General features: G+C 65.4%; 110 protein-coding genes (2 of these 110 cut by a window edge). 77 read left to right on the top strand and 33 right to left on the bottom strand.

From position 1 onward, the window contains the following. Window positions 1-422, top strand: partial view of a DUF2058 domain-containing protein gene (locus EA796_RS01665; protein WP_021442159.1) — the 3' portion only. Its footprint begins 118 nt before the window's first position; the window shows 422 of its 540 coding nt (coding positions 119-540); its start codon lies beyond the left edge, outside the window; it ends in the stop codon at window positions 420-422. Window positions 423-483: 61 nt separating this feature from the next. Here the strand turns inward: EA796_RS01665 and EA796_RS01660 are convergent, their stop codons facing one another. From EA796_RS01660 to EA796_RS01640, 8 genes are all read right to left on the bottom strand, one after another. Then, complete coding sequence (locus EA796_RS01660; protein ID WP_122107283.1) at window positions 484-1035, bottom strand: YdeI/OmpD-associated family protein; 552 nt, start codon at window positions 1033-1035, stop codon at window positions 484-486. Window positions 1036-1303: 268 nt separating this feature from the next. Next, complete coding sequence (locus tag EA796_RS01655; RefSeq protein ID WP_178082520.1) at window positions 1304-2479, bottom strand: hypothetical protein; 1176 nt, start codon at window positions 2477-2479, stop codon at window positions 1304-1306. A gap of 92 nt (window positions 2480-2571) precedes the next feature. Beyond that, window positions 2572-3426, bottom strand: coding sequence for a hypothetical protein (locus tag EA796_RS23015; protein WP_147459023.1), 855 nt, complete (start codon window positions 3424-3426; stop codon window positions 2572-2574). A 107-nt stretch (window positions 3427-3533) separates the two neighbouring features. Next, a complete protein-coding gene (locus tag EA796_RS23010) occupies window positions 3534-4751 on the bottom strand; it encodes a DUF6161 domain-containing protein (RefSeq protein ID WP_147459022.1) in 1218 nt (405 codons plus the stop codon). A gap of 100 nt (window positions 4752-4851) precedes the next feature. Beyond that, window positions 4852-5577, bottom strand: a complete 726-nt coding sequence (locus EA796_RS01650) for an abortive infection system antitoxin AbiGi family protein (protein ID WP_122107281.1) — start codon at window positions 5575-5577, stop codon at window positions 4852-4854. A 90-nt stretch (window positions 5578-5667) separates the two neighbouring features. Next, a complete protein-coding gene (locus EA796_RS23005; RefSeq protein WP_147459021.1) occupies window positions 5668-6231 on the bottom strand; it encodes a hypothetical protein in 564 nt (187 codons plus the stop codon). Between the two features lie 94 nt (window positions 6232-6325). Next, entirely contained in the window at window positions 6326-6916 is a 591-nt protein-coding gene (locus tag EA796_RS01645; protein WP_122107280.1) for a hypothetical protein, read from the bottom strand. 301 nt (window positions 6917-7217) lie between these two features. Further along, a complete protein-coding gene (locus tag EA796_RS01640; protein ID WP_122107279.1) occupies window positions 7218-8216 on the bottom strand; it encodes an AraC family transcriptional regulator in 999 nt (332 codons plus the stop codon). A gap of 162 nt (window positions 8217-8378) precedes the next feature. On the opposite strand from EA796_RS01640, the gene EA796_RS01635 reads away from it, so the two are divergent. The 5 genes from EA796_RS01635 to EA796_RS01615 all read left to right on the top strand — a co-directional run bounded on the left by EA796_RS01635 (window position 8379) and on the right by EA796_RS01615 (window position 13982). Further along, window positions 8379-9518 (top strand): acyl-CoA dehydrogenase family protein, encoded by a 1140-nt coding sequence (locus tag EA796_RS01635; protein WP_122107278.1) that lies wholly within the window; start codon window positions 8379-8381, stop codon window positions 9516-9518. Between the two features lie 23 nt (window positions 9519-9541). After that, window positions 9542-10363 (top strand): amidohydrolase family protein, encoded by an 822-nt coding sequence (locus EA796_RS01630; protein ID WP_122107277.1) that lies wholly within the window; start codon window positions 9542-9544, stop codon window positions 10361-10363. A gap of 83 nt (window positions 10364-10446) precedes the next feature. Continuing rightward, window positions 10447-12093 (top strand): AMP-binding protein, encoded by a 1647-nt coding sequence (locus tag EA796_RS01625; RefSeq protein WP_122107276.1) that lies wholly within the window; start codon window positions 10447-10449, stop codon window positions 12091-12093. 159 nt (window positions 12094-12252) lie between these two features. Next, window positions 12253-13434: a CaiB/BaiF CoA-transferase family protein gene (locus EA796_RS01620; RefSeq protein ID WP_122107275.1), complete on the top strand. Its 1182-nt coding sequence runs from the start codon at window positions 12253-12255 to the stop codon at window positions 13432-13434. A gap of 35 nt (window positions 13435-13469) precedes the next feature. Next, on the top strand, window positions 13470-13982 hold the full coding sequence (locus EA796_RS01615; RefSeq protein ID WP_122107658.1) for an O-acetyl-ADP-ribose deacetylase: 513 nt from the start codon (window positions 13470-13472) through the stop codon (window positions 13980-13982). A gap of 172 nt (window positions 13983-14154) precedes the next feature. Here the strand turns inward: EA796_RS01615 and EA796_RS01610 are convergent, their stop codons facing one another. The 3 genes from EA796_RS01610 to EA796_RS01600 all read right to left on the bottom strand — a co-directional run bounded on the left by EA796_RS01610 (window position 14155) and on the right by EA796_RS01600 (window position 16099). Next, window positions 14155-14649, bottom strand: a complete 495-nt coding sequence (locus EA796_RS01610) for a SprT family zinc-dependent metalloprotease (protein ID WP_122107274.1) — start codon at window positions 14647-14649, stop codon at window positions 14155-14157. Between the two features lie 87 nt (window positions 14650-14736). After that, window positions 14737-15336, bottom strand: coding sequence for a Yip1 family protein (locus tag EA796_RS01605; protein ID WP_021444086.1), 600 nt, complete (start codon window positions 15334-15336; stop codon window positions 14737-14739). A gap of 166 nt (window positions 15337-15502) precedes the next feature. Then, on the bottom strand, window positions 15503-16099 hold the full coding sequence (locus EA796_RS01600) for a DNA-J related domain-containing protein (RefSeq protein ID WP_122107273.1): 597 nt from the start codon (window positions 16097-16099) through the stop codon (window positions 15503-15505). A gap of 99 nt (window positions 16100-16198) precedes the next feature. Here EA796_RS01600 and ttcA point away from each other — a divergent pair, with 99 nt between their 5' ends. The 3 genes from ttcA (at window position 16199) to EA796_RS01585 (ending at window position 19502) form a co-directional block, all read left to right on the top strand. Continuing rightward, window positions 16199-17023, top strand: a complete 825-nt coding sequence (gene ttcA, locus EA796_RS01595; RefSeq protein WP_003244364.1) for a tRNA 2-thiocytidine(32) synthetase TtcA — start codon at window positions 16199-16201, stop codon at window positions 17021-17023. Window positions 17024-17621: 598 nt separating this feature from the next. Continuing rightward, on the top strand, window positions 17622-18701 hold the full coding sequence (locus tag EA796_RS01590; protein ID WP_122107272.1) for a 3-deoxy-7-phosphoheptulonate synthase: 1080 nt from the start codon (window positions 17622-17624) through the stop codon (window positions 18699-18701). Between the two features lie 129 nt (window positions 18702-18830). Continuing rightward, complete coding sequence (locus EA796_RS01585; protein ID WP_021442951.1) at window positions 18831-19502, top strand: DNA-3-methyladenine glycosylase I; 672 nt, start codon at window positions 18831-18833, stop codon at window positions 19500-19502. A gap of 68 nt (window positions 19503-19570) precedes the next feature. On the opposite strand, the gene EA796_RS01580 is transcribed toward EA796_RS01585, so the two are convergent. Further along, the gene (locus EA796_RS01580; protein ID WP_122107271.1) at window positions 19571-20605 is read right to left on the bottom strand and encodes an AraC family transcriptional regulator; all 1035 of its coding nucleotides are present in this window, start codon (window positions 20603-20605) and stop codon (window positions 19571-19573) included. A 138-nt stretch (window positions 20606-20743) separates the two neighbouring features. Here EA796_RS01580 and EA796_RS01575 point away from each other — a divergent pair, with 138 nt between their 5' ends. The 3 genes from EA796_RS01575 (at window position 20744) to EA796_RS01565 (ending at window position 25590) form a co-directional block, all read left to right on the top strand. After that, window positions 20744-22339, top strand: a complete 1596-nt coding sequence (locus EA796_RS01575) for an FAD-binding oxidoreductase (RefSeq protein WP_122107270.1) — start codon at window positions 20744-20746, stop codon at window positions 22337-22339. 2 nt (window positions 22340-22341) lie between these two features. Then, on the top strand, window positions 22342-23913 hold the full coding sequence (locus tag EA796_RS01570; RefSeq protein WP_122107269.1) for a glycerol-3-phosphate dehydrogenase/oxidase: 1572 nt from the start codon (window positions 22342-22344) through the stop codon (window positions 23911-23913). 117 nt (window positions 23914-24030) lie between these two features. Then, window positions 24031-25590 carry an FGGY-family carbohydrate kinase gene (locus tag EA796_RS01565; protein ID WP_122107268.1) on the top strand — a complete coding sequence of 520 codons (1560 nt, stop codon included), beginning with the start codon at window positions 24031-24033 and terminating at the stop codon, window positions 25588-25590. Between the two features lie 120 nt (window positions 25591-25710). Here EA796_RS01565 and EA796_RS01560 read toward each other — a convergent pair whose 3' ends face one another. Next, window positions 25711-26409, bottom strand: a complete 699-nt coding sequence (locus EA796_RS01560; RefSeq protein WP_021442946.1) for a pirin family protein — start codon at window positions 26407-26409, stop codon at window positions 25711-25713. 177 nt (window positions 26410-26586) lie between these two features. On the opposite strand from EA796_RS01560, the gene yegS reads away from it, so the two are divergent. Then, on the top strand, window positions 26587-27483 hold the full coding sequence (yegS, locus tag EA796_RS01555; protein ID WP_122107267.1) for a lipid kinase YegS: 897 nt from the start codon (window positions 26587-26589) through the stop codon (window positions 27481-27483). Window positions 27484-27586: 103 nt separating this feature from the next. Then, on the top strand, window positions 27587-28519 hold the full coding sequence (locus tag EA796_RS01550; RefSeq protein ID WP_021444477.1) for a chemotaxis protein CheV: 933 nt from the start codon (window positions 27587-27589) through the stop codon (window positions 28517-28519). A 3-nt stretch (window positions 28520-28522) separates the two neighbouring features. On the opposite strand, the gene EA796_RS01545 is transcribed toward EA796_RS01550, so the two are convergent. After that, window positions 28523-29008: a DUF1499 domain-containing protein gene (locus tag EA796_RS01545; RefSeq protein WP_218567621.1), complete on the bottom strand. Its 486-nt coding sequence runs from the start codon at window positions 29006-29008 to the stop codon at window positions 28523-28525. On the opposite strand from EA796_RS01545, the gene EA796_RS01540 reads away from it, so the two are divergent. Continuing rightward, window positions 29007-29813 carry an MOSC domain-containing protein gene (locus EA796_RS01540; RefSeq protein ID WP_122107265.1) on the top strand — a complete coding sequence of 269 codons (807 nt, stop codon included), beginning with the start codon at window positions 29007-29009 and terminating at the stop codon, window positions 29811-29813. The two genes, EA796_RS01545 and EA796_RS01540, sit on opposite strands and share 2 nt — an antisense overlap. Before the next feature lie 76 nt (window positions 29814-29889). Here EA796_RS01540 and EA796_RS01535 read toward each other — a convergent pair whose 3' ends face one another. After that, on the bottom strand, window positions 29890-31818 hold the full coding sequence (locus EA796_RS01535; protein WP_122107264.1) for a transglycosylase SLT domain-containing protein: 1929 nt from the start codon (window positions 31816-31818) through the stop codon (window positions 29890-29892). A 169-nt stretch (window positions 31819-31987) separates the two neighbouring features. Between EA796_RS01535 and EA796_RS01530 the strand changes: the two genes are divergently transcribed. Together EA796_RS01530 and EA796_RS01525 are read left to right on the top strand one after the other, a co-directional pair. Further along, window positions 31988-33913: an ATP-binding cassette domain-containing protein gene (locus EA796_RS01530; RefSeq protein ID WP_031303244.1), complete on the top strand. Its 1926-nt coding sequence runs from the start codon at window positions 31988-31990 to the stop codon at window positions 33911-33913. A gap of 18 nt (window positions 33914-33931) precedes the next feature. Next, window positions 33932-34618 carry a hypothetical protein gene (locus EA796_RS01525; RefSeq protein ID WP_021444482.1) on the top strand — a complete coding sequence of 229 codons (687 nt, stop codon included), beginning with the start codon at window positions 33932-33934 and terminating at the stop codon, window positions 34616-34618. 46 nt (window positions 34619-34664) lie between these two features. On the opposite strand, the gene EA796_RS01520 is transcribed toward EA796_RS01525, so the two are convergent. Further along, the gene (locus EA796_RS01520) at window positions 34665-35114 is read right to left on the bottom strand and encodes a universal stress protein (RefSeq protein ID WP_021444483.1); all 450 of its coding nucleotides are present in this window, start codon (window positions 35112-35114) and stop codon (window positions 34665-34667) included. 185 nt (window positions 35115-35299) lie between these two features. After that, the gene (locus tag EA796_RS01515) at window positions 35300-36118 is read right to left on the bottom strand and encodes a hypothetical protein (protein WP_122107263.1); all 819 of its coding nucleotides are present in this window, start codon (window positions 36116-36118) and stop codon (window positions 35300-35302) included. 469 nt (window positions 36119-36587) lie between these two features. On the opposite strand from EA796_RS01515, the gene fadB reads away from it, so the two are divergent. The 6 genes from fadB to EA796_RS01485 all read left to right on the top strand — a co-directional run bounded on the left by fadB (window position 36588) and on the right by EA796_RS01485 (window position 43907). Next, the gene (gene fadB, locus EA796_RS01510; RefSeq protein WP_021444485.1) at window positions 36588-38735 is read left to right on the top strand and encodes a fatty acid oxidation complex subunit alpha FadB; all 2148 of its coding nucleotides are present in this window, start codon (window positions 36588-36590) and stop codon (window positions 38733-38735) included. Between the two features lie 30 nt (window positions 38736-38765). Continuing rightward, a complete protein-coding gene (gene fadA / locus EA796_RS01505) occupies window positions 38766-39941 on the top strand; it encodes an acetyl-CoA C-acyltransferase FadA (RefSeq protein ID WP_122107262.1) in 1176 nt (391 codons plus the stop codon). Window positions 39942-40014: 73 nt separating this feature from the next. Continuing rightward, window positions 40015-40257, top strand: a complete 243-nt coding sequence (locus tag EA796_RS01500) for a DUF1653 domain-containing protein (RefSeq protein WP_021444487.1) — start codon at window positions 40015-40017, stop codon at window positions 40255-40257. Window positions 40258-40361: 104 nt separating this feature from the next. Continuing rightward, the gene (topA, locus tag EA796_RS01495) at window positions 40362-42968 is read left to right on the top strand and encodes a type I DNA topoisomerase (RefSeq protein WP_122107261.1); all 2607 of its coding nucleotides are present in this window, start codon (window positions 40362-40364) and stop codon (window positions 42966-42968) included. A 76-nt stretch (window positions 42969-43044) separates the two neighbouring features. Then, window positions 43045-43563 (top strand): DUF6586 family protein, encoded by a 519-nt coding sequence (locus tag EA796_RS01490; protein ID WP_122107260.1) that lies wholly within the window; start codon window positions 43045-43047, stop codon window positions 43561-43563. Window positions 43564-43670: 107 nt separating this feature from the next. Continuing rightward, window positions 43671-43907 (top strand): hypothetical protein, encoded by a 237-nt coding sequence (locus tag EA796_RS01485; RefSeq protein WP_021444491.1) that lies wholly within the window; start codon window positions 43671-43673, stop codon window positions 43905-43907. Window positions 43908-44074: 167 nt separating this feature from the next. Here EA796_RS01485 and sulA read toward each other — a convergent pair whose 3' ends face one another. Together sulA and lexA are read right to left on the bottom strand one after the other, a co-directional pair. Continuing rightward, window positions 44075-44548: an SOS-induced cell division inhibitor SulA gene (sulA, locus tag EA796_RS01480; RefSeq protein WP_021444492.1), complete on the bottom strand. Its 474-nt coding sequence runs from the start codon at window positions 44546-44548 to the stop codon at window positions 44075-44077. A 10-nt stretch (window positions 44549-44558) separates the two neighbouring features. Further along, window positions 44559-45167 carry a transcriptional repressor LexA gene (lexA, locus tag EA796_RS01475; protein WP_122107259.1) on the bottom strand — a complete coding sequence of 203 codons (609 nt, stop codon included), beginning with the start codon at window positions 45165-45167 and terminating at the stop codon, window positions 44559-44561. 227 nt (window positions 45168-45394) lie between these two features. Here lexA and EA796_RS01470 point away from each other — a divergent pair, with 227 nt between their 5' ends. From EA796_RS01470 to EA796_RS01455, 4 genes are read left to right on the top strand one after another with little or no spacing between them, the layout of a single operon-like run. Further along, window positions 45395-46102, top strand: coding sequence for a TetR/AcrR family transcriptional regulator (locus EA796_RS01470; protein ID WP_021444493.1), 708 nt, complete (start codon window positions 45395-45397; stop codon window positions 46100-46102). A gap of 47 nt (window positions 46103-46149) precedes the next feature. Further along, the gene (locus EA796_RS01465) at window positions 46150-46674 is read left to right on the top strand and encodes a L,D-transpeptidase (protein WP_122107258.1); all 525 of its coding nucleotides are present in this window, start codon (window positions 46150-46152) and stop codon (window positions 46672-46674) included. Between the two features lie 21 nt (window positions 46675-46695). Further along, window positions 46696-47694, top strand: coding sequence for a beta-N-acetylhexosaminidase (nagZ, locus tag EA796_RS01460; RefSeq protein WP_122107257.1), 999 nt, complete (start codon window positions 46696-46698; stop codon window positions 47692-47694). 9 nt (window positions 47695-47703) lie between these two features. Further along, on the top strand, window positions 47704-48441 hold the full coding sequence (locus tag EA796_RS01455) for an S-methyl-5'-thioinosine phosphorylase (protein WP_021444013.1): 738 nt from the start codon (window positions 47704-47706) through the stop codon (window positions 48439-48441). A gap of 130 nt (window positions 48442-48571) precedes the next feature. On the opposite strand, the gene EA796_RS01450 is transcribed toward EA796_RS01455, so the two are convergent. Both EA796_RS01450 and mfd read right to left on the bottom strand, forming a co-directional pair. Then, window positions 48572-49093: a CsiV family protein gene (locus tag EA796_RS01450; protein ID WP_122107256.1), complete on the bottom strand. Its 522-nt coding sequence runs from the start codon at window positions 49091-49093 to the stop codon at window positions 48572-48574. A gap of 14 nt (window positions 49094-49107) precedes the next feature. After that, window positions 49108-52569, bottom strand: a complete 3462-nt coding sequence (mfd, locus tag EA796_RS01445) for a transcription-repair coupling factor (protein WP_122107255.1) — start codon at window positions 52567-52569, stop codon at window positions 49108-49110. Window positions 52570-52700: 131 nt separating this feature from the next. Between mfd and EA796_RS01440 the strand changes: the two genes are divergently transcribed. Further along, window positions 52701-54167, top strand: a complete 1467-nt coding sequence (locus EA796_RS01440) for a glyceraldehyde-3-phosphate dehydrogenase (RefSeq protein WP_122107254.1) — start codon at window positions 52701-52703, stop codon at window positions 54165-54167. 42 nt (window positions 54168-54209) lie between these two features. On the opposite strand, the gene EA796_RS01435 is transcribed toward EA796_RS01440, so the two are convergent. Beyond that, a complete protein-coding gene (locus EA796_RS01435) occupies window positions 54210-54761 on the bottom strand; it encodes a chalcone isomerase family protein (protein ID WP_122107253.1) in 552 nt (183 codons plus the stop codon). 277 nt (window positions 54762-55038) lie between these two features. Here EA796_RS01435 and EA796_RS01430 point away from each other — a divergent pair, with 277 nt between their 5' ends. The 9 genes from EA796_RS01430 (at window position 55039) to sthA (ending at window position 63636) form a co-directional block, all read left to right on the top strand. Then, window positions 55039-56376 carry a Na(+)-translocating NADH-quinone reductase subunit A gene (locus EA796_RS01430; protein ID WP_122107252.1) on the top strand — a complete coding sequence of 446 codons (1338 nt, stop codon included), beginning with the start codon at window positions 55039-55041 and terminating at the stop codon, window positions 56374-56376. 3 nt (window positions 56377-56379) lie between these two features. After that, window positions 56380-57591: an NADH:ubiquinone reductase (Na(+)-transporting) subunit B gene (locus EA796_RS01425; protein ID WP_122107251.1), complete on the top strand. Its 1212-nt coding sequence runs from the start codon at window positions 56380-56382 to the stop codon at window positions 57589-57591. Then, complete coding sequence (locus EA796_RS01420) at window positions 57584-58372, top strand: Na(+)-translocating NADH-quinone reductase subunit C (RefSeq protein ID WP_122107250.1); 789 nt, start codon at window positions 57584-57586, stop codon at window positions 58370-58372. Before EA796_RS01425 ends, EA796_RS01420 begins: the two co-directional genes overlap by 8 nt. Continuing rightward, on the top strand, window positions 58369-59043 hold the full coding sequence (locus EA796_RS01415; RefSeq protein WP_177342921.1) for an NADH:ubiquinone reductase (Na(+)-transporting) subunit D: 675 nt from the start codon (window positions 58369-58371) through the stop codon (window positions 59041-59043). The genes EA796_RS01420 and EA796_RS01415 overlap by 4 nt, the downstream gene beginning before the upstream one ends. Beyond that, window positions 59043-59651 carry an NADH:ubiquinone reductase (Na(+)-transporting) subunit E gene (gene nqrE, locus EA796_RS01410; RefSeq protein WP_021445499.1) on the top strand — a complete coding sequence of 203 codons (609 nt, stop codon included), beginning with the start codon at window positions 59043-59045 and terminating at the stop codon, window positions 59649-59651. The genes EA796_RS01415 and nqrE overlap by 1 nt, the downstream gene beginning before the upstream one ends. Before the next feature lie 15 nt (window positions 59652-59666). Further along, the gene (nqrF, locus tag EA796_RS01405; RefSeq protein WP_122107249.1) at window positions 59667-60893 is read left to right on the top strand and encodes an NADH:ubiquinone reductase (Na(+)-transporting) subunit F; all 1227 of its coding nucleotides are present in this window, start codon (window positions 59667-59669) and stop codon (window positions 60891-60893) included. 104 nt (window positions 60894-60997) lie between these two features. Next, window positions 60998-61921, top strand: a complete 924-nt coding sequence (locus tag EA796_RS01400; RefSeq protein ID WP_256679060.1) for an FAD:protein FMN transferase — start codon at window positions 60998-61000, stop codon at window positions 61919-61921. Further along, complete coding sequence (gene nqrM / locus EA796_RS01395; protein WP_122107247.1) at window positions 61918-62148, top strand: (Na+)-NQR maturation NqrM; 231 nt, start codon at window positions 61918-61920, stop codon at window positions 62146-62148. The genes EA796_RS01400 and nqrM overlap by 4 nt, the downstream gene beginning before the upstream one ends. Before the next feature lie 93 nt (window positions 62149-62241). Beyond that, complete coding sequence (gene sthA, locus EA796_RS01390) at window positions 62242-63636, top strand: Si-specific NAD(P)(+) transhydrogenase (RefSeq protein WP_122107246.1); 1395 nt, start codon at window positions 62242-62244, stop codon at window positions 63634-63636. 220 nt (window positions 63637-63856) lie between these two features. Here sthA and EA796_RS01385 read toward each other — a convergent pair whose 3' ends face one another. Genes EA796_RS01385 through EA796_RS01375 form a run of 3 tightly spaced genes read right to left on the bottom strand, consistent with a single transcriptional unit; the run spans window position 63857 to window position 65467 of the window. After that, entirely contained in the window at window positions 63857-64576 is a 720-nt protein-coding gene (locus EA796_RS01385) for a glycerophosphodiester phosphodiesterase (RefSeq protein WP_122107245.1), read from the bottom strand. Next, on the bottom strand, window positions 64573-64881 hold the full coding sequence (locus EA796_RS01380) for a phosphodiesterase (protein WP_122107244.1): 309 nt from the start codon (window positions 64879-64881) through the stop codon (window positions 64573-64575). The genes EA796_RS01385 and EA796_RS01380 overlap by 4 nt, the downstream gene beginning before the upstream one ends. 19 nt (window positions 64882-64900) lie before the next feature. Further along, window positions 64901-65467 carry a PilZ domain-containing protein gene (locus EA796_RS01375; RefSeq protein WP_122107243.1) on the bottom strand — a complete coding sequence of 189 codons (567 nt, stop codon included), beginning with the start codon at window positions 65465-65467 and terminating at the stop codon, window positions 64901-64903. Between the two features lie 93 nt (window positions 65468-65560). On the opposite strand from EA796_RS01375, the gene EA796_RS01370 reads away from it, so the two are divergent. From EA796_RS01370 to EA796_RS01360, 3 genes are read left to right on the top strand one after another with little or no spacing between them, the layout of a single operon-like run. Continuing rightward, on the top strand, window positions 65561-66808 hold the full coding sequence (locus tag EA796_RS01370) for a lipoprotein-releasing ABC transporter permease subunit (RefSeq protein ID WP_122107242.1): 1248 nt from the start codon (window positions 65561-65563) through the stop codon (window positions 66806-66808). Between the two features lie 19 nt (window positions 66809-66827). Then, window positions 66828-67514 carry a lipoprotein-releasing ABC transporter ATP-binding protein LolD gene (lolD, locus tag EA796_RS01365; protein ID WP_178082519.1) on the top strand — a complete coding sequence of 229 codons (687 nt, stop codon included), beginning with the start codon at window positions 66828-66830 and terminating at the stop codon, window positions 67512-67514. After that, window positions 67514-68758, top strand: coding sequence for a lipoprotein-releasing ABC transporter permease subunit (locus EA796_RS01360; RefSeq protein ID WP_122107240.1), 1245 nt, complete (start codon window positions 67514-67516; stop codon window positions 68756-68758). Before lolD ends, EA796_RS01360 begins: the two co-directional genes overlap by 1 nt. Window positions 68759-68797: 39 nt before the next feature. Here the strand turns inward: EA796_RS01360 and EA796_RS01355 are convergent, their stop codons facing one another. Continuing rightward, window positions 68798-69328 (bottom strand): DUF2062 domain-containing protein, encoded by a 531-nt coding sequence (locus tag EA796_RS01355; RefSeq protein ID WP_122107239.1) that lies wholly within the window; start codon window positions 69326-69328, stop codon window positions 68798-68800. Between the two features lie 140 nt (window positions 69329-69468). Here EA796_RS01355 and EA796_RS01350 point away from each other — a divergent pair, with 140 nt between their 5' ends. The 8 genes from EA796_RS01350 (at window position 69469) to murB (ending at window position 76267) form a co-directional block, all read left to right on the top strand. Continuing rightward, a complete protein-coding gene (locus tag EA796_RS01350; RefSeq protein WP_122107238.1) occupies window positions 69469-71682 on the top strand; it encodes a DNA internalization-related competence protein ComEC/Rec2 in 2214 nt (737 codons plus the stop codon). Window positions 71683-71754: 72 nt separating this feature from the next. Then, window positions 71755-72387: a MotA/TolQ/ExbB proton channel family protein gene (locus tag EA796_RS01345; protein WP_003245211.1), complete on the top strand. Its 633-nt coding sequence runs from the start codon at window positions 71755-71757 to the stop codon at window positions 72385-72387. Beyond that, window positions 72384-72812: a biopolymer transporter ExbD gene (locus EA796_RS01340; RefSeq protein ID WP_122107237.1), complete on the top strand. Its 429-nt coding sequence runs from the start codon at window positions 72384-72386 to the stop codon at window positions 72810-72812. The genes EA796_RS01345 and EA796_RS01340 overlap by 4 nt, the downstream gene beginning before the upstream one ends. Beyond that, complete coding sequence (lpxK, locus tag EA796_RS01335) at window positions 72813-73817, top strand: tetraacyldisaccharide 4'-kinase (protein WP_122107236.1); 1005 nt, start codon at window positions 72813-72815, stop codon at window positions 73815-73817. A gap of 19 nt (window positions 73818-73836) precedes the next feature. Further along, window positions 73837-74022, top strand: a complete 186-nt coding sequence (locus EA796_RS01330; RefSeq protein WP_021444518.1) for a Trm112 family protein — start codon at window positions 73837-73839, stop codon at window positions 74020-74022. After that, window positions 74023-74787, top strand: a complete 765-nt coding sequence (gene kdsB / locus EA796_RS01325; protein ID WP_021444519.1) for a 3-deoxy-manno-octulosonate cytidylyltransferase — start codon at window positions 74023-74025, stop codon at window positions 74785-74787. It abuts the gene before it with no gap. Then, on the top strand, window positions 74787-75251 hold the full coding sequence (locus EA796_RS01320; RefSeq protein WP_122107235.1) for a low molecular weight protein-tyrosine-phosphatase: 465 nt from the start codon (window positions 74787-74789) through the stop codon (window positions 75249-75251). The genes kdsB and EA796_RS01320 overlap by 1 nt, the downstream gene beginning before the upstream one ends. Further along, window positions 75248-76267 (top strand): UDP-N-acetylmuramate dehydrogenase, encoded by a 1020-nt coding sequence (murB, locus tag EA796_RS01315; protein WP_122107234.1) that lies wholly within the window; start codon window positions 75248-75250, stop codon window positions 76265-76267. Before EA796_RS01320 ends, murB begins: the two co-directional genes overlap by 4 nt. A 211-nt stretch (window positions 76268-76478) precedes the next feature. Here murB and rne read toward each other — a convergent pair whose 3' ends face one another. Beyond that, window positions 76479-79502 (bottom strand): ribonuclease E, encoded by a 3024-nt coding sequence (gene rne, locus EA796_RS01310; protein WP_122107233.1) that lies wholly within the window; start codon window positions 79500-79502, stop codon window positions 76479-76481. A gap of 579 nt (window positions 79503-80081) precedes the next feature. Here rne and rluC point away from each other — a divergent pair. From rluC to sppA, 3 genes are read left to right on the top strand one after another with little or no spacing between them, the layout of a single operon-like run. After that, window positions 80082-81035 carry a 23S rRNA pseudouridine(955/2504/2580) synthase RluC gene (rluC, locus tag EA796_RS01305; protein WP_122107232.1) on the top strand — a complete coding sequence of 318 codons (954 nt, stop codon included), beginning with the start codon at window positions 80082-80084 and terminating at the stop codon, window positions 81033-81035. After that, window positions 81028-81723: an HAD-IA family hydrolase gene (locus EA796_RS01300; RefSeq protein ID WP_122107231.1), complete on the top strand. Its 696-nt coding sequence runs from the start codon at window positions 81028-81030 to the stop codon at window positions 81721-81723. The genes rluC and EA796_RS01300 overlap by 8 nt, the downstream gene beginning before the upstream one ends. Continuing rightward, the gene (gene sppA, locus EA796_RS01295) at window positions 81713-82693 is read left to right on the top strand and encodes a signal peptide peptidase SppA (protein ID WP_021443198.1); all 981 of its coding nucleotides are present in this window, start codon (window positions 81713-81715) and stop codon (window positions 82691-82693) included. The genes EA796_RS01300 and sppA overlap by 11 nt, the downstream gene beginning before the upstream one ends. Before the next feature lie 51 nt (window positions 82694-82744). Here sppA and EA796_RS01290 read toward each other — a convergent pair whose 3' ends face one another. After that, the gene (locus EA796_RS01290) at window positions 82745-83323 is read right to left on the bottom strand and encodes a nucleoside triphosphate pyrophosphatase (RefSeq protein WP_122107230.1); all 579 of its coding nucleotides are present in this window, start codon (window positions 83321-83323) and stop codon (window positions 82745-82747) included. Window positions 83324-83430: 107 nt separating this feature from the next. Here EA796_RS01290 and EA796_RS01285 point away from each other — a divergent pair, with 107 nt between their 5' ends. The 13 genes from EA796_RS01285 (at window position 83431) to EA796_RS01225 (ending at window position 93586) form a co-directional block, all read left to right on the top strand. Further along, window positions 83431-83958, top strand: a complete 528-nt coding sequence (locus EA796_RS01285; protein ID WP_122107229.1) for a YceD family protein — start codon at window positions 83431-83433, stop codon at window positions 83956-83958. Between the two features lie 13 nt (window positions 83959-83971). Further along, window positions 83972-84154, top strand: a complete 183-nt coding sequence (gene rpmF, locus EA796_RS01280) for a 50S ribosomal protein L32 (protein WP_003245185.1) — start codon at window positions 83972-83974, stop codon at window positions 84152-84154. Between the two features lie 3 nt (window positions 84155-84157). Further along, window positions 84158-85168, top strand: coding sequence for a phosphate acyltransferase PlsX (gene plsX, locus EA796_RS01275; RefSeq protein ID WP_122107228.1), 1011 nt, complete (start codon window positions 84158-84160; stop codon window positions 85166-85168). A 93-nt stretch (window positions 85169-85261) separates the two neighbouring features. Continuing rightward, entirely contained in the window at window positions 85262-86200 is a 939-nt protein-coding gene (gene fabD, locus EA796_RS01270; protein ID WP_122107227.1) for an ACP S-malonyltransferase, read from the top strand. 15 nt (window positions 86201-86215) lie between these two features. Beyond that, on the top strand, window positions 86216-86959 hold the full coding sequence (gene fabG / locus EA796_RS01265) for a 3-oxoacyl-ACP reductase FabG (RefSeq protein ID WP_021445437.1): 744 nt from the start codon (window positions 86216-86218) through the stop codon (window positions 86957-86959). A gap of 199 nt (window positions 86960-87158) precedes the next feature. Next, window positions 87159-87395, top strand: a complete 237-nt coding sequence (acpP, locus tag EA796_RS01260; RefSeq protein WP_003245177.1) for an acyl carrier protein — start codon at window positions 87159-87161, stop codon at window positions 87393-87395. Window positions 87396-87508: 113 nt separating this feature from the next. Beyond that, window positions 87509-88753, top strand: coding sequence for a beta-ketoacyl-ACP synthase II (fabF, locus tag EA796_RS01255; RefSeq protein WP_031303625.1), 1245 nt, complete (start codon window positions 87509-87511; stop codon window positions 88751-88753). Further along, window positions 88753-89568 (top strand): aminodeoxychorismate lyase, encoded by an 816-nt coding sequence (gene pabC, locus EA796_RS01250; protein ID WP_122107226.1) that lies wholly within the window; start codon window positions 88753-88755, stop codon window positions 89566-89568. Before fabF ends, pabC begins: the two co-directional genes overlap by 1 nt. A 3-nt stretch (window positions 89569-89571) precedes the next feature. Beyond that, a complete protein-coding gene (mltG, locus tag EA796_RS01245; RefSeq protein ID WP_122107225.1) occupies window positions 89572-90624 on the top strand; it encodes an endolytic transglycosylase MltG in 1053 nt (350 codons plus the stop codon). A 9-nt stretch (window positions 90625-90633) separates the two neighbouring features. After that, the gene (gene tmk / locus EA796_RS01240) at window positions 90634-91266 is read left to right on the top strand and encodes a dTMP kinase (protein ID WP_122107224.1); all 633 of its coding nucleotides are present in this window, start codon (window positions 90634-90636) and stop codon (window positions 91264-91266) included. Continuing rightward, complete coding sequence (locus EA796_RS01235) at window positions 91259-92245, top strand: DNA polymerase III subunit delta' (RefSeq protein WP_122107223.1); 987 nt, start codon at window positions 91259-91261, stop codon at window positions 92243-92245. Before tmk ends, EA796_RS01235 begins: the two co-directional genes overlap by 8 nt. Window positions 92246-92281: 36 nt before the next feature. Then, window positions 92282-92638 (top strand): PilZ domain-containing protein, encoded by a 357-nt coding sequence (locus tag EA796_RS01230; protein WP_003245164.1) that lies wholly within the window; start codon window positions 92282-92284, stop codon window positions 92636-92638. Between the two features lie 168 nt (window positions 92639-92806). Then, on the top strand, window positions 92807-93586 hold the full coding sequence (locus EA796_RS01225; protein ID WP_122107222.1) for a TatD family hydrolase: 780 nt from the start codon (window positions 92807-92809) through the stop codon (window positions 93584-93586). Between the two features lie 369 nt (window positions 93587-93955). Here the strand turns inward: EA796_RS01225 and EA796_RS01220 are convergent, their stop codons facing one another. Further along, a complete protein-coding gene (locus EA796_RS01220) occupies window positions 93956-95089 on the bottom strand; it encodes an aminotransferase class V-fold PLP-dependent enzyme (protein ID WP_122107221.1) in 1134 nt (377 codons plus the stop codon). Window positions 95090-95164: 75 nt separating this feature from the next. Here EA796_RS01220 and EA796_RS01215 point away from each other — a divergent pair, with 75 nt between their 5' ends. From EA796_RS01215 to EA796_RS01180, 8 genes are all read left to right on the top strand, one after another. Next, window positions 95165-95785 (top strand): TetR/AcrR family transcriptional regulator, encoded by a 621-nt coding sequence (locus EA796_RS01215; protein WP_021445429.1) that lies wholly within the window; start codon window positions 95165-95167, stop codon window positions 95783-95785. A 151-nt stretch (window positions 95786-95936) separates the two neighbouring features. Continuing rightward, complete coding sequence (locus EA796_RS01210; protein ID WP_021445428.1) at window positions 95937-96905, top strand: GTP 3',8-cyclase MoaA; 969 nt, start codon at window positions 95937-95939, stop codon at window positions 96903-96905. A gap of 303 nt (window positions 96906-97208) precedes the next feature. Continuing rightward, window positions 97209-98102 carry a radical SAM protein gene (locus EA796_RS01205; protein WP_122107220.1) on the top strand — a complete coding sequence of 298 codons (894 nt, stop codon included), beginning with the start codon at window positions 97209-97211 and terminating at the stop codon, window positions 98100-98102. Between the two features lie 298 nt (window positions 98103-98400). Further along, the gene (locus EA796_RS01200) at window positions 98401-99003 is read left to right on the top strand and encodes a DUF4823 domain-containing protein (RefSeq protein WP_122107219.1); all 603 of its coding nucleotides are present in this window, start codon (window positions 98401-98403) and stop codon (window positions 99001-99003) included. 175 nt (window positions 99004-99178) lie between these two features. Next, window positions 99179-99748: a DUF1285 domain-containing protein gene (locus tag EA796_RS01195; protein ID WP_021445425.1), complete on the top strand. Its 570-nt coding sequence runs from the start codon at window positions 99179-99181 to the stop codon at window positions 99746-99748. Window positions 99749-99766: 18 nt separating this feature from the next. Next, window positions 99767-100297, top strand: a complete 531-nt coding sequence (locus EA796_RS01190; protein ID WP_122107218.1) for a GNAT family N-acetyltransferase — start codon at window positions 99767-99769, stop codon at window positions 100295-100297. Continuing rightward, entirely contained in the window at window positions 100294-100617 is a 324-nt protein-coding gene (locus tag EA796_RS01185) for a low molecular weight protein tyrosine phosphatase family protein (RefSeq protein WP_122107217.1), read from the top strand. Before EA796_RS01190 ends, EA796_RS01185 begins: the two co-directional genes overlap by 4 nt. Window positions 100618-100776: 159 nt before the next feature. Further along, window positions 100777-102540, top strand: coding sequence for a diguanylate cyclase (locus EA796_RS01180; protein ID WP_122107216.1), 1764 nt, complete (start codon window positions 100777-100779; stop codon window positions 102538-102540). A gap of 18 nt (window positions 102541-102558) precedes the next feature. Here EA796_RS01180 and EA796_RS01175 read toward each other — a convergent pair whose 3' ends face one another. Continuing rightward, window positions 102559-103761 carry an NAD(P)/FAD-dependent oxidoreductase gene (locus EA796_RS01175; protein WP_122107215.1) on the bottom strand — a complete coding sequence of 401 codons (1203 nt, stop codon included), beginning with the start codon at window positions 103759-103761 and terminating at the stop codon, window positions 102559-102561. A gap of 89 nt (window positions 103762-103850) precedes the next feature. Here EA796_RS01175 and EA796_RS01170 point away from each other — a divergent pair, with 89 nt between their 5' ends. Next, window positions 103851-104831: a GlxA family transcriptional regulator gene (locus tag EA796_RS01170; protein WP_122107214.1), complete on the top strand. Its 981-nt coding sequence runs from the start codon at window positions 103851-103853 to the stop codon at window positions 104829-104831. Window positions 104832-104850: 19 nt separating this feature from the next. On the opposite strand, the gene EA796_RS01165 is transcribed toward EA796_RS01170, so the two are convergent. Further along, on the bottom strand, window positions 104851-105771 hold the full coding sequence (locus EA796_RS01165; protein WP_122107213.1) for a LysR family transcriptional regulator: 921 nt from the start codon (window positions 105769-105771) through the stop codon (window positions 104851-104853). 137 nt (window positions 105772-105908) lie between these two features. On the opposite strand from EA796_RS01165, the gene EA796_RS01160 reads away from it, so the two are divergent. Both EA796_RS01160 and EA796_RS01155 read left to right on the top strand, forming a co-directional pair. Then, entirely contained in the window at window positions 105909-106316 is a 408-nt protein-coding gene (locus tag EA796_RS01160) for a RidA family protein (protein WP_122107212.1), read from the top strand. Between the two features lie 502 nt (window positions 106317-106818). After that, entirely contained in the window at window positions 106819-108042 is a 1224-nt protein-coding gene (locus tag EA796_RS01155; RefSeq protein ID WP_147459020.1) for a nitrate/nitrite transporter, read from the top strand. A 188-nt stretch (window positions 108043-108230) separates the two neighbouring features. Here the strand turns inward: EA796_RS01155 and EA796_RS01150 are convergent, their stop codons facing one another. Continuing rightward, window positions 108231-108638 carry a GFA family protein gene (locus tag EA796_RS01150; protein WP_122107210.1) on the bottom strand — a complete coding sequence of 136 codons (408 nt, stop codon included), beginning with the start codon at window positions 108636-108638 and terminating at the stop codon, window positions 108231-108233. A 99-nt stretch (window positions 108639-108737) separates the two neighbouring features. After that, window positions 108738-109355, bottom strand: a complete 618-nt coding sequence (locus EA796_RS01145) for a LysE family translocator (protein ID WP_122107209.1) — start codon at window positions 109353-109355, stop codon at window positions 108738-108740. A gap of 65 nt (window positions 109356-109420) precedes the next feature. On the opposite strand from EA796_RS01145, the gene EA796_RS01140 reads away from it, so the two are divergent. Beyond that, window positions 109421-110347 carry a LysR family transcriptional regulator gene (locus tag EA796_RS01140; protein WP_122107208.1) on the top strand — a complete coding sequence of 309 codons (927 nt, stop codon included), beginning with the start codon at window positions 109421-109423 and terminating at the stop codon, window positions 110345-110347. 159 nt (window positions 110348-110506) lie between these two features. Further along, on the top strand, window positions 110507-111571 hold the 5' portion of the coding sequence (locus tag EA796_RS01135; RefSeq protein WP_122107207.1) for an amidase. The gene runs 639 nt beyond the window's last position; 1065 of the gene's 1704 nt are visible here — the first part of the coding sequence; its start codon is at window positions 110507-110509; its stop codon lies beyond the right edge, outside the window.

The following is a 111571-nucleotide window of genomic DNA, read 5'->3' as shown; positions in this document are numbered from 1 at the left end:
AACTGGACGACAGCGCCCGCCAGGCCGCGCTGCAGGCCCAGGCCGAGAAGGCCGCGCGCGACCAGGAACTCAATCGCCAGCAGCAGGAAAAGGCCGAGCAGAAGGCCCGCGCCGCGCAGATCAAGCAGCTGATCGAGCGTTCGCGTCTGCCCAAGCTGGACGGCGACGACTACTACAACTTCGTCGACGACAAGAAGGTCAAGCGCCTGGCGGTTAACACCCTGATGCGCAACAAGCTGTCCAACGGCTGGCTGGCCATCGTCCGCCACGGCGGCGGCTACGAGGTGATCCCCCGCGAAGCGGCGCTGAAGATCCAGGAGCGCGATCCCTCGCGCATCGTCCTGCTCAACACCCATGTCGAAGCGCCGGACGCCGACGACCCCTACGCCGCCTACCAGATTCCCGACGATTTGATGTGGTAACCAGGTGCGCACCAGCGCGCCGATTAGCGGCGGCTAGAGCTCCTGGCTCGACGTTCGGCGGTCAATCCGCGGCCTCGGGCGCGCGTAAGGCCTTGCTGTAGTAGCCCGACTGATCGAAGCAGCAGACCCGCTGCTTGCCCTCGCCGAGCATGGCGCAGGCATCGGCGATACGCTTGGCGCGGGTCTTGGCCTGCTTGGCCGACTCGATCCAGTGAATCCAGTCCAGCCGCGCGATAGTCGTCGTCGCGTCCCAGACGCTGCGCGCCGCGGGTGCGGCGGCCAGTGCCGCGGCCAGATCCGCCGGCACCTGCGGCTCGGGCTCCTCCGTCACGGGCTCGATTTCCAGCGTGACCAGATCGCCGACACTCGCGCCCGCAGCCTGCAGCAGGTCGCTATCCACCCGCAGCCAATGACTCAACTGGCCATCCGGCTCGAGCCTGGCCCGGAACGGCTGCCCATTGAGGTGGCCGTCCACGCTGGTCCTGCCGCGCCTTGGCAGCTGCTCGCTCACCTCCCGCGGCAGCACCACGAATGCCCAAGAGGGCTCGCCAGCCGGCAGGCGAGGGCGCAGCAGTTTTGCCTGGAACTGGGCGTTTTTATCCGTCTGAGGCATTGGGGCAGTTTCCTGAGTGTGCCAATTCGCGGAAATCGTGGTCTGTCCCTGATTCTATGGGTAGGAGCTTGAGCCCCTTGTGCACGTCCTTGAACCGCGGCATCGCCCGCGCCTCCCTGCGATTGAATGAACTGGAGGTTATCAGCCTGCGAACCGGGTGACAGCAGGTTTTTCTACAGCCTCAACGTTTGGTTAAGGGGCGGGCTTTAGCCCGTCCCAGTGAGCGAAGCGAACGATTTGAACCGGTTGTTGGACGGCAATTTCACAGTCACCAATCCATATCCGCAGATTGACTCCACTGGCCAACTAGGTACTCCGCTAAGCTTTCCATTTCTTCACAAGATTGCATTGCTCTGGCGTATGTTCCATCGGCCGCCATTGTCAAAATAGCCGGTAAGTTGGTTCGTTGAAGGTAAATTCTTGCCGGCTCACGCGCATCACTCCACAGATACTCCATAAAGCTCAGTATGACTTGAATGGCCGCAGGGTCTTTCACTGTGCTCGGGCCTGTAAGGGAAAATTTTCGCGATCCCCGCATATGAGGTAAAAGCACAGGAGCAGCTCCCGCGCCAGAGTGAAAGGTGAAGGCCTCTCCTTGTTTTCCGAACGACCCATGTGCAACAAAGTTTCGATGCTGTCTTCTTATCTCAGTAAGATCGTCGTAGAAACGCTTTGAAGTGGGCTCCTGAAGGTCAAAGACGGCTTTGAATTTATTGGCCCAATCAGTGCTGGCAAGAGATGCAGCCTCGCTCCCCGTGCCAATTTTTCCTTGGAGTATTGCGAGATGAATAAATACATGCTCGGTGAAACTGAAAAATGCATCGATAACCGAGCTCGCTAGCCAAGCGGATTTTTCTGTGAGTGTATATGGTTCAGAAAAGTAACCATTCCAACCTGAAATACGCTCCTCAAGTGAAAGTTTTTTTCTACGCTCGTCCTCTCTTTGAATCTCGCCAACTATATTTTTATATTCTCCCAGAAAGTACTGAAAGCGCTGGTGAAGTTCACCGGTATGGTTTTTAACATTGAGTTTAGAGCCATTGACAGCGCTCTCGGCACGCCACTCGAAGTACGGGCGTGCCGCCTTTGTGGCCTTTTGAATGCGTGCTGCGATCTCTGCTGCTTCTGTCTCGTGTGCCTGTGGATTATCTACAAAGATACCAAGTCCCATCTTTCTATGTTCGATGAGATAAGCCTTCCCCTTGTAATCTATGGGGACAGACCAAGCCAGCTTTTCGAACTGGCCAAGATTTTTAAATTTTAGGAGATCGACCAGTAAAAAATATACAAGGTAATACGGAGGAAGCTTGCGGCCAGCATCAGTGCGTTGTGCGGAAAAAAGAAGATTCTGCGGGGCTTCTGTCGATTCTCCGGTGGGACGGATCGGCGCAATGGCCCTTTCGGCTGCGGCTCTGACACGCTCGAGATGATCTGGCAGATTCACGTTTTTGTCGTCCAACGCTGCGCTCACCGGTAAATTTGAAGCGCAGCGGAAAATTTATCCGAGTGCAGCGCCTTGTTAGAAGGATAGAATCACTAGCAAACAACCACTCCACGAACAGTTGCAAGCATAATTTCATATATATCCATGAGCTTACGACAAGCAAATATTGCGGAATTATAATTTTCAGTGAACGAGGGATTGCTTTCATCGAGTTTTATTTCAATGCCATCAACCTCTATAGACTTTGATTTTCCTTTGTGGATGCCTAGGTTGTGCACTGTATTTCTTTGACTTCTATAGTGATCCAGAAAGTCCCTCAATTCAGAACGCACCTGTTTATCCATGTTGCACTTAGAGAAGACGTAGCTTATCTTTTCTGCACTTGAAACATAAAAGTTAACTCCTTTTATTTTTTCAAGTGCGCATTTCTTTTTATCTTCATCTAGTTCAGAAGAGTATATTTCGATTAGCTTAACAAGCTCAATTTCTTTTTTGTTACTTCTTGGCTCTATCTGGATTAGCTCTTCATACAGCTCATCAACATAATGTTCAAATGTAGAAAAGGTATTAACCGTAAAGTCAAGGAAATTAGATCCAATAATGAAGTCTGTTCTTGCACCAAAGAGCTCAAATAAATCTTGTTTTGCGATCTCCAGTCTTTTGAAGTCCTCATCTTGATAGAAATCAGCTATGAGCTCATCTCTAAGCTCTGACAAAGGGCCTCGCTCATGAAGAGATGCAGAAATCTCATCGTTAATAAAGTACACAAGAAGTAAGTCAATTTGGTTTGACATGGTTGTAAAGAAATTACTGTACGGTTGGCCTTTGCACGCACCTTGCTTTAAAGCCAAGAAATACCCTTTTATGAGAGCTTCACCTTTTAAAACAAGAAGGTTATAAATTCTTTCTTTGTTGTTTATATCAAACGAATTAACTTTTTCATACATGGCCTATCCCTGCCTTCTAACGTTTGGTTAAGGGGCGGGCTTTAGCCCGTCCCAGCGAGCACAGCGAGCGATTTGAACCAGTTGTTAGCATTTAATATGCTGCATTATTATGGCTTCGATGTTGTTCTCAGTATTTCTCCAGCACTTGGCATTGTAGGGCCGGTCTCGGTAGTAAGTAGTCCTGTTTCGCTTCTACTGAATAAGGCTTGCAATACAATATCGCGAGAGTTCTCATCAATTTTCTGGTCATTTATAAGGGATAGATATAAGTATGTTAATTGCTCTCGCTCTTCGGCGTCGCGCATTAGATGAAAAGAACTGAAAGCTAATCTAGAAAGGGTACGAACCAAGAACGCATAAACGGCAAGAACAGTACCAAAAATAACAACGCCTTGTATTGTGTTGAGTTGTACAGAAACTTGCTGGCCTTTCAGCCACTCTGTGAAAAATCCAGAAAAATATACAACGCCGAGTAACAAAGAAAAAATAAGAGCTAGAGACCATAGCCCCCCTTGTATCCCAAGTTTTCTAGCAGCACGCTTCCAATATTGGGCAGGCTTTTCTAGACGCAATTTTTCCTGATATGTGTTCTCAAGATCGGATATTCGAGTCCTGCAGCCGTCCATATAGGAAATGAACTCATCTTTATGCTTGGTCTGCTGCTCTGAATGTTCGGTCGCTGATTTTTCGAGCCACGACGACCATGTTTCTCTATTCTCTGAGAACCATGAATTCAAATCTTCTTTAAAATTTTCGGTTTCTCCAATAAGAGTGTTAGTAGTTTTTTCAAGCTGGCTGCGCAGTTGAGCCAATGATGCTTTTTCTCCATTTCTTCGTTTTATAATTTCGGAGTCTTGATTTGTAAATTCGTAACCAATCATGGCTCCTAAGAAAGCGGAGTGATGGCTTAGGTTTCCAATTTGTTTTTTTGTTATGTAATCTAAAAAAGCTGTTGCTACTGCATTACCATATTCTTTGTGGCTGTCTACAAAAGGCTTTACAAACGGGTGGCCACTCCAAAGCCAACTTGGCATTGCATGTCTTAAGGTATTCTGGTTTAGACTATTTATCTGCTGTTGAATATAGTTGTCGTCCCACTCCTTTAGCTTGTCAGTCCAGCTTTCGATTTCCTTGGCTGCTTGATCGAGTCTATTGTAATTATTTAGCGCTCCATGGATTTGGTTTTGGCCGTTTTCAATAGACTTACGCTGCTCCTTCCAGAATGTAACTTCAGCGTTTAGAAACTCATAAAATTCGCGAAGCCCTTCAAATTTAAAGCTCTTTCCTGAAAGGTCATTGAGTTGAATATTTATTTTTCTGTTCAATTGCGAATCTCGTTGTTTGAATGCTAACGTTTGGTTAAGGGGCGGGCTTTAGCCCGTCCCAGTGAGCGCAGAGAACGCTTTGAACCATTTGTTAGAGGCTTCAAAGGTCGAACGCTACCGTGTCTAGAGAAATAATTCTAGAACTTAGTATTTTTAGATCGTTAAGTGGATACTGGCCAAGATTATTGTTTATAAAATCAACAATTTCAGGGATGTCAGAGTCTTGTTTTACAAAAATATACTTAACATCTGATGGTAGAAATTCTAGTTTATAGTTTTCCATGGCTTTGTTGTGTTCTTCGATAGTCTCTTTATATTCGGATTCGAAGAGGATCGTGTCGGATATATTTTCCTCGGGAGTGAATCGCCATTCGCTCTCTTGGTAGAAGTCTTTTGAGATGACTTTTCCACCAACTACCATTGAGCCAGATAGTGGCTTTACGAGCTTTAATAGCCTCCAGAAATTTAGCTCTCTATCTTTTTTCTGCTCATCTGTTTCAGTGCCACTTCCATGAAGCAGGTACCCTGAAATTCTTGGTACAAGCCCATTGTCGGAGCAGTAAATTACGGGATTTAATTTGTTTTTTAATCCCCAATCTTTAGTGAATCCGATTCCATATGCGCCATAAAAACTTGTGTGCTCATTTATTCGGGATAGCGGAATGTCGCAGAAGCAGCACATAGGATATGCAACTTTTTCTTCAATTCCAAACCACTCATGATCTTCTTGGCAGTACCGAGGAAATAGTCCATTTTTCAAAATGTTCTTCAGGAAGTTAATGCTGCCAGTAAAATGAAACAGGCTAGCGGAGCGCGGTTTAGACATGCTTTGCCTCTAACGTTTGGTTAAGGGGCCGGCTTTAGCCGGTCCCAGTGAGCGAAGCGAGCGATTTGAACCAATTGTTATACCTACGTGCTATGGGAAACTCTGCTTTCCATACAGCCAGAGGAATTTATCGAGCTTCTTAATACTTATTTTTTTGAGTCGGTAGTGTTCTTTAAGCGCCAGTATTCCTGATACATAATCGGAATAATTGAGAAGGCTTTTCTTTGTGGCCCTGTTTGCGGTAACAGATTTCAAGTAATAGTGCAGAAGATTTGCTGCATATTTATCGTATATTGGGTATGCGTCTTGATTGTGCCAGCTGCAATATTTTGTGGCAAATGAATATACACGCCGATTGCCTAAGCCATTTTTCTCTATGTCTGTGACTAGTGATAAATCGCCTTTCTTCAACCTAGAGTCTATGTTCATTCCGTGAATATTCTTGGCTAATCGATAGGTTGCGTAAACGTTGGTTTGGTAAAGGTCGTTAAGACACGTGACTTTAAGAAGTACTTCATCGAAGTTTTTGTTTGAAGGAAACATTTTGAATAGTTTCCCTAGTGCAGACTCTGCGCCAAAAAACTCCTCTGTGGAGTTTTCGCTTAAATACTGGCGAATAAATTCCGGAGTCGGGTTTTGTATGGTGTTCGACAAGTTTCCTCCGGGGTATAACGTTTGGTTAAGGGGCGGGCTTTAGCCCGTCCCAGTGAGCGTAGCGAACGGTTTGAACCAGTTGTTAGCCGCCGAGCTAGTACGGGGCAGCGATTTCAACCTCACTTGCAAGCTCTTTAAGTTTGTCCGAGATGGCGCCATAGCGACCTTTTACTTTTAACCACGAGCCTGCGGAACCAACTCTTTCTTGGCCGATGGCATTTAATACGGCCCGCTTAGACTTAGCGCTTTCATGGGCGGCATAATTTCTAAGGGCAGATAGCTGCTCTAGAGTTTGTTTGTATTTATCTTTCTTGATTATGGTGATCAAGTAATGATTATCTGGAACAAATTTTTTGAGAGTTTTTATAAGTCCGTCCCGGCCCTTGAAATCGAAATAGTTGCCACCAAGTACAAGATACTCACACACCTCGTCCGTAAGATGTTTTGGAAACTCGACACCTGTTGTTGAAGAGATTGTTGCTGTGCTGTTGTTTATTGCGCCAACTATTGCCGACAGCATCATCTGCTCAAATTCGCGATAAAGTCGAATAACAGCATAGTCGTGGCACCAAGAATTTTGCTGATCTGAAAGACCTTGCGCGGGTCCAGCTACGAACTGTTGTAGTTCATCGGCGTGCTCTATAAATTCCCGAGCAGACTTCTTGACACTCTTCTTTTTCGGCACGGTGCTTTCCTAGTAGCTAACTATTAATTAGGCGACATAGCCGTCGCGTTTACCCACGACACCTGTCGCATAACCTTCCCTGTCGTTCTGTAAGTTCTTGTCTGGCCTGAAGATGCTCGCGGCAAACGCGACAGCACTCAGGGAGCAACGCGACAGGGATAACGGCAAGCTGGTCGCTTCTGGCGTAATGCCAGCAGGCTTGAGCCAGAAGCTAGTGCATGACTGCCGGTTCTGTCCATGCACAGCGCCAGGCAACTTGTGCCGGCAGCGAATGCGGCGGTTGCAGCGCCGCCGGCGCGTCTTACCCCTCCTGCGCGCGATAGGCCCCCGGCGTCAGCCCGGTCCATTTCTTGAACGCGCGGTGGAAGGCCGAGGGTTCGGAGAAGCCGAGCTGTTCGGCGATGTCCTGGATGGCCAGCTCGTCGCGGCCGAGGTGGTAGATGGCAAGGTCGCGGCGCAGGTGGTCCTTGAGTTCCTGGAAGCTGGTGCCTTCTTCGCGCAGGTGGCGGCGCAGGGTCTGCGGGCTGATATGCAGCTGCTGGGCGACCCGTTCCAGGTCCGGCCATTGCTGGCAGTCGCGGCCGAGCAGGCGGCGGATCTGGCTGGTCAGGCTGTCGCCGCCGTCGGGGCGGGCGAGCAGGTCGGCGGGGGAGTGTTCGAGGAACTGCTTGAGCGTGCGTTCATCCTGCAGCAGCGGCATGGCCAGGTAGCGGGCGTGGAACAGCAGGCTGGTGCTGCCTGCGCAGAAGCGCCGGGTGCAGGGAAACAGCAGTTCGTACTCGGCGGCATGTTCCGGCTCGGGGTAGGCGAAGGTGGCTTCCTCCAGGCGGATGCGCTGGCCGATCAGCCAGCTGCCGAGGCGGTGCCAGATCACCAGCAGGCTTTCCACCAGGAAGTGGTCGGGGTCCCACAGGCTGCTGTCGTCCACGCTCAGCCGCGCCCAGTCGCCTTCGCGCTGCAGGCGGATGCTCGGCGCATCGGGGAACAGGCCGTAGAACAGCGCGCCGCGGCTCAGCGCTTTTTCCAGCGTGCGGCAGTGGATGATGGCGTGGCCCATCATGGCGAAGGTGCCGCGTTTGCTCGGTTGGCGGCCGAAGCCCAGGTACTCGTCGTCCAGCGCTTCCCACAGCAGCTGCATCAGCCGGGCGAACTGCTCGGGGGCGATGCGCGCACGCGGCTCGATGAGCACCGCCGGCTGGATGCCGGCCTGGCGCAGCAGCGGCTCGCAGGCCAGGCCCCGACGCTGCGCGCCGCGCAGGGCGGCGCGGACGAAATGGCTGGCGATGGTGCGTTCGCGCATGTCGGGCTTCCGTGATCGGGGTGCCGATGGTAGGCAGCGGCTGTGGTGCAGGGCAAGCCAGCCGAGCGATTGGGTCAATCGAGGCTGAGCGCATGGGTCATTGAGGGGGACGGGGGCGGCGCCTAACCTCGCTGGCAGCACAATCAGCGGAGGAACCGCCCCATGCAGCGCAACCATTTCGACACCGAGCACAACCTGTTCCGCGACGCCTTCGCCGCATTTCTCGATAAGGAGGTGGTGCCGCATCAGGAGGAGTGGGAGGCCGCCGGGGTGGTCGACCGCAGCGTGTGGGCCAAGGCCGGCGAGATGGGCTTTCTGCTGCCCTGGGCGGACGAGGAGTACGGCGGCGCCGGGCTCAAGGATTTCCGCTACGAGCAGATCATGTGCGAGGAGCTGGCGCGGATCAACGAGCCGGGCTTCATGATCCCGCTGCACTCGGCGCTGTGCGGCCCCTATATCGCCGAGTACGGCAGCGCGGAGCAGAAGGCGCGCTGGCTGCCAGGCATCGTCCGCGGCGAGACCATCCTCGCCGTGGCCATGACCGAGCCGGCCGCCGGTTCCGACCTGGCCGGCATGCGCACCACCGCGCTGGACAAGGGCGACCACTGGCTGCTCAACGGTTCCAAGGTGTTCATCTCCAACGGCTACCTGGCCGATCTGGTGATAGTCGCGGCCAAGACCGACCCGGCCAACAAGCACGCCATGGGCCTGTTCCTGGTCGAGCGTGGGATGCAAGGTTTCGAGCGCGGCAAGAAGCTGAAGAAGCTCGGCATGCACAGCCAGGACACCGCCGAGCTGTTCTTCAACGACGTCAAGGTGCCCAAGGAGAACCTCTTGGGCGATGCCAAGGGCGGCTTCTTTTACCTGATGAACATGCTCGCCCAGGAGCGCCTGACCAACGCCTGCGGCGCGGTGGCCGGCGCCGAGGCGGCCTTGCAGACCACCATCGACTACGTCAAGGAGCGCCAGGCCTTCGGCCGCCCGGTGGCGCATTTCCAGAACACCCGCTTCAAGCTGGCCGAGATGCGCACCCAGATCGACGTGGCCCAGGTGTTCACCGACCGCTGCGTGATGGATCACAACCAGAAGAAGCTCAGTGCAGAAGTCGCCGCAGAGGCCAAACTGTTCACCACCGAGCTGCTGTGCAAGGTGGTCGACGAGGGCGTGCAGCTGCACGGCGGCTGGGGCTACATGTGGGAATACCCGATCTGCAAGATGTACGCGAACGCGCGCATCCAGCGCATCTTCGCCGGCACCTCGGAGATCATGAAGGAGATCATCAGCCGCGGGATGAAGCTGTAGCGGCCGTTCGACGGAGAGTGGAGATGAATCTTGCAATTGACGCATGGGCCCAGCCCGCCGGTGGCCGGCTGCGCGAACGCATGCCGGAGGTGGCGCGGCTGTTCGAGAAGTCCGGCAGTGCGCATCTGCTGGATGTGCGACTCGACCCCGAGGAGACCATCGCGCTGATGGACGAGGCCGGTGTCGACAAGCTGATGCTGGCCGCCTGGTGCCGCCCCGAGGGCTGGGTGTTCAGCAACGACGAGATCGCCGAGTTCACCCGGGCCTTTCCCGAGCGCTTCGTCGGCGTGGCCACGGTCGACCTGAGCAAGCCGATGGCCGCCGTGCGCGAGCTGGAGCGGGCCGTGCACGAGCTGGGCTGCAAGGCGCTGCGCATCGTGCCCTGGCTGTGGAAATTGCCGCCGAACGACCGGCGCTACTACCCGCTGTACCTGAAGTGCATCGAGCTGGACATTCCCTTCTGCACCCAGGTCGGCCATACCGGCCCGCTGATGCCGTCGGAAACCGGGCGCCCGGTGCCCTATCTGGACGAGGTGGCGTTGGACTTTCCGGAGCTGCGCATCGTCGCCGGGCATATCGGCCATCCCTGGACGGACGAGATGATCGGCGTGGCCTGGAAGCACGACAACGTCTTCATCGACACCTCGGCCTATCTGCCCCGTTACTACCCGGCGCAGCTGCTGCAGTACATGCAGAGCTACGGCGCGCACAAGGTGCTGTTCGGCAGCAATTTTCCCCAGCTGTCCCTGAGCCGCTGCATGGCCCAGGTCAAGGAACTCGGCCTGGACGCCGAGGTGGAGGCGCAGTTTCTGTACGGCAACGCCCGCCGGGTGTTCGCCTTGTAATGTCCGACTGAGCGAGACGCCCCCGGTGCCGCGCCGGGATCTGCCGCTGGCCCCGCACAACAACCGACAACAGGTGCGCCGCGATGACCGAACCACTGCAACTGCCGCTGCAACGCTTCAACCACTGGCTGGATCGGCAACCCGACGCGGTCTGGCTGCGCCAGCCGGTGGCCGGTATCTGGCACGATTTCACCTGGCGCCAGGTCGACGAGCAGGCGCGGCGCCTGGCCAGCGCGCTGCTGGCGCTGGGCTGCTTGCCCGGCGAGCGGGTGGCGCTGCTGGCGAAGAACTGCGCCGAATGGTTTATCAGCGACCTGGCGACCCAGCACGCCGGGCTGGTCAGCGTGCCGCTCTATCCGCTGCAGGCGCCCGAGCAGATCGCCTATGTGCTGCAGCACGCCGGCTGCAAGCTGATCCTGGTGGGCAAGCTGGACGAGCCGGACAAGCTGGCCGCCGGCATCGGCCCGCATATCACGCGCATCGCCATGCCCTATCCGACCATGCCGGCCGAGCACCGCTGGCACGAGCTGCTGGCCGCCCACGAGCCCCTGGCGGGTAGCCGCCAGCAGCGCGGCGACGAGCTGCTGTCGATCCTCTACACCTCGGGCACCACCGGGCAGCCCAAGGGGGTGATGCTCTCGGCCCATGCCATGGCCTTTTCCGCGGCGCACGCCACGGCGGAGATGGGCATGACGCCGCAGGACCAGTTCTTTTCCTACCTGCCGCTGTCGCACGCCGCCGAGCGCTTTCTGGTGGAGTTCAACAGCCTCTATTGCGGCGCGCCGGTGGCCTTCGTCGAGTCGCTGGAGACCTTCGCCAGCGACCTGCGGCGGGTGCGGCCAACCGTGTTCTTCTCGGTGCCCAGGCTGTGGACGCGCTTTCAGCAGGGCGTGCTGGAGCAGCTGCCGGCGCACAAGCTCGAACGGTTGCTGCGCATCCCGCTGCTCGGCCGCCTGGTGGCGCGCAAGGTGCGCGCGGGGCTGGGGCTGGATCGTGCGCGCATCCTGGTGTCTGGCGCGGCGGCGATTTCCACTGGGCTGCTGGACTGGTACCGGCGCCTGGGTCTGACCATTTGCGAGGGCTACGGCATGACCGAGCACTTCGCCTACGGCTGCTTCAACCGGCCGGGGCAGGTGCGCTTCGGCACGGTCGGCCGGCCCATGCCGCACCTGCAATTGCGCATCGACGCCAGCGGCGAGATCCTGTTGCGCAGCGAAACCCTGATGCAGGGCTATTACCGCGAGCCGGAGAAGACCGCCGAGACGCTCGAGGGCGGCTGGCTGCACACCGGCGACCGCGGCCAGCTGGACGAGGCGGGCTACCTGCGCATCACCGGGCGGGTCAAGGACATCTTCAAGACCAGCAAAGGCAAGTACGTGGCGCCGGCGCCCATCGAGGGCGAGATCGCCAAGAGCCACTGGGTCGAGCAGGTGTGCCTGATGGGCAGCAACCTGGACCAGCCGCTGGCGCTGATCGAGCTGTCGCCGGCGGCCCGCCAGCAGCCGCAGGAGGTGGTCGGCCAGGCGCTGCAGGCGCATCTGCAGGCACTCAACGAGCGCCTGGCGCCGCATGAGCGCATCAGCCATTTCATCCTGGTGCGCGAGGCCTGGACGGTGGACAACGGCTGCATGACGCCGACCATGAAGATCCGCCGCAACGTGCTGGAGGCGCGCTACGCCGGGGCGCTGGCTGGCCTGTCGGCGAGCGATGCCATTGTCTGGGAGCCCTGATCCCTGGCCCGCAGGCAATCCGCTAGCGCAATTCCGGATGGCATCCGGGCTACGCCGGCCGGGGTTGCACCGTTCTACCCCTCGCCCCTCTGGGGAGAGGGCTGGGGTGAGGGGCTAGGGCCTCTCGCCCGACACCACATCATCTGATCGGGAGTCGCCATGTCCGGCCCATTGTCTTCGCTGAAAATCCTCGACTTCTCCACCCTGTTGCCGGGGCCCTTCGCCTCGCTGCTGCTGGCCGACCTGGGCGCCGAGGTGCTGCGCGTGGAGTCGCCCACGCGCATGGACCTGGTGCGCGTGCTGCCGCCGCACGACGGCGGCACCTCCACCAGCCACGCCTACCTCAACCGCAACAAGCGCGCCATCGCCCTCGACCTCAAGCGCCCCGAGGCGCTGGAGGTGGTGAAGAAGCTGGTGGGCGAGTACGACATCGTGCTGGAGCAGTTCCGCCCCGGGGTGATGGACAAGCTGGGCGTCGGCTACGAGGCGCTGAAGGCGATCAACCCGCGGCTGATCTACGTGTCGATCACCGGCTACGGCCAGAGCGGGCCGTACAAGGACCGCGCCGGGCACGACATCAACTACCTGGCGCTGGCCGGCCTCGCCAGCTACACCGGCCGCCGCGACAGCGGCCCGCTGCCGCTGGGGGTGCAACTGGCGGATATCGCCGGCGGCTCGCTGCACGGGGTGATCGGCCTGCTCGCCGCGGTGGTGCAGCGCCAGGTCACAGGCCTGGGCCAGCAGGTGGACGTGAGCATGACCGACTGCGCCTTTAGCCTGCACGCCATGGCCGGCGCCGGCTACCTCGGCGCCGGGGTGGAGCCGGAGATGGAGAACCAGGCGCTCAATGGCGGCAGCTTCTACGACTACTACCGCACCCGCGACGGCCGCTGGTTCTCGGTGGGCAGCCTGGAGCCGCAGTTCATGCAGCAGTTCTGCCAGGCCATCGGCCGGCCGGAGCTGGCGGCGCGCGGGTTGTCGCCGAAGCCCGAGGATCAGCGCGCGCTCAAGCGCGAGATCGAGATCGAATTCGAGCGCCGCGACTTCGCCGAGTGGTGCCAGCGCTTCGCCGCCCTGGACGCCTGCGTCGAGCCCATGCTGCCGCTGTCCGAGGCGGTGGAACATCCGCAGATCAAGGCGCGCGGGCTGGTCACCGAGGTGCCGCGCGATGGGCTGCCGGCGCAGCGGCAACTGGCCTGCCCGCTGAAGTTCTCGGGCGGTTTGCCGGCGCCGCGGCATATCGGCGCGGCGGTCGGCGCGCATACCGAGGAAGTCCTGGCCGAACTGGGCTACAGCGCCGAGCAGATCGCCGCGCTGCGGGCGGTCAAGGCGCTGGGCTGATTGACGGGGCTATGCTGAAGCGGGAGGGCCCGGCCATGATCGCCATGCTCGAAGCCGTCCAGGCCGATATCACCGGCCTGGAGGTCGACGCCATAGTCAACGCCGCCAACAGCTCGCTGCTCGGCGGCGGCGGGGTGGACGGTGCCATTCACCGCGCCGCCGGGCCGCGGCTGCTGGAGGCCTGTCGGCCGCTGGGCGGTTGTCCCACCGGCGAGGCGCGGCTGACGCCCGGCTTCGCGTTGCCGGCGCGCTGCGTGATCCATACGGTGGGGCCGGTCTGGCACGGCGGCGAGCGCGGCGAGGCGCAGCTGTTGGCCAGCTGCTATCGCAATGCGCTGCGCCTGGCCGCCGAGCATGAGCTGCGCAGCATCGCCTTTCCCTCGATCAGCACCGGCATCTACGGTTATCCCGCCGAGCAGGCGGCCGGCATCGCGGTGGCGACGGTACGCGAGGAAGTCGCCCGCCTGCCGAGGATCGAGCGCGTGCTGTTCTGCTGTTTTTCCGCCGCCGATCTGGCGCGGTATCGGGATTTGCTAAGGCAACTCTGAAATAGCCGTCGTTTCCGCGCAGGCAGGACAGCAGCTTTATCGCTGAACGGCGCAATAGTCCAGAAGGTGCGTAGTCCCTGGGCCGCCTTCGCGGGGGTGGCGATAAATGGCTTTTTCAGGACGTTCCTGACGTAGGGCGTGCCTGTGGGCGCTGCCGGGGCCTGGCCGCAGGCTATTCCACCCGCTGCTGGCCGGTGAACTGCAGGGTCACCTTGCAGTGTCGGCAGTAGTAGCGTCGGCCCTTGGCCACCAGGGCATGGCGCTGGGCGGAGAAGGGGAATTCGCCGTCGGGGCAGCTGCAGCGGTAGATAAAGCGGCTGACCTTGCGCCGCTGCACGTCGTAGCTGTGGCAGCGGTGCGGCGGCAGCTCGTAGACCCCGCGCATGATCAGTTGCCATTCCTCGCCGTGGGGCTGGATGCGCGGGCCGAACAGCTGGTGGGCGATCAGGTGCGCCACCTCGTGGGCCACGGTCTGCTGCAGGAAGTCCTCGCGGTTGTCGCGATACAGCTGCAGGTTGAAGCGCAGCTTGTTTTCCGTCAGATGGGCGACGCCGGCCTTCTGCCCACGCAGCTTGAAGCTGATCTCGGGGCGAGCGAAGCGTTGCTTGAAGAAGGTTTCGGCCAGCTGGTAGCAGGCCTCGACGCGGGCGTGGAGCTGTTCGGGCATGCGCCGATTATGCCCAATCATGGCCCTGGCGGCAGCCCATAAACGACGAAACCACCCGCAGGTGGTTTCGCCGAGTCGCCATTGCCCTCAGCTGGTGTAGACCGGGCCGACGCCCAGGCCCCAGAGGATCACCGAGGTGGCGATCATCGCCACCAGCACCACCAGGCCTACCGCCAGCACCGAGCTGGAGAACATGAACCCCTCGTCCTCGGGGATGTTCATGAAGGTCGGGATGCCGACGTAGAGCAGGTACACCGTGTAACAGATGGCCACCGTGCCGACCACCATCGCCAGCCACAGGTGCGGGTAGAGCGCCGCCAGGCCGCCGATGAACAGCGGGGTGGCGGTGTAGGCCGCGAACACCACGCACTGGGTCATGGTCGGGTTGGCGTCGTAGGTGCGCGCCATCCAGTGGATGAAGGCGCCCATCACCGCGACGCCGGCGAGCATCGCCAGGTAGGACATGATGGTCATGCTCAGGGCGCTGCCCTCGGTGAGCATCACCGGCGCTCGGTCGCCGATCGACCAGCCCACCTGGGTGGTGCCGATGTAAGCCGAGACCGCCGGGATGGCGGCGAGCAGCAGGACATGGGTCAGGTACATGTGGCTGATGGTTTCTTCCTCGCCACGGATTTCTTGCCATTCTTGGTCGGGATGGGTGAAGAGCCCCCAAACGTGGTGGATCATGCCAGACACCTCCTCTTTTTATGACGATCGCCCCCCAGCGGACGCCCGGCGCGCGTGTACAGCGCCACCGGGTGCCAGGCCGAACCTATGCGACCGTATGTCGCAGTATAGGCAGGGGCTGGAGGGCGCGTGGTGCCTGGCTTTAGAGCGAATTGCTCTCTGCCGGTCAGTTGTAATAGCGCTCTAGAATTTCCATGGCCTTGTTGATCGACTGCAGCCGCTCGGTGCTGCCGCCGCGATCCGGGTGGTGCTGGCTGACCAGCTGGCGGTAGCGCCGCTTGATGCTGGCCAGGTCGAGGACCGCGCCGGGGCCGTCCAGTTCGAACAGCGCCAGCGCCGCCTGTTTCTCCTCGCCGCCCTGCATGCGGGTCCAGAAACTGGCCAGCAGGCGCTCGACATCGCGCTCGTCGGTATCGCGCAGGTTGCTCATGTCCAGGTAGTAGTCGCGCAGCCCGTCGCGCTCGCTGAGCGCCGCGCTGCCGGCCTGGTAGGGCTGCAGGCGGATGCACAGCGGGGCGATCTGCAGCAGGTGGCGGCCCTCCTGCCAGAGCCGCTCGCGCAGGCGGTACAGGGCGTTGAACAGGAGGAAATGGGTGCGAAACAGCACCAGCTTGTCGGTCAGCGGCAGGTTGGGGATATGCCCGCTGTGGCGCTGCTTGAGCTGCTGGATCAGCTGGTACTCGGCCAGCCCGTCGGGCGCGGCGAGCAGCAGTTCGAGCACCTGGTCGGCCAGGTCCAGGTCGGGGTCGAGGTCGTCGTTCATCGGCCGAGCCTAGCATTTCGCCGTCGGTGGGGTAGGGCGAGCGGGCCATTGTGCGTAAAATGTCGCGCTTTCGTTCCTACCCCCGGATTCCGACGCACCATGGGCACCCTTTCGGTCAACCAGAACAAACTGCAGAAGCGCATTCGCCGCCTGGCCGGCGAAGCCATCACCGACTTCAACATGATCGAGGATGGCGACAAGGTGATGGTCTGCCTGTCCGGCGGCAAGGACAGCTACACCATGCTCGACGTGCTGCTGTACCTGCAGAAGGTGGCGCCGATCAAGTTCGAGATCGTCGCGGTGAACATGGACCAGAAGCAGCCCGGCTTTCCCGAGCATGTGCTGCCGGCTTACCTCGAATCCATCGGCGTGGCCTACCACATCATCGAGAAGGACACCTACTCGGTGGTCAAGGAGAAGATCCCCGAGGGCAAGACCACCTGCTCGCTGTGCTCGCGCCTGCGCCGCGGCACCCTGTACACCTACGCCGACGAGATCGGCGCGACCAAGATGGCGCTGGGGCACCACCGCGACGACATCCTGGAAACCTTCTTCCTCAACATGTTCTACGGCGGCACGCTCAAGGCCATGCCGCCCAAGCTGCTCTCAGACGACGGCCGTAACGTGGTGATCCGCCCGCTGGCCTACTGCGCCGAGGCCGATATCGAGGCCTACAGCCAACTCAAGGAATTCCCCATCATCCCGTGCAACCTGTGTGGTTCGCAGGAGAACCTGCAGCGTCAGGTGGTCAAGGAGATGCTGCAGGAGTGGGAGCGCAAGAGCCCGGGTCGGGTCGAGATCATGTTCCGTGCGCTGCAGAACGTGCACCCCTCGCAACTGGCCGACCGCAACCTGTTCGACTTCAAGAGCCTGAAGATCGACGACAGCGCCACGCCGCGTTTTCTCGATGTGATGAGCCTGTAACGCACGGCCGTAGGGTGGATCACGCTTTACCGATCCACCTTGCAAGGGAATTGGTGGATGTAAAAAGCGACATCCACCCTACGCCCCTCCCACAAGCGACGCGAACTGTGGGAGGGGCTTTAGCCGCGACCATTGTTTCTCCACGCCTCGCTTGCCAGGCCGCGAAGGCCTGGAGTAAGGTTCGGCCATCGCTTCGGAGAACATCATGTCGTCCAGCCACAACCTCCTGTCCTCGCTCCACGCCGGTGCCTCGCGCGCCGCGCTGGCCCGTGCGCAGGCGGTGGTCGCTGCCGCGTATTACTTTGGGTATTGGTTTAGCCACAGGCGCGCCTGATACCCCACAGGCGGCCTGAGACAACAGGGTCGCCACCAGAGACGTTTTCCAGAAAACCCCCGGTCGGCAACCCGACCGGGGGTTTTGTTTTTTTCGGCCGAAAACGGCCAAGCGCTTAGAGGATGCACAGATGAACCGTTATTACCGCAACTACCGCTACGACTGGCGATTTAGCAGCATCACTGCCGCCCTGACACCCCTGCAACGAACAACAGATTAGCGCCGCCGCGGCATCGACCGCGCCGGCCAAGGAACCGCCAGATCATGAACGCATCCGTCTCCGCTCAACTCGTTTCCAGCGTCACCCCCATCGCCCGCCGCAGCGCCCAGCCGCTGCCCAGCCCCGCCGTCTTGCGCCAGCGCCTGCCGTTGGCCAATGCCCTCGCCGAACGTATTGCCGCCGACCGTGACGCTATTCGCGCCGTGCTCGATGGCCGCGATTCGCGCCTGCTGGTGGTGGTCGGCCCCTGTTCCTTGCATGACCGCGCTTCTGCGCTCGAATACGCCGAGCGCCTGGCCGAGCTGGCGCCGCAGGTGGACGACCAGCTGCTGCTGGTGATGCGCGCCTACGTGGAAAAGCCGCGCACCACCGTGGGCTGGAAGGGGCTGCTGTACGACCCGCAGCTGGACGGCAGCGGCGATATGGCCGAAGGCCTGCGCCTGTCGCGCCAGTTGATGCTGGATATCCTCGCCCGCGGCCTGCCGCTGGCCAGCGAACTGCTGCAGCCGCTGGCGGCCGGTTACTTCGACGACCTGCTCGGTTGGGCGGCCATCGGTGCGCGCACCAGCGAATCGCAGGTGCATCGCGAGATGGTCAGCGGCCTGGATCTGCCGGTGGGCTTCAAGAACGGCACCGACGGCAGCCTCGCCATCGCCTGCGACGCCATGCGCTCGGCGGCGCACCCGCACCAGCATTTCGGCATCGACGAGCTCGGTCACCCGGCGCTGCTGCACACCGCCGGCAACCCGGATACCCACCTGGTGTTGCGCGGCGGCCACGGCGCGCCCAATTACGACGCCGCCAGCGTGGCGGCCGCACGCGAGGCGCTGCAGCGCCAGGGCATCGCCGCGCGGATCATGGTCGACTGCAGTCACGCCAACAGCGGCAAGGACCCGCTGCGCCAGCCGGCCGTGCTGGCCAGCGTGATCGACCAGCGCCTGGCCGGCGACGCCAGCCTGCGCGGGGTGATGCTGGAGAGCCACCTGGAAGACGGCTGTCAGGCGCTGAGCGGCGAGCTGCGCTACGGCGTGTCGATCACCGACGGCTGCCTGGGCTGGAGCGGCACCGAAAGCGCCTTGCGCCAGGCGGCGGAGCGGCTGCGGGGCGCGGCGCTCTCGGCGTAGGCGCCTGGCTGGCGGGCGATGCGGCGGGAGCGCCCGCCAGCGCGCTGCTACGGCAGACATGGCACTTGCCGCACCGGGGGCTGTGCGGGCACCCTTTGCAGCTTGTTCCACTGACGGCGCGACCCCTCCATGCGTGACTACAAATGGCTGCACGAATACTGCCTCAACCGCTTCGGCTCGGCCCGCGCGCTGGAAGCGCTGCTGCCGCAGCCGCGCAGCGACGCCGAGCTGCGCGCGCTGAGCGATGACCGCTACCTGTCGCTGATCAGCCTGCGCATCTTCCGCGCCGGCCTCAAGCACAGCCTGGTGGACGCCAAGTGGCCGGCGTTCGAGGAGGTGTTCTTCGGCTTCGATCCGGAGAAGGTGGTGCTGATGGGCGGTGAACGCCTGGAGAACCTGATGCAGGACGCGCGGCTGATCCGTCACCTGGGCAAGCTGAAAAGCGTGCCGCGCAATGCCCAGTTCATCCTCGACGTGCGCCGCGAGAAAGGCAGTTTCGGCGCCCTGATCGCCGACTGGCCGGTGACCGATATCGTCGGTCTGTGGAAGTACCTGGCCAAGCACGGCAGTCAGCTCGGCGGCATGTCGGCGCCGCGCTTTCTGCGCATGGTCGGCAAGGATACCTTCATCCCCAGCGACGACATGGTCGCGGCGCTCAAGGCCCAGGGCATAGTCGACAAGGCACCGACCAGCCAGAAGGAGCTGGCCGCGGTGCAGGCCGCCTTCAACCAGTGGCACGCCGAGAGCGGCCGGCCGCTGTGCCAGCTGTCGGTGATGCTGGCGCATACGGTCAATCATTGAGGCACCTGCGGGAGGGGCTTTAGCGGCGACTACCTGGCGCGGCTAAAACCCTCCCACGGAATGTGCGCTCAGAGCACACCGCCGTCCTTGCGCCTGGCCTCGCGAAACTCCCCCGGCGTCTGCCCGGTCCAGCCCTTGAAGCTGCGGTGGAACGAGCGCGATTCGGTGAAGCCCAGGTAGCAGGCGATATCCTGGATCGCCAGGTCGCTGCGCAGCAGGTAGTGCTCGGCCAGCTCCTGGCGCAGTTCGTCGAGGATCTGCTGGTAGCTGGTGCCGGCCTGCTGCAGGTGACGCTGCAGGGTGCGCACGGTCATGTCGAACTTCTCCGCCACCCGTTCCTTGCGCGGCAGGCCGTCCTTGAGCAGCAGGCGCAGGGCGTTCTTCACCCGCCGCGGCAGCGGCTCATCGTCGTCCAGCCCGGCCATCAGCGCCAGGGCGTGTTCCTCCAGGGTGCGCAGCAGGTTGGCATCGGCCTGGCGCAGCGGCACGGCCAGGTAGTCCAACGGCACCAGCAGGGCGTTGCAGGGTTGTTCGAACAATACCGGGCAGCCGAACAGGCTCTGGTACTCGCCGAGTTCGGTGCCGGCCGGTTGCGCATGTTCGAACCACACCTCGCGCGGCGAATGCTCGGAGTCGGCGATCCAGCGCGCGTACAGCAGCCAGGAGGCGAGCACGTTCTCCACCATATGCCGGCGCACCTGCGGCGCCTGGTGGCGGCAGCTCCAGATCAGCCGCACATGGTCGGCGGCCATTTCCAGGCGGCTGGTGCCCATGTCGCCGACCAGTTTCTCGTAGGGCACGATGCGGCCCATGGCCTCGCCCAGGGTGGCGCAGTTCATGGCGATATAGCCGAGCACGCTCCAGGAACCGGGCTGGACGAAACGCGCCGCGTGCAGGCCGAACAGCGGGTCGCCGGAGACCTCCAGCAGATGCGCCAGCAGGCGCTCGTGCACTTCGCTGGGGATGCGTTTGCCGTTGTCGGCCAGCTCCTGCGCCTCGATGCCGGCGGCCGCCAGGGCGCGGTCGACATCCAGACCGAGCTGTTCGGCCTGGCGCAGGTACTTGAGCAGGGCGGGAACCGAGGTGTAGCCGAGGTTTTCCATGGTTTCTTCTTGTTCTGGGGGAAGCGGGCGCGGCGCCTGGCTTGATTGGCGACAGGCCCTGGCCCGATCCGACAGTGACGGCCGGCGGCGGCTGGCTAGTATAGGCAGCCATAAGTGCCGATCGGAATGGGGGATGCGATGCGACGTTGGAACGGTTGGGGTGACGAAGCCACCGAGGTGGAATTGCCGGCCCATGGAGAGGCCTTTCTCGCCGAGCTGATCGGCCCCGGCCAGCGTCTGGCCGACGCCAGCCTGCAGGAGGTGTTGGCCCGCGTGCCGGCCTCGCGCCTGGCCCCACACCCGCTGATCAGCCAGGATGCCGAGGTGCGCGTGCGCCATGCCCGCGGGCAGAGCCTGCCGGACTGGCTGGCGATGCGTTCCGGCGAGTTCGGCCTGTTCCCCGATGGCGTCGCCTGCCCGGAAAGCGCCGCGCAGATCCGCGAGCTGCTGGCTTGGGCGCAGCAGCACGACGTCACCCTGATTCCCTACGGCGGCGGCACCTCGGTGGCCGGGCATATCAACCCGCAGGCCGGTGGGCGGCCGGTGCTGACCCTGTCGCTGGAGCGCATGACGCGCCTGCTGGAGATCGACGAGGACAGCCTGATCGCCACCTTCGGCCCCGGCGCCAACGGCCCGCAGGTGGAGAGCCAGCTGCGCGCGCGCGGCTACACCCTGGGCCACTTTCCGCAGTCCTGGGAGCTGTCGACCCTCGGCGGCTGGGTCGCCAGCCGCTCCAGCGGTCAGCAGTCGCTGCGCTACGGGCGTATCGAGCAGCTGTTCGCCGGCGGCAAGCTGGAGACCTTCGCCGGCACCCTGGAGATTCCCACCTTTCCGGCGTCGGCCGCCGGGCCGGACCTGCGCGAGTTGGTGCTGGGCTCGGAAGGGCGCTTCGGGGTGATCTCCGAGGTGCGTGTGCGCATCAGTCGCCTGGCCGAGCAGGAACGTTTCTACGCGGTGTTCCTGCCCAACTGGCAGCAGGCGCTGAGCGCCATCCGCAGTCTGGCCCAGGCGCGCGTGCCGCTGTCCATGTTGCGCCTGTCCAACGCCATCGAAACCCGCACCCAGCTGGCCCTGGCCGGTCACCCGCGGCAGATCGCCTGGCTGGAAAAGTACCTGGCGCTGCGCGGCGCGCGTGACGGCAAGTGCATGCTGACCTTCGGCCTCACCGGTAACCGCCTGCAGAACGCCGCCTCGCTGAAGCAGGCGCGACGCCTGCTGAAAGGTTTCGGCGGGGTGTTCACCGGCACCCTGCTGGGCAAGAAATGGGAGCACAACCGCTTCCGCTTCCCCTATCTGCGCCACGGCCTGTGGGAGCGCGGCTACCTGGTGGACACCCTGGAAACCGCCACCGACTGGTCGAACGTCGACAAGCTGCTGAACCAGGTGGAAGCCAGCCTGCGCGACGAACTGGCCGGCGAGGGCGAGCGGGTGCACGTGTTCACCCACCTGTCGCACGTCTACGGCGAAGGATCGAGCATCTACACCAGCTACGTGTTCCGCCCCGGCGCCGATTACGCCGAGGCCATGGCGCGCTGGCAGCGCCTGAAGGCGGCGGCCAGCCGCACCATCGCCGCGAACCGCGGCACCATCAGCCACCAGCACGGCGTCGGCCGCGACCACGCGCCCTACCTGGCGGCGGAGAAGGGCGAGTTGGGCATGGCCACGCTGCGCAGCCTGGCCACGCATTTCGACCCGGAGCAGCGCCTGGCTCCCGGCGTGCTGCTGCAGGATTGAACATGCAGCAGTGGAACGCCGCCTGGCGCGAGCGCGCCCTGCCCGAACTGGCCGGGCGCGACTGGGATCTGCTGGTGATCGGCGGCGGCATCTGCGGCGCCGGCATCCTGCGCGAAGCCGCGCGGCGCGGCTGGCGCTGCCTGTTGCTGGAGCAGCGCGACTTCGCCTGGGGCACCTCCAGCCGCTCGTCGAAGATGGTGCATGGCGGCCTGCGCTACGTCGCCAAGGGCCAGCTGGGGCTGACCCGCGACTCGGTGCGCGAACGCCAGCGCCTGCTCGGCGAGGCGCCGGGGCTGGTGGAACCGCTGAGCTTCGTCATGCCGCACTACCGCGGCGGCTTCCCCGGGCCTAAGGTCTTCGGTGGCCTGCTCAGCCTGTACGACGCCCTGGCCGGCAAGCGCAATCATCTGTTCTACCCGCTGCAGCAGCTGCGCTACCTGGCGCCGGGCATCCGCGAAGACGGTCTGCTCGGTGGCACGCGCTTCTTCGACGCGGTGACCGATGACGCGCGCCTGGTGCAGCGCGTGCTGGGCGAGGCGCGTGGCGAAGGCGGCGAGGCGCTCAACGGCATGCGCGTGGTCGAGCTGCTGCGCGAGGCGGGCAAGGTGGTCGGTGTGCTCGCCGAGGATATCGAGACGGGCAACCGCTACCGCCTGCGCAGCCGTGCCGTGGCCCAGGCCACCGGCGCCTGGGCTGATCGCCTGCGCCAGCCGGGCAATGGCCGCATTCGTCCGCTGCGCGGCAGCCATCTGCTGCTGCCCAGCTGGCGCCTGCCGGTGGCACATGCCTTCAGTTTTATGCACGTCGCGGATGGAAGACCGGTATTCGTCTTCCCCTGGGAGAGCGCGACGGTGATCGGCACCACCGACCTGGATCATGCGGGCGATCTGGATGCCGAGGCGGCCATCAGCATGGAGGAGGTCGACTACCTGCTGGCCGCCTGCGCCCAGCAGTTCCCGACCGCCGAGGTGACGCGCGGCGATGTGCTGTCGACCTGGGCCGGCGTGCGCCCGGTGGTGGGCGATGGCAGCGTGGGGCTCAAGCCCTCGGACGAGAAGCGCGAGCATGCGCTGTGGATCGAGCCGGGCAGCGTGACCCTGGCCGGCGGCAAGCTGACCACCTTCCGCCTGCTGGCGCTGGAGGTGCTGAGTGCCTGTGCAGGCTTCGTCGGCAAGCCGGTGGAGGATCGCGGCACGGCGGTGTTTCGTCCGGTGTCGATCCCGCCCATGCCCGGCCTGAGCCCGGCGCAGCAGCGCCGCCTGGCCGGTCGCCATGGTCGCCAGCTGGGCGAGGTGTTGCGTCTGATCGACGAGATCGGCGGCGATTGCGTCGCGGGTACCGACACCTTCTGGGCCGAACTGGCCTGGGCCGCCGAGGGCGAGCTGGTGCTGCACCTGGACGACCTGCTGCTGCGCCGTACCCGCCTGGGCCTGCTGCTGGCGGGCGGTGGGCACGCCGAACTGCCGCGTATCCGCACGCTGTGCCAGCCGCGCCTGGGCTGGAACGATGCGCGCTGGCAGCAGGAAGAGACGGACTACCTGGCGCTGTGGCGGCGCTGCTATAGCCTGCCATGACCCGGATCACCGCCGGCCCGCAGGGTGTCGCGGGGCCGCCTAGGCCATGCACACCGAACATTCCCCGATATACAGGTCCATGTGCGCAACCACAGGTATAACGAGAAGGATCACACCTTGAGCGAACCAAGCTACCTGCTGAGCATCGACAACGGCACCCAGAGCGTGCGTGCGCTGCTGTTCGATACCCAGGGCAACCTGCTGGCCAAGGGTAAGGTGGAGCTCGATCCCTATTTCTCCAGCCAGCCGGGCTGGGCCGAGCAGGACCCGGAATACTACTGGGCCAGCCTCGGCGAGGCCTGCCGGCTGCTGTGGCAGCAGGTGGATATCGACCGTCGCCTGATCAAGGGCGTAGCGGTGACCACCCAGCGTGGCAGCATCATCCATGTCGATGAGCAGGGCGCGCCGCTGCGCCCGGCGATGCTCTGGCTCGACCAGCGCCGCGCCGAGGTGCAGGGGCGGATCAAGGGGCCCTGGGGCTGGCTGTTCAAGCTGGCGCGGGCCGAGGAGGCGGTGGATCACTTTCGCGGCCAGGCCGAGGTCAACTGGGTCGCCCAGCACCAGCCGGATGTCGCCGCGCGCACGCACAAGGTGCTGCTGCTGTCGGGCTTTCTCACCCAGCGCCTGTGTGGTCGCTTCGTCGATTCCACCAGCAGCTGCGTGGCCTACCTGCCGTTCGACTACAAGCGCCTGCGCTGGGCCGCGCTGGGCGACTGGAAATGGCAGGCGCTGGCCGTGCGCCGCGAGCAACTGCCGGAGCTGGTCAAGCCGGGCGAGCGCCTGGGCAGTATCAGCGCCTCCGCCAGCCGCCATACCGGCATTCCCGAGGGCCTGCCGCTGATCGCCGCCGGCGCCGACAAGGCCTGCGAAGTGCTGGGATCCGGCGCGCTGGACGCCGGCACCGCCTGCCTGTCCTACGGCACCACTGCGACCATCAACACCACGCGCCGCCGTTACCTGGAAACCATCGCGCTGATCCCGCCGTACCCGGCGGCGCTGCCGGATCACTTCAACACCGAGGTGATGATCTACCGCGGCTTCTGGATGGTCAGCTGGTTCAAGCGCGAGTTCGGCCTGCGCGAGATGCAGCGCGCCGAGGCCCTCGGCGTGCCGCCCGAGGCGCTGTTCGACGAGCTGGTCAACGCCGTGCCGCCCGGCTCCATGGGCCTGATGCTGCAACCCTACTGGACGCCGGGCATCCGCGAGCCGGGGCTGGAGGCCAAGGGTTCGATCATCGGCTTTGGCGACGTGCACACCCGCGCGCACCTGTACCGGGCGATCCTCGAGGGCCTGGCCTACGCCCTGCGCCAGGGCAAGGAGCGCATCGAGAAACGCGCCGGCACCCGTATCGAGCGCCTGCGCGTGTCCGGCGGCGGTTCGCAGAGCGACGCGGCCATGCAGCTGACCGCCGATATCTTCGGCCTGCCGGCCGAGCGCCCGCACCTGTACGAAACCAGCGGCCTGGGCGCGGCGATCAATTGCGCGGTGGGCCTGGGCCTGCACCCGGATTACCCGAGCGCCATCGCCGCCATGACCCGCGTTGGCCAGGTGTTCCAGCCCAACCCGGCCGCGCAGCACACCTACGACCAGCTCTACGGGCAGGTCTACCAGCGCATGTACCGTCAGCTCAAACCGCTTTACCAACGCATTCGCAAGATCACCGGTTACCCGGCGTAAAGCGCTATTCGTAGCCCGGATGCAATCCGGGAGGCGTGTACGCCGCTTCCGCGGATTGCATCCGGGCTACTTTCCACAGAAAAAGATCGCCCTCCTAAGCGGAGGGCGATTGGTTTGGCATCAGGCGACATCCACCAGCACGATCTCGCTGTCTTCCTGCGCCTCGACGCGGATCAGCGTTTCATCGGCGATGGCCACGCCGTCACGTGCCTGGGCCGCCACGCCGTTGACCCTGAAGGCGCCGCTGGCGCCCACCAGATAGGCCTTGCGACCCGGCTGCAGGCTGTACTCGGCGCTTTCTCCGGCCTTGATCGTGGCCGCCACCAGGCGCGCATCGGTGCGGATGCGCAGGGCGTCGGCATCTTCCTCGTAGCCGCTGGCCAGGGTGACGAAGGCTCCGGAGCGGTCGCCTTTGGGGAACGGCTTGGCCCCCCAGGACGGCGGCAGCCCGGCCTGGTTCGGCTGGATCCAGATCTGGAAGATCTTGGTGGTCTCGTCCTCCAGGTTGTATTCGCTGTGGGCGATGCCGGTGCCGGCGCTCATCACCTGCACGTCGCCGGCCTCGGTACGGCCCTGGTTGCCCAGGTTGTCCTGATGGGTGATCGCACCCTGGCGCACGTAGGTGATGATCTCCATGTCGCGGTGCGGGTGCGGCGGGAAGCCCGACTGCGGGGCGATCTCGTCGTCGTTCCACACCCGCAGGCGGCCCCAGTTCATCCGTGCGGGGTCGTGGTACTCGGCGAAGGAGAAGTGGTGACGGGCATTCAGCCAGCCGTGCTGGGCGGCGCCGAGCTGTGCAAAGGGGCGTACTTCGATCATGGCAAATCCTCCGGTAGTGCCCGGGCCTAGTCCCGTGCAACGTCGATGGCGGCATGATCTATTTGATCTGATCGATTTAAAAGCGCAAATAATACGACATAAGTATCTATTAATTAGATATGTTTGTCGGGCAAGCAGCCAGTAGGCTGTTGCCGATCCCTTTCAAGGAGGACTGCGATGCGCGAGCGCAAGGCCTGGTTGATCCTGCATGGCAAGCAGGCGTTGAACGAGGAGGTGAGGGCGGCGGTGGCCGATCTGCGCGAGCAGGGCTGGGACCTAGCGGTGCGCCTGACCTGGGAGGGCGGCGATGGCGAGCGCCTGGTCGCCGAGGGGCTGGCGGCCGGCTACCCGACCCTGATCGCCGGCGGCGGCGACGGCACCCTGCGCGATGTCGCCGAGGCCCTGCACCGGGCCGGTGGCGGTGCCAGCCTGGCGCTGCTGCCGCTGGGCACCGCCAACGACTTCGCCCGCGCCGCCGGTGTGCCGCTGGCGCCGGCCGAGGCGCTGGCGCTGCTGGAGCGAGAGCCGCGTCCGGTGGACCTGGGCCTGGCCGGCGAGCGCGCCTTTCTCAATATGGCCACCGGCGGTTTCGGCTCCAACGTCACCGCCAATACCTCGGAGGAACTGAAGAAGGTGCTCGGTGGCGCCGCCTATTTCCTCACCGGGCTCAGCCGCTTTTCCGAGGTGCGTTCGGCCTTCGGTCGTTTCCAGGCGCCGGGTTTCGCCTGGGAGGGCGACTTTCTCGCCCTGGGCATCGGCAACGGCCGGCAGGCCGGCGGCGGCCACCTGCTGTGCCCCGATGCCCTGGCCGACGACGGCCTGCTCGACGTGTGCATAGTGCCGGCGGCGCAGGATGTGGTCGGCACCCTCGCTACGCTGCTGTCCGGCGGCATCAACGGCCTGCAGAGCGTGGCCATCGGCGCCCGCGTGCCCTGGCTGGAGGTGGAGGCGGCCGAAGGGCTCGACCTCAATCTCGACGGCGAGCCGCTGGAGAGCCGCGGCCTGCGCTTTCGCGCGGAAGCCGCGGCGTTGCGCCTGCACCTGCCGGCCGATTCGCCCTTGCTTGGCGGCTGAGGGCGGCTCAGGCATGATGGCGCTACGCCAGCAGCGCTTCAGCGGCAGCGCGCGCGGCCGATAACCTGACGCTAGACTCGCCTTAACCCCTCAGGAGCGCGCAATGGCCGGCATCCTCGATTCAGTAGATCAACGCACCCAGCTGGTCGGTGAGAACCGCCTGGAAATCCTCATGTTCCGCCTGGCCGGGCGCCAGCTGTTCGCGATCAACGTGTTCAAGGTGCAGGAGGTGCTGCAGCTGCCCAAGCTGACCCTGATGCCGCAGCGCCACCCCTTCGTCTGCGGCGTGGTCAACCTGCGTGGCCAGACCCTGCCGGTGATCGACCTGTCCCAGGCCATCGGCATGCGTCCGCTGGTGCCGGACGAGCGCAGCACCATCATCGTCACCGAGTACAACCGCTCGGTGCAGGCCTTTCTGGTCGGCAGCGTCGACCGCATCCTCAACCTCAACTGGGAGTCGATCCAGCCGCCGCCCGGGGGCGCCGGGCGCCAGCACTACCTGACCGCCATCACCAAGGTCGAGGAGCAGATCGTCGAGGTCATCGACGTGGAGAAGGTGCTGGCCGAGATCGTGCCGATGAGCACCAAGGTTTCCGCCGAGAAACTCGCCGACCCGCTGCTGGAGAAGGCCCGCGGTCGCGAGGTGTTGCTGGTGGACGACTCCAGCGTGGCCCTGAGTCAGCTGCGCGATACCCTGTCGCAGCTGGGCATCCGCATGCATATGGCCAGCGATGGCCTCAAGGCGCTGAACCTGCTGAAGAAGTGGGCCGACAGCGGCGAGGTGATGACCGACAAGCTGCTGATGATCTTCACCGACGCGGAAATGCCGGAAATGGACGGCTACCGCCTGACCAGCGAGATCCGCAACGACCCGCGCCTGCGCGACCTCCATGTGGTGCTGCACACCTCGCTGTCGGGCAGCTTCAACGATGCCATGGTGAAGAAGGTCGGTTGCGACAACTTCCTCTCCAAGTTCCAGCCGGACAAGCTGGTGGACGTGATCCGCCAGCGCCTGGCGCTGGACGAACCGAGCTGAAACCTAGGGCTGTTGCGCCAGGCGCTGGCGCAGATGCTCCACCCGCTCGCGGTTGACCCCCAGATCCGAATGCCCCAGGCGCGAGGCGGAGCGCACCTGCACCGCCTGCGGCTCGATAAGAAACTCCACGTCGTCGACGAAGCGCAGCACCCGGCTGGTGAATTCCGCGCGCAGATAGTCATCCTCCTGCACCACCAGGCGTACCCGCGGCTCGTCCGCCAACAGCTGCAGCAGGCGTCTTCGGGTTTCCTCCGGGCTGCCGCGCAGCGCCAGCGGCGCTATGGCATGTTGCTCGTCGCTGGCCTGGCTGTTGACGCAGTTGGGCGAGGCCGGGCAGGGCGCCAGGCGACCGCCGCGCACCCCCAGCTCGCTCGGCGGGCTGCCGCTGCAGCCCCCCAGCATCACCGCCAGGAGGATCGCGGCGGCGGACTTGTGAGCGCCGCCGGCAACTCGTATAAGGGCGTTTTGCGAAACAGGAAGCTGGCGCATGTTGAGTCTCTCGCAGTTGTACCGCTATCCGCTCAAATCCGGTCGTGGCGAAGTGCTGCAGCGCAGCGCCGTGGACGGCCTGGGCCTGCATGGCGACCGTCGCTGGATGGTAGTCGAAGCCGAGAGCGGGCGCTTTATCACCCAGCGCCTGCTGCCGCAGATGAGCCAGCTCGGCGCCCTGTACGACGCCCGCGGCGGCCTGACCCTGAGCGCGCCGGGTTGCGCCGATCTGGCCGTGGCGCTGCCCGACCCCGAGCAGGATCTGCGCGGCGTGACGGTCTGGCGCGACAGCCTGCGCGTGCCGGATGCCGGTGATGCGGCCGCCGATTGGCTTAGCGCGCTGCTGGGCCGCGCCTGTCGTCTGGTGCAGGTGCCGGAGACGCGCACGCGCCAGGTCGACACCGCCTATGCCCAGCCGGGTGATCGGGTGGCCTTCGCCGACGGTTTTCCGTTGCTGCTGATCGGCCAGGCGTCGCTGGACGACCTGGCGGCGCGGGTCGGCCGGCCACTGGCGATGTTGCGTTTTCGCCCCAACCTGGTGGTCACCGGCAGCGAAGCCTATGCCGAGGACGAGTGGAAGCGCATCCGCATCGGCGCGGTGGAGTTCGAGGTGGCCAAGGGCTGCTCGCGCTGCATCCTCACCACCGTGGACCCGCAGACCGGCGAGCGCAGCGCCGACCGCGAACCGCTGAGCACGCTGAAGACCTACCGCGAGCGCGATGGCCAGGTGTACTTCGGGCAGAACCTGCTGCCGCGCGGCGTCGGCGAATTGCAGGTCGGTATGCCGGTCGAGGTGCTGGAGTAACGCCGGCAGGGTCGCGCGATGCGCAGCAGACCCTCGGTCAGCTGCGCGCGGCGCGGCCGGCCGAGGGGATCGCCTTTCACTGATCGTCGAAATAGCGCTCGTGCCAGGCCACCAGCGGGTGCGGCGCGTCGAGCTTCTGACCGTAGATCACCGAGTAGGACAGCACGTTCTGCACGTACTGGCGGGTTTCGTCGAACGGGATGTTCTCCACCCAGACGTCGTAGCTCAGATGGTCGGCGCCGCGCAGCCACTGGCGCACGCGGCCGGGCCCGGCATTGTAGGCGGCTGAGGCGAGGACGCGGTTGCCGTTGAACTGGCCGTACACCTGGCTCAGGTAGGCCGCGCCGAGCTGGATATTGACGTCCGGGTTGAGCGCCTGCTGCGGCGAGGCCAGGGGGATGCCGAACTTGCGCGCGGTTTCCTTGGCGGTGGCCGGCATCAGCTGCATCAGGCCCATGGCGCCGACGTGGGAACGGGCATCGGCCATGAACGCACTTTCCTGGCGGGTGATGGCGAATACCCAGCTCGAATGCAGTTCACGGCGCTTGGCCTCGCGCACCAGCTGTTCACGGTGGGCCATGGGGAAACGCACCTCCAGATCGTCCCAGTACTGCGCCTGGCTGATGGTGCGGATGGCCGGGAAATACCACTGCATCTCGTAGGCCAGGCGGGCCTGGGCCACCAGCTCGTCGCGGCTGAACAGGCGGCTGACGTGGTACCACTCGCGGCGGCCGTCGACGATCTGGCCGCGATCGTGAAATTCCATGGCACGGCGGATGCCGGTGGTGTTGCGCACCTTCTGCACCGTCTTCGGATCGAGCGCCAGCGGCTTGTTGTTCAGCTGGTAGGGCGCCTTGACCTGATCGGCGGCCATGAAGCCGTAGAAGTCGCGCTCCTTGGCCAGGGCCTGGTAGAGCACCGCCGGCTGCTGGCTGTTCGGTTGTGCCAGCTGCAGGCTGCGCGCGTTCCAGTAGCGCCAGCGGTTGCTGCTGGCCAGGTCGGCCGGCATGCGCTGGGTCAGCTGATGAGCCTCGTCCCAGCGGCCGTGACGCAGCAGCAGACGGGCGCGCCACTCGCTGACGGTGTTGTCGCGCAGCTCCGGGTCGTACTTGGCCATCACCTGCAGGCCGCGCATGTCGAAGCGCTTGGCCAGGGTCAGGCCGATCTGCCGGGCGATGGCCACCTGTTCGTCCTGGGAGAACTTCATGCGCTGGGCGTAGCTGTCGAGCAGGCTCAGGGCGTCCTCGGGGCTCTGCCGGGCCAGACGGCGCAGGCCGAGGCCGACCACGTCGGCCATGGCGGCGTCGGCCGGGGCGAAACGCGCGGTCTGCTTGAGCAGCTGCGGCTTCTGCGCCACCTCGACCAGCAGCTTGGCGCGCGCGCCGAGGGTCGGCATGCTCTTGCTCAGGTGGTTGGCCAGGCCGTAGTTGCCGGCTTCCACCGCCAGTTTGGTGCGTTGCCAGCGGCGTTGTTCGGTGAGCTGGCCGGCTGCCGCCCAGCGCGCGAACAGTGGATCGCAGGCATTGGGCTGCGACTTGCCCACCAGCCACAGCTTCTCCGCGGTGGCATTGCCTTCGGCGATCAGGCCGTGGCTCAGCTGGTACTGGCCATAGAGGCAGTCCAGCTCGGTGAAATTGAGCGCCGGGTCGTAGTGGGCGAGGAAGGGCTGCCAGTCGCCGCGTTCGGCCAGCCAGCGCAGCCAGCGCAGTTTCATCCAGCTGGCCTGGGGCAGGTCGCCATGCTCGGCGAGGAACTTTTCGATCTCGGCGTTGCTCGCCGACTTGAGCCGGTGAGTCAGCTCGTCGTAGGCCAGGTGGGGCGTCAGCGGGTAGTCGCGCAGCGCGGCCTGGTAGCGGCGGTAGGGACCGCTGTCGCCCTTGGCCAGGGCGCGCTTGGCCTCGTCGTAGTACTGGCGCTGCTGCGTCAGGTTGGCGGCTTCGGCGCTGGCCAGGCCGGCAGTGGTGAGGATCAGGCAGGAAACTACAGAAAGAAGACGACCGCGCATGGCATTTCCAGGGCAAGCAGGTGAGGGGGCAACGGGTTCCGTTCGTTGCATGGCTCTAGCTTAGCCGTTCGCCGGGGCGCGGTGAATGCCGGCGCGCTCGGCGGACATATGTGGCAACAGAGCGCCGGCCAACTCGGGTAGAATGCGCCGCCTGTTTCTGGAGAAGCCCATGACCCTGCTCAAGTTCGCTGATGTATCCCTCGCCTATGGCGCCATGCCCCTGCTCGACGGGGTGTCCTGGCAGATCGCACGGGGCGAGCGGGTGTGCATCATCGGTCGCAACGGTACCGGCAAGTCGAGCATGCTCAAGCTGGTCAAGGGCGAGCAGATGGCCGACGACGGCGAAATCTGGCGGGCGCCGGGGCTGAAGATCGGCGAGCTGCCGCAGGAGCTGCCGCGCGCCGACGAGCGCACGGTGTTCGACGTGGTGGCCGAGGGCCTGGCCGGGGTCGGCGAGCTGCTGGCGCGCTATCACCATCTGGCGCAGAACATCCACGGCGATGACGACCTCGAGCAACTGATGCACGTGCAGCAGGAGCTGGAAGCCAAAGACGGCTGGCGCCTGCAGCAACTGGTCGACAGCACCCTGAGCCGCCTGCAACTGCCGGCCGACAAGACCCTGGCCGAACTCTCCGGTGGCTGGCGCCGGCGTGTGCTGCTGGCCCAGGCGCTGGTTTCCGAGCCGGATCTGCTGCTGCTCGACGAACCGACCAACCACCTGGACATCGGCGCCATCGCCTGGCTGGAAGAGGCACTGAAGGATTTCGGCGGCGCGGTGCTGTTCATCACTCACGACCGTTCCTTCCTGCAGAACCTGGCCACGCGCATCCTCGAACTGGACCGCGGCGGCCTGATCGACTGGAACGGCGACTACGCCAGCTTCCTGGTGCACAAGGAGCAGCAATTGGCGGCCGAAGAAACCGCCAACGCCCTGTTCGACAAGCGCCTGGCCCAGGAAGAGGTGTGGATTCGCCAGGGCATCAAGGCCCGCCGCACCCGCAACGAGGGCCGCGTGCGCGCACTCAAGGCGATGCGTGCCGAGCGTGCCGAGCGCCGCGAACGTCAGGGCAAGGCGAACATCGCCCTGGAAACCGCGGACAAGTCCGGCAAGCAGGTGATGCTGGCGGAAAACGTCAGTTTCGCCCATGCCGGGGGCCCTTTCCTGGTCAAGGATTTCTCCATGGTGCTGCAGCGCGGCGACCGCATCGGCCTGCTCGGCGCCAACGGCACCGGCAAGACCACGCTGCTCAAGCTGCTGCTCGGCGACCTGCAGCCCAGCAGCGGCAGCATCGAAGTCGGCACCAAACTGGAAGTGGCGTATTTCGACCAATTGCGTCACCAGCTCGAGCCGGAAAAAACCGTGATCGACAACGTCGCCGAAGGTCGCGATTTCATCAGTATCGACGGCCAGAGCCGCCATGTGCTGAGCTACCTGGGCGACTTCCTGTTCAGCCCGCAGCGCGCACGCACGCCGGTCAAGGCGCTGTCCGGCGGCGAACGGGCACGACTGTTGCTGGCCAAGCTGTTCAGCAAGCCGGCCAATCTGCTGGTGCTGGACGAACCGACCAACGACCTGGACGTGGAAACCCTGGAACTGCTCGAAGAAGTGCTGCTTAACTTCCCCGGCACCGTGCTGATGGTCAGCCACGACCGTGCCTTCCTCGACAACGTGGTCACCAGCACCCTGGTGTTCGAGGGCGAAGGCAAGGTGCGCGAATACGTCGGCGGCTACCAGGACTGGCTGCGCCAGGGTGGTTCGCCGCGTCTGCTCGGTGTGGGTGAAAGCAAGTCCGGCAAAGCCGAACTGGCCACTGCCATAGTCGAAGCCCCGGCCCCGGCGGCAGTCGCCCCGGTGCAGGAGAGCGCCGAGCCGGCGAAGAAGAAGCTCAGCTACAAGCTGCAGCGCGAGCTGGAAGCGATTCCCGGGCAGATCGATGCCCTGGAGCAGGAAATGGCCGGGTTGCAGGAGCGGATCGCCGATCCGGGCTTCTACCAGCAGCCGGTGCAGGCCACCACGGAAGTATTGGCGCGCCTCGACGACTTGCAGAAGGACTTGGACAAGTTGCTCGAGCGCTGGGCAGAGCTGGAAGGCTGAACGAAGGAACGCACAGACATGGCCATCGAGTACCGCATCACCCTCGACGACAATCATCAGTTCAGCTACCGGATCGAGCTGAACCGCGAATACGACCCTGCCCAGGCGCAGCAGGCCCCGGCCTGGACCCGGTTGGGACACCAACAGTGCAGCAACTGCCCGCTCAGTCGCGAGCAGTTCAGCCATTGCCCGGCGGCGGTCGACCTGCACCGGGTGATCGAGGATTTCCGCGGCCTGCCGGCGTTCAAGAAGGCCAGCGTGTGGGTGCGTACGCCGGAGCGCGAGTACACCAAGCAGGTCGGCCTGGAAGAGGGCCTGCGCGCGCTGCTCGGGGTGATCATGGCCACCAGCGCCTGCCCAGTGCTGGCGCGCCTCAAGCCCATGGCGCAGAACCACCTGCCGTTCGCCAGCAACCAGGAGTTCATCCTGCGCGCGGTGTCGCTGTACCTGGCGCGGCAGTACTTCAACATGCGCGAGGGACGCCTGGCGGACTGGGAGCTCAAGGGCCTGGTGCGCCTGTTCCAGCAACTCAAGCTGGTCAATCAGGCGTTCTGGCAGCGCATCCACGATACCTGCGACGGCGATTCCAACCTCAAGGCCTTCCTCACCTTCTTCTCCATGTCGTCGAGCATGACGGTGTCGCTGGAGACCCAGTTGCAGAAGATCCGCCCGCTGGTCATGAGTGCCGGCGAGTCGTTCGAGTGACGCTATCCCGGTATGAGGAGCGCTGAGCGCTCCTCATACTCACGTTTCAGGCGCTTTTCTCGGCTTTCTTCAAGCGCACTGCGAGCACGTCGCAAGGCGCGCCGTGCAGCACGTCGTTGGCGGTGGAGCCAAGCAGCAGCGCCAAACCGTGGCGGCCGTGGCTGCCGACTACGATCAGGTCGCAGCCCTGTTCCTCGGCCAGACGATGAATTTCCTGGCGCGGCTGGCCGTAGGCCAGGTGGCGCTGATCCGCGGTTAGTTCCGGGTACTTGCCGGTAAAGCTGTTCAGGCGTTCGCGCGCCTGCTCGAATTGCTGCTGCTGCAGCATCGACAGGTCCATCGGCACGTCGCCGCCGAAGGCCATGGCCATCGGCTCGACGATATGCACCAGGGACATCTTGGCGCCGCTGGCCTTGGCCAGCTTCTGTGCGCGAACCACCACGGGGTCGCATTCCTCGGTCAGGTCGACGGCGACCAGAATATGCTGGTAGGGCATGGTGAACTCCTCCTTAAGGGTACGAATGGCTCTGCAGCAAGTATGGCCCCATTGCGCCCGTTAAGCGGCCGCTTATTGTTACGACCGGGCCTGGCGGGCAGGGTGCCGGCTGAGGGCGGACAAAGAAAAGCCCGGTGCGAGCACCGGGCCTGAATCGGGCCAGGCAGGCCGGAAAAACTGTGGCATCAGTGCTGGTTGGCTGCGTACTGGGCGGCTACGCCTTCGAGGCCTTCGATGATGCTGTCGGAATACTTGCTGACCAGAAAGGGCACGCTGTTCTCGTTGTAGTTCAGCAGGGATTTCTCGATATAGCGCCATTTGGTGCCGATACTGCCGAGAGCTGCGCTGATCTCCGGGGTGTTTTGCTGGGCACGATTGAGCCCGTCGAGCTTGCTGGCGAACTCGCCGACCAACTCGTCGATGGCGCGCTCCTCGCCGCCGCCGAAGAAACTGCCGCCGATCGAGGCGCTGCGCGAGGCGTAGTCCAGGGCGATGCCCTGCATCAGCAGGCTCTGCTCGCGGCTCTGCTGGGTCAAGGTCGGTACGCTGTAGCCGCTTTCCTGCTGGATTTTCTGGTACAGCTCCTGGGCAATGGCCATCAGCCGCTGGTTGCTGTCGGCCAGGTCGGCGACCGGCTGCAGGTCGGTGTAGCCCTGGCTGCGCATGGCCTCCATTAGCGCCTGCAGGCCGTCGCGGTAGCCCTGCCATTCGCCCTGCCACTGGCTGCGCAGCGCCTTGGCGCCCTCGCCGGGCATCTCGCCGAGGGCATCTAGGTGGCCCTGGGCCTCCTGCAGCGATTCGCCGATCATCCGTGCGTAGCGCTGGTCGCCCTCCATGCCGTTGTACATATAGAAGTCGCCGAGGCTCTTCTGCGTGGCCAGGCGCAGCTGGTGCAGGCGCAGCAGATCGTCGGCCGGTGCGGCCAGCAGGGATGGCGAGACGAAGGCGAAGAGGAAGACGAGCAGGGCGCTCAGGGAAAATGCCAGCGAACGGCGGCTCGACATTGGGGACTCCGTGCGGCCCATCGTGGGGCTCGATTTGTTGTGGTATTGCAGCCGGATGGCGCTGTGCCAGCCGAAAGTGAGACGACTGTACCTGCAGCGCAGGGATTTGGCTAGGCGCAGGCGGCCGGCCGCCGGGGCGCCTTAAAGCGCCGCAATGGTGCGTTATCGATGGCGTTTATCGGGCCCTGGCCCAGGCCACGGCAGGCCTGGGTTTGCGCCAGGGATGCGCACGCCGCGCAAGAAGGCCAATTGACAAGCGTCGGCTTTTCCCCGAAGGTGTGCACACCCAAATCAAACGGGCGTATGAATTGAGCGTTTGCCTGGAAAGGCGCGCCTTATGCAGCCCGATTATCGCGTCGGCGGGTGTGTCGTACCGATTGGGGCTATGCTCGTGCGGCGTTGCCGCGGGCTGGCCTGCCGGTTGGCTCCGATGTGTACTGTTCAGCTTCCATACCGTGGAGATCAGTTGATGATTTACGAAGGTAAAGCCATCACGGTTAAGGCTCTTGAGAGCGGCATCGTCGAATTGAATTTCGACCTCAAGGGTGAGTCCGTCAACAAATTCAACCGTCTTACCCTCAACGAGCTGCGCGCCTCCGTCGACGCGATCAAGGCCGACGGTTCGATCAAGGGCGTGATTGTCACCAGTGGCAAGGACGTGTTCATCGTCGGTGCCGATATCACCGAGTTCGTCGACAACTTCAAACTGCCCGACGCAGAGCTGGTGGCTGGCAACCTGGAAGCCAACAAGATCTTCAGCGATTTCGAAGACCTCGCCGTGCCGACCGTGGTCGCCATCAACGGCATCGCCCTGGGCGGCGGTTTCGAGATGTGCCTGGCCGGTGACTACCGCGTGATGAGCGAGACCGCCAAGATCGGTCTGCCGGAAGTCAAACTGGGCATCTACCCGGGCTTCGGCGGCACCGTGCGCCTGCCGCGCGTGATCGGTACCGACAATGCCGTCGAGTGGATCGCCTCCGGTAAGGAAAACCGCGCCGCCGACGCCCTCAAGGTAGGCGCCGTCGACGCCGTCGTCGCTCCCGCCAAACTCAAGGAAGCCGCGCTGGACCTGGTCAAGCGCGCCATCTCCGGCGAGCTGGACTACAAGGCCAAGCGTCAGCCCAAGCTGGAAAAGCTCAAGCTCAACGCCATCGAGCAGATGATGTGCTTCGAGACCGCCAAGGGCTTCGTCGCCGGCCAGGCCGGCCCGAATTACCCGGCTCCGGTCGAGGCGATCAAGACCATCCAGAAGGCCGCCAACTTCGGCCGCGACAAGGCGCTGGAAGTCGAGGCTGCCGGCTTCGTCAAGCTGGCCAAGACTTCGGTCGCCGAGAGCTTGATCGGCCTGTTCCTCAACGATCAGGAGCTGAAGAAGAAGGCCAAGCACCACGACGAAATCGCCCGCGACGTGAAACTGGCTGCCGTACTCGGCGCCGGCATCATGGGCGGCGGCATCGCCTACCAGTCGGCCTCCAAGGGCACCCCGATCCTGATGAAGGATATCCGCGAAGAGGGTATCCAGATGGGCCTGACCGAGGCTTCCAAGCTGCTCGGCAAGCGCGTCGAGAAGGGCCGCATGACCCCGGCGAAGATGGCCGAAGCCCTCAACGCCATCCGTCCGACCATGTCCTACGGTGATTTCGGCAATGTCGACATCGTCGTCGAGGCCGTGGTCGAGAACCCCAAGGTCAAGCAGATCGTGCTGGCCGAGGTGGAAGGCGTGGTGCGTGAAGACGCCATCCTGGCCTCCAACACCTCGACCATTTCCATCTCCTTGCTGGCCCAGGCGCTCAAGCGTCCGGAAAACTTCGTCGGCATGCACTTCTTCAACCCGGTGCACATGATGCCGCTGGTGGAAGTCATCCGTGGCGAGAAGTCCAGCGAAGTGGCCGTCGCCACCACCGTGGCCTACGCCAAGAAGATGGGCAAGAACCCGATCGTGGTCAACGACTGCCCGGGCTTTTTGGTCAACCGCGTGCTGTTCCCGTACTTCGGCGGCTTCTCCAAGCTGCTGGGCTTCGGTGTCGACTTCGTGCGCATCGACAAGGTCATGGAGAAGTTCGGCTGGCCCATGGGCCCGGCCTATCTCTCCGACGTGGTCGGCATCGATACCGGCCACCACGGTCGTGACGTGATGGCCGAAGGCTTCCCGGACCGCATGGCCGTGGAAGGCAAGACCGCCGTCGACGTGATGTACGACGCCAACCGCCTGGGCCAGAAGAACGGCAAGGGCTTCTACGCCTACGAGACCGACAAGCGCGGCAAGCCGAAGAAGGTCTCCGACCCGGCTGCTTACGAGCTGCTCAAGTCCATCGTGGTCGAAGAGCGTGAAGTCACCGACGAGGACATCATCAACTTCATGATGATCCCGCTGTGCCTGGAAACCGTTCGTTGCCTGGAAGACGGCATCGTCGACACCGCAGCTGAGGCCGATATGGGCCTTATCTACGGCATCGGCTTCCCTCCCTTCCGCGGCGGTGCGCTGCGCTACATCGATTCCATCGGTGTCGCCGAGTTCGTCGCCCTGGCCGACAAGTACGCCGACCTGGGCGCGCTGTACCACCCGACCGCCAAGCTTCGCGAAATGGCTGCCAAAGGCCAGAAGTTCTTCGGTTAAGCGCGCAACGACTAGAGCGAGAGTGAATTTATGAGCCTGAATCCTAGAGATGCAGTGATCGTCGACTTCGGTCGTACCCCGATGGGTCGTTCCAAGGGCGGCATGCACCGCAACACCCGTGCCGAGACCATGTCGGCGCACCTGATCAGCGGCGTGCTGGCACGCAACACCAAGCTGGACCCGGCAGAAGTCGAGGACGTGATCTGGGGCTGCGTCAACCAGACCCTGGAGCAGGGCTGGAACATCGCGCGCATGGCGTCGCTGATGACCCAGATCCCGCACACCAGCGCCGGCCAGACCGTCAGCCGTCTGTGCGGTTCGTCCATGAGCGCCCTGCACACCGCCGTGCAGGCGATCCAGACCGGCAACGGCCACGTGTTCGTCGTCGGTGGCGTGGAGCACATGGGCCACGTCGGCATGATGCATGGCGTCGACCCGAACCCGCACCTGTCGCTGTACGCCGCCAAGGCCTCGGGCATGATGGGCCTGACCGCCGAAATGCTGGGCAAGATGCACGGCATCAGCCGCGAGCAGCAGGATGCCTTCGGTGAGCGTTCGCACCGTCTAGCGCACAAGGCCACCGTCGAAGGCAAGTTCAAGGATGAAATCATCCCGATGCAGGGCTACGACGAGAACGGCTTCCTCAAGGTGTACGACTTCGACGAAACCATTCGTCCGGAAACCACCCTGGAGAGCCTGGCCGCGCTGAAACCGGCGTTCAACCCGAAAGGCGGCACCGTGACCGCGGGTACTTCCTCGCAGATCACCGACGGCGCTTCCTGCATGATCGTCATGAGCGCCCAACGTGCTCAGGATCTCGGCATCCAGCCGATGGCCGTGGTGCGCGCCATGGCCGTGGCCGGCGTCGATCCGGCGATCATGGGTTACGGCCCGGTGCCGTCCACCCAGAAGGCGCTCAAGCGCGCTGGCCTGACCATGGCGGACATCGACTTCGTCGAACTCAACGAAGCCTTCGCCGCCCAGGCCCTGCCGGTGCTGAAGGACCTCAAGCTGCTCGACAAGATGGAAGAGAAGGTCAACCTGCACGGCGGCGCCATCGCCCTGGGTCACCCCTTCGGTTGTTCCGGTGCCCGTATCTCCGGTACCCTGCTCAACGTCATGAAGCAGAACGGCGGCACCTTCGGTGTCTCCACCATGTGCGTGGGCCTTGGCCAAGGCATCACCACCGTCTTCGAGCGCGTTTAAGCGCTAGCGGACAGAAACCGGGGCCCAGTGCCCCGGTTTTGCTTTTTACGGCTTTTTATTTCGGGAACCTCTCATGCAGTTGCAGCCAGGACTCTATCGCCACTACAAGGGCCCGCAGTATCGCGTATTCGGTGTGGCGCGCCATTCCGAGAACGAGGAAGAAGTGGTGGTCTACCAGGCCTTGTACGGCGAATTCGGCCTGTGGGTGCGGCCGCTGAGCATGTTCTGCGAAGAGGTCGAGGTGGACGGCAAGCGTGTTCCACGCTTTGCTTTGATTCAGGCCGAAGTCAGCCCGATCGGCACTTCGCAAGTCTGAGTGCGCAGCCCCTGCGCTTGACCTTCGCTCGGTCGCCACTATATATAGCGGGGCCTCAAGGCTCCCTGCCTTCTATATTTCGCAATTCAGGAATTTTCTGATCCATGGGCAAATCGCTGGTCATCGTGGAATCCCCGGCCAAGGCCAAGACCATCAACAAGTACCTGGGCAGCCAGTACGTGGTGAAGTCGAGCATCGGCCATATCCGTGACCTGCCTACCAGCGGTTCGGCAAGCGCCACCAAGGAGCCGGCCAAGCGCGGCAAGGCCGCCGGCGAAGCGCCTGCGCTGTCGCCCAAGGAAAAGGCCAAGCGCCAGCTGTTCGCGCGCATGGGCGTCGACCCCGAACACGGTTGGAAGGCCAAGTACGAGATCCTGCCCGGCAAGGAAAAGGTGATCGAGGAACTGCGCCGCCTGGCCAAGGATGCCGACACCATCTATCTCGCAACCGACTTGGACCGCGAGGGGGAGGCCATCGCCTGGCACCTGCGCGAGTCCATCGGTGGCGACGACGCTCGCTACAAGCGCGTGGTGTTCAACGAGATCACCAAGAAGGCGATTCAGGAAGCCTTCTCCAAGCCCGGCGAGCTGGATATCAACCGCGTCAACGCCCAGCAGGCGCGGCGCTTCCTCGACCGTGTGGTGGGCTACATGGTCTCGCCGCTGCTGTGGGCCAAGATTGCCCGCGGCCTGTCTGCCGGCCGTGTGCAGTCGGTGGCGGTGAAGCTGGTAGTCGAGCGCGAGAAGGAAATCCGCGCCTTCGTCCCGGAAGAATACTGGGAGGTGCACGCCGACCTCGGCACGGCGAAGAACGCCAAGGTGCGTTTCGAGGTGGTGCGCGAGAACGGCACTGCCTTCAAACCGGTCAATGAAGCGCAGGCCATGGCCGCGCTGGAGAAGCTCAAGGCTTCCAGCTACAGCGTGGTCAAGCGCGAAGACCGCCCGACCAGCAGCAAGCCGTCGGCGCCCTTCATCACCTCCACCCTGCAGCAGGCGGCGAGCAACCGTCTCGGCTTCGGGGTGAAGAAGACCATGATGATGGCCCAGCGTCTTTACGAGGCCGGCTACATCACCTATATGCGTACCGATTCGACCAATCTATCGAACGATGCCGTGGAGATGGTGCGCGGCTTCATCGGCAGCGAGTACGGCGACAAGTACCTGCCGGGCAAGCCCAGCCTCTATTCGAGCAAGGAAGGCGCTCAGGAGGCGCACGAAGCGATTCGTCCGTCCGACGTCAACCTGCGCCCGACCCAGCTGTCCGGCATGGAACGCGACGCCGAGCGCCTGTACGACCTGATCTGGCGCCAGTTCGTCGCCTGCCAGATGCCGCCGGCCGAATACCTGTCCACCAGCGTCACCGTGGCCGCCGGCGACTTCGAGCTGCGTGCCAAGGGCCGCATCCTCAAGTTCGACGGTTACACCCGCGTGCTGCCTCAGCAGAGCAAGCCGGGTGAGGACGACGTGCTGCCGGAAATGAAGGAAGGCGAAGGCCTCAAGCTGATCCAGCTCGACCCCAGCCAGCACTTCACCAAACCGCCGGCGCGCTACTCTGAAGCCAGCCTGGTCAAGGAGCTGGAGAAGCGCGGCATCGGCCGCCCGTCCACCTACGCGGCGATCATCTCCACCATCCAGGAGCGTGGCTACGTCACGGTGCATAACCGCCGCTTCTATGCCGAGAAGATGGGCGACATCGTCACCGAGCGTCTCGACGAGAGCTTTGCCAACCTGATGGACTACGGCTTCACCGCCGCGATGGAAGAGCATCTCGACGACGTGGCCCAGGGCGAGCGCGAGTGGAAGCACCTGCTCGACGAGTTCTATGGCGACTTCAAGAAGAAGCTCGAGGTGGCCGAGGCGGGCGAGGGCGGCATGCGCGCCAACCAGCCGACCACCACCGACATCCCCTGCCGCGAATGCGGCCGGCCGATGATGATTCGCACCGCCTCCACCGGCGTGTTCCTCGGCTGCTCCGGCTACAGCCTGCCGCCGAAGGAGCGCTGCAAGGCCACCATCAACCTGGTGCCGGGCGACGAGATCGCCGCGGACGACGAGGGCGAATCCGAATCCCTGGTGCTGCTCGGCAAGCACCGCTGCCCGATCTGCAGCACGGCGATGGACGCCTATCTGCTGGACGAGACGCGCAAGCTGCATATCTGCGGCAACAACCCCGATTGCGCCGGCTACGAGATCGAGCAGGGCCAGTACCGCATCAAGGGCTACGAAGGGCCGAGCCTGGAGTGCGACAAGTGCGGCAGCCAGATGCAGCTCAAGACCGGCCGTTTCGGCAAGTTCTTCGGCTGCACCAACGCCAGCTGCAAGAACACCCGCAAGCTGTTGAAGAACGGTGAGGCGGCGCCGCCGAAGATGGACCCGGTGAAGATGCCCGAGCTCAAGTGCGAGAAGGTGGACGACACCTACGTGCTGCGCGACGGTGCCTCCGGCCTGTTCCTCGCCGCCAGCGGTTTCCCCAAGAATCGCGAGACCCGCGCGCCGCTGGTGCTGGAGCTGATTCCGCACAAGAGCGAGATCGATCCCAAGTACCACTTCCTGCTGGCCGCTCCGGCCAAGGATCCGGACGGCCGTCCGGCGGTGATCCGCTACAGCCGCAAGACCAAGGAGCAGTACGTGCAGTCCGAGGTGGACGGCAAGCCCACCGGCTGGCGCGCCTTCTTCGACGGCGGCAAGTGGAAGGTCGAAGACAAGCGCTGAGCCTGTCCTGACGAGGTGCGCGCCGGTCGAGGCCGGCGCGCGTATCATGGCTCGATCCGCAGTGGAGATCGCCCCGATGGCCAAAGAGCTCTATACCCGCACCAACCAGAAGATCTTCTTCGCCGGCCTGGCCCTGGACGCCTGGCGCAAGGCGCAGGCGGAGGGTGCGTTCAACGCCCAGGCACTGGTGCAGGCCGAGCGCGAGGCGGCCCTGTTCCACCTCTATGGCGGGCTGCTCGGGCTGTGCCACGAGGTTGCCGGCTATTACCGCATGGCCGATGCCGCCCAGCCGCGCGCCGAACTCCTGCTCACTCGCGCGGTGCTCGACAGCGCGCCGAGCCCGGAACTGGCCGAGCTGGTGGAGCTGGCGCAACAGCCGGAAACCTGGCTGGCACAGCTGCTGGCGGCCTATGCCGAGCTGTTCCGGCCGCCGCAGGGCGAGAAGAAGGCCAAGGTCGATCCTGGCTTGCCGTTGATCACCGCACTCAGCGTCGAGGACGAGGCGGCCGAACTGGCGCCGGAAACCCTCGAGGCCTGGCGTCAGCAGCTCAAGGAACTGGTGCTGCGCTTTCGCGAATCGCTCAGCGAGTGCTGAGCCGCGCCGGCTCAGCCTGGAGCTCATCCGTCGTCATCTGGATCGGCGGGCTGGGGTCATGCCCGGTCGGCTGGTACAATGCCGGCCTTTCGTGGAGAACCTGAACCATGCCTACATCCTTTCTGGAAATCGTCGAACTGCCCGATGGGCGTATCGCCCTGCGTCGTGCGGAAGACGAGGAGGCCCTGGTGACCCTGGATTTCTCCGCCGATGCCAAGGCCTTCCTGCAGGGCCAGCACGTCGAGGTGGCCAAGGCCATGCTCAATGTCGGGGTGCAGATGGCCGGACGCCTGGCCGAGGGCGACTACAGCGCCGAGGACGAAGGGCCGCGGGTACTGCACTGAATTTTCCGCGGCGCGGCAAGCAAAACGGGGCTCCAAGGGAGTCCCGTTTTCGTTGGTCGGATACCTTGCTGGCTGTAGCCGTAGCCCGGACGTGATCCGCGACTCAGTGGAGGCATCCGGGCGACGGGATGGCTTGGGGGGAGGCTGCAGGGAAGGTGCCCTGCGATCTAGCCCAAGCTGATATTAAGGCTCTGCGCAGCGCCTATCTCGGCGGCTTGAGCCAGACGGCGGCGCGTGCCGCGTTCGAGAGGGTGCAGCCAGCTCACCACGGTATGGCTGCGGCCCAGCTTGAGCGCCTCCTCGGCCAGCTCCACGGCACTCTGGCCGCGGCGAGGTTGCAACAGCAGGATGCGTTCGCGGTTCAAACCGGCTTCGCGCAGCCAGGACTGGGTCAGGCTGGCCGGCGGCGCCACCAGGGTCAGCCAGCGGGCATCGAGGTTCTCGCTCAGTTCGCGCAGGATCGGCGCCAGCAGGTGCAGGCAGTGTCCGGCCGCGCCGCGCAGCGACAGTTCGCTGAAGGCTTCGGACTCGTCGAGCAGCGGGGCGGCGAGTCCTGGCTCCAGCAGGACTTCTGTCGGTTGGCCGAGGAAGGCATCGAACAGCGCCATTTGCGGGCGATCGAGTGGGTGCGGGAACTGCATGGAGCCTCCTCTAGCGACGGATCACGCCGACGCTCAAACCTTCGATGACCAGATCCTGGTGTTCCAGATCCACTTCGATCGGCGCGAACTCGGGGTTCTCGGCGATCAGCCAGACCTTGTTGCCTTCGCGCTTGAAGCGCTTGACCGTGACTTCGTCGTCCAGCCGCGCCACCACGATCTGGCCGTTGCGCGCCTCGCGGGTGGTGTGTACCGCCAGCAGGTCGCCGTCGAAGATGCCGATGTCCTTCATGCTCATGCCGCGCACGCGCAGCAGGTAGTCGGCCTTGGGTTGGAAGAAGGCCGGGTTGATCTGGCAGGATTCCTCGACATGCTGCTGGGCGAGAATCGGCGCGCCGGCGGCGACCCGGCCGATGACCGGCAGGCCTTCGTCCTCGTTGCTCGGCTCGAAGCCGGGGATGCGGATGCCGCGCGAGGCGCCCGGAGTCATTTCGATGGCGCCCTTGCGGGCCAGGGCCTTAAGGTGTTCCTCGGCGGCGTTGGGCGATTTGAAACCGAGTTCCTGGGCGATTTCCGCGCGGGTGGGCGGGTAGCCGTTGTCTTCCAGGCAGCGTTTGATGAAGGCGAGAATCTCGGCTTGGCGTGGCGTCAGTTTCAGCATGGCGGCGCTCTGTCTTTTTATACAGTGACTGGGATTATATACAGTAAGGCCGGCTTGGCAACGCACAATTTCGCCTTCCCGCCGGCCGCCCTGTAATCTGCGACGGGCAATCTGCGTCTGTGCTTGTTGTAAGCTGTGACCGGCTGGCCAAAAGACGGCTCGTGCGGCTTGACAATGCAGTGGGCTGAAACGTATGTTTCAAACAAGTGTTTGTCAGGTGATAGCTCATGGCTCAGTCGGAAACCGTTGAACGCATTCTCGATGCTGCGGAACAGCTGTTCGCGGAAAAAGGCTTCGCCGAAACCTCGTTGCGTCTGATCACCAGCAAGGCCGGGGTCAACCTGGCGGCGGTCAACTATCACTTCGGCTCGAAGAAGGCGCTGATCCAGGCGGTCTTCTCGCGCTTCCTCGGGCCTTTCTGCGCCAGCCTGGAGAAGGAGCTGGATCGGCGTCAGGCCAAGGCCGATACCCCGGCCAGCCTCGAAGAACTGCTCGAACTGCTGGTCGAGCAGGCGCTGGCGGTCAAGCCGCGCAGCGGCAACGACCTGTCGATCTTCATGCGTCTGCTCGGCCTGGCCTTCAGCCAGAGTCAGGGCCACCTGCGCAAGTACCTGGAAGAGGTGTACGGCAAGGTGTTCCGCCGTTACATGCTGCTGGTGCACGAGGCGGCGCCGCGCATCCCGCCGCTGGAGCTGTTCTGGCGCGTGCATTTCATGCTCGGCGCGGCGGCCTTCAGCATGTCCGGAATCAAGGCGCTGCGCGCCATGGCCGAGACCGATTTCGGCGTCAACACCTCGATCGAGCAGGTGATGCGCATGATGGTGCCGTTCCTCGCCGCCGGCATGCGCTCCGAGACCGGGGTCAACGACCCGGCGCTGGCCGCCGCGCAGCTCAAGCCACGCAGCAAGAGCGCGAGCGCGCCGGCAAAGGTTTGACGTCTGCGGGTGGGCGCGGCGTTGGCCTTCGGCTAAGCTAGCCGCCCATGTTTGATCTCGATCTGCTGCATATCTCCATCGCTGATCAGGCCCTGTACGGTTTCCGTGCGGGGCAGTTGCTGCTGCGCCTGCCGGTTTCCACCGCGCTGAACGGGGCGGGGGAGCGCAACGGCTCCGGCTGCACGCCGCGCGGCCTGCACCAGGTGCGGGCGAAGATCGGCGCCGGCCTGCCGCTGGGCGCGGTGTTGCGCGGCCGACGCTGGACCGGCGAGATCTGGTCGCCGGCGCTGCACGAGCAGTTTCCCCGGCGCGACTGGATTCTCACCCGCATTCTCTGGCTCAGCGGCCTGGAGCCGGGACGCAATCGTTCTGGCCAGGTGGACAGTTTTCGCCGCTATATTTACCTGCATGGCACGCCCGATAGCGAACCCATGGGCGTGCCGCTCTCGCATGGCTGCGTGCGCCTGCGCAACGCCGACATGCTGGCCCTGTTCGATCGGGTGGCACCGCACTGCCCGGTCAGGATCGACGAGGCGCCCTGCCCGCAGTGGGCCGGGGCGGATCTTCGCTAAGGATTTTATGTGACGACACGCATGCAAGGCTCTCTGATGCTGGATATCGCCGGCACCTGGCTGACCGCCGAGGATCGCCAGCTGCTGCGCCAGCCCGAGGTGGGCGGGCTGATCATCTTCGCCCGCAATATCGAATCGCCGCGCCAGGTGCGCGAGCTGTGCCAGAGCATCCGCGCCCTGCGTCCGGATCTGCTGCTGGCGGTGGATCAGGAAGGCGGTCGGGTGCAGCGTCTGCGCCAGGGCTTTTTGCGTCTGCCGGCGATGCGCGCCATCGCCGACAACGACAATGCCGAGACCCTGGCCGAGCATTGCGGCTGGTTGATGGCCACCGAGGTGCTAGCGGTGGGCTTGGACCTGAGTTTCGCCCCGGTGCTGGACCTCGATCACCAACGGAGTGCGGTGGTCGGCAGTCGCGCCTTCGAGGGCGATCCGCAGCGCGCCGCGCGCCTGGCCGGCGCCTTTATCCGCGGCATGCGCGAGGCCGGCATGGCCGCCACCGGCAAGCATTTTCCCGGCCACGGCTGGGCCGAGGCCGATTCCCATGTGGCGATTCCGCTGGACGAGCGCAGCCTCGATGAAATTCGTGCCTGCGACCTGCAGCCGTTCAAGCTGTTGGCTGGCGAGCTGGATGCGGTGATGCCGGCGCACGTCATCTACCCGCAGGTCGACGCGCAGCCGGCCGGCTTCTCGCGGCGCTGGCTGCAGGACATCCTGCGCGGCGAGCTGGGCTTCGACGGGGTGATCTTCAGCGACGACCTGTCCATGGCTGGTGCCCATGTGGTCGGCGATGCCGGCCAGCGCATCGAGGCGGCGCTCGGCGCCGGTTGCGACATGGGCCTGGTGTGCAACGACCGCGCCGCCGCCGAGCTGGCGCTGACGGCCCTGCAACGCCGGCAGGTGACGCCGCCGGCGCGCCTGGCGCGTATGCGCGGTCGTGCACACGCCAGTACCGAATACCGCCAGGCGCCACGCTGGCTGACTGCCGTGGCGGCGCTGCGAGCCGCCCAGTTGCTTGACTGAGGAGCGCCCATGACTGTCTACGCGATTATCGGCGGCACCGGCCTGACCCAGCTCGAAGGCCTGACCATCCGCGAAGCATTGCCGCTGGATACGCCCTACGGCGCGCCGTCGGCCGATGTGCTGCGCGGCGACTACGCCGGGCGCGAGGTGCTGTTTCTCGCCCGCCATGGCCAGCCGCACCGTATTCCGCCGCATCAGGTCAACTACCGCGCCAACCTCTGGGCGCTGAAGCAGGCCGGGGCCAAGGCGATCCTCGCGGTCAACGCGGTCGGCGGCATCCATGCGGCCATGGCCACCGGGCATTTCTGCGTGCCACACCAGCTCATCGATTACACCGCGGGGCGCGCCCATACCTTCTACGAGGGCGAGTTGGAGCACGTCACCCATGTCGATTTCAGCCAGCCTTACGATGCTCAGCTGCGTGAGCGACTGGTGGCGGCGCTGCGCGCCGAGCACGCCGCGTTCAGCGATCACGGCGTCTACGGCTGCACCCAGGGCCCGCGCCTGGAGACGGCTGCGGAAATCGCCCGCATGGAGCGCGACGGCTGCGACCTGGTGGGCATGACCGGCATGCCTGAGGCGGTGTTGGCGCGCGAACTGGCGCTGCCTTACGCCTGCCTGGCGTTGGTGGTCAACCCGGCGGCGGGCAAGTCCAGCGCGCTGATCACCATGGCCGAGATCGAGCGGGTGCTGGAGCAGGGCATGGGCACGGTCAAGTCGGTGCTGGCGCGGGTGCTGGCGGGCTGAGCCTGGTTCCCCGGATAACGAAAAGGGCCGCTTAGCGGCCCTTTTTGCATCGTTCGGCACATTCCTGCGTTTCACCCCTCTGGGGCTTGCGCGCCAAACCGCTCCCGGCGCTCTCCTGTCTGGCCTCCGCTCAGAGCGGGCTGATGCGGATCAGCGCGCCCAGGCTGCCGTGATCCAGGTAGGTCAGGCTGTTGTCCTTCAGGCGCTGGGCGATCTTCAGGTGCTCGCTGGCATCGAGCAGGCCGTCGGCGCTGAACTGGTTGATCCACAGTTCCAGTTCCAGGTCGGCGAAGCGTTCCTGGGTGAAGCTCAGCGTGCCCTCGACCGGATGGTGGCCGAACTGCGCCTCGCCGCTGCTCACCGCGACGCGGCTCGGGCTGCTGCCGATGCTCTGGCTCCAGGCCTTGTGCAGCAGCAACTGGTAGCCGTTGCCGGGGTTGAGCTTGGCCGCCTCGTTGTCCAGCGCCGTGGGGCGTTCGTTGCCGGCGATCGGCAGGGCGGTGCCGGCCCAGTCGTCGGGAGCGATCTTGGGCGCGACGACGGGGTCGCCGGCCTGGCGGAACACCAGCAGTTCGACCTGGTAGAGGCGTTCGGCGAAGGCGCTTGGGGCCAGCAGGCAGAGCAGCAGGGGGATCAGGTGCAAGAGACGCATGGGCGGTTTGTCCTTCAGGTGGATGAAGCTTGTGGGGCCAGGCGTTCGAGCAGGGCCTCCAGGGTGTTGAAGCGCTCTTCGGCGCGCTCCATCGGCACCTGGATCTTGAACACCGTGGCGCCTTCGAATTTGTAGCGCTTGGGCTGCGCCTGGATCAGCTTGATCAGGGTCAGCGGGTCGACGCAGGTCTCGGCGGCGAACTCGATGCGCCCGCCCTGCGGCCCGGCGTCGATCTTGACGATGCCCAGCTTGTCGGCCTGCAGCTTGAGCAGGGTCAGGCGCATCAGGTGCTTGGTCGGCTCCGGCAGCAGGCCGAAGCGGTCGATCATCTCCACCTGCAGCTCCTTCAGGCCGTCTTCGTCGGTGGCGTTGGCGATGCGCTTGTAGAGGATCAGGCGGCTGTGTACGTCGGGCAGGTAGTCCTCGGGGATCAGCGCCGGTACGCGCAGGTTGATCTCCGGGCCGCCGCCCAGCGGCTGGTCGAGGTTGGGCTGCTCGCCTTTCTGGATGGCCTTGACCGCCCGTTCGAGCATTTCCATGTAGAGGGTGAAGCCGACCGCCTGGATCTGCCCGCTCTGGCCGTCGCCGAGCAGCTCGCCGGCGCCGCGGATCTCCAGGTCGTGGGTGGCCAGGACGAAGCCGGCACCGAGGTCCTGGGCATTGCTAATGGCCTCCAGGCGCTTCTGCGCGTCGTCGGTCATCTGCTTGCGTGGCGGCGTGAGCAGGTAGGCATAGGCCTGGTGGTGGCTGCGGCCGACGCGGCCGCGCAACTGGTGCAGCTGGGCCAGGCCGAACTTGTCGGCGCGGTCGATGATGATGGTGTTGGCGCTGGGCACGTCGATGCCGGTCTCGATGATGGTCGAGGCCACCAGCACGTTGAAGCGCTTGTGGTAGAAGTCGCTCATCACCTGTTCCAGCTCGCGCTCGCGCATCTGCCCGTGGCCGATGCCGATGCGCGCTTCCGGCACCAGCTTGGCGAGGTCGGCGGCGCACTTGTCGATGGTCTTCACGTCGTTGTGCAGGTAGTACACCTGGCCGCCGCGCAGCAGTTCGCGCAGCAGCGCTTCCTTGATGGTCGGCTGGTTGCTTTCCATGACGAAGGTGCGCACCGACAGGCGGCGCGCCGGCGGGGTGGCGATGATCGACAGGTCGCGCATGCCGGCTATGGCCATGTTCAGGGTGCGCGGAATCGGCGTGGCGGTGAGGGTGAGGATATCCACCTCACTGCGCAGGGCCTTGAGCTGTTCCTTCTGGCGCACGCCGAAGCGGTGTTCCTCGTCGATGATCACCAGGCCCAGGTTGTGGAACTTGACGTCGTCCTGCAGCAGCTTGTGGGTGCCGATAACGATATCCACCTTGCCTTCGGCCAGCTGTTGCACCGCGCCTTCGACTTCCTTGGCGCTCTTGAAGCGGCTCATCACCTCGACCTTCACCGGCCAGTCGGCGAAACGGTCGCGGAAGCTGTTGTAGTGCTGCTGGGCGAGCAATGTGGTGGGCACCAGCACGGCCACCTGCTTGCCGCTGTGCACGGCGATAAAGGCCGCGCGCATGGCCACTTCGGTCTTGCCGAAGCCGACGTCGCCGCAGATCAGGCGATCCATCGGCTTGCCGGCGAGCATGTCGCCGCGCACCGCGTCGATGGCGGCCTGCTGGTCCGGGGTTTCCTCGAAGGGGAAGCCGGCGCTGAAGCTGGCGTAGTCCAGCGCCGGGTCTTGGAAGGCGAAACCTTCGCGGGCGGCGCGGCGGGCGTAGATATCCAGCAGTTCGGCGGCGACGTCGCGTACCTGCTCGGCGGCCTTGCGCTTGGCCTTCTGCCAGGTCTCCGAACCGAGGCGGTGCAGCGGCGCCAGGGCGTCGTCGCTGCCGGTGTAGCGGGCGATCAGGTGCAGGCTGGCCACCGGCACGTAGAGCTTGGCTTCCTCGGCGTACATCAGGGCGAGGAACTCGGCGGCCTGGCCGTCGAACTCCATGGTCACCAGGCCCAGGTAGCGGCCGACGCCGTGGTCGATATGCACCACCGGCGCGCCTTCGCGCAGCTCGGTGAGGTTCTTGATCACGTTGTCGCCGCCGTCGCGACCCTTCTCGCGGCGGCGGCGCTGCATCACGCGCTGGCCGAACAGCGGGCTTTCGGCGATCAGCGCCAGGTCGTCGAGCAGCAGGCCTTCATCCAGCGGGGCGATGCAGATCCCCAAGCGCTCGCCGCTTGCGACGAAGGCCGGCCAGCCCTCGACTTCCTTCGGCTTGAGCTTGAGCCGGGCGAGCAGTTCCAGCAGCACCTCGCGGCGCCCGGCCGATTCGGCGCAGAACAGCACGCGGCCCGGGTATTCCTCGATGAAGCGGCGCAGTGCCGCCAGCGGCTCGCCGGCCTTGGCCTGGATTGCCAGATCCGGCAGCGCTTTGGCGTCGAAGCGCGTCTGGCCGACGCCGGGTTCGATATCCTCGGGGTTGACGACGATGCGCGGCCAGCTCTTCAGGCGGGCGAAGCAGTCCTCCACCGGCAGGAAGATGTCGGCCGGCGGCAGCAGCGGGCGTTCCGGGTCGACGCGGCGATCCTCATAGCGGCTGCGCGCGTCGGTCCAGAAGTGCTCGGCGGCTTTTTCGATGCCGGGCAGGGAGAACACCTGGGTGTCGCCCGGCAGGTAGTCGAACAGGGTGTCGGTTTCTTCGAAGAACAGCGGCAGGTAGTACTCGATGCCGGCCGGGGTGATGCCGCTGGAAAGATCCTGATAGATCGGGCAGCGGCGGAAATCCACGTCGAAGCGCTCGCGAAAGCGTCCGCGGAAATCGCTGACGGCCTTCTTCTCCAGCGGAAACTCGCGCGCCGGCAGCAGGCGGATCGACTCGACCTTGTCCACCGAGCGCTGGGTCTCCGGGTCGAAGGTGCGCAGGGTCTCGATCTCGTCGTCGAACAGGTCGATGCGGTAGGGCGTGTCGCTGCCCATGGGGAAGAGGTCGATCAGCGCGCCGCGCACGGCGAACTCGCCGTGCTCGTAGACGGTGTCGACGCAGCGGTAGCCGGCCGCCTCCAGGCGCGTGCGCATCTGCGGGGCGTCGAGCTTCTGGCCGACGTCCAGCACCAGGCTGCTGCCGAGCAGAAAGCGCTTCGGCGCCAGACGGTGTAGGGCGGTGGTGATCGGTACTACCAGAATGCCGCGGGTCAGCTGCGGCAGGCGGTAGAGTGCGGCGATGCGCTGCGAGATGATGTCCTGGTGCGGCGAGAAGACGTCGTAGGGCAGGGTTTCCCAGTCGGGGAAATGCAACACCGGAAGATCGGGGGCGAAGAACGCCAGTTCTTCCTGCAGGCGCTCGGCGCTCTGGCTGCCCTCGGTGAGCACCAGGGTGAGGCGCCCGGCGGCGCTGGCGGCCTCGGCGATGGCCAGCGGCAGGGCGGCGCCGGGCAGGTTGCCCCATTGCTGTTTGCCGGCGCTGGCGGGCAGGGACGGAAGACGCAGTACGGACGCGGTCGTTGCGGACACGGGCGGCTCACGGTCGTGACAAAAGGCCGGGAATTGTAGCGGGGCTTGGTGGTCAATGTCAGTCGCGACAGGCGCGCATTGCTCATGCCCGCGCGCGCCGTCATAATGTAGCCCCTTTTTTCAGCCCCTACATGTGGAAGGTACTGCCCGTGACTCAGAAGCCCGACCAGTGTCTCGGTGAATGGATCGATCGTGAAGCCCTCGCGGAAGCGATGATTCCGCTGATTGGTCAGCTCTACCGCAACAACAATGTGGTGACCTCGATCTATGGCCGCGGTCTGATCAACCGCTCGGTGATCGACATCCTCAAGGCTCACCGTTTCGCCCGCCACCGTCTGGAAGGCGAAGCCGAACTGTCGGTTCATGACACTTTCCCCATGCTCAAGGCCATGAGCGAGCTCAAGCTGGGTGCCGCCTCGGTGGACCTGGGCAAGCTGGTCGCCAAGTACAAGGCCGAGGGCGCCGGGCGCGGCGTCGAGCAGTTCGTCAAGGACGAGCTGGCCGAGGTGGTTGGCAAGCAGAACGGCGCCGGTCGCGAAGGCACCGACGTGGTGCTGTACGGCTTCGGCCGCATCGGCCGCCTGCTGGCACGCATCCTGATCGAGAAGACCGGTGGCGGCGACGGCCTGCGCCTGCGCGCCATCGTCGTGCGCAAGGGCGCCGACAACGACCTGGTCAAGCGCGCCAGCCTGCTGCGTCGCGACTCGGTACACGGCAAGTTCGATGGCACCATCACCATCGACGAGGAGCACAACACCCTCACCGCCAACGGCAACCTGATCCAGGTGATCTACGCCAAGTCGCCGGCCGAGGTGGATTACACCCGGTACGGCATCAAGAACGCTCTGCTGGTGGACAACACCGGCGTATGGCGCGACGCCGACGGCCTCGGCCAGCACCTCAAGTGCCCGGGCGTCGACCGCGTGGTGCTGACCGCGCCGGGCAAGGGCGCGCTGAAGAACATCGTGCACGGCATCAACCATGGCGAGATCACCCCAGACGACAAGATCATCTCCGCGGCCTCCTGCACCACCAACGCCATCGTGCCGGTGCTCAAGGCGGTCAACGACAAGTTCGGCATCGTCAACGGCCACGTCGAAACCGTTCACTCGTACACCAACGACCAGAACCTGATCGACAACTTCCACAAGGGCAGCCGCCGTGGCCGCAGCGCCGCGCTGAACATGGTGATCACCGAGACCGGTGCCGCCACCGCCGCCGCCAAGGCCCTGCCGGTACTCAAGGGCAAGCTGACCGGCAACGCCATTCGCGTGCCGACGCCGAACGTGTCGATGGCCATCCTCAACCTGAACCTGGAGAAGGCCACCACGCGCGAGGAAATCAACGAGTACCTGCGCCAGATGGCCATGCACTCGGATCTGCAGAAGCAGATCGACTTCGTCAGCTCGCAGGAAGTGGTGTCCACCGACTTCGTCGGCTCGCGCCATGCCGGTGTGGTCGATGCCGAAGCCACCATCTGCAACGACAACCGCGTCGTGCTCTATGTCTGGTACGACAACGAGTTCGGCTACAGCTGCCAGGTGGTGCGCGTGATGGAAGACATGGCTGGGGTCAACCCGCCGGCCTTCCCGCGCTAAGCGCCAGGGGCAATAAAGAACGGGAGCTTCGGCTCCCGTTTTTTATTGGCCGGCCAGCAGCTGGTCGCGCAGTTTGTCGGACAGGCCGTCGGGCGCCAGCCAGATACCCAGGTAGGCGTCGGCCAGCTCGGGGTTGGCGCTGCGAAAGGCGGTTTCGCCATTGCGCAGCAGGCGCAGGCCCTGCTCGCGGTCGTAGTCGAGGGCGTAGCGGTCGCCGGGGCGAATGTCCTTGAAGGTCGCGTGCAGGGCGTCCAGTTCATCGCGCAGGGCGGCCAGGCGTTGGGCGTCGAGCTGGCGCTCGAGGGTGAGCCAGGCGGCCTTGATCACATCGCTGCGCGCGATGTTGCGGAAGTAGTAGAGCTCCAAGCGTTTGGCGTGCGGGCCGTTCAGCGCCTCGCGCGGGCTGATGCCGTTGGGGGTGTAGAGCGCGGCGGCGTAGACGTCGGCCCACAGGTAGGTGAGTACCGCCTGGTTCTTGCGTTCGAGCTGCGCCACCTGCGGGGCGAAGGCCGCTTCGCTCAGGCGCAGATCGCTGTTGGCCAGCAGCAGCGGGCTGGCGAGGGTCAGGAGGAGGGCGAGCAGAGCGCGCGGCATGGCGGCTATCCCCAGGCTGAAAAGGCTCTATTTAATTGCGCCGAAGGCTGATCCGGGTCAAGTCGCGATCTGTTGCGCGCTGTTACCGAAAAGTCAAAAAAAGCAAGCGCTTGGGTGGCCAGCCTCGGGGGGCGTCTTTATAATCAAGCGGATTTTTTACCCAGGTTCGGCATCATCATCCACGCCAATAATGCATCGGCGTGGTTGAGTCTATTAGACCTTCGGCTGCTGCCCCTGTCCTATAAAAAGCTTTCTAAATCAGTGGTTAGGCAAACCTATGATCAAACTAAAGCATGGGCTCGATTTGCCCATAACGGGTGCGCCGGCACAGCGTATCGAGGCCGCCAGGCCCGTGCGCAGTGTCGCCGTCATCGGCTTCGACTATCACGGGATGAAGCCGACGATGGAAGTGCAGGTCGGTGATCGGGTCAAGCTCGGTCAACTGCTCTTCACCGACAAGAAGACCCCCGGCGTGCGTTACACCGCACCGGCTGCCGGCGTGGTCAGCGCCATTCATCGCGGCGAGAAGCGCGTGCTGCAGTCGCTGGTGATCGATATCGACGGCGACGAGCAGGAAACCTTCGCCCAGTACCCGGCCGCTCAGCTCGATGCGCTGAGCGACGCCCAGGTGCGCGAGAACCTGCTGCAGTCCGGCCTGTGGACCGCGCTGCGCACGCGTCCGTTCAGCAAGGTGCCGGCCATCGATGCCGTGCCCAGTTCGATCTTCGTCACCGCCGTCGACACCCATCCGCTGGCCGCCGATCCGGCCGTGGTGATCGCCGAGCATGCCGCCGATTTCGAAAACGGTCTGAAAGTGCTGGGCAACCTGGCCAAGGTCTTCCTGTGCAAGGCCGATGGCGCCAACCTGCCCGGCGAGAAGCTGGCCAAGGTGCAGAGCGAGGCCTTCGCCGGCCCGCATCCGGCCGGCCTGCCGGGTACCCACATTCATTTCCTCGACCCGGTCGGCGCCAGCAAGAGCGTGTGGCAGATCGGCTACCAGGACGTGATCGCCGTGGGCAAGCTGTTCACCACCGGTCAGCTGTTCGTCGAGCGCGTGGTCGCGCTGGGCGGTCCGGTCGCCGAGCAGCCGCGTCTGCTGCGCACCCGTCTGGGCGCCAACCTGGAAGAGCTCACCGCCGGCGAACTCAAGCCCGGCTTCAATCGGGTGATTTCCGGCTCGGTGTTCGGCGGGCGTACCGCTCAGGGCGCCTTCGCCTTCCTCGGTCGCTACCACAACCAGGTGTCGTGCCTGGGCGAGGGCAACGACCGCGAGATGATGCATTACCTGCGTGCCGGGGTTAACAAGCACTCGGTGCTGAACATCTTCGTCTCCAAGCTGGCCGGCGCCAAGCTGTTCAACTTCACCACCACCACCAACGGCAGCCCGCGCGCCATGGTGCCGGTAGGCAACTACGAAGCGGTGATGCCGCTGGACATCCTGCCGACCCAACTGCTGCGCTACCTGATCGTCGGCGACACCGAGATGGCCCAGAAACTGGGTTGCCTGGAGCTCGACGAAGAAGACCTGGCGCTGTGCACCTACGTCTGTGCCGGCAAGTACGAATACGGCCCGATCCTGCGGGATAACCTCAGCCGCATCGAGAAGGAGGGTTAAGCCATGGGCATTCGTGCATTCCTCGACAAGATCGAGCACAACTTCGAGAAGGGCGGCAAGTACGAGAAGTGGTACGCCCTCTACGAGGCCATCGACACCTTCTTCTACCGCCCCGGCAGCGTGACCAAGACCACCGCCCACGTGCGTGACGGCATCGACCTCAAGCGCATGATGATCACCGTGTGGCTGTGCACCTTCCCGGCGATGTTCTTCGGCATGTGGAACACCGGTTACCAGGCCAACCTGATCTTCGCCCAGAGCCCCGAGCTGCTGGCGAGCCAGGAAGGCTGGCGCTTCGCCCTGATCGGTTCGCTGGCCGGCTTCGATCCCAGCAGCCTGTGGGACAACTTCGTCCAGGGCGCTGCCTGGTTCCTGCCCGTCTATGCGGTGACCTTCATCGTCGGCGGCTTCTGGGAAGTGCTGTTCGCCTCGATCCGCAAGCACGAGGTCAACGAAGGCTTCTTCGTCACCTCCGTGCTGTTCGCCCTGATCCTGCCGCCGAGCATTCCGCTGTGGCAGGTGGCCCTGGGCATCAGCTTCGGCGTGGTGATCGGCAAGGAAGTGTTCGGCGGTACCGGCAAGAACTTCCTCAACCCGGCGCTGACCGGCCGTGCCTTCCTGTTCTTCGCCTACCCGGCGCAGATGTCGGGCGATGCGGTGTGGACCGCGGTGGACGGCTTCGCCGGCGCTACCTCGCTGAGCCTGGCGGCTTCCGGCGGCGTGGAGAACGTGATCAACCACGGCATCACCTGGATGGACGCCTTCGTCGGCACCATTCACGGCTCGCTGGGCGAGACCAGCACCCTGGCCATCGCCATCGGCGGCCTGGTGCTCTTGATCACCAAGATCGCCGCCTGGCGCATCGTCGCCGGCGTGATGCTGGGCATGATCGGCCTGTCTCTGCTGCTCAACGCCATCGGCTCGACCACCAACCCGATGTTCGCCATGCCCTGGTACTGGCACCTGGTGGTGGGCGGTTTTGCCTTCGGCATGTTCTTCATGGCCACCGACCCGGTGTCGGCCTCCATGACCAACACCGGCAAGTGGATTTTCGGCGCCCTGATCGGCGTGATGGTGGTGTTGATCCGCGTGGTCAACCCGGCCTTCCCCGAGGGCATGATGCTGGCGATCCTGTTCGCCAACCTGTTTGCACCGCTGATCGACCACTTCGTCGTTCAAGCCAATATCAAGCGGAGGCTGGCACGCAATGTCTAGTCAAAAAGAATCCACCGTCCGCACCCTGACGGTGGCCCTGCTGGTGTGCCTGGTGTGCTCGGTGTTCGTCGCCGGCGCCGCCATCGCCCTGAAGCCGACCCAGGTGGAAAACCGCCTGCTCGACAAGCAGCGCAGCATCCTGGCCATCGCCGGTCTGGGCGAGGCGGGCATGTCAGCGGCCAAGGTCAAGGAGCTGTTCAACAGCACCATCACCGCCAAGCTGGTGGACCTGGAGAGCGGCAAGTTCTCCGATGCGCACAACCCGATCACCTTCGATCCGCTCAAGGCGTCCAAGGACCCGAGCCTGTCCAGCGTGCTGAAAGGCAGCGACGACATCGCCGGGATCAAGCGCCAGGAGCGTTTCAGCACCGTGTACATGGTGGAGAGGGACGGCCAGGTGGAAACCCTGATCCTGCCGGTGCGCGGCTACGGCCTGTGGTCGACCCTGCACGGCTTTATCGCGGTGAAAGGGGATCTGAACACCGTGGTGGGCATGGGCTTCTACCAGCACGGCGAGACCCCCGGTCTCGGCGGCGAGGTGGATAACCCGAAGTGGAAGGGCCAGTGGCCGGGCAAGACCCTGTTCGACGACAACGGCGAGTTGGCCGTGGAAGTCGTCAAGGGCAGCGTCGATCCGCAGGGTCCGAAGGCCGCGCACCAGGTCGACGGCCTGGCCGGCGCCACCCTCACCGGCAAAGGTGTCGACAACCTGCTGAAGTTCTGGCTCGGCCAGAACGGCTTCGGTCCGTTTATCGCTAACCTGCGTGCAGGGGAGGCCTGATCATGTCGCAGCCGACTATTAAAGAAGTCCTGCTCAATCCGATCTTCAACAACAACCCCATCGGCCTGCAGATCCTCGGGATCTGCTCGGCCCTGGCGGTGACCTCGAACCTGCAGACTGCGCTGGTGATGTCCGCCGCGCTGACCCTGGTGACCGGTTTCTCCAACCTGTTCATCTCGCTGATCCGCAGCCAGATCCCCAGCTCGATCCGCATGATCGTGCAGATGGTGATCATCGCCTCGCTGGTGATCGTGGTGGATCAGGTGCTCAAGGCCTACGCCTTCAGCCTGTCCAAGCAGCTCTCGGTGTTCGTCGGTCTGATCATCACCAACTGCATCGTGATGGGCCGCGCCGAGGCCTTCGCCATGCAGAACCCGCCGGTACTGTCTTTCTTCGACGGGATCGGCAACGGTCTCGGCTACAGCGCCATGCTGATCGCCCTGGGCGTGATCCGCGAGCTGTTCGGCGCGGGCAAGCTGATGGGCTACGAGATCTTCTCGGTGGTCAACGACGGCGGCTGGTACCAGCCCAACGGCATGCTGCTGCTGCCACCTTCGGCCTTCTTCCTGATCGGTCTGTTCATCTGGGGCATCCGCGCCTGGAAGAAAGACCAGGTTGAGAAGAACGCCTACAAGATGGCGCCTCAGGTATCCAACAAGGAGGCCTACTAATGGAGCATTACATCAGCCTGTTCGTCCGTGCGGTGTTCGTCGAGAACATGGCGCTGGCGTTCTTCCTCGGCATGTGCACCTTCATCGCCATCTCCAAGAAGGTGGAAACCGCCATCGGTCTCGGTATCGCCGTGGTCGTGGTGCTGGGTATCACCATGCCGGTGAACAACCTGATCTACACCAACATCCTCAAGGATGGTGCCCTGGCCTGGGCCGGCCTGCCTGAGGTGGACCTGTCCTTCCTCGGCCTGCTGACCTTCATCGGCGTGATCGCGGCCATCGTGCAGATCCTGGAAATGACCCTGGATAAGTACGTGCCCTCGCTGTACAACGCCCTCGGTGTGTTCCTGCCGCTGATCACCGTGAACTGCGCCATCATGGGTGGCTCGCTGTTCATGGTCGAGCGCGACTACAACCTGGCCGAGAGCACCGTCTACGGCGTCGGTGCCGGCGTCTCCTGGGCACTGGCCATCGCTGCGCTGGCGGGCATTCGCGAGAAGCTCAAGTACAGCGACGTGCCGGCTGGCCTGCAGGGTCTGGGCATCACCTTCATCACCATCGGTCTGATGTCGCTGGGCTTCATGTCCTTCTCCGGCGTGCAGCTGTAAGGAAAGGATGAGCAGATGATCAATTACGAAATCTTCCTCGCCATCGGCATGTTCACCGCCATCGTTCTGGCGCTGGTGCTGATCATTCTCGCCGCGCGCGCCAAGCTGGTGTCCAGCGGCGACGTGAGCATCGAGATCAACGGCGAAAAAACCATCGTGGTGCCGGCCGGCGGCAAGCTGCTGCAGACCCTGGCCAACAACAACATCTTCCTGTCCTCTGCCTGCGGCGGCGGCGGCACCTGCGCCCAGTGCAAGTGCATCGTCGAGTCCGGCGGCGGCGAGATGCTGTCCACCGAAGAATCGCACTTCACCAAGCGCGAGGCCCGCGAGGGCTGGCGCCTGTCCTGCCAGACCCCGGTCAAGCAGGACATGAAGATCGAGGTGCCGGAAGAAGTCTTCGGCGTGAAGAAGTGGGAGTGCACCGTCGAGTCCAACCCGAACGTCGCCACCTTCATCAAGGAGCTGACGCTCAAGCTGCCGGAAGGCGAGAACGTCGACTTCCGCGCCGGCGGTTACGTGCAGCTGGAGTGCCCGCCGCACACCGTGCACTACAAGGACTTCGACATCCAGGAGGAGTATCGCGGCGACTGGGACAAGTTCAACCAGTGGAAGTACGTATCCAAGGTCGACGAGACCGTGATCCGTGCCTACTCCATGGCCAACTACCCGGAAGAGCGCGGCCTGGTGAAGTTCAACATCCGTATCGCCTCGCCGCCCCCCGGCAAGGATGATCTGCCGCCGGGCAAGATGTCGTCCTACGTGTTCAGCCTCAAGCCGGGCGACAAGATCACCGTGTACGGACCCTTCGGCGAGTTCTTCGCCAAGGACACCGACGCCGAGATGGTCTTCATCGGCGGCGGTGCCGGCATGGCGCCGATGCGTTCGCACATCTTCGACCAGCTCAAGCGCCTGAAGTCCAAGCGCAAGATCAGCTTCTGGTACGGCGCGCGCTCCATGCGCGAGGCCTTCTACGTCGAAGAGTACGACCAGCTCCAGGCCGAGAACGACAACTTCAAGTGGCACCTGGCGCTGTCCGACCCGCTGCCTGAAGACAACTGGACCGGCCTCAAAGGCTTCATCCACAACGTGCTGTACGAGAACTACCTGAAGGACCACCCGGCTCCGGAAGATTGCGAGTTCTACATGTGCGGCCCACCCATGATGAACGCCGCGGTGATCAAGATGCTGACCGACCTGGGCGTCGAGCCGGAGAACATTCTCCTCGACGACTTCGGCGGCTAAGCATGAGCTTTGCGGTACTCCAGCCCGTTATCGCTGTCGCCCTGGCGGCAGCCCTAACGGGCTGCTTGCATTCTGAGCGGATCGAAGAGTTCGGCGGCCCGACCATGGGCAGCACCTATTCGGTCAAGTACGTGCGCGGTGCCGATGTGGCGGCGCCGGCCGAACTGCAGGCCGCGACCGAGGCGATCCTCGCCGAGATCGACCAGCAGCTGTCCACCTATCGCGCCGACTCGCTGATCGAGCAGTTCAACCGCGCGCCGGCCGGCACCTGCCAGGCGATGCCGCCGGGGGTGCTGGAGCTGGTGCGCGCCGGCGATCGCCTGCATGCAGAGAGCCAGGGGGCGTTCGACCTGACGCTCGAGCCGTTGCTCGACCTCTGGGGCTTCGGTCCCAAGGGGCAGGGCGAGGCGGTGCCGAGCGCCGAACGGCTGGCCGAGGTACGCCAGCGGGTCGGCCAGCGGCACCTGCGTATCGACGGCGAGCAACTGTGCAAGGACGTCGACGTGCAGGTCGATTTCAACAGCATCGCCGCCGGCTATGCGGTCGACCGGATCGTCGCCCGCCTCGCCGAACTAGGTGTCACCAGTTACCTGGTGGAAGCCACCGGCGAGCTCAAGGCGGCCGGCATCAAGCCTGACGGCAGTCACTGGCGCATCGGCCTGGAGGCGCCGCGCGACGACCAGCGCGTGGCCCAGCGCGTCCTGCAACTCGACGGTTACGGCATCTCCACCTCGGGCGATTACCGCAACTACTTCGAGGAGAACGGCCAGCGCTACTCGCACACCCTCGATCCGCTGACCGGCATGCCGGTCAGCCACAGGCTGGCGGCAGTGACCGTGGCCGATCCGTCGACCTTGCGCGCCGATGGCTTGTCTACCCTATTGATGGTGCTCGGTCCCGAGGCCGGTCTGGCCTTCGCCGAGCGCAACGGTATCGCGGCGTTTTTCGTGACGCGTGAGGGCGAGGGCTTCGTCACACGTGCCAGCGCCGCATTCGAGCAGCTATTCGCTGCAGGAGAGGAACAATGACATTCGTGGTGGTTTTTCTGGCCATGCTGCTGGTCGTCGGCATGATGGCCGTGGGCGTGATCATGGGGCGCAAGCCGATCGCCGGTTCCTGCGGTGGCATCGCCAACCTGGGCATCGAGAAGGAATGCTCGATCTGCGGCGGTAGCCGCGAGAAGTGCGAAGAGGTCAACCGCGACCAGGCCGACGCGCCGAACAGCGATCTGGCCTACGACGCGAGCAAGCGCTGAAGCCCGTTTGAATGATTGCCGGTGCCGCCCGCGCGGCGCCGGCCCCGCTGCGGGTGCGGCACAAGCGCCCCGGCCTGATGCGAAGGAGTAAACATGGCGGTCTACAACTACGATGTGGTGGTGCTGGGCTCGGGGCCTGCGGGCGAGGGCGCGGCGATGAACGCGGCCAAGGCCGGGCGCAAGGTGGCGGTGGTGGACAACCGTCCGCTGGTCGGCGGCAACTGCACCCACCTCGGCACCGTTCCGTCCAAGGCGCTGCGCCACTCGGTGCGGCAGATCATGCAGTTCAACACCAACCCGATGTTCCGCCAGATCGGCGAACCGCGCTGGTTCTCCTTCCCCGACGTGCTGAAGAGCGCGGAGAAGGTGATCGCCAAGCAGGTCACTTCGCGCACCGGCTACTACGCGCGCAACCGCATTGACACCTACTTCGGTACCGCCAGCTTCTCCGACGAGCAGACGGTCGAGGTGGTCTGCCTCAATGGCGTGGTGGAAAAGCTGGTGGCCAAGCAGATCGTCGTCGCCACCGGCTCGCGCCCCTATCGCCCGGCCGACGTCGACTTCCGCCATCCGCGCATCTACGACAGCGACACCATCCTCAGCCTGACCCACACGCCGCGCCGCCTGATCATCTACGGCGCCGGGGTGATCGGCTGCGAATACGCGTCGATCTTCAGCGGCCTCGGCGTGCTGGTGGACCTGATCGACAACCGCGAGCAGCTGCTCAGCTTCCTCGACGACGAGATTTCCGACGCGCTTTCCTATCACCTGCGCAACAACAACGTGCTGATTCGCCACAACGAGGAGTACGAGCGCATCGAGGGGGTGGAGAACGGGGTGATCCTGCATCTGAAGTCGGGCAAGAAGATCAAGGCCGACGCGCTGCTGTGGTGCAACGGCCGTACCGGCAACACCGACCAGCTGGGCCTCGAGAACATCGGCATCAAGGTCAACAGCCGCGGGCAGATCCAGGTTGACGAGCACTACCGCACTGAGGTGAGCAACATCTACGCCGCCGGCGACGTGATCGGCTGGCCGAGCCTGGCCAGCGCGGCCTTCGACCAGGGCCGTTCGGCCGCCGGCAGCATCGTCGACAACGGCAGCTGGCGTTTCGTCGACGACGTGCCGACCGGCATCTACACCATTCCGGAGATCAGCTCGATCGGCAAGAACGAGCGCGAACTGACCCAGGCCAAGGTGCCCTACGAGGTGGGCAAGGCCTTCTTCAAGGGCATGGCGCGGGCGCAGATCGCGGTGGAGCCGGTGGGCATGCTGAAGATCCTGTTCCACCGCGAGACGCTCGAGGTGCTGGGTGTGCACTGCTTCGGCTACCAGGCCTCGGAGATCGTGCATATCGGCCAGGCGATCATGAACCAGAAGGGCGAGGCGAACAGTATCAAGTACTTCGTCAACACCACCTTCAACTACCCGACCATGGCCGAGGCCTATCGGGTGGCGGCGTTCGACGGCCTCAACCGGCTTTTTTGAGCGGCTCCGGCCGGTGGCCTGAGCCGGTCGGGGAGACGGGCTGGGAGGATGCTTCCGAGTGGCGCTGGCCGAATCGGGAGAGCTTCTAGCGCACCAGGCGGCAAGACGAAAAAACCGGCCATTGGCCGGTTTTTTCGTTCTCGGGCGTTGCTTGTACGGGGCCTGGCGCGAGGGCATCCCCGGATTGCATCCGGGCGATGCGGGGTAAAGCCGCCGGGCCTCAGCCGCGCAGGGTCTGCACCGCCAGGCCGGGGAAGTCGGTGATGATGCTGTCGGCGCCGAAGTCGGCGAGGCGGCGCATCAGCGCGGCGTCGTTGACCGTCCACACCGACACGTGCAGCCCCTGTTTCTGCGCCTTGAGCAGGCGTTCCGGGGTGCACAGCGTCCAGTTCAGCGCGAGCAGGTGACAGCCGTAATGGGCGGCCACCTTGAGCGGGTCGAGCCAGGCGTATTCGGCCACCAGGCCCAGCTGCAGCTGCGGGGTCAGCTCGCGGGCAGCCTTGAGCACCTCGCGCGAGCTGGAGGTGATGGTCACCTGCTCGCGCAGGCCGAAGCGCTCGGCCAGTTCGGCGATGGCCAGCACGGTGCGCGCGGCGCGCACCTTGGAGGCGCTCTTCACTTCCAGCTGCCAGTGGGCGAAGCGGCACTGCTCGAACAGTTGTTCCAGGCGTGGAATCGGGCAGGGACGCACCCAGCCGGGGCCGCCCTTGCGCGCGTCGTATGTCGCCAGTTCGGCGGCGTCGTGCTCGACCACCTTGCCGCGCAGGCCGGTGGTGCGTTTGAGGGTCGGGTCGTGAATCACCATCAGCTCGCCGTCGCGCGACAGGTGCAGGTCCAGCTCGCAGCGCTCGACGCCGTGCTCCAGGCAACGCTGGAAGCTGGCCAGGGTATTTTCCGGGGCTTCGCCCTTGGCGCCGCGATGGCCGTAGATAAGGGTCACTGTTGCTCCTTGGCGGGGTCCAGATGGCGTGGCCGGTGGTGGCGCACGCTGTTGATCACGTGGTCGTATTCGAAGTAGACGCTGAACTCGCGGTAGTCCCAGCGGGTGATCGGCGGCTGACCGACCGGCCGGTGTTCCTCGTCGGCCAGGCCGAAGCGCTCCAGCACCGAGCCTTTGGACTCGCCTTTTTGCGGCAGGTTGCGCGCATCGAGATCGGCGCCCTGGCTGCCCAATGGAATGGTCAGGGTGTCGGCGAGCAGGGCGGTAGGGGTGAGCAGGGCGAGCAGTAGCACGAAGCGATACATGAGGGTTCCTTGGCGGCGGTCATTCGCGGGCCTGGCGACGTTCCAGGGCCTGCTTCTGCAGGATATGCCGGGCCAGCAACTGGCGCTGTGCGTCGGTCAACGCTTCGAACTCGGTGCCGATCTCGTACTGGCCGTTCGCACGCGGACTGCAATGCACCACCTGGGCGCGCAGCAGCAGGCCGAGGGCTTGCGGCATCAGCACCATCTTGATCGCCAGGTGGCTGCCGGGCGCCACGGCCTGGCCATGGTTGAAGCTGATGCCGCCTTCGGACAGCGACACCTGGCGCGGCACGCCGATATCGCGCAGCAGGCTCTGCGCCACGGCCTGGCCGAGCAGGTCGATGCGCTTGTTGATCACCTTGAGGTAGTTGGCCAGGGTGCGGTCGCGCTCGCTGATATGGCGCAGCAGGTGCTGCGACTCGAAGTCCATCAGGTGCAGGTCGCTGAGCAGGTTGAACAGCGGCGAGGCATCGTGAAGCGCGTCGCTGGCCTGGGCTTCGGCGCCCGACAGCAGGCTGAATTCCAGTGCTATCGTGTCGTCGATACGATAGTATTCGCGGCGATCATCTTCATCGTGTGTCGACATGGCGAACCCATGGCAGCAGTGGTGGTCTGAGTGTAAAGCTGCTCGCCGGGCCCTGCCACAAGGACGTTCCTCTTTCTCCGAATCCTCCCCGACATGTTCAGACCTCTGTTCGTATTCATCGGTACGCGCTACACGCGGGCCAAGCGCCGCAACCATTTCGTTTCCTTCATCTCCCTGACCTCCATGCTCGGCCTCACCCTCGGGGTGATGGTGATGATTCTGGTGCTGTCGGTGATGAACGGTTTCGACCACGAGATGCGCACCCGGGTGCTGGGCATGATTCCCCATGCCACGGTCGAGTCGCTCACCCCGGTGAGCGACTGGCCGTCCCTGGCGCGTCAGGTCGAGCGCCACCCGCGGGTCGAGGCGCTGGCGCCCTTCACCCAGATGCAGGGCCTGCTGACCCACCAGGGCAAGGTGCAGAAGGTGCTGATCAATGCCGTCGATCCCGAGCAGGAGCGCAAGGTGTCGATCATCGACGACTTCTTCCAGCAAGGCAGCCTCGACAGCCTGCAGCCGGGCGAATTCGCCATGGTCATCGGTGACAAGGCGGCGGCCAAGCTGGGGCTGCAACTGGGCGACAAGGTCACCTTCGTCGCCCCCGAGGTCACCGTCACCCCGGCCGGCATGTTCCCGCGCCTGAAGCGCTTCACCGTCACCGGCATCTTCCATGTCGGCGCCGGCGAGATCGACGGCGCCCTGGCCCTGGCCAACATCAGCGACCTGGCGCGCCTGCAGCGCTGGCGCCCGGATCAGGTGCAGGGCCTGCGCCTGAAGTTCGACGACCTGTTCCAGGCGCCGCGCAGCGCCTGGGAAATCGCCCAGACCCTGGATGGCGACTTCTATGCCCGCGACTGGACGCGCAGCCACGGCAATCTGTACCAGGCCATCCGCATGGAGAAGACCATGATCGGCCTGCTGCTGCTGCTGATCGTCGCGGTGGCCGCGTTCAATATCATTTCCACCCTGGTGATGGTGGTCACCGACAAGAAGGCCGACATCGCCATCCTGCGCACCCTGGGCGCCACGCCGCGGCAGATCATGGCCATCTTCATGGTCCAGGGCACGGTGATCGGCGTGGTCGGCACCCTGATCGGCGCCGCGCTGGGCATTCTCGCCGCGCTCAATATCAGCAGCCTGATCGCCGGCCTGGAAAGGCTGCTGGGGATCAAGTTCCTCAACGCCGACGTGTACTTCATCGACTACCTGCCGTCGCAGCTGCAGACGGCCGACGTGGTCATGGTCTGCACCGCGGCGCTGTTCCTGAGTTTCTTCGCCACCCTGTACCCGGCCTGGCGCGCCGCGCGTACCCAGCCGGCCGAGGCCCTGCGTTATGAATGACCTGACCAACGAAAACGCCATGCAACAGCAGACCGCCGTGCTCAGCTGCCGCAACCTGGGCAAGCGTTATGACGAGGGCCCCGAGTCGGTGGTGGTGCTCGACGGCCTGGAGCTGGAACTGCTGGCCGGCGAGCGGGTGGCCATCGTCGGCAGCTCCGGCTCGGGCAAGAGCACCCTGCTGAACATGCTCGGCGGCCTGGATACGCCCAGCGTGGGCAGCGTCTGGCTGGCCGGCGAGCAGCTGTCGGCGCTGAGCGAAACGGCCCGCGGCCTGCTGCGCAACCGCGCGCTGGGCTTCGTCTACCAGTTCCATCACCTGCTGGCCGAATTCACCGCACTGGAAAACGCCTGCATGCCGCTGCTGATCGGCAAGACGCCGATCGCCGAGGCGCGCCAGCGCGCCACCGCCCTGCTGGAGCGGGTCGGTCTGGGCCATCGCCTCAATCACAAGCCGGCCGAACTCTCCGGCGGCGAGCGCCAGCGCGTGGCCATCGCCCGCGCCCTGGTCAACCGCCCGGGGTTGGTGCTGCTCGACGAGCCCACCGGCAACCTCGACCACCACACCGCCGAAGGCATCCAGCAGCTGATGCGCGAGCTCAGCCGCGATTCCAACACCGCGTTTCTGGTGGTGACCCACGACATGCAGCTGGCGCGGCAGATGGATCGCGTGCTGAGCCTGCAGGACGGCAAGCTGGTGGCCCTCTGATGTTCCGCCCGCTGAGTCTCTTCATCGGCGCCCGCTACACCCGGGCCAAGCGCCGCAATCACTTCATTTCCTTTATCTCGCTGACCTCGATGATCGGCCTGGGCCTGGGCGTGCTGGCGATGATCGTGGTGCTGTCGGTGATGAACGGCTTCCAGAAGGAAATGAGCTCGCGCATCCTCGGCATGGTGCCGCACGCCACGCTCTACGGCGCCGAGCCGGTCGCCGACTGGCGCGCCCTGGCCGGCAAGGCCCTGGCCAATCCCCAGGTGCTGGCGGCGGCGCCGTTCGCCGAGCTGGAGGGCATGCTCTCGCACCGCGGGGTGATGCAGCCGATCCAGATCCACGGCATCGACCCGGCCGAAGAGGCCCAGGTGTCGATCCTGCCCGGGCATATCCGCCAGGGCAGCCTGGACAACCTGCAGCCGGGCGAATACGGCGTGGTCATCGGCGACATCACCGCACGGCGTTTCGGCCTGCAGGTGGGCGACAAGCTGACCCTGATCATTCCCGAGCTGAGCAGTGCCCCCGGCGGCGTCACCCCGCGCATGCAGCGGTTGAACGTGGCGGCGGTGTTCAAGGTCGGCGCCGAACTGGACAGCTCGCTGGCGCTGATCCACGTCGCCGACGCCGCCACGCTGCAGCGCCTGCCGGAGGGCAGCGTGCCGGGCGTGCGGCTGGCGCTCCAGGACCTGTACCAGGCGCCGCAGGTATCCACGGCGCTGGCCGCGCAACTGGGCGAGGGCTACCGCGCCGACGACTGGACCCACACCCAGGGCAGCCTGTTCAGCGCGATGAAGATGGAGAAGACCATGATCGGCCTGCTGCTGCTGCTGATCGTCGCGGTGGCGGCGTTCAACATCATCGCCACGCTGATCATGGTGGTGGCCGACAAGGGCGGCGACATCGCCATCCTGCGCACCCTGGGCGCCACGCCGCGGCAGATCATGGCGGTGTTCATGGTCCAGGGCACGGTGATCGGCGTGGTCGGCACCCTGCTCGGCACCCTGCTCGGCGTGCTCGCCGCGCTCAACGTCAGCGCCCTGGTGGCCTGGCTGGAATCCTTCGCCGGCCAGCAGGTGCTGAGCTCGGACGTCTACTTCATCAGCAGCCTGCCGTCGGACCTGCAGTGGCTCGACGTGGTGCTGATCTGCTCGGCGGCGCTGATCCTCAGCTTTCTCGCCACCCTCTATCCCTCCTGGCGGGCGGCGCAGGTGCAACCGGCCGAGGCGCTACGCTACGAGTGAAAGCAAAAAAGCCGTCGAATCCGACGGCTTTTTTCCAGCTCAATGCTGCTCGCGCTGGCGTCGATTTTCCTGGCGCTTGCGCCAGTTGTGCTGCACCCACCAGCGCCAGTAGAGCATGGTCAGCACATAGCCCAGAACGGCGAGCACCAGGCCGGAGACGAACGAGCCGATCAGCAGCGGCTTCCACAGGATGGCCAGTTCGGCGGTGATCCACTCCAGGCTCAGGTGGCTGGGCATCTTCATCGCCGGGGTCTGGGTGATCCAGGCGCCGAGCTTGTAGGTGCAGTAGAACACCGGCGGCATGGTGATCGGGTTGGTCAGCCACACCAGGCCGATGGAGATCGGCAGGTTGGCCCGCAGCGGAATGGCGACGGCGGCAGCGGCGAGCATCTGCATGGGCATGGGGATCATCGCCCAGAACAGGCCGATGGCCATGGCGCGGGCCACCGAATGGCGGTTGAGGTGCCAGAGGTTGGGGTCGTGGATCAGGCTGCCGAGAAAGCGCAGGGATTTGTTGCCCTTGATGCTGTCGGGATGGGGCATGTAGCGCTTAAATAAACGACGCGGCATGAAGAGTCTCTGGGCAGGCTGAAGCGCCGGTATTATGCACAGATTAATGACCGTTCGCTTTCTTAAGATTGTGACAGCGGGTGAGCGCTGCAAGGGTTTGCCAGGCGCTTTCGGACGAGGGAATGAGGATGCGCACAGGGATGTTGGCGCTGGCCGCGGGCTTGCTGTCGCTGCGATTTCTGCCGCAGTTGCCGCCGGGATGGCTGCTGGCGCTGCTGGCCGGCGCCGGGCTGCTGTTGTTGCTCTCGCGGCTCTATTTCATCGGCTGCTTTCTGCTCGGTCTGGCCTGGGCCTGCTGTTCGGCGCAGTGGGCCCTGGACGACCGCCTGGCGCCGGCGCTGGACGGTCGCACCCTGTGGCTGGAGGGGCGGGTGGTCGGCCTGCCGGAGGTCGGTGAGGGCGTGGTGCGTTTCCAGCTGGAGGGCGCCCATTCGCGCCGCGCCGAGCTGCCGCGGCGGCTGCGCTTAGCCTGGTATGGCGGGTCGGATATTCGCGGCGGCGAGCGCTGGCGCCTGGCGGTCAACCTCAAGCGCCCGCATGGTCTGGTCAATCCGCACCGCTTCGATTACGAGGCCTGGCTGCTGGCGCAGCGCATTGGCGCCACCGGCACGATCAAGGCTGGCCAGCGGCTGGCGCCGGCCAGTGGCCTGGGCAGCTGGCGCGATGGCTTGCGCCAGCGTTTGCTGGCGGCTCCGGCCTTCGGCCGCGAGGGCGGTATCGCCGCCCTGGTGCTGGGCGACGGCTCGGGGCTGACGACCGCCGACTGGCGCCTGCTGCAGCACACCGGCACGGTGCACCTGATGGTCATTTCCGGTCAGCACATTGCCCTGCTGGCGGGGTTTCTCTATGGCCTGGTGGCCTTCCTGGCGCGTGTGGGAGCCTGGCCACGGCGCTGGCCCTGGCTGCCGGCCGCCTGTGTCCTGGCCTTGGTCGGCGCCCTGGGGTACGGCCTGCTCGCCGGTTTCGAGGTGCCGGTGCGGCGGGCCTGCGTGATGGTGGCGCTGGTGCTGCTGTGGCGCCTGCGCTTTCGTCATCTCGGCGCCTGGTGGCCGCTGCTGCTGGCCTTGCTCTCGGTGTTGCTGCTGGAACCGCTGGCCTCGCTGCAGCCGGGCTTCTGGTTGTCCTTCGCCGCGGTGGCAATCCTGATTCTGGTGTTCGGCGGCCGCCTGGGCGTGTGGGGCTGGTGGCGCGGGCTGACCCGCGCGCAGTGGACCATGGCCATCGGCCTGCTGCCGCTGATGCTGATCCTCGGCTTGCCGGTCAGCAGTAGCGGGCCGTTGGCCAACCTGATCGCCGTGCCCTGGGTCGGTCTGCTGGTGGTGCCGCTGGCCTTGCTCGGCACCCTGCTGCTGCCCGTGCCGGGCTTGGGCGAGGGCCTGCTGTGGCTGGCCGGCGGCGCCCTGCAGCTGTTGTTTCTGTTGCTCGGGCATATCGCTGGCTGGCTGCCGGCCTGGTTGCCGAGCAATCTGCCGCTGTGGGCCTGGCTGCTGGCCCTGGGCGGGGCGCTGCTGTTGTTGCTGCCGGCCGGGGTACCGCTACGCCTGCCCGGCCTGGCCCTGCTGTTGCCGGCGCTGTTTCTGCCGCCGCCGGCGTTGCCGGAGGGGCGCGCCGAGGTCTGGCTGCTGGACGTGGGGCAGGGGTTATCGGTGCTGGTGCGCACCCGCGCGCACAGCCTGCTGTACGACGCCGGGCCGCGTTTCGGCGATTTCGACAGCGGCGAGCGCATCGTCCTGCCGTCGTTGCGCGCGCTGAACCTGCAGCGCCTCGATCTGCTGCTGCTCAGCCATGCCGACAACGACCACGCCGGCGGCGCCGCCGCGATCGTCGCCGGCCTGCCGGTGGCGCGCCTGCTCAGCGGTGAGCCCGAACGCCTGGGGTCGCGGCTTGCGGCCGAGCCCTGCGAGTCGGGCCGGCAGTGGCAGTGGGATGGCGTCAGCTTTCGCCTGTGGCGCTGGGTGCAGGCGGCGCCGGGCAACCAGAGCTCCTGCGTGCTGCTGGTGGAAGCGGGCGGCGAGCGCCTGCTGCTGACCGGCGATATCGATGCGCGCGCCGAGCAAGCGTTGCTGCAGGATGACTTTCCCCTGGCGGCGCACTGGCTGCTGGCGCCGCACCATGGCAGCCGCAGCTCCTCCAGCCGGGCCTTCGTCGACGCGGTGGCGCCGCGCCATGTGCTGATCGCCCGCGGCCGTCACAACAACTTCGGCCATCCCCATCCGCAGGTGTTGGCGCGTTACCGCGAGGCCGGCGCCCGGCTGCACGACAGCGCCACCAGCGGCGCCCTGCGCCTGCTGCTGGGCGAGCAGGGCGAGGCGCAGGCGTTGCGACGCCAGGCACGTTTCTGGCGGGAAAAATGAGAACGGCGGCGGTCGGCGAGGGCGGCACCCTATGCTAGAGTGGCGCCACTTTTTCGAGGGGGATTCTCTACCGTGTGGGAACTGGTCAAAGCTGGCGGCTGGATGATGCTGCCGATCATTCTCTGCTCCATCGCCGCGGCCGGCATCGTTGCCGAGCGCCTGTGGACCCTGCGGCCCGCCCGCGTCACCCCGGCCAACCTGCTGGCCCAGGTCTGGCGCTGGATCAAGGACAAGAAGCTCAACAACCAGAAACTCAAGGAACTGCGCGAGCATTCGCCGCTGGGGCAGATCCTCGCCGCCGGCCTGGCCAACTCCAAGCATGGTCGCGAGATCATGAAGGAATGCATCGAGGAGGCCGCGGCCCGCGTCATCCATGAGCTGGAGCGCTACCTCAACGCCCTCGGCACCATCGCCGGCATCGCCCCGCTGCTCGGCCTGCTCGGCACCGTGCTGGGCATGATCGAAATCTTCAGCTCCTTCATGGGCTCGGGCATGGCCAATGCGCCGATGCTCGCCGGCGGTATCTCCAAGGCGCTGATCACCACCGCCGCTGGCCTGATGGTGGCGATTCCGGCGCTGTTCTTCCATCGCTACCTGCAGCGTCGCGTCGACGAGCTGGTGGTGGGCATGGAGCAGGAGGCGATCAAGCTGGTGGAAATGGTGCAGGGCGACCGCGACGTCGACCTGGGCGAGGGCAAGGCGTGAAATTCCGGCGCAAACCGCGGGAGAGCGTCGAGATCAACCTGGCCTCGCTGATCGACGTGGTATTCATCCTGCTGCTGTTCTTCGTGGTCACCACCACCTTCACCCGCGAAACCCAGCTCAAGGTCGACCTGCCCGAGGCCGTCAGCGGCACGCCGCCGGAGCAGACCGAGATGAAACAGCTGGAGATCCTGATCGGTACCGACGGCGCCTTCTCGGTGAACGGCAAGGCGCTGCTGGAAAGCAACCTGAGCAACCTGATGGCGGCGCTGCAGAAGGAGTCCGACGGCGACAACAGCCTGCCGCTGATCATCAGCGCCGACGGCAAGACCCCGCACCAGGCGGTGATCACCGCCATGGACGCGGCCGGCAAGCTGGGCTTCGCGCACCTGCGCATCACCACGGTGGAAGCACAGGAAAGCCCTTAAGTGAGCGCTGCCGACCGTCTGCTCGACGCCTGGTACCGCGGCCATCCGGCGCTGGCGCTGTTGCGCCCGCTGGAGTGGCTGTACCGCCGCGTGGTGCAGGGCAAGCGCGCGCGCTTTCTCGCCGGCGCGGGCGAGATCTACCGCGCGCCGGTGCCGGTGCTGGTGGTGGGCAACATCACCGTCGGCGGCACCGGCAAGACTCCGTTGATCCTCTTTCTGATCCAGCACTGCCGTGCCCGCGGCCTCAAGGTCGGCGTGGTCAGTCGCGGCTATGGCGCCACGCCGCCGAGCCTGCCCTGGCGGGTGCGCGCCGAGCAGCCGGCGGCGCAGGCCGGCGACGAGCCGCTGTTGATCGTCCAGCGCACCGCTGTGCCGCTGATGATCGACCCGGATCGCGGCCGTGCGGTGCGTGCGCTGCTGGCCGAGGAGCCGCTGGATCTGATCCTCTGCGACGACGGCCTGCAGCACTACCGCCTGGCGCGCGACCTGGAGCTGGTGCTGATCGACGCCGCCCGCGGCCTGGGCAACCGCCGCTGCCTGCCGGCCGGACCGTTGCGCGAGCCGGCCGAGCGCCTCGATGAGGTGGACGCCGTGCTGTTCAACGGCGCCGAGGCCGATCGCGCCGACGGCTACGCCTTCCGCCTGCAGCCGACCGCCCTGGTCAACCTGGCCAGCGGCGAGCGCGTGCCCCTGGATCATTTCCCCGCCGGGCAGGCCGTGCATGCGGTGGCCGGCATCGGCAACCCGCAGCGTTTCTTCGCCACCCTCGAAGCGCTAAACTGGCGACCGGTTCCGCACCCTTTCGCCGACCATGCCCAGTACGACGCCGCGCAGCTCCGCTTCGAGCCGCCGCTGCCCGTGCTGATGACCGAGAAGGATGCGGTGAAATGCCGGGCCTTCGCCGCCGCCGACTGGTGGTACCTGGCCGTCGATGCCGTGCCCACGCCGGCCTTCGTCGCCTGGTTGGACAAGGAGTTGGCCCGCCTCATACCGGGGTCTTCATGACCCCATCAAGGACTCCGCCATGGACCCTAAACTGCTCGATATCCTCGCCTGCCCGATCTGCAAGGGCCCGCTGCAGCTCTCCGAAGACAAGACCGAACTGATCAGCAAGGGCGCCGGCGTGGCCTACCCGATTCGCGACGGCATCCCGGTGATGCTGGAAAGCGAGGCGCGCACCCTCAGCACCGACGAGCGCCTGGACAAGTAAATGAGCGCAGCCTTTACCGTCGTCATTCCCGCCCGTTACGCCTCCACCCGCCTGCCCGGCAAGCCGCTGCAGGACATCGCCGGCAAGCCCATGGTGCAGCACGTCTGGGAGCAGGCGAAGAAGAGTTCCGCCGCCCGTGTGGTGGTGGCCACCGACGATGCGCGCATCGTCGAGGCCTGCCAGGCCTTCGGCGCCGAGGTGCTGCTGACCCGCGAGGATCACAACTCCGGCACCGACCGCCTGGCCGAGGTCGCCAGCCAGCTCGGCCTGGCCGACGATGCCATAGTGGTCAACGTGCAGGGCGACGAGCCGCTGATCCCGCCGGCGATCATCGACCAGGTGGCGGCCAACCTGGCGGCCAATCCGCAGGCCGCTATCGCCACCCTGGCCGAGCCCATCGAGGACGTCCAGGCGTTGTTCAACCCCAATGTGGTCAAGGTGGTCGCCGACAAGAATGGCCTGGCCCTGACCTTCAGCCGCGCGCCGCTGGCCTGGGCGCGCGACGCCTTCGCCCAGAGTCGCGACGTACTGCCACAAGGCGTGCCCTATCGTCGTCATATCGGCATCTACGCCTACCGCGCCGGCTTCCTCCACGACTTCGTCGCCTGGGGCCCGTGCTGGCTGGAAGACACCGAGTGCCTGGAACAACTGCGCGCGCTGTACCACGGCGTACGCATCCATGTCGCCGATGCCCTCGAGGCGCCGGCCGCCGGCGTGGATACTGCCGAAGACCTGGAGCGGGTGCGCCGCCTGCTGGGGGCCTGATGAAAGTCCTGTTCGTCTGCCTGGGCAATATCTGCCGTTCGCCCACGGCCGAAGGCGTCTTGCGCCACAAGCTGCGCGCCGCCGGCCTGGAGGATCGGGTGCAGGTGGATTCCGCCGGTACCGGCGACTGGCATGTAGGCAAGGCGCCCGACAGTCGCACCCGCATCGCCGCGCAGCGCCGCGGCTATGACCTGTCGGCGCTGCGCGCGCGGCAGGTCGAGGCGGCCGATTTTCAGCGCTTCGACCTGATCCTGGCCATGGACCAGAGCAATCTGCGCAATCTGCAGGCGCTGCGTCCGGCAGGTGCCCAGGCGGATCTGGATCTCTATCTGCGTCGCTATGAGCTGGCCCTGGACGACGTGCCTGATCCTTATTACGGCGGCGAAGACGGCTTCGAGCAGGTGCTGGACCTGATCGAGCAGGCCAGCGAGGCATTGCTGACCGAGATCAGGGGGCGCCTGTGAGCCTGCATCTGCAGAGCGAGGTTTCGCTCAAGGCCTTCAACAGCTTCGGCGTCGAGGTAGGCGCCCGACTGTTTGCCCAAGCCCATAACGACGACGAAGTGCGCGAAGCGCTGCGTCTGGCTGAGTCACATGATCTGCCGCTGCTGGTGATCGGTGGCGGCAGCAACCTGCTGCTGACCCGCGATGTCGAGGCGCTGGTGCTGCGCATGGCCAGTCGCGGCATTCGCATCCTCGAAGACGATGGCGAACGGGTGCTGGTGGAGGCCGAAGCCGGCGAACCCTGGCATCCCTTCGTGCTGTGGAGCCTGGAACAGGGGCTTAACGGTCTGGAGAATCTCAGCCTGATCCCCGGCACCGTCGGCGCCGCGCCGATGCAGAACATCGGCGCCTATGGCGTCGAGCTCAAGGACCTGTTCGTCGGCCTTACCGCGCTGGATCGGCAGAGCGGCGAGCTGCGCGACTTCAACCTGGACGAATGCGCCTTCGCCTACCGCGACAGCCTGTTCAAGCGCGAGGCGGGGCGCTGGCTGATCCTGCGCGTGCGCTTGCAACTGAGCCGTGTGGCGGCACTGCGCCTGGACTATGGCCCGGTGCGCCAGCGCCTGGCCGCGATGGGCATCGAGGCGCCGACCGCCAGCGATGTGAGCCGGGCGATCTGCGCCATCCGCAGCGAGAAGCTGCCGGATCCGGCCGAGCTGGGCAATGCCGGCAGCTTCTTCAAGAACCCGCTGGTGTCGAACGCGGTCGCCGAGCGCATTCGCGCCGAGCATGCCGATCTGGTCGGCTATCCGGCGGGCGAGGGGCTGCTGAAGCTGGCCGCCGGCTGGCTGATCGAGCGGGCAGGGTGGAAGGGCTTTCGCGACGGCGATGCCGGGGTGCACCGCCTGCAGGCGCTGGTCCTGGTCAACTATGGCCAGGCCAGCGGCGAGCAACTGCTGGCCCTGGCGCGGCGTATCCAGGCGGATATTCAGGCACGCTTCGGCGTCGAGCTGGAAATCGAACCCAACGTGCTCTGAGCGCCAGGTTCGAGCGCATTCGCGGATACGACTGCATGGATGCAGGAGGTAGGGCGAAGCAGGATGCCAGAGCCGAAAGCCGCTCCCACAGGAACTGCACGGCTCTCGTAGGAGCGGCTTCAGCCGCGAACGTGCAAAGTCCAAGGCGCTTTTCGCTCAGACATAAAAAAGGGGATGCCTAGGCATCCCCTTTTTCATTGCGAGCCGAGCATCAAACCTGCGGCTTGACCTCTTCCTTCTCGCTTTCCACTTCGCTCTCGGCGTTCGGCTGTTCGTCGGTCGCTTCGCTCGGCTCGACCACTACCTGCTCGCTGGCAACCGGGGCGCTTTCGACGCTTTGCTCGGTCGCAACGGCCGGCTGAGCTTCGACCGGAGCGGCCTCGGCTTCGGCAACAACGGCGTGCGCTGTCGGAGCGGCGGCTGCTGCTTCGGCGGCTTCGCGGGCCAGGCGCTCGGCTTCGCGCTGACGACGGCGCACTTCGCGCGGATCGTTCGGCGCGCGACCGCCGCTGCTGAGCGGAGCCGCGGCAACCGGCTCTTGCGCCGCTGCAACCGGAGCTTCTGGCACGGCTGCCGGGGCTTCTTCCTGCACGGCGGCTGGCGCGGCCGCTGGTTCGGCTACCGGTGCTTCGACGACCTGGGCTTCGGCAGCCGGAGCAGCCTCGACCACGACTTCGGCGACCTGCTCGGCTACCACCGCAGGCTCACTCGGTTCGGCGGCGACAGCGACCTCTACCGGCGCGGTGGGTTCTTCGCTGGCTACTTGCGCGGCGGGCGCTGCAACCGGCTCGACGGCCTGCACTTCGACCGCGGGCTGTTCGTCGCCGCTGGCGGCCACTACCGCGGCTGCCGTGGCGGCGGCTGCGGCGACCTGGGCGCTCTGCGCGTCGCCTTCAGCGGTTTCTTCGGCGCCTTCGATCAGGTTGCCGTCGGCATCGCGCTGACGCTCGCGGCGATTGCTGCGACGACGCTGGCCGCGCGAACGGCGACGCGGACGCTCGCCCTCGTTGCTGTCCTGCTCGTCGTCCTGCAGTTGTTCCTCGTTCGGCAGGGCTTCGTCTTGCAGGGCTTCGTCCTGCAGGGCCTCGGCCTGTTCGGCGCGCGGCTGACGCTCCTCGCGCGGCGGACGTTGACGCTCCTGACGCTCGGCGCGCGGCGGGCGCTCGGCACGCGGCTCTTCGCTGCGGGCTTCTACGGCATTGCCGTCGAGCGGCTCGCGCAGTTCGCGCACGCGTTCCTCGCGCGGGGCACGCTCTTCGCGCGGTTTGCGCTCGCGGCGGTTTTCCTGGCCTTCGCGCGGGGCGCGTTCTTCACGTGGAGCACGCTCCTCGCGCGGTTGGCGCTCTTCGCGCGGCTCGCGGGCCTGGCGTTCTTCACGCGGGGCGCGTTCTTCGCGCGGCTTGCGCTCTTCGTCGCGACGACCGCCGCGATTGCGGCTCTGCTGACGACCGTTGCGGCGCTCTTCGCGCGGCGGACGCTCGCTGCTCTTCTTCTCCACCACGGCCGGCTTGGCTTCTTCTTCCTTGCCGGCGAACAGGCTGACCAGCGACTTGACCAGGCCCTTGAACAGGCTCGGCTCCGGCGCGGGGGCCGGGGCCAGCGGTGCGGCGGCCGGCTCGGCGGCAGCCGGTGCGCTGCTGCGCGGGGCGGCCTTGATCGCGGCTTCCTGGCGTACCAGGGTGCGAGTGGCGGCAGCCGGCTGGGCTTCTTCGCTCTCGGCGGTGGCGGTGATTTCGTAGCTGGACTGGCCGCTCAGGGCCTCCGGGCTGTCGTCACGCAGGCGCTGCACTTCGAAGTGCGGGGTTTCCAGGTGATCGTTGGGCAGGATCACGATGCGCGCGCGGGTGCGCAGTTCGATCTTGGTGATCGAGTTGCGCTTCTCGTTGAGCAGGAAGGCCGCGACCGGGATCGGCACCTGGGCGCGGACTTCGGCGGTGCGATCCTTCAGCGCTTCTTCTTCGATCAGGCGCAGGATGGCCAGCGACAGCGATTCGACGTCGCGGATGATGCCTTGACCGTTGCAGCGCGGGCAGACGATGCCGCTGGTCTCGCCCAGGGACGGACGCAGGCGCTGGCGGGACATTTCCAGCAGGCCGAAGCGCGAGATGCGGCCGACCTGAACGCGGGCGCGGTCGGCTTCCAGGGCTTCGCGCACCTTCTCCTCGACGGCGCGCTGGTTCTTCGCCGGGGTCATGTCGATGAAGTCGATGACGATCAGGCCGCCGATGTCGCGCAGGCGCAGCTGGCGGGCGATTTCCTCGGCCGCTTCCAGGTTGGTCTGCAGCGCGGTCTCCTCGATGTCGCTGCCCTTGGTGGCGCGCGCCGAGTTGATGTCGATGGAGACCAGGGCTTCGGTCGGGTCGATGACGATGGAGCCACCGGACGGCAGCTTCACTTCACGCTGGAAGGCGGTCTCGATCTGGCTTTCGATCTGGAAGCGGTTGAACAGCGGCACGCTGTCTTCGTACAGCTTGATCTTGCTTGCGTACTGCGGCATCACCTGCTGGATGAAGGAGAGCGCTTCTTCCTGGGCTTCGACGCTGTCGACCAGCACTTCGCCGATGTCCTGGCGCAGGTAGTCGCGGATGGCGCGGATGATGACGTTGGATTCCTGGTAGATCAGGAACGGGGCGGGGCGGCTGGTGGAGGCTTCCTTGATGGCGCTCCACAGCTGCAGCAGGTAGTCGAGGTCCCACTGCATTTCTTCGCTGGAGCGGCCCAGGCCGGCGGTGCGCACGATCAGGCCCATGTCGGCCGGGGCGTTGAGGCCGTTCAGCGCTTCGCGCAGTTCGTTGCGCTCTTCGCCTTCGATGCGGCGGCTGATGCCACCGGCACGCGGGTTGTTCGGCATCAGCACCAGGTAACGACCGGCCAGGCTGATGAAGGTGGTCAGGGCCGCACCCTTGTTGCCGCGTTCTTCCTTCTCGACCTGGACTATGACTTCCTGGCCTTCCTTGAGCACGTCCTTGATATTGACGCGGCCGCCTTCGGGGGCCTTGGAGAAGTATTCGCGGGAGATTTCTTTGAGGGGGAGGAAGCCGTGGCGTTCGGAACCGAAATCGACGAAGGCGGCTTCAAGGCTGGGTTCGACGCGGGTGATGCGGCCTTTATAGATGTTGGCCTTCTTCTGTTCGCGGGCGCCGGACTCGATGTCCAGGTCGTAGAGTTTTTGGCCGTCTACCAGGGCAACACGCAACTCTTCGGGCTGAGTCGCGTTAATAAGCATTCTTTTCATGTGGTACCAATGGGTTCCGGGGCTGCCGGAAGCCACGTCAGGCACACACGACTCTCAGGGTCGGTGTCAGGCGCGTCAGAAACGGTCGTAAATCGTTCCACTGTCTAGCGACGGCCAGCCACTATCGGGCTGCGGTCGCGACGGACGTCTCCTGCTTGCTGTGGTGACAGAAGCACTCAGTCAGGAGGAGGAATCAACTGGCGGTAGCGGACGAGATGAGGCGTCTTTGATCAAGCGATGTGCTACGCAGTCCGACAGTTGTACATCTCCACCCTACACGTATCGCTGAAAATCGGGTGCCGCGCGCGGATTCCGCAGCGGTTGTCAGTTACCGCGACCGCCCGACCGGGCGAATCGCGCATCATACTCAAGGCTTTATTTCCGAACTCTTCGCGGCCTTTTGCGGCCATTCTAAGCCGAAGAATCCGTCGGACGGCCTCACGTCCTCAATGGGTTGCGCGGGCAGGGGATGGCAAGTTTGGCGATCATCCGCAAGCCAGGCCGCTTTTGGCGGCGTTCGCGACTATAGCAGCAATGATTAAGTGCTTCAATTCCATAAAAAATTGTTATGATTGCGCGATGACTACTCCCGCCTCTCCAACCTCCGGCGTTCAGCTGATCGAGGTTGCACCGGAACTCGCCGGCCAACGCATCGACAATTTCCTCCGGACACAGCTCAAGGGCGTGCCCAAGACCCTGATCTATCGCATCTTGCGCAAAGGCGAGGTGCGGGTGAACAAGGGCCGGATCAAGCCCGAGTACAAACTGCAGGCCGGCGACATCGTGCGCGTGCCGCCGCTGCGCCTGGCCGAGCGTGACGAGCCCGAGCCGCTGGCGCAGGGCCTGCTCGAGCGCCTGGAGGCGGCCATCGTCTACGAGGACAAGGCGCTGATCGTGCTGAACAAGCCGGCCGGCATCGCCGTGCATGGTGGTAGCGGTCTCAACTACGGCGTGATCGAGGCGTTCCGCCAGTTGCGTCCCGAGGCCAAGGATCTGGAGCTGGTACATCGCCTGGATCGCGACACCTCCGGCCTTTTGATGATCGCCAAGAAGCGCAGCATGTTGCGCCACCTGCACGAGGCGCTGCGCGGCGACGGCGTCGACAAGCGCTATATGGCGCTGGTGCGCGGCCATTGGGCGACCGCCAAGAAGCAGGTCAATGCGCCGCTGCAGAAGAGCAACCTGCGTTCCGGCGAGCGCATGGTCGAGGTCGACGGAGAGGGCAAGGAGGCGCTGACGCTGTTCCGCGTGCTGCGCCGCTTCGGCGAGTTCGCCACCCTGGTCGAGGCCAAGCCGGTGACCGGCCGTACCCACCAGATTCGCGTGCATGCCAAGCATGCCGGGCACTGCATCGCCGGTGACTCCAAGTACGGCGACGACGAGTTCACCCGCGAGATTCGCGAGCTGGGTGGCAAGCGCCTGTTCCTGCACGCCTATGCGCTGACCGTGCCGCTGCCCGAGGGCGGCGAGTTGCGCCTGGAGGCGCCGGTGGACGAAATGTGGGCGCGGACCCTGGAGCGTCTGAGTGCCTGACTATCGGCTGCTGATCTTCGATTGGGACGGCACCCTGGTGGATTCCATCGGGCGCATCGTCGAGGCCATGCATCGCGCCGCCGATGTCGGCGGCGTGCCGCGCCGCAGCGACGTCGAAGTGCGCGGCATCATCGGTCTGGAACTGGGGCGGGCGATCGAGACGCTCTATCCGGAACTCCGCGATCCGGCTTGCATCGAAGCCTTTCGCCGCTGCTACAGCGAGCAGTACCTGGCGCTGGAAACCGAGCCTTCGCCGCTGTTCGATGGCGTGAGCGAGTCGCTCGAAGCCTTTCGTGAGCAGGGGTATAGATTGGCGGTGGCCACCGGCAAGGGGCGCCATGGCCTGCAGCGGGTGCTGGCGGACAAGGGCTGGCTGGATTACTTCGACGTCACCCGCTGCGCCGACGAGACCGCGAGCAAGCCCGACCCGCGCATGCTGCATGAGATTCTGCGACATTGTCGGATGGAGCCGGCGCAGGCGCTGATGGTGGGCGACTCCACCTTCGATCTGCTGATGGCGCGCAATGTCGGGATGGATGCGGTGGCGGTCGGTTTCGGGGCTCAACCATTGTCGGTGCTGCGCGAATGTGCGCCGCGGCTGGCGATCAACCAATTCAATGAGCTGCGCACCTGGCTGGATGGTCAGGCGGCGAAGCGCTCGATAGAGGTGAATGAATATGTCGGATGAGTGGAAGTCATCGGCGTCGCCCGAGGCCGAGGATGCCAAGAGCTGGAAATTGCTGGAGAAGGCTCTGCTGTCCAGCGTGCAGGAGCAGCGTCGCTCGCGGCGCTGGGGCATCTTCTTCAAGTTGCTGACCTTCGTTTACCTGTTCGTGGCACTGGCCTTGTTCGTGCCGATGCTGGATCTGAAGAAGGCCTCGACGGCCGGGGCGCATACCGCGCTGATCGAGATCCGTGGGATGATCGCCGATCAGGAAGCGGCCAGTGCCGACAAGGTGGTCGGCAGTCTGCGTGCTGCCTTCGAGGACGCCAACACCAAGGGCGTGATCCTGCGCATCAATAGCCCGGGCGGCAGTCCGGTGCAGTCCGGCTACATCTATGACGAGATCCGCCGCCTGCGCGGCGAATACCCGCAGACCAAAGTCTATGCGGTGATCAGCGACCTGGGGGCGTCCGGCGCCTACTACATCGCCAGTGCGGCGGATGAAATCTACGCCGACAAGGCCAGTCTGGTCGGCTCCATCGGCGTCACGGCGGCGGGGTTCGGTTTTGTCGGGGTGATGGAGAAGCTGGGCGTGGATCGTCGGGTCTACACCTCGGGCGAGCACAAGGCCTTCCTCGATCCCTTCCAGCCGCCGAAGGAAGAGGAAACCCAGTTCTGGAAGAGCGTGCTGGAAACCACTCATCGCCAGTTCATCGACAGCGTCAAGCAGGGGCGTGGCGAGCGACTCAAGGCCGAGGAGAATCCCGAGTTGTTCTCCGGGCTGGTGTGGTCGGGCGAGCAGGCGTTGCAGTTGGGGCTGATCGACGCCCTGGGCAGTGCCAGCTATGTGGCGCGCGAGGTGGTGGGGGCGAAGGAGATCGTCGATTTCACCGTGCGCGACACGCCGTTCGATCGCTTCGCCAAACGCCTGGGCACCAGCGTGGCCGATCGTATCGCGCTGTGGATGGGCTTTCAGGGGCCGACGCTGCGCTGATTTCTCTGTCGTGTGCGAAAAGGCCTGCTTGTCAGGCCTTTTTCGTGGCTGTCAGGGAATCTCGATGCCCTCGTTGAGCAGCATGTCGACCAGGCGAATCAGTGGCAGGCCGATCAGGCTGGTGGCGTCTTCGCCTTCGGTGCTGCGAAACAGGCTGATGCCCAGGCCCTCGGACTTGAAGCTGCCGGCGCAGTCGAAGGGTTGCTCGCGTTGCAGGTAGCGCAGGATCTGCGCCTCGTCGAGCTGGCGAAAGTGCACGGTGAAGGGCACGCAGTCCACCTGGCAGCGGCCGCTGGCGCTGTCGAGCAGGGCCAGGCCGGTGAGAAAGGTGACGCTGCTGCCGCTGGCGGCGCGCAGTTGCGCCTGGGCGCGCTCCAGGTCGTGCGGTTTGCCGAGAATCTGGCCATCGTCCAGCGCGGCGACCTGATCCGAGCCGATGATCAGGTGATTCGGGTGGCTGGCGGCCAGGACGCGGGCCTTCTCCTCGGCCAGGCGTTTGACCAGCTCTGTGGCGGTCTCGTCGGGGCGGTGCCTCTCGTCGATACTCGGCGACTGCCAGCTGAAGGGCAGTTGCAGGCGGGCGAGCAGTTCGCGGCGATAGGGCGAGCTGGAGGCGAGTAGCAGCGGCATATGAGGCTCCTATATATTAAGGAGGCCATTCTAAAGAGCCGCCAGGTGCCGCGACAGGCCGAATTTCCTTTGACAGGGGCAGGGTGCATCCCTAGAATGCTGCGCCTATGTTGAATGGGTCGATTCCACCTCACGTTGATCCGCGCAAGCTCGCCGACCGCGAAGTTACCCTAGAAGGGCAACTCGAACTGGCCAGCCTGCCGCGTCTCTGCGACCCGCTTGCCGGTACGGCCGGCGTGGTGCAGGCGAAGTTTCACTTCGCGCGTGACGAGCAGAAAACTGTGGTCATCCGCAGCGAGCTCGAGGTTGAGGTCAAAATGGTCTGCCAGCGTTGTCTGGAGCTGGTCGCGCTACCCATCCGCAGCGAATGTGAATACGCAGTGGTTCGGGTTGGAGCGAACACTCAGTCCTTGCCGAAGGGCTACGACGTGCTGGAAGTGGGCGAAGAGCCGCTTGAAATGCTGGGCCTGGTCGAAGATGAATTGCTCCTCGCCCTGCCCATCGTTCCTGCTCACGCCCCAGGTGATTGCCAGCAGCCGGACGGTCTCGACGAGATCGAACCGGGCGAGGACGAGGTATCGCGGTCCAACCCGTTCAGTGTATTGGCGCAGTTAAAGCGTGACCCAAACGTTTAGGAGTTAATCAGTTATGGCTGTTCAGCAGAACAAAAAATCCCGTTCCGCCCGCGACATGCGTCGTTCGCACGACGCCCTCGAGGCCAGCACCCTGTCCGTAGAGAAGAGCACCGGTGAAGTTCACCTGCGCCACCACGTTTCTCCGGAAGGCGTGTACCGCGGTCGCAAGGTGATCGACAAGGGCGCCGACGAGTAATCCTTGTCTGCCTCGATCATCGCGATTGATGCAATGGGTGGGGACTTCGGTCCCCACTGCATTGTTCCGGCCTGCATTGCCGCGCTGGCCGAATTCCCCTCGCTGCACCTGACCCTCGTCGGTCAAGCCCCCCTTATCGAAGAACAGCTCGCCCGCCAGTCCGGCGTCGATCGCGCACGTCTGCAGGTTCATCACGCCGGCGAAGTGATCGCCATGGACGAGCGTCCGGCGCAGGCTCTGCGTGGTAAGCCCGATGCCTCGATGCGCGTGGCGCTGGAGCTGGTGCGTCAGCGCCAGGCCCATGCCTGCGTCAGTGCCGGCAATACCGGGGCGCTGATGGCGCTGTCGCGCTATGTGCTCAAGACCCTGCCGGGCATCGACCGGCCGGCCATGGTCAGCCCGGTGCCCACCGAGCGCGGTCACTGCTACCTGCTGGATCTGGGGGCCAACGTCGACTGCAGTGCCGAACACCTCTACCAGTTCGCCATCATGGGTGCGGTGGCGGCCGAGACCCTGGGCGTCATCCGGCCGCGAGTGGCGCTGCTCAACGTCGGCACCGAGGACATCAAGGGCAACCAGCAGGTCAAGCTGGCGGCCAGCCTCCTGCAGCAGGCGCGCGGGCTGAACTTCGTCGGCTATATCGAGGGCGACGGCCTGTACCGCGGCGAGGCCGATGTGGTGGTGTGCGACGGTTTCGTCGGCAATATCCTGCTCAAGTCCAGTGAAGGCCTGGCGCAACTGATCGCCGGGCGGGTCGAGGCGTTGTTCCGCCAGGGCCTGTTCGCCCAGGCCGTGGGGGCGTTGGCCATGCCGTTGCTGCGCCGCCTGAAGGCCGACCTGGCGCCGGCGCAGCACAATGGCGCGAGCTTTCTCGGTCTGCAGGGCATCGTGGTCAAGAGCCATGGCGCAGCGGGGCAGGAGGGTTTCCAGAGCGCAATTCGCTGCGCGCTGCGCGAGGTGCAGGAGAATCTGCCGCAGCGCCTGCACGGTCGTCTCGAGGATCTGTTGCTGTAGGATGTGACCACGGCCGACGGCCTGTCATCCAACTGTCAGTTCGCTGCGCCAGGCTTGCCCTGGCGCTGGTTTTCCGACTCAAGGGACTTATCCATGTCTGCATCCCTCGCATTCGTCTTCCCCGGTCAGGGCTCGCAAGCCCTGGCCATGCTCGCCGAGCACGGTGCCCAGCAGCAGCTGGTGATCGATACCTTCGGCGAAGCCTCCGAAGCGCTCGGCTACGACCTCTGGGCGCTGACCCAGCAGGGCCCGGAAGAGCAACTGAACCAGACCGACAAGACCCAGCCGGCCATCCTCACCGCCTCCATCGCCCTGTGGCGTCTGTGGCAGGCCGAGGGCGGCGCGCAGCCGGCGTTCGTCGCCGGCCACAGCCTGGGCGAGTATTCCGCGCTGGTCGCCGCCGGCAGCCTGGGCTTCGCCGATGCGGTGAAGCTGGTGGAGCGCCGCGGCCAACTGATGCAGCAGGCCGTGCCGGCCGGGCAGGGCGGCATGGCCGCGATCCTCGGCCTGGACGATGCCGACGTGCTGGCCGCCTGCGCCGAAGCGGCGCAGGGCGATGTGGTTAGCGCGGTGAACTTCAACGCACCGGGCCAGGTGGTGATCGCCGGCAGCGCGGCTGCCGTCGAGCGTGCCATCGAGGCGTGCAAGGCGCGTGGTGCCAAGCGCGCCATGGCGCTACCGGTCAGCGTGCCGTCGCACTGTGCGCTGATGAAGCCGGCTGCCGAGCGTTTCGCCGAGTCGGTCGAGGCCATCGCCTGGCAGGCACCGCAGATTCCGCTGGTGCAGAACGTCAGCGCCGCCGTGGTGTCCGACCTGGCCGCCCTCAAGGCCGACCTGTTGGCGCAGCTGTACAGCCCGGTGCGCTGGGTCGAGTCGATGGTGCGTCTGTCCGAGCAGGGCGTCACCGACCTGGTCGAGTGCGGTCCCGGCAAGGTGCTGGGCGGCCTCAACAAGCGCTGCGTCAAGGGCATCAACACCCACAACCTGGATACCCCGGATGCCTTTGCCGCCGCCCGTGCGGCTCTGGCCTGAGCAAGGAGAACGAACATGAGTCTGCAAGGTAAGGTCGCGCTGGTCACCGGCGCCAGCCGCGGTATCGGCCAGGCGATTGCCCTGGAGCTGGGCCGTCAGGGCGCCATCGTCATCGGCACCGCCACCAGCGCCTCGGGCGCCGAGCGCATCGCCGAAACCCTCAAGGCCAACGGCGTCGAAGGCGCCGGCCTGGTGCTCGACGTGAGCAACGATGAGTCGGTCGCCAGCACCCTGGAACACATCCAGCAACATCTTGGTCAGCCGTTGATCCTGGTCAACAACGCCGGCATCACCCGTGACAACCTGATGCTGCGGATGAAGGACGACGAGTGGTACGACGTGATCAACACCAACCTCAACAGCCTGTATCGCCTATCCAAGGCGGTGCTGCGCGGGATGACCAAGGCGCGTTTCGGCCGCATCATCAACATTGGCTCCGTCGTCGGCGCCATGGGCAATGCCGGGCAGGTCAACTACGCCGCGGCCAAGGCCGGCCTGGAAGGTTTCAGCCGTGCCCTGGCGCGTGAAGTGGGCTCGCGGGCGATCACCGTCAACTCGGTGGCCCCCGGTTTCATCGACACCGACATGACCCGCGAACTGCCGGAAGCCCAGCGCGACGCGCTGCTGACCCAGATTCCGCTGGGCCGTCTGGGCCAGGCCGAGGAGATCGCCAAGGTGGTGGCCTTCCTCGCCTCCGATGGCGCAGCCTACGTCACTGGGGCTACTATCCCCGTGAACGGCGGAATGTATATGAGCTGAATGTGACGAGCGCCTTCAGAAAACTGTCATAGTGGCTGTCTAAAATCCGTTATAAAGCTGCAACAGGTTTATAGACAGATCGTTGAAGTGTTCCTGGGGGCTCCCCGGCATTCAGCTTGAAATGCTAAAAACCCTTTCTATACACTTGGCCGCTACCAGCTAGCTGCCTGGATTTGTCCAATAGGAGTGAAAACAAGGTATGAGCACCATCGAAGAACGCGTCAAGAAAATCGTTGCCGAGCAACTGGGCGTGAAGGAAGAGGAAGTCACCAACAGCGCTTCCTTCGTCGAAGACCTGGGTGCCGACTCCCTTGACACCGTCGAGCTGGTGATGGCTCTCGAAGAGGAATTCGAGACCGAGATCCCGGACGAGCAAGCTGAGAAGATCACCACCGTTCAGGAAGCCATCGACTACGTGACCGCGCACGCGCAATAAGTCACCGTCGCTTCCCGACACGGAAAAGCCGCACTGCCCTCATCAGGCGTGCGGTTTTTCTTTACGTGCAAGGCGCATTCCGGCGCTATCAGGCAGAACAAGAGGAGATTGCTGTGTCGCGTAGACGCGTCGTGGTTACCGGTATGGGCATGTTGTCGCCGCTGGGTAACGATGTGCCGAGCAGCTGGCAGGGCATTTTGGCCGGGCGCAGTGGCATCGGCCTGATCGAGCACATGGACCTGTCCGCCTACTCCACCCGTTTCGGTGGGTCGGTCAAGGGTTTCAACGTCGAGGAGTACCTCTCCGCCAAGGAGGCGCGCAAGCTCGACCTGTTCATTCAGTACGGCCTCGCCGCCAGCTTCCAGGCGATGCGCGATGCCGGTCTGGAAGTCACCGACGCCAACCGTGAGCGCATCGGCGTGGTCATGGGCTCCGGCATCGGCGGCCTGACCAATATCGAGAACAACTGCAGGTCGCTACACGAGCAGGGGCCGCGGCGCATTTCGCCGTTCTTCGTGCCCGGCTCGATCATCAACATGATTTCCGGCTTCCTGTCGATCCACCTGGGTCTGCAGGGCCCCAACTACGCCATCGCCACGGCATGCACCACCGGCACCCACTGCATCGGCATGGCCGCACGCAACATCGCCTATGGCGAGGCCGACGTGATGGTCGCCGGCGGCGCCGAGATGGCCGCCTGCGGCCTGGGCATGGGCGGCTTCGGCGCGGCCCGGGCGCTGTCCACTCGCAACGACGAGCCGACCAAGGCCAGCCGGCCGTGGGACAAGGGCCGCGACGGTTTCGTACTGTCCGACGGCGCCGGCGCCCTGGTGCTGGAAGAGCTGGAACACGCCAAGGCGCGTGGCGCCACCATCTACGCCGAGCTGATCGGCTTCGGCATGAGCGGCGACGCCTTCCACATGACCTCGCCGCCCGAGGATGGCGCCGGTGCCGCGCGTTGCATGGCCGCCGCCCTGCGCGATGCCGGCATCAACGCCGACCAGGTGCAGTACATCAACGCGCACGGCACTTCGACTCCGGCCGGCGACATCGCCGAAGCCGCGGCGGTGAAGAGCGTGTTCGGCGAGCACGCCTATAAGCTGTCCGTCAGCTCGACCAAGTCGATGACCGGCCACCTGCTCGGCGCGGCCGGTGCGGTGGAGGCGATCTTCAGCGTGCTGGCGATCCGCGACCAGGTGGCGCCGCCGACCATCAACCTGGACGAGCCGGACGAAGGCTGCGACCTGGACTTCGTCGCGCACCAGGCCAAGGCCATGCCGATCGAGGTGGCGCTGTCCAACTCCTTCGGTTTCGGCGGCACCAACGGTTCGCTGCTGTTCCGTCGGTACCACGGCTGATGCCGGGCTGGGTCAACGGCGCGCCCGGCGAACAGTTGTCGGTGCGTGACCGTGGCCTGGCTTACGGCGATGGTCTGTTCGAGACCATCGCCGTGCGTGGCGGGCGCATCCCGTTGCTGGCGCGGCACCTGGCGCGCCTGGCCGAGGGCTGTCGGCGCCTGGCCATTCCCCTCGACCTCGCGCTGATGGACAGCGAGCTGCAGGCCTTCGCCGGGCAGCTCGGCGAGGGCGTGGCCAAGCTGATCGTTACCCGCGGCGAGGGTCAGCGTGGCTATGCGCCACCGCAGCCCTGTCAGCCGCTGCGTATCCTGCAGGCCGCGCCGCTGCCGCAGTATCCCGCCGCGCATGCCGAGCAGGGCGTGCGCCTGTTTCCCTGCGTCACCCGTCTGGCCGAGCAGCCGCTGCTGGCCGGGCTCAAGCACCTCAATCGCCTGGAACAGGTGTTGGCTCGCGCCGAATGGCAGGATGCCGAGCACGCCGAAGGCTTGATGTGCGATGCCAGCGGGCGGGTAATCGAAGGGGTCTACAGCAACCTGTTTCTGCTGCGCGGCGGTGCTCTGCTGACCGCCGACCTGTCGCGCTGCGGCGTCGCCGGGGTGATGCGCGCCGAATTGCTGGAGCAGGCGAGGGCGCTCGGGGTGCCGGTGGAAGTACGCGACATCGGCCATGACGAACTGCTGGCGGCGGACGAAGTCTTTCTCTGCAACAGCCTCTACGGCGTCTGGCCGGTACGGGCCCTGCAGGCGCAGCACTGGCCGGTCGGGCCGCTCACCCGTAAACTGCAGACCATCGTCCGCGACTTACTGGATATCTGATTAGTGCTACGCAAGATCTTGGTGCTGCTCGAGTGCGGCGTGCTGCTGGCTGCGCTGCTGGTGGTCGGGGCCGCCTGGCAACAGCAGAAGGCGCTGGAGCAGCCCCTGCAACTGAGCGAGGAAATGCTGCTGGAGGTGCCGTCCGGCGCCACTCCCAGTGGCCTGCTCAATCGTCTGCAAAGCGAGGGCGTGATCGACGACGCCTTCTGGCTGCGCCTGTACTGGCGTTTCAACCTGCGCGCTCCGGCCCTGCACAGCGGCGAATATCGCCTGCAGCCCGGGCAGAGCGCCAAGGACATGCTCGGCCTGTGGCAGCGCGGCGAAGTGATGCAGTACAGCCTGACTCTGGTCGAGGGCTGGAACTTCCGCCAGGTGCGCACCGCCCTGGCGCGCCAGGAGCGCCTCGAGCAACGCCTGGCCGAGCTTAGCGACGCCGAGCTGATGGCGCGCCTGGGGCTGGCCGGGCAGAACCCGGAAGGACGCTTCTTTCCCGATACCTACCGCTACGTGCGCGGCATGAGCGACGAGGACCTGCTCAAGCAGGCCAATGCCCGTCTCGAGGCGGTGCTGGCCGAGGAGTGGGACAAGCGCGCCGAGGGCCTGCCCTATCGCGAGCCCTACGACGCGCTGATCATGGCCTCGCTGATCGAGAAGGAAACCGGCGTGCCGGAAGAGCGCGGCGAGATCGCCGGCGTCTTCGTCCGCCGCCTGCGTATCGGCATGCGCCTGCAGACCGACCCGACCGTGATCTACGGCATGGGCGAGCGCTACAACGGCCGCATCACCCGTGCCGACCTGCGCACGCCGACGCCCTACAACACCTACACCATCGACGGCATGCCGCCGACGCCGATTGCCATGGTCGGCCGCGAAGCCATCCATGCCGCGCTCAATCCGCTCGATGGCAAGTCGCTGTACTTCGTGGCCAAGGGCGACGGCAGCCACGTGTTCTCCAATACCCTGGCCGAGCACAACCGCGCGGTGCGCGAGTACCAGCTCAAGCGCCGTGCCGACTATCGCTCCAGCCCCGCACCGCGCGCGGCCGACACTCAATAAGGGCAACCCGTGACCGGTCTGTTTATCACCCTGGAAGGCCCGGAAGGCGCCGGCAAGAGCACCAACCGCGACTACCTCGCCGAGCGCCTGCGCGAGCGCGGCGTCGACGTGCTGCTGACCCGCGAGCCGGGCGGCACGCCGCTGGCCGAGCGCATCCGCGAACTGCTGCTGGCGCCCAGCGACGAGCCCATGGCCAGCGATACCGAGCTGCTGCTGGTGTTCGCCGCGCGCGCCCAGCACCTGCAGCAGGTCATCCGCCCGGCGCTGGCACGCGGTGCCGTGGTGCTGTGCGACCGTTTCACCGATGCCACCTACGCCTACCAGGGCGGCGGCCGCGGCTTGTCCGGCGAGCGCATCGCCCTGCTGGAGAACTTCGTCCAGGGCGAGCTGCGCCCCGATCTGACCCTGATCTTCGACCTGCCGGTGGAGGTGGGCCTGGCCCGCGCCGCCGCCCGTGGCCGGCTGGATCGTTTCGAGCAGGAAGGCCGCGGCTTCTTCGAGGCGGTGCGCCAGGCCTATCTGCAGCGCGCGGCGCAGGCCCCACAGCGCTACCGCGTGCTGGATGCCGGACAGACCCTGGCCCAGGTGCAGGCCGATCTCGACGCCCTGCTGCCGAGCCTGCTGGAGACCTGCCGTGGCTGACGCCTATCCCTGGCAGCAAAGCCTCTGGCAGCACCTCGCCGGCCGCAGCCAGCATGCCCACGCCTACCTGCTGCACGGCCCCGCCGGGATCGGCAAGCGCGCCCTGGCCGAACGCCTGGTGGCGCGACTGCTGTGCCAGAGCCCGAACGGCCTGGACGCCTGCGGCCAGTGCAAGTCTTGCCACCTGCTGGCGGCCGGCACCCACCCGGACAACTACGTGCTGGAGCCGGAAGAGGCGGACAAGCCGATCAAGGTCGATCAGGTGCGCGAGCTGGTCGACTTCGTGGTGCAGACCGCCCAGCTCGGCGGGCGCAAGGTGGTGCTGCTGGAACCGGCCGAAGCGATGAACCTCAACGCCGCCAATGCCCTGCTGAAAAGCCTGGAGGAGCCCTCCGGCGCCACCGTGCTGCTGCTGATCAGCCACCAGCCCAGCCGTCTGTTGCCGACCATCAAGAGCCGCTGCGTACAGCAGGCTTGCCCGCTGCCCAGCGAGGCGCTGAGCCTGGCCTGGCTGGCCCAGGCGCTGCCCGGGTCGAGCGAGGAGGAGCGCGCGGAGCTGCTGACCCTGGCCGCCGGTTCGCCGCTGGCGGCGCTGCGTCTGCAGGGGCAGGGCGTGCGCGAACAGCGCGCGCAGGCGGTGGAAGGGGTGAAGAAGCTGCTCAAGCAGCAGATCGCCCCCAGCCAGCTGGCGGAAAGCTGGAATGCGCTGCCGCTGAACCTGCTGTTCGACTGGTTCTGCGACTGGGCGCAGCTGATGCTGCGCTACCAGCTGACCCGCGACGAGGCCGGCCTGGGCCAGGCCGACATGCGCAAGGTGGTGCAATACCTGGCCGAGAAAACCCCCCAGGCCAAGGTGCTGGCGATCCAGGAATGGCTGCTGGCGCAGCGGCAGAAGGTGATCGGCAAGGCCAACCTCAACCGTGTCTTGCTTCTCGAAGCCCTACTGGTGCAGTGGGCAAGCTTGCCCGGACCGGGCTAGAATCGGGCATTACGCAATAGACGCCAGGAATACCTGATGAGCTTGCCACCCAATCTGGGCCCCCGTAACGGCATTTTGTCCCTGACCATCAAGGACAAGTCCGTGCTCTACGCGGCCTACATGCCCTTCATCAAGAACGGCGGACTCTTCATCCCCACCAACAAGAGCTACAAGCTCGGCGACGAAGTGTTCATGCTGCTCAACCTGATGGACGAGCCGGAGAAGATTCCGGTGGCCGGCAAGGTGGTGTGGATCACCCCCAAGGGCGCCCAGGGCAACCGCGCCGCCGGCGTCGGCGTGCAGTTCAACGATGGCGACAACACCGCCCGCAACAAGATCGAGACCTATCTGGCCGGCGCGCTGAAGTCTGATCGTCCGACCCATACCATGTAACGGCAGCCGCAGCATGGGCTGAGCGCAGCGCACCCGTCGATGTCTGGATGATGGGTATCGGCGCTACGCTGCTCAACCCATCCTGCGCTCCCAAGCCCCTTCCACGCGCCCAGCCTTCCGCCGCTTTCGATTACAATTCGGGCCTTTCCCTTGCCCGAGTTCCCCGCTGTGCTGATCGACTCCCATTGCCACCTCGACCGTCTCGACCTGGCCGCCCACGGCGGTTCGCTGGATGCTGCCCTGGATGCGGCGCGCGCGGCGGGCGTCGGGCATTTCCTGTGCATCGGCGTCAGCGCCGACAACGCCGCCACGGTCAAGGGGCTGGCCGAGCGCTATGCCGATGTCGACTGCTCGGTGGGCGTGCATCCGCTGGATCTGGAGCCGGGCGCCGCGCCGGCACTGGACTGGCTGCTGGCCGAGTTGGCCCATCCCAAGGTGGTGGCCATCGGCGAAACCGGCCTGGACTACCACTACGAACCCGAATCCGCCGCGCTGCAGCAGGCCTCCTTCCGCCTGCACCTGGAGGCGGCGCGCATCACCGGCAAGCCGGTGATAGTGCATACCCGCGAAGCCCGCGCCGACACCCTGGCGCTGCTGCGCGAGGCGGCACTGCCGCAGGCCGGGGTGCTGCACTGCTTCACCGAGGACTGGGAGATGGCCAAGGCGGCGCTGGATATCGGCTTCTATATCTCGCTGTCCGGCATCGTCACCTTCCGCAATGCCGAGGCGCTGCGCGAGGTGGCGCGTCAGGTGCCGGCCGACCGCCTGCTGGTGGAGACCGACTCGCCCTACCTGGCGCCGGTGCCGCATCGCGGCAAGCCCAACCTGCCGCAATACGTGCGCGAGGTGGCCGAATACCTGGCCGTGCTGCGCGGCGTGAGCTTCGAGGTCCTGGCCGAGCAGACCTCGGCCAACTTCAAGCGCCTGTTCCCGCTGGCCGGCGTGTAACCCGGAGGCAATCCGCGGCTGCAGGATTCCCGGATTGCACCCGGACCAGGCGTGCGCGGAGCCGCCCGGCGGCGTAGCGCGTCAGCCGCGAAGGCCGATAACGGCTTCGCGGCTGAGGCCGCTGCCACGCTTATGAATCAGGGTGAATTTTCATCGGCCAAAAAAAACCCGGGTTCTGGGGGATGAATCCGGGTCAAGACCATTAGGAGTAAATCAAGGTACGCGGTCCACGGTACCTTGGCTGGCGGGGCACTTGGGGGGAGATGCCGCGCACCAGTAATCTCCAGTATTGGCCAGGATTGCCGCGCGTCCAGGCGAAATCGTGCGTTTTTTAAACAGATTTGGAATACCGCGGCGGCTGCTGAGTTCTCAGCCTCTTGCCAGCTGGCCTAGCAGCCCCAGGGTTTCCTCGATCACCTGGGCGCTGGTGTAGAAATGCGGCGAAAAGCGCACGCCTGGCCCGCGTTGTGCGCAGATCACCCCGGCGTCGCGCAGGCGCTGGTGCAGCGCCTGGTTGTCGTGTCCGGCCAGGCTGAAGGTGAGGATGCCGGCGCGCCGTTCGACCTCGACCGGGCTGTGCAGCGTCGCACCGGGCAGGGCCTGGATGCCGTCGAGCAGCCACTGCACGCGTTCGGCGAGCAGTGCGCCGACCCGCTGCATGCCGACCTCTTCCAGCAGCGACAGGCTGGCCTCCAGGGCGAAGGCGCCGAGCATGTTCGGGCTGCCGCACTCGAAGCGCCGCGCGCTGCGCGCCGGCTGCCAGTCCTGGCGGTTGTAGTCGCCGGCGTGTTCCAGCATGTGCCAGCCGTATTCGTGCAGCTTGAGTTGATCGCGCAGCTCGCTGCGGGAATAGAACAGCCCCAGGCCCTCCGGCCCCAGCAGCCACTTGTGGCCGTCGGCCATGGCGAAGTCGCAGGCGCAGGCCTGCACGTCGAAGGGCAGGGCGCCGAGTTGCTGGATGGCGTCCACGCAAAACAGCACGCCGCGCGCGCGACAGCCCTGGCCGAGGCGCGGCAGGTCCAGGCGCAGGCCGCTGGCATACTGCACCGCGCTGATCGACAGCAGTCGGGTTCGCGGCCCGATGGCCTGGAGCAGGGCGGCCTCGGCATCGACGCCGCGCAGGCTGACCTCGATCACCTCCACTCCCAGCGGCGCCAGGGCCAGCCAGACCACGCGGTTGGAGGGGAATTCCTCGTCGCTGATGATCACCTGGTCGCCCGGGCGCCAGTCGAGGCCGAAGGCGACGAAGGACAGGGCCTCGGAGGTGTTCTTGACCAGTGCGATATCGCCGGTGCTCGGTGCATTCAGCAGACGCGCCGATCGTTCGCGTAGGCTACGCTCCAGTTTCAGCCAGTCTGGATAATCACGCGCGCCGCTGCTCACGTTCGCTTCGGCGAAGCGCCGAACCGCGTCGGCACTGCGTTTCGGCCAGGGCGCCACCGCCGCGTGGTTCAGATAACGCAGTCCACTTTCTTGGGGAAACTCATCGTGAAACACGTACATGGTCGGATGATCCGTGCAATTTGGCCACATTTAGGCATAATACGCGGCTTCGATTTTTGACCCCACAGTCCCTTTATGCAGAAAGAACCCCGTAAGGTCCGCGAATTCCGTCGCCGCGAGCAGGAGATTCTCGACACAGCGCTGAAACTCTTCCTCGAACAGGGCGAAGACAGCGTCACCGTCGAGATGATCGCCGATGCGGTCGGTATCGGCAAAGGCACCATTTACAAGCACTTCAAGTCCAAGGCGGAGATCTATCTGCGCCTGATGCTCGACTACGAGCGCGATCTCAACGCCCTGCTGCATTCGGCCGACGTGGATCGCGACAAGGAAGCGCTGTCGCGTGCCTACTTCGAGTTCCGCATGCGCGACCCGCAGCGCTATCGCCTGTTCGACCGCCTGGAAGAGAAGGTGGTCAAGGGCAACCAGGTGCCGGAGATGGTCGAGCAGCTGCACAAGATCCGCGCCTCCAACTTCGAGCGCCTGACCCAGCTGATCAAGGGTCGCATCGCCGAAGGCAAGCTGGAAGACGTGCCGCCGTACTTCCACTACTGCGCCGCCTGGGCGCTGGTGCATGGCGCCGTGGCGCTGTACCACTCGCCGTTCTGGAGTAACGTGCTGGAGGATCAGGAAGGCTTCTTCCAGTTCCTCATGGATATCGGCGTGCGCATGGGCAACAAGCGCAAGCGCGACTAACCCTTCCCCGCCGCGACCCCGGTCGCGGCCGATGTCCGGGGCGACCACTGTCCATAGTGAACGCGACTCGGCTCATTCAGCCGCTGGATGAACCATGTGCCGCGGCCGGTTACGGCGATATACTCCGGCTTATCCCCCCTCGGAGTCCGCCATGATCGTTGACCGTCAGGGCAGGCGCTTTCGCAACCTGCGCATCAGCTTGACCGCCGCCTGCAACTACGCCTGCACCTACTGCGTGCCGGACGGCAAGCGCCTGGTGGCGGCGCAGGACGAACTCTCCGCCGACGCCATGGCCCGCGGCGTCGCCTACCTGATCGAAGCCGCCGGCATCGAACGCCTGCGCATCACTGGCGGCGAGCCGCTGGTCAGTCCGCGCCTGGAACCCTTCCTGCGCCAGGTCAGCCAGCTCGGCCTCGACGACATCAGCCTGACCAGCAACGGCCAGCTGCTCGAACGCAAGCTGCCGCTGCTGCTGGAATGCGGCATTCGCCGCCTGAACATTTCCCTGGATACCCTCGACGCCGAGGCCTTCGCCCGCATCGCCCGTGGCGGCGACCTGGCCACCGTGCTGGCCGGCCTGGAGGCGGCGCGCGCCGCCGGGATGAAGATCAAGCTCAACATGGTGCCGCTGCGCGGGCAGAACCTCGACCAGGTGCTGCCGCTGCTGGATTACTGCCTGGAGCGCGGCTTCGAGCTGCGTTTCATCGAGCTGATGCGCATGGGCCACCTGGCCCGCGACCCCAATGCCTTCAACCAGCAGTTCGTCGGCCTGCCCGAGCTGCTGGAACTGATCGGCAGCCGTCACGATTACGTCCAGGCCGACGCCCCGGTCGATGCCACCGCGCTGCGCTACGCCATCCCCGGTGCCGGCCATTTTGGCGTGATCGCCAACGAGAGCGTGCCGTTCTGCCGCACCTGCTCGCGCCTGCGCCTGTCGTCGACCGGCTGGCTGCACGGCTGCCTGTCGTCGAGCAACCGCCACTACGTCGGCGACCTGCTGGACAAGCCGCGCCACCAGGCCCTGCCGGCGCTGCAGCGGCTGCTGGTCAAGGCCCTCGGCGACAAGCAGGAGTTGGCCTTCTCCGGCGGCGTGACGGTGATGAAGATCATCGGCGGCTGACCCTCGCGGCTTGGCAGGCCGGCCTGGGCGGCGCTGCGCTTTGCCCGGGTCTGGCATCGCTGGTGGGCTGAAGCCCACCCTACCAGTAGGGCCCGCATTTCAATTGAGCATTCGACTGACACCCGTCGCATTGTAGGGTGGGCCGGGCGGCGATCCGCTTCAGCCCACCTTGACCAGGGCGTCGCATGGGCGCTTCCTCAGCGTGTCGACCTTCTGCCTCCGATTCAGGAGGGGGAGTGGCTCGGCAGTCACGACTGCACTGGTTACACTGGCGCAGCCTCAGTCAACCAAGCACGGTCGAATATGTCCGCTAGTTTCCCCATCGCCTATATCGAGCCGGTGTTCCGCCCGCCCAGCGAGGCCCACTCGCTGATTCTGCCGGTGACCAACGGTTGCTCCTGGAACCAGTGCAGCTTCTGCGAGATGTACACGGCGCCGCAGAAGAAATTCCGTGCCCGCGACGAGGCCGAGGTGCTCGAGGAGATTCGCCGCGCCGGCGCGCAGCTGATCGTCAACCGGGTGTTCCTCGCCGACGGCGATGCCCTGGTGCTGCCGACGCGGCGCCTGCTCAATATTCTCGAAGCGATCCGCAGCCATATGCCCGAAGTGCGCCGGGTATCCAGCTACTGCCTGCCGCGCAACCTGCGCAAGAAGTCGGTGGCCGAGCTCAAGGAGCTGGCCGACGCCGGGCTGAAGATGGCCTACCTCGGTTGCGAGTCCGGCGACGACGAAGTGCTGGCGCGGGTCAACAAGGGCGAGACCTTTGATTCCAGCCTCAGCGCCCTGGACAAGCTTGGCCAGGCCGGCATCACCCGTTCGGTGATGATCTTGAACGGCCTCGGCGGCCAGACCCTCAGCGCCCAGCACGCGGACAACTCGGCGCGGCTGATGAATGCCGCGCAGCCGGAATACCTCTCCACCCTGGTGGTCAGCTTCCCCCTGGGCGAGGCGCGGTTTCGCGAGCAGTTCACCGATTACCAGCCGCTGACCCAGCTGCAGCTGTTCGGCGAAGTCGAGCGCCTGCTGCAGGGCCTGGAGCTGCAGCAGACGGTATTTCGCAGCGACCACGCCTCCAACTACCTGGTGCTCAAGGGCAATCTCGGCCGCGACAAGGCGCGCCTGCTGGCGCAGGTGCGCGAGGCCATCGAGCGGCCGCAGCAGGCCGGCCTGCGTCAGGAGTGGCAGCGCGGGCTGTAGGGGGGTAGCGGCGCCAACCTCCGAACCCTCGGACACTCCCAGAGTGGCGCGCCGCGTAACCCACCAGGCGGTCTCTCCGCGTTGCGCCAATGGTGGGTTACGTGCGGGGTCATTAGAGTTTCGACATGCGCCTAACCCAGCCTACAGGGGATCGCGGCACATGGATAAGGCTGTGATCAACCGGCAATGCGACGTTGTCGCGATGCTGGGGGCAGCCCTTGGTGGCGAGCCTGGCGCAGAATCTGCATCCCTGCCTTATCCGCCGGTTTTCCGTCGCCGGCACGAGGAGGATCGATTGATGCGTAACCTGCTTCTACTGGTGGCGCTGCTGGGCCTGGCCGGCTGCATGAAGGTCAGCGACCTGGCCAGCGGCGCCGGCTATCACCTGCGCGACGCCGGTTTTCTCGACCACGGCCGCACCGAGCGCATGGCCTCGCGGCGCCTGCAGCAGGATTCCTTCATCTATATCGCCCAGGGCCATTTCGTGCCGCCGGGTCACGGTTACCCGCGGCCCAACGTGGTGGCCGAGGAGGCCTTCAACGGCTTCGTCGAATACTTCCCGCTGGTCCGCCGCGCGCGCGAGCCGCGCGGGCTGGAGGAGGCCATGGCCGAGGCGCGTGCCGCCGGCGCCCACTACCTGCTGTACAGCCGCTTCGCTTATAGCGACGACCGCATCGGCACCGTCGAGGAGTGGGAGGATCAGGAAGCGCTGGACCGTCTCGGCACCGACCGCGCGACCATCCAGCTGATGCTGATCGAAACCAACACCCGCTACCTGGTGGACACCGCACGCATCCGCAGCCGCGGTGGCTTTCTGACCTTCTACGACGCCCAGCCGCAGGACCTGATCGGCCCGCCGCTGCACGACTACGCGCGCAGCCTGCTGGGCGTGGCGCGCTGACAGAGCGTCGCTGGCGCTCTGTGGGAGGGGCTTTAGCCGCGACGGGTATCCGCCGCTTGTTGTCGCGGCTACGACTGCATGGATGCAGGAGGTAGTGCGAAGCAGGACGCCAGAGCCGAAAGCCCCTCCCACGGTGTATCCTCTTCGGTTCGCAGCAATGTGGACGAGCAAAACCATGAGCGATCCAGGCAAGGCCGGCGACCTGCTGGCGCAGATTCCCAAGGGCGAGGGCAAGGGCCTGCCGCCGGTGCACCTGTGGAACCCCGACTTCTGCGGCGATATCGACATGCGCATCGCCCGCGACGGCACCTGGTATTACCTGGGCACGCCGATTGGCCGCAAACCCATGGTGCGGCTGTTCTCCACCATCATCCGCCGCGACGGCGACGACTACTTCCTGATCACCCCGGTGGAGAAGGTCGGCATTCGCGTCGACGACGCTCCCTTCGTCGCCGTGACCCTGCAGGTCATCGGTGAGGGCGAGACCCAGCTGCTGCGCTTTACCACCAACGTCGAGGACGAGGTAACGGCCGGCGCCGAACACCCGATCCGCGTCGAGATCGACCCGGCGACGCTCGAGCCTGCGCCCTACCTGCTGGTGCGGCGCAACCTCGAGGCGCTGATCCATCGCAACGTGTTCTACCAACTGGTGGAGCTGGCGGTGGAGCGCGAGATCGACGGCCAGCCCTGGCTCGGCGTGTGGAGCGGCGGGCAGTTCTATCCCATCGGGCCGCAGCCGGCCTGAGCACCTCGAGGGATCACCATGGACGAAGCCCTGCTGGAAACCGCACGCCTGCTGCTGCGCCCGCTGCGTGGCGAGGATGCCGCGCAGGTGGCGCGTCTGGCCGGCGATTTTCGCATCGCCGACGTGACCCGCAGCATTCCCCATCCCTATCCGCCGGAGCTGGCGCAGCGCTGGATCGCGCAGTGCGCGCAGGACTGGGCCACCGGTCGCGCGGCTTGTTTCGCCATGGTCGAGCGTGCCAGCGGCGAGCTGATCGGCAGCATCGCCCTCAAGGACATCGCCCGCGGCGAGGCCGAGGTCGGCTACTGGGTCGGCGTGCCCTACTGGAGCCGCGGCTACGCCAGCGAGGCCTGCCAGGCCCTGGTCGAATTCGCCTTCACCCGCCTGTACCTGCGCCGCTTGCACGCCAGCCACCTGGCGCGCAACCCGCAGTCCGGGCGGGTGCTGTTCAAGGCCGGTTTCCGCCACCTGGGTCTCGGCCACAGCCAGTGCGGCTGCCAGGGCGCGCTGGAGCCGGTTGAGCTGTACGAGCGAGTCGGCGACGCGTGATCCGCGCGCTGTTCATCTGCAGCCGCAACCGCCTGCGCAGCCCGACCGCCGAACAGCTGTTCGGCGCCTGGCCCGGCGTGCAAACCGACTCCGCCGGGCTGGCGGCGGATGCCGAGGTACGCCTGTCGGCCGAGCAGCTCGACTGGGCGACGCTGATCTTCGTGATGGAAAAGGCCCAGCGCAGCAAGCTGCAGCGCCAGTACCGACGCGCCCTGGCCGGCAAGCGGGTGATCTGCCTGGACATTGCCGACGACTACGCCTTTATGCAGGCGCAGCTGCAGGCCTTGCTGCACAGCCGGGTTGGACGCTACCTGCGCTGAGAACCGACGGGCGATGCCCAGTGTCAACGGCGCGGCGAATCCTTTAGGCTCAGCGAACCCCTGCCGGTGGCTTCATATGGCCATCAGGATTAGACGGCGATCTGGATATGGCCTATCAATAGCAGGCGGCGTCCACAGTTCTAGCGAAGCAGAGCCCCTATGCAGTCCCTGTATTCGAACGATGCGCCGGCGAGCGCCAATGACGAGCGATTCGATGGCCTGCTGCGCCTGGCCCGGCGGCATTTCGACGTCATGGCCGCGCTGCTGCTGACCGGTGGCGAAGGGCGACGGCGGGTGCGTGCCTGCGCCGGCCTCAGCGCCGTTCAGCTCGCCCGGGTCGGTCTGCTGGGTAACTGGGCGTGTGCCGACGGGCTGTACCTGGTGGCCGACGCGCAGCGCGACGCCAGCCTGCGCGATCACGACCTGGTGGTGGCCGCTCCCCATCTGCGTTTCCTCGCCGCCTGTCCGATGCGGGCGCCGGGCGGCGACGTGCTCGGCATGCTCTACCTGTTCGACGACCGCCCCCGCGAGCTGGACGCCGCGCAGCAGCAGGCGCTGCTCGAGTTCGCCGGTCTGGCGCTGGAGCTGCTCGGGCGCGACGAGGCGGACGCCCAGCAGCGCCAGGAGATCGCCGCCCTGCGCGACAGCGAGCGGCGCATGGCCCTGGCCATCGCCGGCAGCGGCACCGGCATCTGGGATCGCAACGTCGCCACCGGCGAAATCCACTACTCGAGCGGCTGGAAGGCGCTGCTCGGCTACGCCGACCATGAAGTCGGCAATCGCATCGAGGAGAGCTACACGCGGGTGCACCCGGCGGACCTGGACTACGTCAAGGCGACCATTGCCGCGCACTTGGAGCAGCGCACCGCCGCCTACGAGGTGGAGCACCGCCTGCGCTGCCGCGATGGCCGCTACAAGTGGGTGTGCAGCCGCGGCAAGGTGGTCGAACGCGATGGTGCCGGCAAGCCGCTACGGATGATCGGCACCACCACCGACATCACCGCCATGCGCACGCTGGCCGAGCGGCTGCAGCAGAGCGCCGCGCTGATGACCGACCTGACCAACGAGATTCCCGGCATGGTCTTCCAGTACCGGCGCCAGCCGGACGGCGAGTCGGCCTTTTCCTACGTCAGCGCCGGAGCCGAGGTCATCTGCGGGCTCAGCGCAGAGCAGCTGCTGCGCGACGCGCAGGCGTTGCCGGCGCTGGTGCATCCGGACGATCGGGCGGCCTACCTGGCATCCTTCGAGGCCTCCGCCAGGCAGCTGACGCCCTGGCGCCTGGAATTTCGCCTGCAGCTGCCGGGGCAGGCGCTCGCCTGGCGTCAGGGCGAGGCCTGCCCGCGCCGCCTGGAGGACGGCAGCGTGCTGTGGCACGGCTTCATCACCGATGTCACCGAGCGCAAGCAGATCGAGGCCGAGCTGCAAGCCTTCGCCACCACGGACTTCCTGACCCAGCTGGCCAACCGCCGGCACTTCATGCAGCTGCTCGACGCCGAGCTGGCCCGGCTGCAGCGCAGCCCGGGGCAGTGCGCGACCATCCTGATGTTCGACCTGGATCACTTCAAGGCCATCAACGACCGCTGGGGCCATAGCATCGGCGACCAGGCCCTGCGGCATTTCGCGGCCATCCTCTGTGCCCAGCTGCGCAAGACCGATGCCGCCGGGCGCATGGGCGGCGAAGAGTTCGCCGCGGTACTCAGCGACGCCGATCTGCACCAGGCCAGGCACTTCGCCCAGCGCATCCAGGGCGAACTGGCCAAGACGCCGATCCTGCATGGTGGCGAGCAGATCTTCCTCGCCGTCAGCGTCGGCATCTCAGCGCTGCGCGCCGCCGATGCCAGCGCCGAGGCTGCCCTGTCGCGCAGCGATATCGCCCTGTACTGCGCCAAGCGCGGCGGACGCAACCGCATCGAGTGCCACTGAGCCGCGGCGCGCTGCGGCTCAGGCCACCGGGATCGCCGGGTCGGCGGCGGCCAGGGCGCGGGCGCGGTCGGCCGCCGGCGGGTAGATCCACTGGCTGTTGATCTGCTGCTTGAGCGCCTTGGCCTCGCTGCCCACCAGCTTCACCTGACGCTCCCAGCCTTCGCTGAACACCGCGCCCCAGGCGCCGAGGTCGAGGCAGGTGACGTACTTGGGCTGGCTGTAGCGCGTCGGGGCCACGCCGATCAGCTCGGCGGCCGCGTTGTTGCCGGCGTGGCGGCCCAGGGCGATGGCGTGCTGGCAGGACATCACCGTGAAGTTGCCGAGCTCGTCGGTGGCCGCCCGCGCGGTATCGCCGGCGGCGAAGATCGCCGCCTGGCCCTCGACCTTGAGCCAGGCATCCACCTGCAGCCGGCCCTGGGCGTCGCGCGGCGCGGGAATCTGCGCGGTCAGCTCGCTGGCGCGAAAGCCCACGGTCCAGATCACCGTATTCGCGGCGATGCGCTGGCCGTCGTCCAGGCTCACGCCGTCGGCATCGACTGAGGCCACCGAGCGGCCCAGGCACCACTCGATGCCCAGCTCGCGCGACGCCGCCTCGATCGCCGGACGAATGCCGTCGCCCAGCGCCGCGCCGATCCGCTCGCCGCGGTCGACCACCACCACGCGGATCGCCGCGTCCTCGCCCAGCACGGCGCGCAGCCGCGCGGGCATTTCCGTGGCCGTCTCGATGCCGGTAAAGCCGCCGCCAGCCACCACCACGGTATTGCGCGCCGCCGTCTGCGGGCGCTGCGCCAGGCCCAGCAGGTGCTGCTCCAGGCGCGCCGCCTGCTCGATCTCGTCCACGTCGAACAGGTGCGCGTCCATCCCCGCTTGCGTCGGGCGCAGCAGGCGGCTGCCGGAGGCCAGCACCAGGCGCTGGTAGCCCAGCTCGGCGACGCGGCCGGCGGCGTTGCGGTAGCTGACCTGCTGGCGCTGCGGATCGATGCCCTCGGCGCTGCCCTGGACGAACTCGACGCCCACCGCTGCCAGCAGCGCTGTCAGCGGCGCCTGCATGGTATGCACCTCGGGCTCGTAGAAGCGCGGGCGGATGCGCAGCTGCGGCTGCGGCGCGAGCAGGGTCACGGCGATATCCGTGCGCCCGTGCCGGTCGAGCAGGCGCATGGCGCTCAGTGCGCTCCATACCCCGGCGAAACCGCCACCGACAATCAGAATGCGTTGTTTCATCTGGTACTCCTGGCTTGGGCTCTTGGTGTTTGACGGGCCCATGCTAGGAGAGGAGCATTTCGGCAGAAATGACAGATACCCCGGAAATCATGCCAAACCGTCCGCGTACCATCCTTTTTCTCGCCTATCCGCAAGTCGGGCTGCTCGACCTCACCGGCGCGCAGACCGTGTTCTGGGCCGCCAGCAAGGCCATGCACGCGCGCGGCCTGCCCGGCTACCAGCGCCTGACCGCCAGCCTGCCGGGCGGCCTGGTCGGCAGCGCCGAGGGCCTGGTGGTGCAGACCCAGGCGCTGGCCGAGGTGCCGCTGGCGCAGGTCGACACCCTGATCGTGCCGGGCGCACCGGAAATCGAACGGGCGGTGGCCGAGTCCGCCGAGCTGATCGCCTGGATCGGCGCCAACGCACGGCGGGTACGGCGCACCGCCTCGGTGTGCAGCGGCACCTTCCTGCTGGCCGAGGCGGGCTTACTGGAAGGCAAGCGCGCGGCGACCCACTGGGCTATGTGCGACATGCTCAAGGCGCGCTTTCCGGGCATCGAGGTGGACAGCGACGCAATCTTCGTCGAGCAGGGCGCGCTGTGGACCTCGGCCGGCGTCAGCGCCGGCATCGACCTCGCCCTGGCGCTGGTGGAGGCCGACTGCGGCCGCGAGGTGGCCATGCAGGTGGCGCGGGAGCTGGTGGTGTTCCTCAAGCGCCCCGGCGGTCAGGCCCAGTTCAGCGAGCTGCTGCAGGCCCAGGCGCGCGATACCGCGACCTTCGACGAACTGCACCGCTGGCTCGGCGACAACCTGGACAGTCCGGCACTCGGCATCGAAGCCATGGCCGAGCGCTGCCACATGAGCCCGCGGCATTTCTCCCGGCTGTACAAGCAGAAGACCGGGCGCACCCCGGCCAAGGCGGTGGAGATCTTCCGCCTGGAAGCGGCGCGGCGCCTGCTGGAAGACTCCAGCCGCAATATCGATCAGATCGCCCGGCAGTGCGGCTTCCGCGACGAGGAGCGGATGCGCGCCACCTTCCAGCGCCACCTGGCCATTGCCCCGCGGGACTATCGGCGGCGCTTCTCGCGCTAGGCGCCTGCGCCCTGTTGGCCTAGCGGCGACCCAGCACCGGCGCGTGCTGCGCCATCAGCTCGACCACCCAGTCGATAAATACCCGCAGCTTGGCGCTGACGTGGCGGTTGGGCGGGAAGGCCAGGTACAGCGGCATCGGCTCGAGCCGCCAGTGCTCCAGCAGTGGCACCAGCTCGCCGCGCCGGCGGTGCGCCTTGGCCATGTAGTCCGGCAGCCAGAGGATGCCCAGGCCGGCCAGGCCGGCGGCGAGGTAGGCATTGCCGTCGTCCACTGCCAGCACGTAGCGGCCCTGCACCTTGAGGCTCTCGTCGCCGCACTGCATGGCGTAGGGCAGCGGCTTGCCGGCGCGCGCCCAGAGGAAACCGACGATGCGGTGATGGCTGTCCTCCAGCTCGCGCGGGTGGCTGGGCGTGCCGGCGCGCTGCAGGTAGCTCGGCGCGGCGTACACGCCCAGCTGCAGGTCGCCCACGTGCCGCGCGATCAGCGACTGATCGGCGATCTTGCCGCCGCGCACCACGCAGTCCACCTTGTCGCCGATCAGGTCCACCACGCGGTCGCTCACCCCCATGTCCAGCTGGATGTCGGGGTAGCGCGCATAAAAGTCCGGCAGCGCCGGCACCAGAATCATCCGCGCCAGCGGGCTGGGCACGTCCACCCGCAGGCGCCCCCTGGGCAGGGCCGCGGCGCTGGAGAGGCTGGTTTCGGCGTCGTCCATATCGGCCAGCAGGCGCACCGCGCGCTCGTAGTAGGCGGCGCCGTCGGCGGTGACCGCGACCCGGCGCGTGGTGCGGTTGAGCAGGCGCACGCGCAGCCGTGCCTCCAGCTGCTGCACCAGCTGCGTCACGCTGGTCTTGCTCATGTGCAGCGTCGTCGCCGCCTTGGTGAAGCTGCCGGCCTCCACCACGCGCACGAACGCCTGCATCGCATCGAAACGGTCCATTGCTCTTCTCACTCATGGGGGATTGTTTGGATTCTACAAACAGTCATGACCAGAGTTGCCGGTTTATCCAGCCCGGCGCGCTTCTTACAGTGGCTCCATCTCAAGCAACGGGCCGCAGCGGCCCATGGAGACCCGCAATGACCAGCAAACGCGATGTGGTATTCCCGCCCGACCGCCATGCCCTTTACGAGCTCCACCGCTATTCGCCGGCGATCCGTTCCAACGGCTTCCTGTTCGTCTCCGGCCAGGTCGGCAGCCGCCAGGACGGCTCGCCCGAGCCCGACCTCGAAGCCCAGGTGCGCCTCACCTTCGCCAACCTCAATGCGATCCTGGCCGAGGCGGGATGCAGCTTCGCCGACGTGGTCGACACCACCATCTTCATGCTCGAGCCCGACGCGAAGTTCGAGACCATCTGGGAGGTGGCGGCCGAGTTCTGGGGCCAGGCGCCTTACCCGACAGTGACCGCCATCGGCGTGACCTGGCTGGCCGGCTTCCAGTTCGAGATCAAGGTGATCGCCAAGCTGCCGGAGAATGCGACGGGTTGAGCGGACCGGGATAGTTTGTGCACAGCGCTGATGGGCCTCGCGACGCTTAGCCATCCTGCTTGGAGCGGCTATTCGCGGGCCTTGCTTGTCATATCGCAGTGTTGAGTGGCGGCAGGCTTGCAACCAGCAGTTACCAGCGGCGGCCGGCCGAGCGGAGCCAGACATTCAATGACATGAGTTTCGCGGTATGCCCGCGATGTTGGGCATCTGATTGCTTTGCGTCTGAGCGACGAACAGCCATGCAACGTGGCGGTATGGAGCATATGGAGGGCGCTTTTATCGCTCGGCTGGATTGCACGCTCAGTAGAGTTGGGCTGCTTCAGAGCAATGTGAACCTGTTGGGCTGTTGGGTGGCGCGAGGTTGGACAGGAGCCTCGGAACTCACGCACCGACCCGGGCACCGGGGCCTCGCCACGTGCCTGGGCGAAAGTTGCTCCGCGGCTTTCTTAACTCATGTTCTGACTTGCTGAAATCAATTCCAGCAGCCCATAGGGTGCTCGTCATGCGTTCAAATGCTGCGGTTGTAGTGTTGCTAACCAGCCTGGTGGCGGCGACCTATGGCTTCGGGATATACCTCTTTGCCCAGCTCGTACCCGATATGCAGGCATCTTTGGGTTTCGGCTTTTCCTACGTCGGCACTATCACCGCCTCAGCGCAGCTGGGTTTTCTACTCTGCGCAATGCTGGCGGTCTGGCTGACGCCCAAGGTGGGTGGCGGCAGGATGATAGTGGCGTCGGGCGCTGTGTGTGCAGTCGCGTTGCTACTGATTCCGTTGTCGAACAACACCTTTTTTATAGGTGTACTGCTGACCCTGTTGGCGGGCACTGCAGCGACGGTCTTTGTGCCTATGGTCGACGTTATCGCCAGGGTGGTCGCCTACCGTTACCGCGGTTTGGCCATGGGACTGGTATCCAGCGGTACCAGCTATGGGGTAGCTATCAACAGCCTGTTGGTGCCCATCTACGCCCCCCAAGGGGAGTGGCGCAGCGTTTGGTGGGTAGTTGGGTTGCTGACGATGGCGATGGCTGCGCTGGTGCTGGTGGTGTTCAAGAGGGGAGGCTTGCTCGGCCAAACCGTGTCGCCAGCCTCAGCAGCCACAACAAGCGAGGTCGCCTTACCCAGCTTGCGCTCAGAGTTGATAAAACCTTGGGTATTGCTGATCTGGTCGATGAATTTCTTGATAGGTTTCGCCACCTTTCCGTTTCAGACCTACCTCTCGTCTTACCTGCGTACCGAGCTTGGCTTTGACGTGCAATACACTGCCCAGGTCTGGGCCGTGATCGGTTTCGTCGGCATGTTCGCTGGTCTCGCAATTGGCTGGCTCTCGGACCGAACCGGACTACGCGCGGCGATGTTTCTGGTGTATGGCTGCGTGGTGATGGCAGCGCTGATCTTCGTGATACAGCCCTCGGGCCATTGGCCCCTGGTCGCCGCAGTGCTGTTCTCCACTGCCTTCTACCCTATTTTTGGCCTTATTCCCGCTTACGTTTCCAAGGTGGCATCGTCCAGCGCTATGGCCGTCTCCATCTTTGGTATCGCTAATGTGATGCAAGGTTCTGGCGGCATGCTCGGCAACTATGGTGCGGGGCTATTGGCCAATCACAGCGGCAGCTTTGCCGGGGTATATGCCGTCATAAGCGGAGTGGGTGTGTTGCTGATAGTGCTGACGCTAAAACTGCCCAGAGAAGCACCAGTAGCCGCTTCTGCGGGTTTAGCCGCTAGTTAATCGCGTGGATTGGCTACTGCGCACGGGCCGGTGGCCACAAAAAGGGAAGGACGTAGCTGAATGAGCGCGCCCTTACCGGCGGCGCTGGCTTACCTTGGTTGCAGCATTCGGGTACAGGTCGTGGTCCCGAGGTTGCTGAATGCCCACTCAGGCCAACGGCCCTCTACGACTGGTCGCTTGGATCGCTTTCATCCACTCGACTCTTCCCCCTCGAAACGCCCCTCGCTCTCCCGATCCCGCTCGTAGCGCCTGTCGAACGGAAATGCCGGCAGCCAGGCCTCGCGCCTGATGGTCCAGAGTTCGTAGGTGGGGGTCAGTTGGTTGGGGGCGTCCAGCGAGCCGAGGTTCACTTTGATTTCATCGGCCGTGCGCGAGAACACCGGCGAGCCGCAGCGCGGGCAGAAGTGGCGGCCGGCGTAGTGGGCGGTTTCGCCCTCTATCTGTACCGCGCTCTCGGGGAAGATCGCCGAGGTGTGGAAGAGGGCGCCGTGATGTTTGCGGCAGTCCAGACAGTGGCACACTCCGACCCGGTAGGGCCGGCCCGTGGCGACGATGCGCAGGTTGCCGCACAGGCAACCGCCGGTGAATCGCTCCATTTCGGGTTCCTCTGGTAGCGGCAGGCAGCGCCCAAGACCATAGCAGGCGAGCGGCGCCATGGGCCGCCAGCGAATCGACTGGCGGCCCGGCCGATGCGTTCAGTGGCCCTGACTGGTTGCCGCCAGCATGGCGCCGAAGCTCACCAGTAGGCCGCCGAATACCCGGTCGAGCCAGTGGCGCACGGCCAGCAGCCGTTCGCGCAGCGTACCGGCGGAAAAGCACAGCGCCACCAGAGCGAACCAGGCGATATGCGCCAGGGCGATAAAGGCGCCGTAGCCGAGCTGGGTGGCCAGAGCGCCGTGCGGCTGCACCACCTGCATGAACAGGCTGACGATAAACACCGAGGTCTTGGGGTTGAGAGCGTTGGTCAGCAGGCCGGTGCGCAGGGCGGCCAGGTCCGACGGCGGCGTGTCGGTCGCGGCTTGGGCCGGGTCGGTCGGTTGGGCCAGCAGCATCCTTGCGCCGAGGTAGATCAGGTAGGCCGCGCCGGCCAGTTTCAGGGCGTCGAACAGCCACGGCGATTGCTGCAGCAGCAGGCCGACGCCGAGCAGGGTGTAGCCGACATGGATCAGTACGCCGAGGCCGATGCCCAGGGCCGTGAGCACGCCTGCGCGGCGCGACAGCAGCAGGCTGTTGCGCGTGACCAGGGCGAAGTCCGCGCCGGGGCTGATCACGGCGAGCAGGGTTATGGTGATTACAGCTATCCATTCGCTCATGGCTTATCCTGTCTGGCGTGTGGAGATTGGCCAATTATTTCGATGTAAGGCTCCGGTGAATAACTATGAGTTCTGACATTGATGGTGAGTTCGGATCACAGTATGGCGACGCCCGTCTGCCTTCGCTGCTGGCGCTGCGCTGCTTCGAGGCGGCGGCGCGGTTGGAGCACTTCAGTCGCGCCGCGCAGGAGCTGCACCTGACCCACGGCGCGGTCAGTCGCGCGGTGCGTGTGCTGGAGGAGGACCTGGGCGTGGCGCTGTTCGAGCGGCGCAGCCAGCGGGTGTTTCTCACCGAGGCCGGGCGCAAACTGGCGCGCGCGGTGACGGACGGCTTGGGCCTGATGCGTCAGGCCACCCGCGAGCTGCGCGCCAGCGCTCGGCAGGCGCGACCGCTGGTGCTGTCCTGCGAGCCGACGCTGCTGATGCGCTGGCTGATCCCGCGCTGGAGCGAGTTCCAGGCGCGCCAGGCCGGGGCGGAGCTGCACCTGCTGGCCGGTGGCGGGCCCTTTGCCTTCGAGGCGGGCATCGATCTGGCCATTCGCCGCGACGATTTCCCCTGGCCTGCCGCCTACCACGCCGAAAGCCTGTTCGCGGAACGGGTCGGCCCGGTCTGTCGGCCGGACCGGGTAGGCGAGTGGTTCGCCGAGCGCGACGCCGGTGTGCAACTGTTGGCGACGGCGCCGCAGCTGCACACGCGCACGCGGCCGGGCGCCTGGCGGGACTGGGCCGCGGCCACCGAGCAGGCGCTGCCGGCCGGCCCGGAGCAGACTTTCGAACATTTCTATTTCAGCCTGCAGGCGGCGGTGGCCGGTCTGGGCGTGGCCATCGGCCCCTGGCATCTGGTACGTGACGACCTCGACAGCGGTTTGCTGGTGGCGCCGCTGGGGTTCGTCGCGGACGGCTCGCGCTATTGCCTGCTGGCGCCCAAACCGGCGGAGCCGGGCAGCCTGCAGGCCGAACTGCTGCAGTGGTTGCGAGCGGTAGGGGCCTAGTCTCGGCCTCCTGTGGGCGCTCGGCGGCATGTATCATTCAGGCAGATGTTCGCGGCTGAAGCCGCTCCTACCGGGGGCGTTGCGGCCGCTGGACCAGGGCTTTCCGTATCCGGGGCTGGCCGCAGCCGGCGGGCCCCGCCACCAGTGAGTGACGACACCATGATCGAGGTAACCGAAGTTTCCATTGCCGAGCTGCGCGCCGCGCTGGAGGCCGGCCGCACCACGGCGGTCGAGCTGGTCCAGGCCTACCTGGCGCGGATCGAGGCCTACGACGGCCCGAACACGCCGACCAAGCTCAACGCGGTGGTGGTGCGCAACCCCGATGCCTTGAAGGAAGCCGAGGCCTCCGATGCGCGCCGCGCCCGTGGCGAGAGCCTCGGCCCGCTGGACGGCATTCCCTACACCGCCAAGGACAGCTACCTGGTCAAGGGCCTGACCGCCGCCTCCGGCAGCCCGGCGTTCAAGGACCTGGTGGCCCAGCGCGACGCCTTCACCATCGAGCGCCTGCGCGCCGCCGGCGCCATCTGCCTGGGCAAGACCAACATGCCGCCGATGGCCAACGGCGGCATGCAGCGCGGCGCCTACGGCCGCGCCGAGAGCCCGTACAACGCCGTCTACCTCACCGCACCCTTCGCCTCGGGTTCGTCCAACGGCGCCGGCACCGCCACCGCCGCCAGTTTCGCCGCCTTCGGCCTGGCCGAGGAAACCTGGTCGAGCGGCCGCGGCCCGGCGTCGAACAACGGCCTGTGCGCCTACACGCCGTCGCGCGGGGTGATCTCGGTGCGCGGCAACTGGCCGCTGACGCCGACCATGGACGTGGTGGTGCCTTATGCGCGGACCATGGCCGACCTGCTTGAGGTGCTCGACGTGGTGGTGGCCGACGATCCGGACACCCGCGGTGACCTCTGGCGCCTGCAGCCCTGGGTGCCGATTCGCAAGCCCTCCGAGGTACGCCCGGCGTCCTACCTGGCGCTCGCCGCCCAGCCCGGTGCGCTCAAGGGCAAGCGCCTGGGCGTGCCGCGCATGTTTATCAATAAGGACGAGGAAGCCGGCACCAGCGACAACCCCGGCATCGGCGGGCCGACCGGCCAGCGCATCCATACCCGTGCCTCGGTGATCGCGCTCTGGGAGCAGGCGCGCCAGGCGCTGGAGGCGGCCGGCGCCGAGGTGGTGGAAGTGGACTTCCCGCTGGTCTCCAACTGCGAGGGCGACCGCCCCGGTGCG

Origin of the sequence: Pseudomonas sp. AOB-7 (assembly GCF_003696305.1) — a bacterium.
In the GTDB taxonomy this organism is placed as follows: Bacteria; Pseudomonadota; Gammaproteobacteria; order Pseudomonadales; family Pseudomonadaceae; genus Aquipseudomonas.
The sequence above is the reverse complement of the archived record's forward strand: the minus strand, read 5'-3'. Positions and strand labels throughout refer to the sequence as shown.

Bases quoted from the DNA above. Each gene is read 5' to 3' on its own strand.
- EA796_RS01660 (WP_122107283.1), bottom strand. From the start codon at position 1,035: ATGCCTCAGACGGATAAAAACGCCCAGTTCCAGGCAAAACTGCTGCGC.
- EA796_RS23015 (WP_147459023.1), bottom strand. From the start codon at position 3,426: ATGTATGAAAAAGTTAATTCGTTTGATATAAACAACAAAGAAAGAATT.
- EA796_RS01650 (WP_122107281.1), bottom strand. From the start codon at position 5,577: ATGTCTAAACCGCGCTCCGCTAGCCTGTTTCATTTTACTGGCAGCATT.
- EA796_RS01640 (WP_122107279.1), bottom strand. From the start codon at position 8,216: ATGCGCGAACGCACCATCGCCAGCCATTTCGTCCGCGCCGCCCTGCGC.
- EA796_RS01635 (WP_122107278.1), top strand. From the start codon at position 8,379: ATGCAGCGCAACCATTTCGACACCGAGCACAACCTGTTCCGCGACGCC.
- EA796_RS01630 (WP_122107277.1), top strand. From the start codon at position 9,542: ATGAATCTTGCAATTGACGCATGGGCCCAGCCCGCCGGTGGCCGGCTG.
- EA796_RS01625 (WP_122107276.1), top strand. From the start codon at position 10,447: ATGACCGAACCACTGCAACTGCCGCTGCAACGCTTCAACCACTGGCTG.
- EA796_RS01620 (WP_122107275.1), top strand. From the start codon at position 12,253: ATGTCCGGCCCATTGTCTTCGCTGAAAATCCTCGACTTCTCCACCCTG.
- EA796_RS01615 (WP_122107658.1), top strand. From the start codon at position 13,470: ATGATCGCCATGCTCGAAGCCGTCCAGGCCGATATCACCGGCCTGGAG.
- EA796_RS01610 (WP_122107274.1), bottom strand. From the start codon at position 14,649: ATGCCCGAACAGCTCCACGCCCGCGTCGAGGCCTGCTACCAGCTGGCC.
- EA796_RS01605 (WP_021444086.1), bottom strand. From the start codon at position 15,336: ATGATCCACCACGTTTGGGGGCTCTTCACCCATCCCGACCAAGAATGG.
- EA796_RS01600 (WP_122107273.1), bottom strand. From the start codon at position 16,099: ATGAACGACGACCTCGACCCCGACCTGGACCTGGCCGACCAGGTGCTC.
- ttcA (WP_003244364.1), top strand. From the start codon at position 16,199: ATGGGCACCCTTTCGGTCAACCAGAACAAACTGCAGAAGCGCATTCGC.
- EA796_RS01590 (WP_122107272.1), top strand. From the start codon at position 17,622: ATGAACGCATCCGTCTCCGCTCAACTCGTTTCCAGCGTCACCCCCATC.
- EA796_RS01585 (WP_021442951.1), top strand. From the start codon at position 18,831: ATGCGTGACTACAAATGGCTGCACGAATACTGCCTCAACCGCTTCGGC.
- EA796_RS01580 (WP_122107271.1), bottom strand. From the start codon at position 20,605: ATGGAAAACCTCGGCTACACCTCGGTTCCCGCCCTGCTCAAGTACCTG.
- EA796_RS01575 (WP_122107270.1), top strand. From the start codon at position 20,744: ATGCGACGTTGGAACGGTTGGGGTGACGAAGCCACCGAGGTGGAATTG.
- EA796_RS01570 (WP_122107269.1), top strand. From the start codon at position 22,342: ATGCAGCAGTGGAACGCCGCCTGGCGCGAGCGCGCCCTGCCCGAACTG.
- EA796_RS01560 (WP_021442946.1), bottom strand. From the start codon at position 26,409: ATGATCGAAGTACGCCCCTTTGCACAGCTCGGCGCCGCCCAGCACGGC.
- yegS (WP_122107267.1), top strand. From the start codon at position 26,587: ATGCGCGAGCGCAAGGCCTGGTTGATCCTGCATGGCAAGCAGGCGTTG.
- EA796_RS01550 (WP_021444477.1), top strand. From the start codon at position 27,587: ATGGCCGGCATCCTCGATTCAGTAGATCAACGCACCCAGCTGGTCGGT.
- EA796_RS01540 (WP_122107265.1), top strand. From the start codon at position 29,007: ATGTTGAGTCTCTCGCAGTTGTACCGCTATCCGCTCAAATCCGGTCGT.
- EA796_RS01545 (WP_218567621.1), bottom strand. From the start codon at position 29,008: ATGCGCCAGCTTCCTGTTTCGCAAAACGCCCTTATACGAGTTGCCGGC.
- EA796_RS01535 (WP_122107264.1), bottom strand. From the start codon at position 31,818: ATGCGCGGTCGTCTTCTTTCTGTAGTTTCCTGCCTGATCCTCACCACT.
- EA796_RS01530 (WP_031303244.1), top strand. From the start codon at position 31,988: ATGACCCTGCTCAAGTTCGCTGATGTATCCCTCGCCTATGGCGCCATG.
- EA796_RS01525 (WP_021444482.1), top strand. From the start codon at position 33,932: ATGGCCATCGAGTACCGCATCACCCTCGACGACAATCATCAGTTCAGC.
- EA796_RS01520 (WP_021444483.1), bottom strand. From the start codon at position 35,114: ATGCCCTACCAGCATATTCTGGTCGCCGTCGACCTGACCGAGGAATGC.
- EA796_RS01515 (WP_122107263.1), bottom strand. From the start codon at position 36,118: ATGTCGAGCCGCCGTTCGCTGGCATTTTCCCTGAGCGCCCTGCTCGTC.
- fadB (WP_021444485.1), top strand. From the start codon at position 36,588: ATGATTTACGAAGGTAAAGCCATCACGGTTAAGGCTCTTGAGAGCGGC.
- fadA (WP_122107262.1), top strand. From the start codon at position 38,766: ATGAGCCTGAATCCTAGAGATGCAGTGATCGTCGACTTCGGTCGTACC.
- EA796_RS01500 (WP_021444487.1), top strand. From the start codon at position 40,015: ATGCAGTTGCAGCCAGGACTCTATCGCCACTACAAGGGCCCGCAGTAT.
- topA (WP_122107261.1), top strand. From the start codon at position 40,362: ATGGGCAAATCGCTGGTCATCGTGGAATCCCCGGCCAAGGCCAAGACC.
- EA796_RS01490 (WP_122107260.1), top strand. From the start codon at position 43,045: ATGGCCAAAGAGCTCTATACCCGCACCAACCAGAAGATCTTCTTCGCC.
- EA796_RS01485 (WP_021444491.1), top strand. From the start codon at position 43,671: ATGCCTACATCCTTTCTGGAAATCGTCGAACTGCCCGATGGGCGTATC.
- sulA (WP_021444492.1), bottom strand. From the start codon at position 44,548: ATGCAGTTCCCGCACCCACTCGATCGCCCGCAAATGGCGCTGTTCGAT.
- lexA (WP_122107259.1), bottom strand. From the start codon at position 45,167: ATGCTGAAACTGACGCCACGCCAAGCCGAGATTCTCGCCTTCATCAAA.
- EA796_RS01470 (WP_021444493.1), top strand. From the start codon at position 45,395: ATGGCTCAGTCGGAAACCGTTGAACGCATTCTCGATGCTGCGGAACAG.
- EA796_RS01465 (WP_122107258.1), top strand. From the start codon at position 46,150: ATGTTTGATCTCGATCTGCTGCATATCTCCATCGCTGATCAGGCCCTG.
- nagZ (WP_122107257.1), top strand. From the start codon at position 46,696: ATGCAAGGCTCTCTGATGCTGGATATCGCCGGCACCTGGCTGACCGCC.
- EA796_RS01455 (WP_021444013.1), top strand. From the start codon at position 47,704: ATGACTGTCTACGCGATTATCGGCGGCACCGGCCTGACCCAGCTCGAA.
- EA796_RS01450 (WP_122107256.1), bottom strand. From the start codon at position 49,093: ATGCGTCTCTTGCACCTGATCCCCCTGCTGCTCTGCCTGCTGGCCCCA.
- EA796_RS01440 (WP_122107254.1), top strand. From the start codon at position 52,701: ATGTGGAAGGTACTGCCCGTGACTCAGAAGCCCGACCAGTGTCTCGGT.
- EA796_RS01435 (WP_122107253.1), bottom strand. From the start codon at position 54,761: ATGCCGCGCGCTCTGCTCGCCCTCCTCCTGACCCTCGCCAGCCCGCTG.
- EA796_RS01430 (WP_122107252.1), top strand. From the start codon at position 55,039: ATGATCAAACTAAAGCATGGGCTCGATTTGCCCATAACGGGTGCGCCG.
- EA796_RS01425 (WP_122107251.1), top strand. From the start codon at position 56,380: ATGGGCATTCGTGCATTCCTCGACAAGATCGAGCACAACTTCGAGAAG.
- EA796_RS01420 (WP_122107250.1), top strand. From the start codon at position 57,584: ATGTCTAGTCAAAAAGAATCCACCGTCCGCACCCTGACGGTGGCCCTG.
- nqrE (WP_021445499.1), top strand. From the start codon at position 59,043: ATGGAGCATTACATCAGCCTGTTCGTCCGTGCGGTGTTCGTCGAGAAC.
- nqrF (WP_122107249.1), top strand. From the start codon at position 59,667: ATGATCAATTACGAAATCTTCCTCGCCATCGGCATGTTCACCGCCATC.
- EA796_RS01400 (WP_256679060.1), top strand. From the start codon at position 60,998: ATGGGCAGCACCTATTCGGTCAAGTACGTGCGCGGTGCCGATGTGGCG.
- nqrM (WP_122107247.1), top strand. From the start codon at position 61,918: ATGACATTCGTGGTGGTTTTTCTGGCCATGCTGCTGGTCGTCGGCATG.
- sthA (WP_122107246.1), top strand. From the start codon at position 62,242: ATGGCGGTCTACAACTACGATGTGGTGGTGCTGGGCTCGGGGCCTGCG.
- EA796_RS01380 (WP_122107244.1), bottom strand. From the start codon at position 64,881: ATGTATCGCTTCGTGCTACTGCTCGCCCTGCTCACCCCTACCGCCCTG.
- EA796_RS01375 (WP_122107243.1), bottom strand. From the start codon at position 65,467: ATGTCGACACACGATGAAGATGATCGCCGCGAATACTATCGTATCGAC.
- EA796_RS01370 (WP_122107242.1), top strand. From the start codon at position 65,561: ATGTTCAGACCTCTGTTCGTATTCATCGGTACGCGCTACACGCGGGCC.
- lolD (WP_178082519.1), top strand. From the start codon at position 66,828: ATGCAACAGCAGACCGCCGTGCTCAGCTGCCGCAACCTGGGCAAGCGT.
- EA796_RS01360 (WP_122107240.1), top strand. From the start codon at position 67,514: ATGTTCCGCCCGCTGAGTCTCTTCATCGGCGCCCGCTACACCCGGGCC.
- EA796_RS01355 (WP_122107239.1), bottom strand. From the start codon at position 69,328: ATGCCGCGTCGTTTATTTAAGCGCTACATGCCCCATCCCGACAGCATC.
- EA796_RS01350 (WP_122107238.1), top strand. From the start codon at position 69,469: ATGTTGGCGCTGGCCGCGGGCTTGCTGTCGCTGCGATTTCTGCCGCAG.
- EA796_RS01330 (WP_021444518.1), top strand. From the start codon at position 73,837: ATGGACCCTAAACTGCTCGATATCCTCGCCTGCCCGATCTGCAAGGGC.
- kdsB (WP_021444519.1), top strand. From the start codon at position 74,023: ATGAGCGCAGCCTTTACCGTCGTCATTCCCGCCCGTTACGCCTCCACC.
- EA796_RS01320 (WP_122107235.1), top strand. From the start codon at position 74,787: ATGAAAGTCCTGTTCGTCTGCCTGGGCAATATCTGCCGTTCGCCCACG.
- rne (WP_122107233.1), bottom strand. From the start codon at position 79,502: ATGAAAAGAATGCTTATTAACGCGACTCAGCCCGAAGAGTTGCGTGTT.
- rluC (WP_122107232.1), top strand. From the start codon at position 80,082: ATGACTACTCCCGCCTCTCCAACCTCCGGCGTTCAGCTGATCGAGGTT.
- sppA (WP_021443198.1), top strand. From the start codon at position 81,713: ATGTCGGATGAGTGGAAGTCATCGGCGTCGCCCGAGGCCGAGGATGCC.
- EA796_RS01290 (WP_122107230.1), bottom strand. From the start codon at position 83,323: ATGCCGCTGCTACTCGCCTCCAGCTCGCCCTATCGCCGCGAACTGCTC.
- EA796_RS01285 (WP_122107229.1), top strand. From the start codon at position 83,431: ATGTTGAATGGGTCGATTCCACCTCACGTTGATCCGCGCAAGCTCGCC.
- rpmF (WP_003245185.1), top strand. From the start codon at position 83,972: ATGGCTGTTCAGCAGAACAAAAAATCCCGTTCCGCCCGCGACATGCGT.
- fabD (WP_122107227.1), top strand. From the start codon at position 85,262: ATGTCTGCATCCCTCGCATTCGTCTTCCCCGGTCAGGGCTCGCAAGCC.
- fabG (WP_021445437.1), top strand. From the start codon at position 86,216: ATGAGTCTGCAAGGTAAGGTCGCGCTGGTCACCGGCGCCAGCCGCGGT.
- acpP (WP_003245177.1), top strand. From the start codon at position 87,159: ATGAGCACCATCGAAGAACGCGTCAAGAAAATCGTTGCCGAGCAACTG.
- pabC (WP_122107226.1), top strand. From the start codon at position 88,753: ATGCCGGGCTGGGTCAACGGCGCGCCCGGCGAACAGTTGTCGGTGCGT.
- EA796_RS01230 (WP_003245164.1), top strand. From the start codon at position 92,282: ATGAGCTTGCCACCCAATCTGGGCCCCCGTAACGGCATTTTGTCCCTG.
- EA796_RS01220 (WP_122107221.1), bottom strand. From the start codon at position 95,089: ATGTACGTGTTTCACGATGAGTTTCCCCAAGAAAGTGGACTGCGTTAT.
- EA796_RS01215 (WP_021445429.1), top strand. From the start codon at position 95,165: ATGCAGAAAGAACCCCGTAAGGTCCGCGAATTCCGTCGCCGCGAGCAG.
- EA796_RS01210 (WP_021445428.1), top strand. From the start codon at position 95,937: ATGATCGTTGACCGTCAGGGCAGGCGCTTTCGCAACCTGCGCATCAGC.
- EA796_RS01205 (WP_122107220.1), top strand. From the start codon at position 97,209: ATGTCCGCTAGTTTCCCCATCGCCTATATCGAGCCGGTGTTCCGCCCG.
- EA796_RS01200 (WP_122107219.1), top strand. From the start codon at position 98,401: ATGCGTAACCTGCTTCTACTGGTGGCGCTGCTGGGCCTGGCCGGCTGC.
- EA796_RS01195 (WP_021445425.1), top strand. From the start codon at position 99,179: ATGAGCGATCCAGGCAAGGCCGGCGACCTGCTGGCGCAGATTCCCAAG.
- EA796_RS01190 (WP_122107218.1), top strand. From the start codon at position 99,767: ATGGACGAAGCCCTGCTGGAAACCGCACGCCTGCTGCTGCGCCCGCTG.
- EA796_RS01180 (WP_122107216.1), top strand. From the start codon at position 100,777: ATGCAGTCCCTGTATTCGAACGATGCGCCGGCGAGCGCCAATGACGAG.
- EA796_RS01175 (WP_122107215.1), bottom strand. From the start codon at position 103,761: ATGAAACAACGCATTCTGATTGTCGGTGGCGGTTTCGCCGGGGTATGG.
- EA796_RS01170 (WP_122107214.1), top strand. From the start codon at position 103,851: ATGCCAAACCGTCCGCGTACCATCCTTTTTCTCGCCTATCCGCAAGTC.
- EA796_RS01165 (WP_122107213.1), bottom strand. From the start codon at position 105,771: ATGGACCGTTTCGATGCGATGCAGGCGTTCGTGCGCGTGGTGGAGGCC.
- EA796_RS01160 (WP_122107212.1), top strand. From the start codon at position 105,909: ATGACCAGCAAACGCGATGTGGTATTCCCGCCCGACCGCCATGCCCTT.
- EA796_RS01155 (WP_147459020.1), top strand. From the start codon at position 106,819: ATGCGTTCAAATGCTGCGGTTGTAGTGTTGCTAACCAGCCTGGTGGCG.
- EA796_RS01150 (WP_122107210.1), bottom strand. From the start codon at position 108,638: ATGGAGCGATTCACCGGCGGTTGCCTGTGCGGCAACCTGCGCATCGTC.
- EA796_RS01145 (WP_122107209.1), bottom strand. From the start codon at position 109,355: ATGAGCGAATGGATAGCTGTAATCACCATAACCCTGCTCGCCGTGATC.
- EA796_RS01140 (WP_122107208.1), top strand. From the start codon at position 109,421: ATGAGTTCTGACATTGATGGTGAGTTCGGATCACAGTATGGCGACGCC.